This window comes from Fibrella arboris (assembly GCF_041321095.1).
Taxonomy (GTDB): domain Bacteria; phylum Bacteroidota; class Bacteroidia; order Cytophagales; family Spirosomataceae; genus Fibrella; species Fibrella arboris.
In genome coordinates, this window is the sequence record NZ_JBGGWE010000001.1 from 57,672 (window position 1) to 173,014 (window position 115,343).

General features: G+C 56.3%; 83 protein-coding genes (2 of these 83 cut by a window edge). 30 read left to right on the forward strand and 53 right to left on the reverse strand.

Annotated elements, in window-relative coordinates:
- The 34 genes from ACAW75_RS00220 to ACAW75_RS00385 all read right to left on the reverse strand — a co-directional run.
- On the reverse strand, positions 1-626 hold the 5' portion of the coding sequence (locus tag ACAW75_RS00220) for a WD40/YVTN/BNR-like repeat-containing protein (protein WP_370726640.1). Its footprint begins 403 nt before the window's first position; only the first 626 of its 1,029 coding nucleotides appear in the window; it begins with the start codon at positions 624-626; the stop codon falls past the left edge of the window.
- 284 nt (positions 627-910) lie between these two features.
- The gene (locus ACAW75_RS00225; protein ID WP_370726641.1) at positions 911-2,257 is read right to left on the reverse strand and encodes a 3-oxoacid CoA-transferase; all 1,347 of its coding nucleotides are present in this window, start codon (positions 2,255-2,257) and stop codon (positions 911-913) included.
- 134 nt (positions 2,258-2,391) lie between these two features.
- Complete coding sequence (locus ACAW75_RS00230; protein ID WP_370726642.1) at positions 2,392-3,603, reverse strand: acetyl-CoA C-acyltransferase; 1,212 nt, start codon at positions 3,601-3,603, stop codon at positions 2,392-2,394.
- 307 nt (positions 3,604-3,910) lie between these two features.
- Positions 3,911-4,951: a lyase family protein gene (locus ACAW75_RS00235; RefSeq protein WP_370726643.1), complete on the reverse strand. Its 1,041-nt coding sequence runs from the start codon at positions 4,949-4,951 to the stop codon at positions 3,911-3,913.
- A 189-nt stretch (positions 4,952-5,140) separates the two neighbouring features.
- Positions 5,141-5,740, reverse strand: a complete 600-nt coding sequence (pcaG, locus tag ACAW75_RS00240) for a protocatechuate 3,4-dioxygenase subunit alpha (RefSeq protein WP_370726644.1) — start codon at positions 5,738-5,740, stop codon at positions 5,141-5,143.
- Between the two features lie 3 nt (positions 5,741-5,743).
- Positions 5,744-6,442, reverse strand: a complete 699-nt coding sequence (gene pcaH, locus ACAW75_RS00245; protein ID WP_370726645.1) for a protocatechuate 3,4-dioxygenase subunit beta — start codon at positions 6,440-6,442, stop codon at positions 5,744-5,746.
- Between the two features lie 105 nt (positions 6,443-6,547).
- Positions 6,548-7,729: a bifunctional 3-oxoadipate enol-lactonase/4-carboxymuconolactone decarboxylase PcaDC gene (gene pcaDC / locus ACAW75_RS00250; RefSeq protein WP_370726646.1), complete on the reverse strand. Its 1,182-nt coding sequence runs from the start codon at positions 7,727-7,729 to the stop codon at positions 6,548-6,550.
- A gap of 7 nt (positions 7,730-7,736) precedes the next feature.
- Entirely contained in the window at positions 7,737-8,912 is a 1,176-nt protein-coding gene (locus ACAW75_RS00255) for a 4-hydroxybenzoate 3-monooxygenase (RefSeq protein ID WP_370726647.1), read from the reverse strand.
- Complete coding sequence (locus ACAW75_RS00260; protein WP_370726648.1) at positions 8,909-9,778, reverse strand: amidohydrolase family protein; 870 nt, start codon at positions 9,776-9,778, stop codon at positions 8,909-8,911. Before ACAW75_RS00260 ends, ACAW75_RS00255 begins: the two co-directional genes overlap by 4 nt.
- An 11-nt stretch (positions 9,779-9,789) precedes the next feature.
- Positions 9,790-10,554 carry a malonate transporter subunit MadM gene (gene madM / locus ACAW75_RS00265; RefSeq protein WP_370726649.1) on the reverse strand — a complete coding sequence of 255 codons (765 nt, stop codon included), beginning with the start codon at positions 10,552-10,554 and terminating at the stop codon, positions 9,790-9,792.
- Positions 10,542-10,925: a malonate transporter subunit MadL gene (madL, locus tag ACAW75_RS00270; RefSeq protein WP_370726650.1), complete on the reverse strand. Its 384-nt coding sequence runs from the start codon at positions 10,923-10,925 to the stop codon at positions 10,542-10,544. The genes madM and madL overlap by 13 nt, the downstream gene beginning before the upstream one ends.
- A gap of 108 nt (positions 10,926-11,033) precedes the next feature.
- Entirely contained in the window at positions 11,034-12,512 is a 1,479-nt protein-coding gene (locus ACAW75_RS00275; protein ID WP_370726651.1) for an acyl-CoA synthetase, read from the reverse strand.
- 21 nt (positions 12,513-12,533) lie between these two features.
- Entirely contained in the window at positions 12,534-13,649 is a 1,116-nt protein-coding gene (locus tag ACAW75_RS00280; RefSeq protein WP_370726652.1) for an alpha/beta hydrolase family protein, read from the reverse strand.
- Positions 13,650-13,676: 27 nt separating this feature from the next.
- Entirely contained in the window at positions 13,677-15,461 is a 1,785-nt protein-coding gene (locus ACAW75_RS00285) for a feruloyl-CoA synthase (RefSeq protein WP_370726653.1), read from the reverse strand.
- A gap of 41 nt (positions 15,462-15,502) precedes the next feature.
- Positions 15,503-16,264 (reverse strand): crotonase/enoyl-CoA hydratase family protein, encoded by a 762-nt coding sequence (locus ACAW75_RS00290; RefSeq protein WP_370726654.1) that lies wholly within the window; start codon positions 16,262-16,264, stop codon positions 15,503-15,505.
- 159 nt (positions 16,265-16,423) lie between these two features.
- Positions 16,424-17,767 carry a spinster family MFS transporter gene (locus ACAW75_RS00295; RefSeq protein WP_370726655.1) on the reverse strand — a complete coding sequence of 448 codons (1,344 nt, stop codon included), beginning with the start codon at positions 17,765-17,767 and terminating at the stop codon, positions 16,424-16,426.
- Positions 17,764-18,306, reverse strand: coding sequence for a DUF3237 domain-containing protein (locus ACAW75_RS00300; RefSeq protein WP_370726656.1), 543 nt, complete (start codon positions 18,304-18,306; stop codon positions 17,764-17,766). Before ACAW75_RS00300 ends, ACAW75_RS00295 begins: the two co-directional genes overlap by 4 nt.
- A 74-nt stretch (positions 18,307-18,380) precedes the next feature.
- Positions 18,381-19,487: a 5-methyltetrahydropteroyltriglutamate--homocysteine S-methyltransferase gene (locus ACAW75_RS00305; protein ID WP_370726657.1), complete on the reverse strand. Its 1,107-nt coding sequence runs from the start codon at positions 19,485-19,487 to the stop codon at positions 18,381-18,383.
- Positions 19,488-19,516: 29 nt separating this feature from the next.
- The gene (locus ACAW75_RS00310; protein ID WP_370726658.1) at positions 19,517-20,290 is read right to left on the reverse strand and encodes a glucose 1-dehydrogenase; all 774 of its coding nucleotides are present in this window, start codon (positions 20,288-20,290) and stop codon (positions 19,517-19,519) included.
- Between the two features lie 11 nt (positions 20,291-20,301).
- Positions 20,302-21,342: an SMP-30/gluconolactonase/LRE family protein gene (locus ACAW75_RS00315; protein WP_370726659.1), complete on the reverse strand. Its 1,041-nt coding sequence runs from the start codon at positions 21,340-21,342 to the stop codon at positions 20,302-20,304.
- 2 nt (positions 21,343-21,344) lie between these two features.
- On the reverse strand, positions 21,345-22,478 hold the full coding sequence (locus ACAW75_RS00320; RefSeq protein WP_370726660.1) for an FAD-dependent monooxygenase: 1,134 nt from the start codon (positions 22,476-22,478) through the stop codon (positions 21,345-21,347).
- A 75-nt stretch (positions 22,479-22,553) separates the two neighbouring features.
- The gene (locus ACAW75_RS00325) at positions 22,554-23,312 is read right to left on the reverse strand and encodes a cyclase family protein (RefSeq protein WP_370726661.1); all 759 of its coding nucleotides are present in this window, start codon (positions 23,310-23,312) and stop codon (positions 22,554-22,556) included.
- Between the two features lie 12 nt (positions 23,313-23,324).
- Positions 23,325-23,615 (reverse strand): antibiotic biosynthesis monooxygenase family protein, encoded by a 291-nt coding sequence (locus ACAW75_RS00330; protein ID WP_370726662.1) that lies wholly within the window; start codon positions 23,613-23,615, stop codon positions 23,325-23,327.
- Positions 23,612-24,526 (reverse strand): fumarylacetoacetate hydrolase family protein, encoded by a 915-nt coding sequence (locus ACAW75_RS00335; RefSeq protein ID WP_370726663.1) that lies wholly within the window; start codon positions 24,524-24,526, stop codon positions 23,612-23,614. The genes ACAW75_RS00330 and ACAW75_RS00335 overlap by 4 nt, the downstream gene beginning before the upstream one ends.
- 98 nt (positions 24,527-24,624) lie before the next feature.
- A complete protein-coding gene (locus ACAW75_RS00340) occupies positions 24,625-25,371 on the reverse strand; it encodes an SDR family NAD(P)-dependent oxidoreductase (protein WP_370726664.1) in 747 nt (248 codons plus the stop codon).
- A 10-nt stretch (positions 25,372-25,381) separates the two neighbouring features.
- Positions 25,382-26,611 carry an MFS transporter gene (locus ACAW75_RS00345; protein ID WP_370726665.1) on the reverse strand — a complete coding sequence of 410 codons (1,230 nt, stop codon included), beginning with the start codon at positions 26,609-26,611 and terminating at the stop codon, positions 25,382-25,384.
- A gap of 41 nt (positions 26,612-26,652) precedes the next feature.
- Complete coding sequence (gene hisD / locus ACAW75_RS00350) at positions 26,653-27,957, reverse strand: histidinol dehydrogenase (RefSeq protein ID WP_370726666.1); 1,305 nt, start codon at positions 27,955-27,957, stop codon at positions 26,653-26,655.
- 24 nt (positions 27,958-27,981) lie between these two features.
- Positions 27,982-29,094 carry an alpha/beta hydrolase family protein gene (locus tag ACAW75_RS00355; protein WP_370726667.1) on the reverse strand — a complete coding sequence of 371 codons (1,113 nt, stop codon included), beginning with the start codon at positions 29,092-29,094 and terminating at the stop codon, positions 27,982-27,984.
- Between the two features lie 111 nt (positions 29,095-29,205).
- Positions 29,206-30,201: a VOC family protein gene (locus ACAW75_RS00360; protein WP_370726668.1), complete on the reverse strand. Its 996-nt coding sequence runs from the start codon at positions 30,199-30,201 to the stop codon at positions 29,206-29,208.
- 131 nt (positions 30,202-30,332) lie between these two features.
- Entirely contained in the window at positions 30,333-31,220 is an 888-nt protein-coding gene (locus ACAW75_RS00365) for an alpha/beta hydrolase (protein WP_370726669.1), read from the reverse strand.
- Positions 31,221-31,638: 418 nt separating this feature from the next.
- The gene (locus ACAW75_RS00370; protein ID WP_370726670.1) at positions 31,639-34,959 is read right to left on the reverse strand and encodes a glycosyl hydrolase; all 3,321 of its coding nucleotides are present in this window, start codon (positions 34,957-34,959) and stop codon (positions 31,639-31,641) included.
- A 213-nt stretch (positions 34,960-35,172) separates the two neighbouring features.
- Positions 35,173-36,600 (reverse strand): glycoside hydrolase family 1 protein, encoded by a 1,428-nt coding sequence (locus tag ACAW75_RS00375; RefSeq protein ID WP_370726671.1) that lies wholly within the window; start codon positions 36,598-36,600, stop codon positions 35,173-35,175.
- Between the two features lie 58 nt (positions 36,601-36,658).
- Positions 36,659-39,559 carry a TonB-dependent receptor gene (locus ACAW75_RS00380; protein WP_370726672.1) on the reverse strand — a complete coding sequence of 967 codons (2,901 nt, stop codon included), beginning with the start codon at positions 39,557-39,559 and terminating at the stop codon, positions 36,659-36,661.
- 90 nt (positions 39,560-39,649) lie between these two features.
- Positions 39,650-40,591: a helix-turn-helix domain-containing protein gene (locus ACAW75_RS00385; protein WP_370726673.1), complete on the reverse strand. Its 942-nt coding sequence runs from the start codon at positions 40,589-40,591 to the stop codon at positions 39,650-39,652.
- 216 nt (positions 40,592-40,807) lie between these two features.
- Here ACAW75_RS00385 and ACAW75_RS00390 point away from each other — a divergent pair, with 216 nt between their 5' ends.
- Together ACAW75_RS00390 and ACAW75_RS00395 are read left to right on the forward strand one after the other, a co-directional pair.
- Positions 40,808-43,159 (forward strand): glycoside hydrolase family 3 protein, encoded by a 2,352-nt coding sequence (locus ACAW75_RS00390; protein ID WP_370726674.1) that lies wholly within the window; start codon positions 40,808-40,810, stop codon positions 43,157-43,159.
- Between the two features lie 327 nt (positions 43,160-43,486).
- Positions 43,487-44,359, forward strand: coding sequence for a TolB family protein (locus ACAW75_RS00395; protein ID WP_370726675.1), 873 nt, complete (start codon positions 43,487-43,489; stop codon positions 44,357-44,359).
- A 138-nt stretch (positions 44,360-44,497) separates the two neighbouring features.
- On the opposite strand, the gene ACAW75_RS00400 is transcribed toward ACAW75_RS00395, so the two are convergent.
- The 4 genes from ACAW75_RS00400 to ACAW75_RS00415 all read right to left on the reverse strand — a co-directional run bounded on the left by ACAW75_RS00400 (position 44,498) and on the right by ACAW75_RS00415 (position 49,830).
- Positions 44,498-45,652 carry a redoxin domain-containing protein gene (locus tag ACAW75_RS00400; RefSeq protein WP_370726676.1) on the reverse strand — a complete coding sequence of 385 codons (1,155 nt, stop codon included), beginning with the start codon at positions 45,650-45,652 and terminating at the stop codon, positions 44,498-44,500.
- A 191-nt stretch (positions 45,653-45,843) separates the two neighbouring features.
- Positions 45,844-46,701 carry an oxidoreductase gene (locus ACAW75_RS00405; protein ID WP_370726677.1) on the reverse strand — a complete coding sequence of 286 codons (858 nt, stop codon included), beginning with the start codon at positions 46,699-46,701 and terminating at the stop codon, positions 45,844-45,846.
- An 82-nt stretch (positions 46,702-46,783) separates the two neighbouring features.
- A complete protein-coding gene (locus ACAW75_RS00410; RefSeq protein ID WP_370726678.1) occupies positions 46,784-47,686 on the reverse strand; it encodes a helix-turn-helix domain-containing protein in 903 nt (300 codons plus the stop codon).
- Positions 47,687-47,730: 44 nt separating this feature from the next.
- On the reverse strand, positions 47,731-49,830 hold the full coding sequence (locus tag ACAW75_RS00415) for a beta-galactosidase (protein ID WP_370726679.1): 2,100 nt from the start codon (positions 49,828-49,830) through the stop codon (positions 47,731-47,733).
- Positions 49,831-50,406: 576 nt separating this feature from the next.
- Here ACAW75_RS00415 and ACAW75_RS00420 point away from each other — a divergent pair.
- The 11 genes from ACAW75_RS00420 to ACAW75_RS00470 all read left to right on the forward strand — a co-directional run bounded on the left by ACAW75_RS00420 (position 50,407) and on the right by ACAW75_RS00470 (position 70,758).
- Positions 50,407-52,206 carry a glycoside hydrolase family 9 protein gene (locus ACAW75_RS00420; protein WP_370726680.1) on the forward strand — a complete coding sequence of 600 codons (1,800 nt, stop codon included), beginning with the start codon at positions 50,407-50,409 and terminating at the stop codon, positions 52,204-52,206.
- A 102-nt stretch (positions 52,207-52,308) separates the two neighbouring features.
- Positions 52,309-54,255, forward strand: coding sequence for a sialate O-acetylesterase (locus ACAW75_RS00425; RefSeq protein WP_370726681.1), 1,947 nt, complete (start codon positions 52,309-52,311; stop codon positions 54,253-54,255).
- 160 nt (positions 54,256-54,415) lie between these two features.
- Positions 54,416-57,643 (forward strand): PQQ-dependent sugar dehydrogenase, encoded by a 3,228-nt coding sequence (locus ACAW75_RS00430; protein ID WP_370726682.1) that lies wholly within the window; start codon positions 54,416-54,418, stop codon positions 57,641-57,643.
- Positions 57,644-57,748: 105 nt separating this feature from the next.
- The gene (locus ACAW75_RS00435) at positions 57,749-58,891 is read left to right on the forward strand and encodes a glycoside hydrolase family 26 protein (RefSeq protein ID WP_370726683.1); all 1,143 of its coding nucleotides are present in this window, start codon (positions 57,749-57,751) and stop codon (positions 58,889-58,891) included.
- A 65-nt stretch (positions 58,892-58,956) separates the two neighbouring features.
- Positions 58,957-59,271 (forward strand): L-rhamnose mutarotase, encoded by a 315-nt coding sequence (gene rhaM, locus ACAW75_RS00440; protein ID WP_370726684.1) that lies wholly within the window; start codon positions 58,957-58,959, stop codon positions 59,269-59,271.
- A gap of 157 nt (positions 59,272-59,428) precedes the next feature.
- Complete coding sequence (locus ACAW75_RS00445) at positions 59,429-60,790, forward strand: Gfo/Idh/MocA family protein (RefSeq protein ID WP_370726685.1); 1,362 nt, start codon at positions 59,429-59,431, stop codon at positions 60,788-60,790.
- A gap of 162 nt (positions 60,791-60,952) precedes the next feature.
- Complete coding sequence (locus tag ACAW75_RS00450) at positions 60,953-63,859, forward strand: exo-beta-1,4-galactosidase (RefSeq protein ID WP_370726686.1); 2,907 nt, start codon at positions 60,953-60,955, stop codon at positions 63,857-63,859.
- 235 nt (positions 63,860-64,094) lie between these two features.
- Positions 64,095-65,963, forward strand: a complete 1,869-nt coding sequence (locus ACAW75_RS00455; RefSeq protein ID WP_370726687.1) for a rhamnogalacturonan lyase — start codon at positions 64,095-64,097, stop codon at positions 65,961-65,963.
- A 166-nt stretch (positions 65,964-66,129) separates the two neighbouring features.
- Positions 66,130-68,664, forward strand: a complete 2,535-nt coding sequence (locus ACAW75_RS00460; RefSeq protein ID WP_370726688.1) for a glycoside hydrolase family 95 protein — start codon at positions 66,130-66,132, stop codon at positions 68,662-68,664.
- Between the two features lie 137 nt (positions 68,665-68,801).
- Positions 68,802-69,236, forward strand: a complete 435-nt coding sequence (locus ACAW75_RS00465) for a nuclear transport factor 2 family protein (protein WP_370726689.1) — start codon at positions 68,802-68,804, stop codon at positions 69,234-69,236.
- A gap of 118 nt (positions 69,237-69,354) precedes the next feature.
- The gene (locus ACAW75_RS00470; RefSeq protein WP_370726690.1) at positions 69,355-70,758 is read left to right on the forward strand and encodes a glycoside hydrolase family 28 protein; all 1,404 of its coding nucleotides are present in this window, start codon (positions 69,355-69,357) and stop codon (positions 70,756-70,758) included.
- A 108-nt stretch (positions 70,759-70,866) separates the two neighbouring features.
- Here ACAW75_RS00470 and ACAW75_RS00475 read toward each other — a convergent pair whose 3' ends face one another.
- The 3 genes from ACAW75_RS00475 to ACAW75_RS00485 form a co-directional block, all read right to left on the reverse strand.
- Entirely contained in the window at positions 70,867-71,808 is a 942-nt protein-coding gene (locus ACAW75_RS00475; protein WP_370726691.1) for an NAD(P)/FAD-dependent oxidoreductase, read from the reverse strand.
- Positions 71,809-72,227: 419 nt separating this feature from the next.
- The gene (locus ACAW75_RS00480) at positions 72,228-74,381 is read right to left on the reverse strand and encodes a hypothetical protein (protein WP_370726692.1); all 2,154 of its coding nucleotides are present in this window, start codon (positions 74,379-74,381) and stop codon (positions 72,228-72,230) included.
- A gap of 163 nt (positions 74,382-74,544) precedes the next feature.
- On the reverse strand, positions 74,545-75,639 hold the full coding sequence (locus tag ACAW75_RS00485; RefSeq protein ID WP_370726693.1) for a GntR family transcriptional regulator: 1,095 nt from the start codon (positions 75,637-75,639) through the stop codon (positions 74,545-74,547).
- Between the two features lie 266 nt (positions 75,640-75,905).
- Here ACAW75_RS00485 and ACAW75_RS00490 point away from each other — a divergent pair, with 266 nt between their 5' ends.
- From ACAW75_RS00490 to pseF, 8 genes are all read left to right on the forward strand, one after another.
- Positions 75,906-76,787 (forward strand): hypothetical protein, encoded by an 882-nt coding sequence (locus tag ACAW75_RS00490; protein ID WP_370726694.1) that lies wholly within the window; start codon positions 75,906-75,908, stop codon positions 76,785-76,787.
- A gap of 105 nt (positions 76,788-76,892) precedes the next feature.
- A complete protein-coding gene (gene pseB / locus ACAW75_RS00495; RefSeq protein ID WP_370726695.1) occupies positions 76,893-77,909 on the forward strand; it encodes a UDP-N-acetylglucosamine 4,6-dehydratase (inverting) in 1,017 nt (338 codons plus the stop codon).
- An 87-nt stretch (positions 77,910-77,996) separates the two neighbouring features.
- The gene (locus ACAW75_RS00500; RefSeq protein WP_370726696.1) at positions 77,997-78,296 is read left to right on the forward strand and encodes a hypothetical protein; all 300 of its coding nucleotides are present in this window, start codon (positions 77,997-77,999) and stop codon (positions 78,294-78,296) included.
- 94 nt (positions 78,297-78,390) lie between these two features.
- Positions 78,391-78,804: a helix-turn-helix domain-containing protein gene (locus ACAW75_RS00505; RefSeq protein ID WP_370726697.1), complete on the forward strand. Its 414-nt coding sequence runs from the start codon at positions 78,391-78,393 to the stop codon at positions 78,802-78,804.
- Between the two features lie 4 nt (positions 78,805-78,808).
- Positions 78,809-79,225: a hypothetical protein gene (locus ACAW75_RS00510; protein WP_370726698.1), complete on the forward strand. Its 417-nt coding sequence runs from the start codon at positions 78,809-78,811 to the stop codon at positions 79,223-79,225.
- Between the two features lie 8 nt (positions 79,226-79,233).
- Entirely contained in the window at positions 79,234-80,430 is a 1,197-nt protein-coding gene (pseC, locus tag ACAW75_RS00515) for a UDP-4-amino-4,6-dideoxy-N-acetyl-beta-L-altrosamine transaminase (protein ID WP_370726699.1), read from the forward strand.
- Positions 80,427-82,094 carry a hypothetical protein gene (locus ACAW75_RS00520; RefSeq protein ID WP_370726700.1) on the forward strand — a complete coding sequence of 556 codons (1,668 nt, stop codon included), beginning with the start codon at positions 80,427-80,429 and terminating at the stop codon, positions 82,092-82,094. The genes pseC and ACAW75_RS00520 overlap by 4 nt, the downstream gene beginning before the upstream one ends.
- Before the next feature lie 395 nt (positions 82,095-82,489).
- The gene (gene pseF, locus ACAW75_RS00525) at positions 82,490-83,188 is read left to right on the forward strand and encodes a pseudaminic acid cytidylyltransferase (RefSeq protein ID WP_370726701.1); all 699 of its coding nucleotides are present in this window, start codon (positions 82,490-82,492) and stop codon (positions 83,186-83,188) included.
- On the opposite strand, the gene ACAW75_RS00530 is transcribed toward pseF, so the two are convergent.
- Entirely contained in the window at positions 83,185-84,771 is a 1,587-nt protein-coding gene (locus tag ACAW75_RS00530; protein WP_370726702.1) for an FAD-dependent monooxygenase, read from the reverse strand. The genes pseF and ACAW75_RS00530 overlap by 4 nt on opposite strands.
- Before the next feature lie 324 nt (positions 84,772-85,095).
- On the opposite strand from ACAW75_RS00530, the gene ACAW75_RS00535 reads away from it, so the two are divergent.
- From ACAW75_RS00535 to ACAW75_RS00570, 8 genes are all read left to right on the forward strand, one after another.
- Positions 85,096-86,034: an NADP-dependent oxidoreductase gene (locus ACAW75_RS00535; RefSeq protein WP_370726703.1), complete on the forward strand. Its 939-nt coding sequence runs from the start codon at positions 85,096-85,098 to the stop codon at positions 86,032-86,034.
- A gap of 216 nt (positions 86,035-86,250) precedes the next feature.
- Positions 86,251-87,246, forward strand: a complete 996-nt coding sequence (gene pseG, locus ACAW75_RS00540) for a UDP-2,4-diacetamido-2,4,6-trideoxy-beta-L-altropyranose hydrolase (protein WP_370726704.1) — start codon at positions 86,251-86,253, stop codon at positions 87,244-87,246.
- 316 nt (positions 87,247-87,562) lie between these two features.
- Positions 87,563-87,889 (forward strand): hypothetical protein, encoded by a 327-nt coding sequence (locus tag ACAW75_RS00545; protein WP_370726705.1) that lies wholly within the window; start codon positions 87,563-87,565, stop codon positions 87,887-87,889.
- Positions 87,855-89,198, forward strand: a complete 1,344-nt coding sequence (locus ACAW75_RS00550) for a GNAT family N-acetyltransferase (protein WP_370726706.1) — start codon at positions 87,855-87,857, stop codon at positions 89,196-89,198. The genes ACAW75_RS00545 and ACAW75_RS00550 overlap by 35 nt, the downstream gene beginning before the upstream one ends.
- 40 nt (positions 89,199-89,238) lie before the next feature.
- Positions 89,239-90,294, forward strand: a complete 1,056-nt coding sequence (pseI, locus tag ACAW75_RS00555) for a pseudaminic acid synthase (RefSeq protein WP_370726707.1) — start codon at positions 89,239-89,241, stop codon at positions 90,292-90,294.
- Positions 90,295-90,393: 99 nt separating this feature from the next.
- Positions 90,394-90,696, forward strand: a complete 303-nt coding sequence (locus tag ACAW75_RS00560; protein WP_370726708.1) for a hypothetical protein — start codon at positions 90,394-90,396, stop codon at positions 90,694-90,696.
- Between the two features lie 145 nt (positions 90,697-90,841).
- Positions 90,842-93,025, forward strand: coding sequence for an alpha-amylase family protein (locus ACAW75_RS00565; RefSeq protein ID WP_370726709.1), 2,184 nt, complete (start codon positions 90,842-90,844; stop codon positions 93,023-93,025).
- 261 nt (positions 93,026-93,286) lie between these two features.
- Positions 93,287-95,053 carry an L-lactate permease gene (locus ACAW75_RS00570; protein ID WP_370726710.1) on the forward strand — a complete coding sequence of 589 codons (1,767 nt, stop codon included), beginning with the start codon at positions 93,287-93,289 and terminating at the stop codon, positions 95,051-95,053.
- Positions 95,054-95,069: 16 nt separating this feature from the next.
- Here the strand turns inward: ACAW75_RS00570 and ACAW75_RS00575 are convergent, their stop codons facing one another.
- On the reverse strand, positions 95,070-97,919 hold the full coding sequence (locus ACAW75_RS00575) for a glycosyl hydrolase (protein ID WP_370726711.1): 2,850 nt from the start codon (positions 97,917-97,919) through the stop codon (positions 95,070-95,072).
- Positions 97,920-97,964: 45 nt separating this feature from the next.
- On the opposite strand from ACAW75_RS00575, the gene ACAW75_RS00580 reads away from it, so the two are divergent.
- Positions 97,965-98,441, forward strand: a complete 477-nt coding sequence (locus ACAW75_RS00580; protein WP_370726712.1) for a Uma2 family endonuclease — start codon at positions 97,965-97,967, stop codon at positions 98,439-98,441.
- A 6-nt stretch (positions 98,442-98,447) separates the two neighbouring features.
- Here the strand turns inward: ACAW75_RS00580 and ACAW75_RS00585 are convergent, their stop codons facing one another.
- The 10 genes from ACAW75_RS00585 to ACAW75_RS00630 form a co-directional block, all read right to left on the reverse strand.
- The gene (locus tag ACAW75_RS00585; RefSeq protein WP_370726713.1) at positions 98,448-99,602 is read right to left on the reverse strand and encodes a glycoside hydrolase family 88/105 protein; all 1,155 of its coding nucleotides are present in this window, start codon (positions 99,600-99,602) and stop codon (positions 98,448-98,450) included.
- A gap of 180 nt (positions 99,603-99,782) precedes the next feature.
- Complete coding sequence (locus tag ACAW75_RS00590) at positions 99,783-100,571, reverse strand: rhamnogalacturonan acetylesterase (protein WP_370726714.1); 789 nt, start codon at positions 100,569-100,571, stop codon at positions 99,783-99,785.
- Between the two features lie 65 nt (positions 100,572-100,636).
- On the reverse strand, positions 100,637-102,526 hold the full coding sequence (locus ACAW75_RS00595) for a rhamnogalacturonan lyase (RefSeq protein WP_370726715.1): 1,890 nt from the start codon (positions 102,524-102,526) through the stop codon (positions 100,637-100,639).
- Positions 102,523-103,911 (reverse strand): arylsulfatase, encoded by a 1,389-nt coding sequence (locus ACAW75_RS00600; protein WP_370726716.1) that lies wholly within the window; start codon positions 103,909-103,911, stop codon positions 102,523-102,525. The genes ACAW75_RS00595 and ACAW75_RS00600 overlap by 4 nt, the downstream gene beginning before the upstream one ends.
- Before the next feature lie 131 nt (positions 103,912-104,042).
- The gene (locus ACAW75_RS00605; protein WP_370726717.1) at positions 104,043-105,458 is read right to left on the reverse strand and encodes a rhamnogalacturonan acetylesterase; all 1,416 of its coding nucleotides are present in this window, start codon (positions 105,456-105,458) and stop codon (positions 104,043-104,045) included.
- A gap of 120 nt (positions 105,459-105,578) precedes the next feature.
- Positions 105,579-106,934 carry a glycoside hydrolase family 88/105 protein gene (locus tag ACAW75_RS00610; protein WP_370726718.1) on the reverse strand — a complete coding sequence of 452 codons (1,356 nt, stop codon included), beginning with the start codon at positions 106,932-106,934 and terminating at the stop codon, positions 105,579-105,581.
- 109 nt (positions 106,935-107,043) lie between these two features.
- Entirely contained in the window at positions 107,044-110,727 is a 3,684-nt protein-coding gene (locus tag ACAW75_RS00615; RefSeq protein ID WP_370726719.1) for a DUF4450 domain-containing protein, read from the reverse strand.
- 206 nt (positions 110,728-110,933) lie between these two features.
- The gene (locus tag ACAW75_RS00620) at positions 110,934-111,866 is read right to left on the reverse strand and encodes a glycoside hydrolase family 43 protein (protein WP_370726720.1); all 933 of its coding nucleotides are present in this window, start codon (positions 111,864-111,866) and stop codon (positions 110,934-110,936) included.
- 82 nt (positions 111,867-111,948) lie between these two features.
- Complete coding sequence (locus ACAW75_RS00625) at positions 111,949-113,343, reverse strand: TolB-like translocation protein (RefSeq protein WP_370726721.1); 1,395 nt, start codon at positions 113,341-113,343, stop codon at positions 111,949-111,951.
- A 265-nt stretch (positions 113,344-113,608) separates the two neighbouring features.
- Positions 113,609-115,343, reverse strand: the 3' portion of a protein-coding gene (locus tag ACAW75_RS00630) for a RagB/SusD family nutrient uptake outer membrane protein (protein WP_370726722.1). Its footprint extends 35 nt past the window's final position; 1,735 of the gene's 1,770 nt are visible here — the last part of the coding sequence; its start codon lies off the right edge, out of view; it ends in the stop codon at positions 113,609-113,611.

Genomic DNA, 115,343 nt, shown 5'->3' on the forward strand with positions numbered 1-115,343 from the left:
CGATCGCCAGACCGGAACACGCGTCCGTTCGTGGCGCCGCCCGAGGCGATCCAGACGTTTTGCTTGCCCTGTACGACAAGGCTGGTGCCGCTGGCCGCAAAAGCCGCTTCGTTCGGCTGCATAGGCGGCAGTTGGTCGGGCGGTACGGTCTGCCAGGTTTGGCCGCCATCGTCGGTTGTCAGGATGAACCACTTGCCGTTGATGGGATCGCCGAAGACAATGCCGTGCTGTTTGTCCCAAAAATCGATGCCGTCCAGAAACACGCCCGGTTGCTGCGTCTGGTAAAGCAGCGTCCAGGACTGGCCGCCGTTGGTGGTTTTGTAGATGCGGGCCTGCCCTTTCTCCGCCAGTCCGGCGCTCATGAAATAGGCCGTCTGAGCATCAACGGCTTTTACATCCCGGAAGTCGCAGGTCTGGGCATCAGGAACAGTGCCGGTCTGCCACGTTTTTCCGCCATCAGCGGTGTGGACGAAGGTGCCTTTGGTGCCGCCAATCCAGACCACATCGGGACCGGCCACGCTGACGGCCCGGAAACTGGCGTCGGTGTTGACGGACTGCGGCTGCCATTGAGCCAGGACAGGTAGTGTACAAAACAGAAAGAGCAGACTTCGGAGAACGTGTTTCATCGCTTACAGAGTTGACGGCAAAATGCTGATTTTCGCCCGGGAAAGATAACCTGCCGTACCAAGGCAAAAGCAAGATGGCCGCTTTTTTAAGCGTGTGTTTCGGTGAAGCGGGTTGTGTGGGTTGATTTGCTTCGCGCTGTATTGCTTTGCGCTGTAGGCCCTTCGACTAGGCCGGTTCGCCGCTGCGATCCCCGACAGGCTCAGGGCCTAGAGCGCAAAGCAATACAGCGCAAAGCAATACAGCGCGAAGCAATATAGCCCCAACTATATCAGTATAGTACCTACTAACTCAGTCGTTCGATGAAGTGGGCGCTGGTTTTGGCGCGTACGTCGTCGAGAGTAGTGCCGGGCATGAGTTCGATGAGGGTCAGCCTGCCGTCGGGGAATGCGAAAACGGCCAGGTCGGTAATGATCAGGTCAACGGCGTTCAGAGCGGTGATAGGCAGTGTACAGCTCGGCACCAGCTTCGATGAGCCGTCGGGGTTGGTATGGGTAAGGGTGATGATGAGCTTTTTCGCGCCTGAGGCCAGGTCCATAGCTCCACCGACACCCAGCAATGGCTTGCCCGGCACCGCCCAGTTGGCCAGATTGGCTGCCTCGTCTACTTCCAGCCCGCCCATGATGGCTACGTCGATGTGTTTCCCACGAATCATCCCGAACGAGTCGGCACTATCGAAATAACTGCTGCCGGGAATGGCCGTCACCGGAATCTTGCCCGCATTTACCGGATAGTGCATGGCCCCGCCCCCATCGGTAGGCGCTGGTCCGACGCCCAGCATGCCATTCTCGGTATGGAGCATGATGCCGAGTTCAGGCGTGATCAGATCAGCTACCAGGGTCGGAATACCGATGCCCAGGTTGACTACGTTACCAGGCCGGAGTTCGGCCAGGGCTCGTTTCGCCATGTTCATCCGGGCATCGTCTACCCGCTTTCCAGCCGATACCGATACCGACATGCCCAGATCGTCGGGCGTAAGGGTTGCCTGCACCAGATAGTCGACATAGCAGCCGGGCGTATGAATGTGTTCGGGGGCAATGGCCCCAACGGGCACGATCTCTTCCACCTCGGCAATGACCAGATCGGCAGCGGTTGCCATCGCTTTGTTGAAGTTCTGCTCGGTCATGCGGTAGGTCAGGTTACCGGCGGTGTCGGCCCGCCAGGCCCGGATAAAGGCCACGTTCCCCCGAATCCCTTTGACGAACACCTGCTCTACCCCGTCGATCACTTTGGTTTCATGGCCGTCGGCGATCAACGTACCTACGGCCGTTGGCGTATAAAAACCACCAATGCCCGCGCCCCCCGCCCGAATGGCCTCGGCCAGCGTACCCTGGGGTAACAGTTCATAGGCCACCGCGCCCGATTGCGCCGCCCTGACCGCGTCGGGGTTGCTGGTAAAGAACGAGCCGATCATCTTTTTAAGCTGCCCGTTTCGGAGCAGCCGCCCCCCGCCCAGGCCCGGTTCGCCCGTGTTGTTGCCCACGAACGTGAGGTTTTTTGTGCCCAGTTCGGCCAGGGCGTGCATCAGGTGTACGGGATTGCCTGTCATACCGAAACCGCCCTGCAATAGTGTATCGCCATCATTGACCAGGGAAGCAGCCTCAGCGGCAGTAAGTTGGGGTACGTGTTTCATAGAAAGGAGGAAAGGCTGGAAAGGAATAAGGAGGAAGGGAATAAAGGAGGAAGGGAATAAACGAGAACAGGTTAGGAGGAAAGGTTGGAATGGTGAAGTTTGCTCTCCCTTTCTCCTTTCCTACCTCTCCTCCATTACTCCCTTTCCAGCACTACCGCGTAGCCCTGGCCGACGCCGACGCACATGGTGACCAGGGCATATTGTTTTTGTTGTCCTTGTAGCTCCAGTGCGGCCGAATACAGGATGCGGGCGCCCGACATACCGAGCGGGTGACCAAGGGCAATGGCACCACCGTTGGGGTTGATACGCGGATCGTTGTCGGCCAAACCGAGCAGGCGTATGCAGGCCAGACTTTGGGCCGCAAAGGCCTCATTCAGTTCAATCACGTCGATCTGATCCAGCGTTAGCCCGGCTTTGGCCAGCGCCTGTTGCGTAGCACCCACGGGACCAATGCCCATGATACGCGGCTCTACCCCCACCACCGCCGAACTGACTATTCGGGCCAGGGGCTTCAGACCATACTGCTTAACGGCTTTATCAGAAGCGACCAGCACCGCCGCCGCACCGTCGTTCAGCCCCGACGCATTACCCGCCGTGACGGTGCCGCCCTGCTCGGCTTTTTTGAAAGCCGGTTTCAGTTTCGCCAGACCGTCGGGCGTTGTCGCTGGCTTGATGAATTCATCCGTGTCGAACCGAAGCGGGTCGCCTTTTTTCTGCGGAATAGCTACACCAACAATCTCCTGTGCGAACCGACCCGCCTGCCGGGCTGCGGCTGCTTTCTGCTGCGACCAATAGGCAAACTGGTCCTGATCGGCACGGCTGACCTGGTACATCCCGGCGAGGTTTTCGGCTGTTACGCCCATCGCATCAACGCCATACAGGTCGCGCATACGGGGGTTAATGAATCGCCATCCGAAACTGCTGTCGGCCATTTCGGCGTCGTTGCCAAACGGTTTCGACGTTTTGGAGATAACCCAGGGGCCGCGCGTCATGTTCTCCACGCCACCCGCAATAAACACCTCGCCGTCGCCCGCCTGAATGGCCCGCCCCGCCTGCACGACCGCCGACAACCCCGAGGCACAGAGTCGGTTTACAGTTTCGCCCGGCACCGTGTAGGGTAGTCCGGCCAGCAGCAGGGCCATGCGCGCCACGTTCCGGTTATCGTCGCCCGCCTGGTTGGCGCAGCCCAGGATCACATCGGCGTAGGCTTCGGGAGGAATGGTGAGGTTCTTGTCAACGAGCGCCCGAATGACTATGGCAGCCATATCGTCGGCGCGGGTAGTGGCCAGCGAACCGCCGAAATGGCCAATGGGCGTTCGTACGCCATCAATGATATAAGCTTGCATATGAATGTCGGATTGGAAATGTCGGATTTGTGGGTTGCTTACCGATTGATGGTTTAGCAGAAATGGCTTTCGGAGACTGTTGCTTCGCGTTGATTGGCTTCGCGCTTGTGGCCCTTCGACTACGCGTCAGCAATGCGCTAACCACCACTAGTTCACAGATATTATTAGTCATGTCTCTACACTAATTCAGCGTCCCCTGTTCGTAGTAGCATTTTTATCATCTCCTGACTGAAATCGAGCACTTGTTTTGATACCGTATTTTGTCATCCCGACCGCCGGTGCGGACAGGATGACGAAATACGGTATCCTATAGCCGACATCCATGAACGCCCATCGTCTGGGTAATGCTCAGGGCGTGGCGGAGCGACGTCCCTGCATTGCTCATCATGCGGGGCAGGTTTTCCCATTCCAGCATCCAGGCGGTAGCGTCGCGTTCGTTACCATGCACCAGGCTTTGCAGCTGTATGGCTGCGAACTGCGCATTCTGGCGGGCCAGCATGACCAGCGCCTCACTCAAAACAGGGTTGTTTTTATGCGGCATCGCGCTGGATTTACCACCACCAGTCACGTTTTCAACCACTTCGCCCACCTCGGTCTGCCCCATCAGCAACACATCCTGCCCCAGTTTGCCCAGCGTACCGGTCAACAACGCCAGCCAGTTGGTGAACTCCGCCAGTCCGTCGCGCTCGGTATGCCAGGGCGTGGCGTAGCCTAGCTTTAGTTCGGTGGCCAATGCACGGGCTACGGCCTCGCCCCGTTCACCAAACGCCGCCCGATTCCCCACGGCCCCGCCCAACTGGACCACCAGCACGCGGGGTTTTACCTGATCGAGCCGTTCCAGATGCCGGCCAAGCGGATTGCGCCAACTCTGGACTTTCTGGCCGAAGGTGATAGGCTGGGCCTGCTGGGTACGTGTCCGGCCCATCATGGGTACGTTGCCGTACCGGATAGCCAGCTGATGCAGACTTGTCAGCAAGTCGTTGGTCCGGTCGGCCAGCACATCCACCACAGACCTGATAGCCAGCACCTGGGCCGTATCCAGCACGTCCTGCGATGTGGCCCCCATGTGCAGCTGGCCCCGGACCGATTCGGGCAATGCCTCACGCACCTGCGCTAGCAGCGGAAGGGTTGGTACACCATTTTGCAGGGTTCCTGCCGCCAGCGATTCGGGCGTAATGGTCAGGCGGGACACCGCGTTGGCAATGGTGGATGCGGCGGTGGGCGGAATAATGCCCAGTTGCCCCTGCACCGTTGCCAACGCGCCCTCAAACGCCAGCATATGGCGGATGATCGCTTCCGGGCCGCAAAGCCGGTATATGTCAGGGTCAGCCAGGTACGTTGAAAACATAGACGGATTGGGGATGTGGGATTGGGGATTTGTGGGTTGCTTACCGATTGATGGTTTAGCAGAAATGGCTTTCGGAGACTGTTGCTTTGCGTTGATTGGCATCGCGTGCGGTCCCTTCGACCAGGCGCCCCCGACTAGCCGAAGGGCCTACAGCGCGAAGCCAATCAATGCAAAGCAATTTCACCATCTTCACAAATCGAAAAATACGGTTTCCTGCTCACCCTGCAACCGAATATCGAGGTGGTAACCCGGCCCGGCTGCTGACTGAACGGCGGTGGCGATCAAGGTAGTTCGTCGGTCGGGGGGAATGGTGGTCAATACAGGGTCGTGTTCGTTGGCGGCAGCTTCATCGGCAAAGTAGAGTCGGGTGTAGAGCGTCCGCAGCGACCCGCGCATGAACAGCGTGATGTTGATGTGCGGCGCATTGTCGGGTCGAGCGCGGCCCGGCTTGATCGTGTCGAATCGAAATACGGCACCGGGTTGGGTGCCCGTTCCTACGCGACCGAAGCCAATGAATTCGTGGCTACCGTGACTGGCCGCGCTGATCGGTTCGGTTCGGTAGTCGCCCGCCGAATCGGCCTGCCAGATCTCAACAATGGCGTCGGGCACGGGATTACCCTGTCCGTCGAGGACTCGACCGGTGATGAAAATCCGTTCGCCCGGCGTGTCAGGGCCAATGAGCGTGTGGTTGGCGATGCTGTCATAGGCATAGCCGTACTGAACGGAGGTCAGGCTATAAGCAAAGAAAGGGCCAACCGTTTGCGAGGGTGTTTGACGTAGACGTTCCATTACTTACACGGGCCGGGATGTCGTTACATTTTGGTGGGGGCCATTCAGCACAATATCAAACTCGTAGGCGAGCGCAAACTCCGGCTCGGTCCAGTCCATGCTGAACCGGGCAATCAGCAGCTCGCGGGCGTGAACGGGCGTCGACTGAAAGATCGGGTCATACGCAAACAGCGGATCGCCGGGGAAATACATCTGCGTCACCAGCCGCTGATCGAACTGGTGGCCCATCACCGAAAAATGAATGTGATTGGGTCGCCAGGCATTGTAGTGATTTCCCCAGGGATAGGCCCCCGGCTTAATGGTATAAAATGAATAACGCCCTTCGCTATCGGTCAGCACGCGGCCACTGCCCAGAAAATTCGGGTCGAGCGGGGCATCGTGGATCTCGGCTTTGTGAATGTACCGCCCCGCCGAATTGGCCTGCCAGATTTCGACCAGCACATTGGGCAACGGCCGACCGGTATCGTCCATCACGCGCCCCGCCACCTTGATACGCTCACCGATGGGTTCACCATTGACGCGGGCATTTCTGGTCAGGTCGTTATCGAATTTACCCAGTACGGATTCGCCAAAAACAGGCAGGCGAAGGTCCTGCAGGTGTTCCCGAACGATCATCAGCGGCTTTGTCGGGCTACGAAAAATCGTCGATTTGTAGTCGGGCGATAGGTGCGGTGGATGTACGTCCACCTTGATAGGTTCCATAAGAGGGAATTGGATTGAGATTTGGGGAATTTACCTTCTCGCAGTACCCCCCAACCGGACCGTGCTGAAGGGGGCTACTGCGCTGCAACATACCATCGCGGCGCTTTAGCCTCCTTCAGCACGGTCCGGTTGGGGCGTGGTTGCCAAAACGGCTTTGGCAATTTTCAGGGCTCCATTGGTGACGGGCACACCCGCGTAGATGGCTGTGTGGAGCAGGGTTTCCTTTACATCGTCGGGGCTGGCGCCGGTGTTTCGGGTGGCTCGAAGGTGCATGGCCAGCTCGTCATCATGGCCTAACGTGGCCAGCAAGGCAATGGTGATCAGGCTGCGTTCGCGGCGGGTCAGGCCGGGGCGCGACCAGATGCTACCCCAGGCAGTCTCGGTGATATACTGCTGAAAATCGGCATCGAAGTCGGTTTTAGCGGCCTCGGCCCGATCAACGTGCGCGTTGCCCAGTACGGCCCGACGGGTCTTCATACCCCGATCGAATAAGGACAAGCCAGCGGTTTCGGCCGCAAAGTCAAGAATCAGTTTCGCCACCATGTCGGGCATCTGCGCGCAGGGAATATGTCCGGCCCCGCCGATCAGTTCGTAGCGGGCATTAGGCATTGCGCTGGCCATTGCCTGAACCAGTTGGGGCGGCGTGGCCAGGTCATCAGTCCCGCCAATGCACAGCGTAGGTACGTTGATAGACGAAATCTGGTTCGTCAGGTCAGCATCCCGAATGGCTTCGCAGGCCCGGACGTACCCAGCGGGCGCTGTCTGCTCCAGCATCCGTTGGCAGGCCGCCACCAGCGTTGGGTTAGCCTGCCGAAATGGGGCCGAAAACCAGCGCTGTACCACCGCCTCTGCGATAGCCGACAGCCCCTGCTGTTGCACCGTCTGGATACGATCGTTCCAGCTATCGGCCGTGCCTATTTTAGGACCCGTGTTGCTCAGTACCAGTTTCCCGACCCGGTCGGGATGCAACAAGGCCAGTTGCTGGCCAATCAGTCCGCCAATCGACAGGCCAACGAACACACACGTCTTTATCTGGCAGGCATCGAGCAACGCTACCACATCGGCAACGTACCCAGCGATCGAACACGTGTGGTCAGGTACGTCCGACAGGCCATGACCGGGCAAGTCGAAACGCAAAATAGAGCCGTGCGGCTTTAGCTGGTCAACCACCTTATCCCAGATGCGCAGGTCGGTACCCAGCGAATTGGCGAACACGAAGGTGCGCTCCGGGTCCGTTCTCAGGTGCTGGTAATGCAGTGTATGGCCATTGACAGTGATAAAATCCATGCGTCGTCTAGATGTCTTTCAGGCCCACATAATTCTCGGCAATCGTGGTAGCCATGGCGGTTGAACGGACTATGTAATCAAATTTGGCCTGCTGAATCTGATTCTCGAACGAACCGTGTTCGGCCTGTTTATGAAACAGGTACGTCATGGTATTCGAGAAATCCTGCACCCGCCAGATCCGGCGCAGGCAATCGCTGGTGTAGGTAGCCAGCCGGCCGGCCTGCCCCGTTCCGTAATAGGCAGCCAGCCCACTGGCCAGAATTTTCACATCGGCAACGGCCAGGTTCAGTCCTTTTCCGCCCGTAGGCGGCACAATATGGGCAGCATCGCCCGCCAGAAACAGCCGTTCATACTGCATGGTATCGATCATGAAGCTACGCATGGGCGTGATGCCTTTCTCGAAAATCTCGCCCCGATTCAGCCTGAACCCGTCCTTATCGCCCAGCCTGATATCCAGCTCCTCCCAGATTTGCTCGTCGGTCCAGTTGTCGATATGGTCGTCGTTGGCAACCTGCAGATACAGGCGGCTGACCGTTTCAGAACGCAGGCTGTGCAGGGCAAAACCGCGTTCGTGGTACGCATAGATCAACTCGTCGGACGACGGTTTGGCGTGGGCCAGAATGCCGAGCCAGCTAAACGGGTAGTCGATTCGGAACTCGTTGTAGGTGCCCAGGGGCAGGTGTTTCCGGCCAATACCGTGGTACCCGTCGCAGGCCGCCACGAAGTCGCAGGTCAGGGCGTACGCCTGCCCATCCTGCTCAAAATGAATCACGGGTGAGTCGGTTTCCAGTCCGTCGATATGCGTGGCCGACGCCTCAAAATGGAGGGGAGTACCCTGCTCCAGATTGGCGTTGATCAGGTCTTTCACCACCTCCTGCTGCCCGTAGATGGTGATGCACCGCCCGCCGGTCAACTCGGCAAACGGCACCCGGTTGCGCACCCCGTTGAAGCTCAGATAGACGCCATGATGCGACAGACCCTCCTGCTGGAGCCGATCAGCCACGCCCAGTTCCGTGAACAGATCAACGGTGTTCTGTTCCAGCAAGCCCGCCCGCACCCGCGACTCGACGTAGGTCCGACTCCGATTTTCAAGAACGACCGACTCGATTCCCTGCCGGGCGAGCAACAGGGCCAGCGTGAGTCCGGCAGGGCCAGCGCCGATGATACCAACCTGTGTTTTCATACCGTCAAGCCCAGTAGTTTGATTGCGTTCTCTTTCAAAATCAGCGGCTTAACCTCCTCTCTGAACCCGGCACTGGCAAAATCAGTCAACCAGCGTTCGGGCGTGATCAGCGGAAAATCGGTGCCGAACAAGACCTTGTGCTTGAGCTGCGTGTTGGCGTATTGTATCAGCTGCGGTGGAAAATACTTCGGCGACCACCCGCTCAAATCGATGTACACGTTGGGCTTGTGCATAGCCACCGACAGGGCTTCGTCCTGCCACGGCCAGGATGGGTGCGCAATGATGATGGGCGAATCGGGGAAGGCAATGGCCACGTCGTCGAGGTGAATCGGGTTGGAATAGTCGAGCCGTAACCCGCCGCCGCCGCGCACGCCCGACCCAAACCCCGAATGCCCCGAGTGGAACAGCATAGGCAGTTTATAGTCGGCAATGGCCTCATAGACGTGCCACGCCATTCGGTCGTTTGGGTAGAATCCCTGTACTGTTGGGTGGAATTTGAACCCTTTCACCCCAAACTCCTCGATCAGCCGACGGACTTCTCTGGCTCCGTAGCGCCCCTTATGCGGATCGACGCTGCCGAAAGCGATCATCACGTCGGCATTGTTGGCAGCTCCTTCGGCCACTTCTTCGTTGGGAATCCGCCGCCGACCAGTCTCATATTCCGAGTCGATGGTGAACATCACGAACGCCATATTCCGCTCGCGGTAATAATCGGCCGTTTCCTGAATCGTGGGCCGCTTGTCGGATTTAAAGTAGCTGGCAAACGCCACGTCGAACTCCGGGCGATAGTCGTCGTGGGGCTGGCAGCACGACACTTCGGCGTGGGTATGCACGTCGATGGCAACAATTTTTTGCAGGTCGATCATCGTATGTTTCGTTAGTGGCCAATAAGCGCCGTCACCGCCAGGTACAGGACCGATGGACACAGCAGGCAACCCAGGCCGGTGTAGAAGGTAGCAGTCATGGCCCCATACGGAACCAGTTTGGGGTCGGTAGCGGCCAGGCCAGCCGCTACGCCACTCGTTGTGCCCATCAGACCCCCAAAAAGCATGGCCGTGACGGGATTGTTCAACCCGATTCGGTGGGCAATCAGGGGCGTGCCGATGGTCACCAGGATCGACTTCACCAGCCCCGCCGCAATGCTGTTGGCTATCACGTCAGACGAAGCCCCAACGGCGGCACCTGTCACTGGCCCCACAATGAACGTACAGGCTCCCGCGCCAATAGTCGTGATGCTTTTGGCATCGGTATAGCCCATCAGCCAGGCAATGATGGCCCCGCTGGTGAAGGTAAACACGACACCGATCAGTAAGGACAGGACACCGGCCAGCCCTGTTCGGCGAATTACGCCAAAGCTGACGCCCAGGGCTGTGGACACAATGGCAAAATCGCGAAACATGGACCCGCCCAGCAGGTCGAAACCACTCAGTTGCTTTACATCGGCAATGCCTTTGCTGCCGCCAGTGAACCACCCGCCGATGTAGGCCAGTACCAACCCCATAAAGATGGCGATGGCCGAACCCGGGATTTTGTTGTTAGTCACCGTTTTCGACAGGCCGTCGGCGGTAAACATCAGCAGGCCCGTGACCAGAAACGCTACGACAAGGCCATTTTTGACCAGCAACGTGGTTATATAGTCCATTCCTCAGGTGTTTCGGCAGGTTGTTTCGCAGGTTTCAGCAGAGGGATAAACAGCAGGCTAAGCACCACCGGAATACTACCCGCCAGCACCGCCACGCCACCGCTCGACAGCGCCACGCGCACATTCTGGGTGGCCGACATGGCCACGATGACCGGTATGTAGAGCTTGCTCCAGAACAGAATGCCCTGTTCCATATCCTGGTGGAAATGATTCCGTTTTTCGAGCCAGTGCTGGGCGAAAATGAGCAGCAGCATGGCAAAACCTACCCCGCCAATATTGGCGTTCACGTTGAGCAGTTGCCCCAGGCTTTCGCCGATAAGCTGACCAACTATATAACAGCCCGCTAACAGGGCGACACCTCGAATAAGCATAAAAGGGATTTTGGGTTGGGGATTTATGCAACGTGAACGGCGGGCAAGGTTTGGGCGAGACGGCTTCGGGGCTCACCTAAACCTCATCCATAATTCACTAAATCCATATCAGTTGAACAGTTTTTTCAGGTCGTTCTTGACTACTTTTCCCATTGCATTCCGGGGTAATTCATCCAGAATTTTATACCGGCGAGGCATTTTATAGGCGGGTAACTGACTGCGCAGCCAGGTGGTCAGCGCGTCGGTGTCGAACGATTGGCCGCTGACCACCAGCCCCGCGGCTACCAGTTCGCCCCATTCGTCGTTGTCGAGGCCCACCACACTGCAATCGGCAATGCCGGGGTACGTTCGCAGCACCTCTTCAATCTCCAGCGCCGACAGTTTGTACCCGCCCGACTTGATGATGTCGATGGAGCTGCGGCCCAGGATACGGTAATAACCCTGTTCCAGGATCGCCACGTCGCCGGTCTTGAACCAGCCGTCGGGCGTGAATGCCGATGCCGTAGCGTCTTTCTTCTGCCAGTATTCGCTGAATACCGTGGCCCCTTTCACCAGAATCTCCCCTGCTTCGCCGGGCGCGGCATCGGCATACTGTTCGTCGGCCAGCCGGACAGTTACCCCCGGCAGGGGTTGCCCGATATGGCCTGCCCGGCGTTCGCCCCGGTACGGATTGCTGATGGCCATGCCCAGTTCGGTCATGCCGTAGCGTTCCAGCAACCGGTGGCCGCTGATGGTTTCCCACCGTTCCATGACCGAAACCGGCAGCGCGGCCGAGCCAGACACCATCAGCCGGAAGGTAGACAGGGCCTGTAACAGCGTTTCTTTCGACTCATCGGGCAGGGTATCTACGTGAGCAATGAGCTTGAAATAAATGGTGGGAACGGCCATGAAGACACCCGTACCGGGTTGTTTAGCCCGTTCCCGGCACCAGTTCAGCACACCCTCTGCCGAAAAACTCGGCATAAACGTCACCGTGCCACCCGCCCGCAGGGTGCAGGTTACCACGTTAATGATGCCGTGCACGTGGTGCAGCGGCAACACGCACAGCTGGTGATCGGTCGGCGAGTAGGCCCAGGCCTCCAGCAGCGTGTTCACCTGCGCGTTGATGGTAGCGTGGGTGCTCACAACGCCTTTGGGCAGGTTGGTGGTGCCGCTGGTGTACAGAATCATGGCCCGGCGGCTGGGGTCTACGCTGGGTAGATCGCCACCCGGGATTGGCGCTGGCTGTCCCAGCCGGATAAAGCGCAGGCCCTGCCGGGCAGCATAGGGGGCAAGCACAGCCTCAAAGTCGGGCGAGACAACGATAATGCTGGCCTGGGTATCGTCGATCACGTATTGCAGCGACGGTAGCGGGTAGGTAATGCACAGTGGCACCGCCACGCCCCCCGCCAGCCAGATCCCCTGCTGCACCCGCACATAGTCGAAGCCCGGAACAACCATAAAGGCCACCCGGGTTTCGGCCAGATCGGCTTGCCCGGCCAGCAGCACCTGGGCAAACTGCCGCGACGCCGTTTCCATTTCTCCATGACTAAATACCTGTCCATCAGCCAGGATGGCTGTCTTTTCGGGCTGTTGCGTGTAACTCATCGGTGGCTTCTGTTGGTCCAATCAATTCATAAATCCAGCGGGTGCTTTCGTGCCGGTTTTCACCCAGGTACGTAGGGCATCGAACGCCTCGCCCGTCTGTTGCGGGGTGAAGTTGCAATGCCCCTGCCCGCTCGTATACCTGACCGTAAAGAACTGGTCTTTCCCCTGCTGATGCACCATGTTTTCGAAGTTGACAATCCCGTAAGTGGGCGGGATCAACTGGTCGTAGATGGTGTGCATGGCCACCACGGGTCGGTTGATGTTACCGGTACGGTCATACTTTTTGAAAAGCCGATCGGGATTAGCCGTAGCGGGCAGCCGTTCGGCCAACCGGTTCACGGTCAGATCGTCGGGGAAGCCGCTGTAGACGGTATTCGTGTTGTCGAAAGGGTTGCCTTTCGCTTTTTGAGCCAGGTCACGCAGGACGTTTTCGTTGAAGAAGAGCGAGAAAGGCAGGTCGGCCAGTTTCAGGTCGAACCGCCGGGCGAAAGCCACTGCCAGTAGTGAGTCCCTGGCCAGAATAGCCTTGCTGATCTCGGCTGCTCTGGCCACCATGGTCCGCGCGTTCTGTGCCTGATACGGTTTCGTCAGGTCGAAAATGGTGGCCAGTGAGGTAACCACCCCCGGAAACAGCCCGTTGAACGTAGCGTACATATCGAACTCCTTGCGGCATTGCAGATATGGCCTACTCGACAGCGGGCAGAGCGGCAGACCGCCCTGATAATTGGCGCCAAAATTCTCGAGCGTGGCCAGCGTGACCCCTCCGCCCATTGAATGGCCGACCATAAACGTGGTGTCGGGGCGGCCATATTTTTTGGTGAAAAGCTGGCGCAGCGCTTCGGTATCGTCAACGCCCTGCGCCAGCGCAAAGCCCTGGTATCGATAATCGGACGCGGCAACGGCAAATCCCCGATCCAGAAACGGCTGCATGCGAAGTAGCCATTCGGGATTTTGACTTTGCCGGGGCCGGGTACCCATAAACTCATAGCCATGCGCATACATGACCAGTTTTCCCCGCCAGTTCCGGGGGAAGACAATCCGGTAGCTGGCTCCATCAATAGCGCCGGAGTCTACGTTAGCCACAGGCTGGGCCAAGGCTACACCTGTCAAAAAGTAAAGCAGGAGAAAAATTTTCATGGTCAGGTAGCGAGGGAGATTAGAGTTTCAGGCATACAGTTGGGCCACCACTGCCGCCCGATGGAGTAGTACGGCACGCTGGTTCAGCGACCCTTTATCGGTGATCTCGCCCAGATCGATTGAAGGCGGGTCAAGGGCTATCACGGCTTTGGCAACGCGGCTGGCGCTGCCCGTAGCGGTTTCCTCCAGTTGCCGAAGCAGCGACTCCACGTACCTGGCTACCGTTTCGTGCCGGAACACCTCAAGGCTGGGTACGTTGGCGGGCAGGTTGGCGAGCGATCGGCAGGCATCGGGATTCAGGAACAGAATAGCCCCCACAAAAGCCTGATCAAGGCCGGTGATCACGGCGTCCTGCACAACGGGTGAACCCGCCGCCAGAATGCTGGCTTTCACCAGGCCCACATTTACCCAGGTGCCGGTCGATAGTTTGAAATCTTCGGCAATGCGGCCATCAAACAGCAGGCCTTTGTCGGGGTCGGTATCATCCAGAAACCGCACGGCATCGCCCGTTTTATAGTATCCGTCCTCGTCGAATGCCTGTGCGGTGGCTGCTGGATTGCGCCAGTAGCCGGGCGTTACGTTGGGGGCCTTGTAGCGGGCTTCCAGTTTATCGCCGTTTGGCACCAGTCTCACGTTCATGTCGGCCACCGGCACCCCCAGCAAGCCCGAAAAGCTACCCGGCCAGGCCGCAAACATGGCCGACGGCCCCGATTCAGTGCAGCCAAGGCCGGTGATGATCGGTACGTTCCGGCCCGTTGTTTCTTGGCAAAGCTGCTCCAGCCGTGTCCAGATGGGTTGCGCCAGGCTGGCTCCGGCGTAGAAGAAAAAGCGCAGATTTTTAAAGAATGATTCGCGCAGATGGGCATCCGCTTCCAGGTACGGCAACAGCATATCGAAGCCCTTGGGTACGTTGAAATAAGCCGTCGGTGATAGTTCGCGCAGGTTCCGCACGGTGGTTTGAATGCCCGCTGCCGTTGGCTTTCCATCGTCGATATACAGAACGCCGCCATTATACAGCGCCATGCCTACGTTATGATTGCCGCCGAAGGTGTGGTTCCAGGGAAGCCAGTCGACAAAGACGGGGGGGGCGGCCTGAAGGCACGGAAAGGCCTGCGTGATCTGCTGCAAATTGGCGCACCACATCTGCTGGGTGTTGATCACCCCTTTGGGCAGGCCCGTTGACCCTGATGTAAACAGGATTTTGGCCACCGTATCTGCCCCGACCGCCGCAAATGCCGCATCGACGGCGCTGGTTGGCTGGGTCGTGAGCAGGTCCGCAAATACCTCGCCGGCGGTGAGAATGGTTGCCTCGGGGAACAGCTCTTTGCTTCGCTGCAACGCGTTGGCATACACACGGCCATCCTGCGCAAACACCAGTTTCGGGGTCATCAGCTTCAGGCAGTGAACCAGCTTACCGAAGTCGGTGGATACCAGCGAGTAAGCGGGCGAAATGGGCGAGTAGGGCATGCCGACGTGTAGGGACGCCAGCGCCAGCAGGGCATGTTCAAGGCTGTTTTCCGACAGGATGACCAGGGTATCGTCGGGACCAAAGTTCAGGTTCAGCAGGTACTGGGCCAGCGAACGTACCTGACTGAGGGTATCGGCGTAGGTCATCACCTGCCACTCGCCGGCAGCATGCCGACGGGCCATAAAGGGCGCGTCGGGCGTTTGGGTGGCCCAATGCACCAGTTTTTCGGTCAGCTTTTCGGGAAAACTGGCCAACGGCTGATCGAGGACGAGGTGAATCGACCCATCGGGGAGGCTGGTTTTTCGGGTGGCTCGCGGCCCGAAGGGGTTGTAATTCGCTGACATAGGCATGGCTAAACGTCGGTGAGTGGCCGATCAGAGGTTGGTTAGGGCTGTCCTACTTTCGTGCTCCGGCCTTCCAGAAAATCACGAAGGCGGGCTTTGGCTTCGGGGGCGTCCTGGGCAATAGCTGCCGTGAGCGATTCCATCATCAGCCCCTGCTCCTGCCCCGAATCCACAATCCTTGGCAACACGTGCAGAAGGGCATAGTTGGTCATTTCGGCATTGGAAGCCACTTTCTGAGCCAGTTCCAGCCCTTTTTCCAGCCCTTTGCCTGTCTCGACCACATACTGCGACAGCCCAACGGCCATGCCTTCGTCGGCGGCATATACGCGGCCGGTCAGCATCATATCGGTCATGCGGGCCAGGCCAATCAGCCTGGGTACACGCACCGAAGCGCCCCCGCCCACGAAAATGCCCCGCTGCCCTTCGGGCAGGGCGTAGACAGTTGACTGCTCGGCCACCCGAATGTGGCAGGCGCTGGCCAACTCAAGTCCGCCGCCCACGCAGGCGCCGTGCAACACCGCCACAACGGGCACCGTACCAAACTGGATTCGATCAAGAGCACGATGCCACATCCTTGAATGATGCAGCCCCTCTACCACGGTCCGTTCCTGTAATTCAGACAGATCGAGCCCGGCGCAGAAATGGAGCCCTTCGCCGTACAGTACCGCGCAGGTCACCCCGGCGGGAATGGCCGAGAATACGGCTTCTAGCGCCAGAACAAGCGCGTCGTTGATGGCATTTCGCTTCTCAGGGCGGTTTAGTTTTACAAGAAGAATAGGTCCCTGCTGCTCAGTCTGTACCATATTTTATAACTCAAGATACTGATTATCAATAGCATTCCATTTGGCAAGCTTGGTTTAGCCAGGCTTCGCGTGCGGTGGGTTGCCTGCGCGTTGCCGGTTGCTGATGCCAGGCCTATCTCACAAGCTCAACGCCCCATCTGTCAATCAACTACAGGCATACTACACCTGAGCATTCAGAACAGCAGTATGCTGGTCAGCCATGGCGCGTCGGTAGGGTTTCAGCGCCAGCATGCCTAACAGCAGGCCGATGCCGCCGCCAATTGCGTAGAGCAGCACCAGCGAGTAGCGGATCATCTGTTCGTCGTGGAAAAGAAAATCGGTGAACAGAGCCACCAGGGTTGGGCCGAGGCCAATGCCAATTAAATTCAGGATGAACAAATAAATGGCCGACGCCAGACCACGTACCTGATTGGGCATCAGCTCCTGAATGGCGGCCGCCGCCGCACCAAACGGGCAGGCAAGCCCGAAAATGGGCATGGCCATGGCCAGCAAAGCCCATTCGGCCCGAGGCAGCAACGGAATAAAAAAACTGGCCAGCGCCAGCACACCACTGAGCACCCCCACCCGCAGCCGACCGTCGGTATGGCCTTCTTTGGTCAGTTTATCGGCGTACCAGCCGCCAAAAAGTACGCCCAACAGCGAGGCGCAAATGGTCACCAGGCCGTAGAATGCGCCGGCGCGGGGAATTTCCCAGCCGTAGGTGCGGGCAATGAAGGTGGGCACCCAGGCATTGCACCCGTAATTGATCAGCGCCTGGCAGGCGGTGGCAAAGCAGATGAGCAGGTACGCGGTCCGGTAGCGGAAAATGAGTACCAGCGACTCAGCAAACGAAAGACGGGCGGTTTGACCGGCCACCTGCAACGTGCTGGTGCGCCGGGGCTCGCGGATCGTCAACAGCAGCAACCCAATGAGCAGGCCGGGAAGGCCAACGTAGAAAAACAGGAGTTGCCAGGGGTAGATCTGGCCAACGATCGGTACCGTGACCAGGCCGGTGGCGGGCAGTTTCGCCACAATGCCCGAGCCAATGAGCGTTGCCAATCCCGACCCCAGAAAAATGCCCATCGAAAAGATACTCAGGGCCGTTGCCAGCTGCTTCCTGGGGAACAGGTCGGCAATCATGGAAAAGGCCGATGGCGACAGGGTGGCTTCCCCCACGCCAACGCCCATTCGGGCCAGGAAAAACTGCGAATAGGTACGTATGCCACCGCATAACACCGTCATCAGGCTCCAGATAGTGATGCCACCAATAACGATGTTGCGACGGGTGTAGCGGTCGGCCAGCCGCCCGATAAGCATTCCGAAAAGGGTGTAGAACAGGGCAAAGCTCAGGCCCATCAGCAGGCTCATCTGCGTATCGGAGAGGTGCAGATCGTGTTTGATGGGCTTCACCAGCAGGCTAAGCACCTGCCGGTCAATAAACGACGAAATATTGGCCAGGGTCAGCAGCGCCACCACGTACCAGGCGTAGCGCACCGACGGTGTTGGGTCGTTGGCGGTCATCATAGCATCTTCCAGACCTGGATGATAACGCCACCAGCATTACGGATACCTTTGGCCACAAACAGCGTTTTGGTAAGCCAGTCGTATTTACCGGGCGGGGTTTCAAACGATGGCACGGCCCGAAAGTAGTACTCCGATGCCGCTACCTGCTCGCCACGGGCAATGCGGGCAGCTACGTCGGGCGTGGCCACGCGAATCCCTTTGTTGTTGACGTAGATCAGCGTGCTGTCATCAGTTCTGAGCGTGTAGAGGGCGTTCAGTTCGGTGGTACCGTCTTTCCTGACTACCTGCCAGTCGGCCCCGCCATTGATGATGGTGCCCCGCATGTTTGGGCCACTGAACGTCCCCCCCGTAATCGGGATAATGCGCCGGGTGCCGTGTGGCGTTTCGCCTACCGTCAGGGCGGGCGCAATAGCGACGGTCAATTCACAGACAAACTCCAGTTTTGGGGCTTCGGGAGACGATTGCGCCCGCAGGTACGTGCCGCTCAAGCCAACCAAAAGCCCAGCCAGCGCCAGTTGACAATACATTGTTTTTTTCATGTGATACGGTTGGGGGGTATGTATAAGCAGACGCCCCAGCGGCCGGAAATTAGGCCGCTGGGGTCTACGGATCATCAGGCCGTTCCCCACACACTGACGGCCGTGTTGACCACCAGTTCCAGTTTACGCCACTGGTCGTCCTGGGTCAGGTCGTTGCCGTGGTGGGTCGATGAAAACCCGCACTGCGGACTCACGCACATATTCTCGAGCGGCATATAGCGGGCGGCTTCGTCGATGCGCTTGCGCAGGTCATCCAGTGATTCCAGCTCCCGCAGCTTCGACGACACGATGCCGAGAACGACCATTTTATTGTCGGGCACGAACCGCAACGGCGCAAAATCACCACTACGCTCATCGTCATACTCCAGAAAATAAGCATCTACGTTGATCGCGTTGAACAGAATCTCGGCTACGGGCTCATACCCTCCTTCGGCAAACCAGGTGCTGCGGTAGTTACCCCGGCACAGGTGAATGCCCACCGTCAGGTCGTCGGGCCGTCCGTCGATAACCGAGTTGATGAGTGCCGCGTAGGTACGTGGCAGTTCGTTCGGGTCTTCGCCCCGGTCGGCTGCCGCTGCCCGCATATTCGGGTCGCAGAGGTAAGCCAGGTTGGTATCGTCGAGTTGCAGGTAGCGCAATCCAGCCTTGTAGAGGTGATCGATTTCCTGCCGGTAAGCCGCCGCGAGGTCATGAAAGAACACCTCCATGTCGGGATACGAGGCTATATCGATCGATTTGCGCCCGCCCCGAAAGTGCACCATCGTGGGCGAGGGAATCGACACCTTGGGCGTCTGGCTCACCACCGATTTCAGGAACTCGAAGTCGGCAACCTGGATGTCTTTGGTATGGCTGAGTTTACCCGTTACGCTCAACCTGGGGGGCGTGAATCCGTCTTCGGCCACTTTGGCGTGCGGGTTCGCTTCAATGCCGCCCGTTACCGTAACGCCAGCCAGTTCTTTCAGGAAATCGAGGTGGAAATAATCGCGCCGGAACTCACCGTCGGTGATCGATTTCATCCCTGTCGATTCCAGTTTTTTAACCGTTTCGGCAATGGCGACGTCTTCAATAGCACGCAGTTCGGCGGCCGGGATTTCGCCCTTTTTCCACTGCTGACGGTTTTCTTTTACGCTGGCAGGCCGTAATAAACTGCCCACGTGGTCGGCTCTGAAAGGAGGGGTCATGGTACGGGTTCGGGGTTTTGACTTGAGGGTTAAGCAAAAGCGCCGCCGTCGACGGGTAGCGCGTGGCCGGTCATGAAGGTGGCTTCATCAGAACAAAGCCACAGAGCCACGTCGGCTACTTCGTGGGGTTGCCCCATTCGTTTCATGGCCTGGTAGTTAATGGCTTTTTCACGCGCTTCGGGGTCATAAGCCAGTTTTCGACGCCCTTCCAGGAGCATCGGCGTTTCGATAGCCGTTGGACAAAGGGCGTTTATTCGGATGTTTCTGGTGGCGTATTCAATAGCAGCTGTCCGGGTTATTCCCACAACGCCATGCTTGGAGGCCGCGTAAGGAACGTTTTCGGGTTGGCCCCGCAAACCAGCCGCCGATGCAATGTTGACAATGGCCCCACCGCCCTGTTTAAGCATTTGAGCCAGTTGACTTTTCACACAGTACCAGGTTCCAGTCAGGTTTACAGCTACCATTTGTAACCAGGCATCTTCGGGGTAGTCATGCGTGGGGCGTGATAGGGTGCCGGCAATACCGGCGCTGTTCACCGCACAATCGAGCCGGCCAAACGTATCAACGGCTACCAACACCATCTGCTCAACCTGTGCCCGGCTGGCAATGTCGACGGGAACAAAAATGCCTTTTCCACCCAGTTTGTGTAGGTCAGCCACTGTTTTTTTACCGGCTTCCGGGTTCAGTTCGGCCACTACCACTTTGGCTCCTTCACGGGCAAAAGACAAGGCCGTGGCCCGACCAATACCCGAACCGGCGCCTGTCACCAGGCAAACTTTATCTGCAAATCTGTTTCGGCTCATGGTTGGTGTTGTTACCAGTGCATCATGGGTTGACCAGGCACGGGGCTTCGGAAATAAGGAATGCTGGTACCACGCAGGCTACCGAGGTAAACGGTTTGCAAATCAGGGCCCCCAAATGTCAGACTGGCCATCCAGGGGGCCAGCGTACCGTGCGTTGCGCTGAGGATTTCCGGCGTCAACGTACCTGCTTCAAACTGGCTGAGCAGTCGTTTTTTGGTGTCGGGCTGGCTATCATCAAGCAGGGTCAGCAGCTCACCATCGGGGGTTAGGGCAATGAGTTCGTCTGTGAAGATCAGTGTGATCCACAGGTTTCCGAACGCGTCGAACGCGAAGCCGTCCGGGAAACCGCCGAGGCTTTCAGGGCCATACGTTTCGCGGTCGGTTAAGGAGCCGTCGGGTTGAAGCCGCAGGCGGGAAATTTTATGGCCGGTGCTTTCAACTACATACAACCATTCTTCTGCCGGATCGAACCGGATTTCGTTGGTCCCACAAAAGCCATCAGCCGCAATCCGTACCCCTTTCTCGTCCATTACGGCAACGTACCCATCAGTAGCTCTGGTGGTTAACTGCCTGGTCCAGGGCTGGGTGCGGGTCGTTACCGAAAACCAGGTACGTCCTTTCGAGTCACGCAGCGGAAAGTTGGCTTTACCCAACGGCCGACCATCGATCTCGGTGCAAAGCGTGGTCAGGTGGCCGTCGCGAGTCATCTGCTCAATGGCGTCGGTGCCCCAGTTGGCCATCAGAAAATCGCCGTTGGTGCTAAAACAAAGGCCATTAGGAAGCGATCCCTGCGCCTGTACGTACCGATTCTCGAAGGAAGTACCGTTCCCCCTGCCGGCCTCACCAGACAGCTCCGTAAAGGGCGTGATAAGCTGTTGCGATCCGTCGGGGCGCAGGCGCATCACACCGCCCCGCGCATCGGCCGTCCAGATGGTGCCATCGCGTTCGGCCAATATGCATTCCGGGCGTTGCAGATCGTGACCAAGAAACTGGATCGTTTCCCGGTCAACTTGCCAGCCTTTCAGCGGATTTATCTGGTGTTCACTCCGCATGATCAGATCGGCGCACCCATTGCCCCGAGTGTTTTGCCCATCAGCGCGCCCATGTTGGCCCCTTCGGGCAGCTGACCCTGCCAGTCCAGTTGCTCCCACTCGCCCAGGGTATTTGAGGCATCGACCACCATTTTGCAGCGACCAAACCGGCGCTCCATGAAGTTCTCCAGCAGGGTGGGCAGCGGATCGCCGGTTTTCGCCAGTTCGCCAAGTACCACCGCATCTTCAATGGCCAGGCCGGCCCCTTGCCCCAGTTGCGGGATGGTAGCATGAACGGCATCGCCGATAAGCAGCACCCGGTTCGTGTACCAGGGAGCCGGTAACAGCAGCGTTTCGAGCGGGCGATACACCACGCCTTTCGGGTCGGTGATCTGGTCAACAACAGCACGAACCATCGGCGTTTCGTAGTCGGCCAGCAACGCTTTCAGGCGCGGTACCAGCTCTGCTTCGGGAATTTTGGGGTCGGCCCCCTCGGCCGATACGACGAACATATACATGGTGTCGGCGGTCATGGGAATCAGCCCCACTTTGGTTTTCTTGCCAAAGAAGATGTAGCCAGTGTCCAGCTCGGCGGGGCGAGGAAACGCATACCGCCACACCGACTGACCGGTATAGCGCGGTTTGTAATCGCCCAACACCAGGCTACGAAGGTGCGAATAAACGCCGTCGGACCCCACCACGAGGTCATACTGATCGGTGCTGCCATCGGTGAACGTAACCGTTGCCGCCTCGGGCCCATTAACCAGAGAAGCCACGGTTAAGCCCATGCGGATAGGTACATTGTTGGCAACGGCTCCGGCCAGCAGTACGTCGTGCAGAATCCGGCGGGAGATACCATTATGTACGGGCAAACGCCCCATGGGCGGCGTACCTACCTGCGCCACCTGAAACCCGTTCGACAGACACATGTTCACTGGTCCGTAAGGCGAACCGCGTTCCATGCAGGCATCGGCCAGGCCGAGCGAATCGAGCGCCCGCAACGCATTGGATGGCTGGATGATACCGACCCCATACACGTTGAAAGTAGGCTGAAGCTCAACAATTTCGGCGGCGACGCCAGCCTGCCGAAGTGCAATGCCAGCGGATAAGCCACCAATGCCGCCCCCCACAACGAGGGCTTTTTTTATAGAAGTCATAAAGGGTAAGGAATAAGGATTTGTTACTGCCGCGTGGCTCTTCGGCCAGGCTCCGCGTCGGCAACGAAGCCGGGATCAGTCACATAGGGCTACGGCGCGGCACCAGCCTGCGCTACCGCCTTTTATTTTGGCGGGGAAACAGCTCACCTTGAAACCGAAAGGCGGCAATTGGTCGAGGTTCGCCAGTTTTTCGATCTGGCAGTATTCTTTCTCCCGACCAACGTAGTGCGCGGCCCAGATCACGCCGGGACGTGGGTTGCTGAAATAGTCTTCGGCCTGAAGGTGCAGCGGAATATCCCAGCCCCAGCCGTCGGTGCCCATCACCTTGATGCCCTGATCGATCAGCCAGTGCGTAGCTTCGGCCGAGGCCCCCACATGGATCTTCACGAAATCCTCATCATGTAGCCGCTTGTCGGCATCGCAGCGGATCAGGACGATATCGAACGGTTTGAGCGTGTAATTGATGGCGGCCAGTTTCTCTTTCAGGTCGTCGGACGAGAAGCAGTAGCCGTCGGGTTTATCGGTGAAATCGAGCACGACGCCATCGTGGAAAAACCAGTCGAGGGGTAGTTCGTCGATCGTGCGGGAGGGTTTGCCTTCGCAGGTAGGAAAATAGTGCCAGGGGGCGTCGATGTGCGTACCGGCGTGGCCGGTTAGGTACAGGAATTCGCCCGCGGGGCCGTTCCCTTCCAGAAACACGTCTTCAGAGGCGCCTCCAAAGAGCTTTGACCCCATCTTTTTCGCGCCTTCCCTGTGGTCTTCGTAGTCGATTTTGGTCGGGAGTGGTTCCTTGATCTCCGGGGAGATCGTAACGGATAAATCAATGATTTTCATGCCGGTTTCGGTTTAGGCTTGGGGTGAAAAATGAGTAACGACGGGCGGATCAGCGAAAAATGGCCCGATGATGGCCCGCCATTGCGTAAACAGGGCCGACTGTCGGAAGCCAACCGTATGATCCGCCAGGGTCTGCCAGTGAATCAGCAACAGGTACGTCGTTGGCGTTTCGATGCCCCGTTGCAACTGCAGATCAATGAAGCCGTTGGCCTGACTGATAACGGCCTGTGCGCCCGGAAACTCGGCCTCGAACTCGGCTTCGCGACCGGCCTGAATGCTGATGATTGCGTGTTCGGTAATCATACGATCTGATTTTTAAGGATGCCCAGCCCGTCAATGTCCAGTTCAATCACATCGCCGGGTTCGAGCGGGCGGTGGGCGGCAAAATTGGTCTCGATCAGGCTTCCCCACCCCACAGTGCCAGAACCGATCATGTCGCCGGGGTGCAGCATGACGTGGTTTTCCGACGCCCGCTCGATCATCTGGCCGAAGGTGTAGTGAATTGTGTTGAAGTTGCCGTCGCAAATGGTTTGGCCGTTGATGCGCGAGGTCATGCGCACGTTGAAACGGCCGGTCTCGTCCAGGTACGTTGCCATTTCGTCTTTGGTGACGATGTACGGACCAATGGCATTGGCAAAATCCTTCCCCTTAGCGGGGCCAAGGTTGCACTTCATCTCGCGCCCCTGAATGGCCCGGGACGAAAAGTCATTGAAAATGGTGTAGCCAAAAATGTGGTCGTCGCCCTCATCGGCCCGGATATTTTTGCCCGCTTTTCCAAGCACGCAAGCCATTTCCAGTTCATAATCGAGGCGGGTTTCGCCCGTGGGCCGGGGTACGTCCTGACCAGGGCCATAGATGGCCTGGTGGTTGGTGAAATAGAAAATAGGCATCTCGTACCACTCTTTGGCAATCTGGTGGCCAAACGATGCCGACGCATTTTTGAGGTGTTGCTCAAAGCTGATGTAGTCCCGGAAGCTCCGCGGATTGGGCAACGGAGCCAGCAGTATTACCGCATCGGTCAGGTACGTTGCCTTGGCCGACTCCCAGTTATTTTCCCGGATCAGCGCCCGGTACCGTTCGTGGTCATCAATAAACGAGAGCATATCGGCAGGCAGCTGCCCGCCACTGACCGCGTGCATATCCACCACGCCATCGGCCGTCAGCCAGCCCGCACGGGGTTGTTGGGTAGGGGTTAGAAAGGTTACGAGTTTCATACCAAAAATGTCAGTTAATGATCAGTAAGGGATTATTCGGTATTGCGCAGAGACGCGCAGCAGCAACAGGACTACCTCATGGCAGCGAAGCGTCAGGCTTATAAAAGAACCCGGCCACCATCGACGGGAATGATGCTGCCGGTGGTGAAGGTGAGCGTGGTGGCCAGGGCAAGTACGGCGTTGGCCACATCGTCGGGTGTAGCCAGCCGACCCATCGGTGTTGCCTTCACTTGTTTCGCCAGGTAGGCTGGCTCAAGGCGGCTGGCATAGTCGCCCAGCACCCAACCCGGCGATACAGAAACGACCCGGATGGCAGGAGCCAGCGAACGGGCCAGCGAACGGGTCATGCTGTCGATAGCGGCTTTGGAAGCGCAGTAGGCCACATTACTCCCGATTCCCGTTTGCCCCGCCACCGACGATATATTGACAATGAGTCCGTTTCCACTGGTCAGCAATACGGGTTTGCAGGCCCGAATCATGGCAAACGCCCCCCGCCAGTTGGTCTGAAAAATCCGGTCGATCCATTCATCGGTCAGGCTATCCAGATCGTCGTGCGGCACCGGCGTAGTGATCCCCGCGTTGTTGACCAGTGTATCCAGTTGCCCGTAGGTATCGGCCAGGTACGTACCCAGCGCCGCCACCCGCTCCGGGTCATGTACCGGTGCATGAACGATTGCGTGCCCGTTGCCGGGGAGCGTTTCGAGCAGCCGCCGTGCTTTTTCGAGGTCGCTGTTGTACGTTATGACCACAGCTGCACCAGCTCCGGCCAACGTGCGGCAAATGGCCGAGCCGATGCCTCCGGCCCCGCCCGTAACGAGTGCTACCCTGTTGTTCAGCGTGCTCATCCTTAAGCCATTAAGCAAACATCGATTCTTCCTGACTACCGATCGGCGTAATGGCCGGGGCGGTTTCCTGCAACTTCAGCACAAACACCAGCCCTACCGCCGCCATGCCCGACGACACCCAGAGAAAGGCGGACGGATCAAGGGTATCGGAGAGGATGCCTGAGAGGGCTGGCACCAATACGCCCCCAACGATTTCAGCGATGCCCGTGATAAGCCCAATCGCCTTTGCTTTCAGGTGATTCGGTACCGATTCAGAGGGGACCACCGCCGCCAGCAACGGCAGTATTCCCATCGTAAAATAGGTCAGGAACATGGCGGGTAACTGAAAGACAGACCCCGCCAGAAAATGAACGGCAAAGGGATATAAAATACCAACGAACATAAAGCTGACCAGCACTTTTTTACGACCGATCCTGTCAGACAGGCCCGGCACAATGATGGAAGAGACCAAGCCCGAAACGCCCAGCAGGCCCATTGTCTTTCCCATGTCATCGGCCGACATTCTCTGGGTATTGACCAGATAACTGGCCATGAACGGCAGCGTGGCAAACCACCAGCCAAACACACAACAGGCCGCCGGAATACCCCAGCGGATGTTAGTATACTGCCAAAGCGCCGTCAGGCTAAGGGCCGGTTTTTCGGCGCTTCGACTACTGTCGGCGGTTGATCTTTTAACCAGTCGCCAGGCCACCAAACCCAGCGCCAGCCCGGGAGCTCCCGCCACAAAAAAAGCGTTTCGCCAGCCCACGTTTTCGGCGATCTGCACCAGCACGACCGGGGCCAGAATGGACCCGAACAACGCCGAGCCAACGGCCTGCAACAAACCGGCGTTCAACCCCAACCGATTGGGCGACGACTCGCGCTCCACAAAATTCTGGGCCAGTGGAATTACCGGCCCTTCGGCAAAGCCCATCACCAGCCGCGCCAGCAGCAGTGTACCAAACGAAACGGCCAGGCCAGAACCAAACGAGCAGACCGAGAAGGTGAAGACAGCCCCGATAAAGACAGCCTTTTTCCGGTTGTTCGTTTCGGCCCAGGCCGTCGAGAAAAAACTTGACAACGCCCATGCCAGCGACAGCGCCCCGGCCAGCAAGCCGATCTGCGTGTTGGTCAACTGAAGGTCTTTAGCGACATAGGGCATCAGGAAGTTAAGCGCCAGACGGTCGAAAAACAGGCAACCGAATGTGAGCGCCATCAGCAGCACGATGCCATTTTCGTACGTAAAGAGTCCTTTTTTCATGGGTTCGATTGGTTGGGGAGGGTCGGTGAATGAGCAGTTGGTCAGTCGGCGTTCGGGGGAACTGGTGTGCGTTGGCCGTAGCGCTCAACACGCAGGTCGGCTTGCGCCTGGTGGCCCGCAAAATTCTCGATGGCGCACAACCGCGAACAGTATTCCCCGATCAGAGCGCTGGCTTCGGCGGTCCTGATCTCCTGATAGGTGCAGGTTTTCAGGAACTTGCCTACCCAGAGGCCGCCGGTGTAGCGGGCCGCTTCGCGGGTTGGCAACGTGTGGTTGGTGCCAATCACCTTGTCGCCGTAGGCCACGTTGGTTTTTTCGCCGAGGAACAGCCCACCGTAGTTGGTCATCCGGTCGAGGAACAGGCGCGGATTTTCGGTCATCACCTGCACATGTTCGCTGGCAATGCGGTCAGCCTCCGCGATCAGTTCATCGACCGTGTCTACCAGAATTACCTGCCCGTAATCGCGCCAGGCTACGCCCGCGACGTCGGCGGTAGGCAACGTGTCGAGCTGGCGCTCAATTTCAGCCTGAATGCCATGGGCTATCTTCGGGCTGGAGGTGAGCAGAATGGCGGGTGAGGTTGGCCCATGTTCGGCTTGCCCGAGCAGATCCGTAGCGCAGGTACGTACATCGCAGGTATCGTCGGCAATGATGAGCGTTTCGGTTGGCCCGGCAAACAGGTCGATACCTACTCTGCCATACAGCTGCCGTTTGGCTTCGGCCACATAGGCATTGCCCGGCCCAACCAGCATATCGACCGGCTCAACGCTTTCGGTGCCGAGCGCCATCATCGCCACCGCCTGAACACCACCGAGCAGGTAGATCTCGTCGGCCCCGGCCATCTGCATGGCAGCTACCGTAGCCGACGGAATCTCGCCTTTGATGGGCGGCGTACAGGCAATTACGCGCTTTACGCCCGCTACTTTGGCCGTTAGTACACTCATGTGCGCCGACGCCACCATCGGGTAGCGCCCGCCGGGTACGTAGCAGCCTACGCTGTTGACCGGAATATTTTTGTGGCCCAGCAATACGCCCGGCAGGGTTTCCACTTCTACATCCCGAATGGTTTCGCGCTGAATCTGCGCGAAGTGGCGGATCTGCGCCTGCGCAAACCGGATATCATCAATTACCTGTTCGGGCAAGGTGGCAATGATGGCTTCGATCTGCTCCGGCAGCAGGCGGAAACTCTCCGGCGACCAGTCATCCAACCGCCGCGAGAGTGCCCGAACAGCCTCGTCGCCCCCAGCCTTAATGTCGGCCAGCATCTGCTCAACGGTGGCACGAACCTGCGCATCAGCCTCGCCCGATTCGGCATAGGTAATGCCTTTTTTGATTTGTTGTATCACAGCAAGTTTGTCGTTAGCTGACGGTTAGGCTTTTATTTTCTCCGCTACCCAGTCGTACATATTGAAGGTCTTGGTGAAATCGTCTACGCAGCAGTGCGCTGAACCGCTGGACTCTTTCGGCACAATTTCCATGACGTGTTCACAGGTCAGGACTGCGTTCACCTTATAGGCATTCTCGACAAAGTTCTGGCGGTCGTCTTCGCCGTGTAAAATGTAGGTTGGGCAGGTTATTTTTTCGGCGACACCTTCGAGCGTAAAATCCTTCAACCGCTCACGGGCCTCGGTCATGTTGTCTGCACCAACGATGTGCTGGACGATTTCGGCCAAGGGGTGGGTGTCGGGGCGATTTTTCCAGATATCGTAATACGACCAAACGGCCCCAAAAATCATACACACCTTAAATCGCGGTTCAAAGGCAGCACAGCGTGCAGCCATGTAGCCTCCCATCGAAACGGCACCGATGCCAACCCGCGACGTATCGACATGCTCGCCCAGGTTTTCGATGATGTAATCCAGCACCGCACTACCCGGCACGTTATAGTCGTAGCGGGTGTGCAAGTGGTTTAGCCGAAGTGCCGCCCCCTGCCCCGGCCCATCAACGGCCATCATGGCAATGCCCCGTTCATTGAGGTGCTGAGCAATGCCGAAGTACAGTTCCTCGGCCAGGCTATCAAGACCTCCAAACATGATCATTACGGGTGGGTTTTTCACGCCTGCCGGCTTAAACAGATAGGCAGGTAAGAAGGTCCCTTCGAACGGAATATCGACGGTGACGGGTCGCTCGTCGAATAAATCGCCGGCTTTCAGGAAGGCGTCCCGGCACTTGAGGTAGCAGGGGATCTTACGGTCATCGTGCAGGGTCATAAAAAACTCGGCCGTACGCAGGTAGTTGAATGCGCGTAGGTACGTTCGCCGAGCCGACACCCCTTTATTCGCCTTCGCGTAGTTTTCAGCCAGTTCATAGACGCTATCGCCCATTTTGACCCATGCTTTATTAAAACTTTCGCGATCGAGCGGGTCGATTTCACTCGCTACTTCCAGAATTTCGGCAAACTCCCCGCCACCGTAGTGAGCCTGGGTCAATGCTCTGTTTATCTGATACGAGGGCATGTACTGCCCCGGAAAATAATGCCACATAAAAGAAGGAGGAAAGGGAGGAAGGGAGGAAGGAGGAAGGGGAGGAAGGGGTAAGGAGCGATTTTCTTCGTCTTTTTCCTCCCTTTCCTCCTTCCTCCCTTTCTTCCCTGGTTAAATATCGACTGGTTTCACGACGCCATCTGTCAGGCCAAGTTTTTTACCTTTACCCATTTCGGCGAATGGATTGGCCGTTCCCCAGGCATCGTTCGGATTGTCTTTGATGTAGTGGATATCGGGGCCGTGATCGGGCGCGAAGATGAGCCGGGCGCAGGCGTAGAACTCAAATAGAATACCGCTGCCGGGTTCAATGACGTAGATGAAAAAGCCTTCGTCGGCTTTGTGGCGGGTGGGTGCTCCCATCACGCTTTTGTACCCTTTTTCGAGGAAGTAATCGAGCGCAATCAGTACCTCTTCGCGGCTGTCGAAATTCCAGGCGATGTGGTTGAACGTACCCAGGCCTGGCGCTTCGATGTTGGGGTCGGTGAACACGGCGATGTCGTGCGAAAGGTTACCGATCGTCCACAGGCCACCAATGGGCGGAATGTCGTCGCTCATCCGCACTTCGTCGGGGTTTTTAAGGCCCATTCCCTGCCAGAACGCCTTCTCTTTCTGGTACTGGAATTTAGCGACCATGTACGTAATGTGGTCAAACCGGCGGGGGTTCACGCCAATGCGCCGATTGCTGGCGTAGCGGTCGGCATAAATGCTGCCTTTTTCGCCAGTTTCGCGCAGCCAGACCACCTCCCAGAACACCTCGTGCGTGTGCCCATCGGGCGACTGAAACCGGTACGCCCGACCATGCCCCAGGTCACCGTCGACCCAGCCCAGCCCTGCCCCGATCGATTCCAGATAGGCCACGCATTCGTCCAGTGCCTCAGGGCTGTCGGCTCGCCAGCCGAGGTGGCCCAGCCCGTTGGTTTCGCGGTGCGTCACTTTCAGGGTATGATGAAAATAATCGCCCCAGGCCCGGAAATAAACCGATGTGGCGTCCCGGCCGGTTTCGTCTAGCCCCACCACGTTGGTCAGGAAATCAACCGACTTCGCTACATCAGGGGAATAGATCTCAATATGTGCAAGCTGCGATAAGTAATGGGGGTTCTTAGCCATAAGGTATTGGATTTGGGATATGGGAATGTCGGATTGGAGATTTGTTACTGTCGCCGGGCCCAGCGCGGCTGCCGCTTCGACCGCAGCGGCGGACCGTTCCGCTCAGGGTGACGACAGCAACAAATCCCCAATCATTTTTTCAATAGGCCGTTCAAACTGAGCCAGTCGCCGAAGCGGTCGATCCAGGTGTCGGTGGGGAGGTTCTGTTTGCGCATACCGAAGCCGTGGCCGCCTTTCAGGTAGATGTGCAGCTCGGCCGATTTTTTGGCGGTCAGCCAATCAGTATACAGTTTGGTGCTATGCGGAGCGAGGCCCAGCTGATCGTCGGAGGCCGCACAAACGAACAGGGGTGGTGCATCGGCGGGAACCACCTGTTTCGCAATGGCCATTTCGCCGAGGTAGGGGTAGATGGGAGCCAGAAAGTCGGGGCGGTTGGCGGCGGTGTAATCAAAGCCGACGCCCATCGTAACGGTACCGCCCGCCGAGAAGCCCATCAGACCGACGCGGTTGGGCCTAATACCGAAGTCTTTGGCGTGTTGCCGAACATATTCGATGGCGCGTTTCCCGTCGGCAATGGCCAGCGGAATAACCGGCGCGTTCTCTTCGTCCAGTTTTTTGAAATTGGCCATTTTAGGCATCAGTTCGGCCACCGGATCGCTGGTCAGGCTGTGTACAACGCGGTACTTCAGCACGAAAGCCGCCACGCCTTTTCCGTTGAGCCATGTCGCCACATCGATGCCCTCCGAATCGATCGACAACGTATGAAAGGCGCCACCGGGGGCAATAACCACGGCGGTTCCGTTGGCGAGTTCGGGCGTAGGCAGGTAGGCCGTTATGGTTGGCGTCGATACGTTGTAGACAACCCGCGTCTTAAACATATTGGTCGTATTCTCAGCCTCGCTCCAGGTCCAGCTTTCAGAGCCGGGTGCCTTTCCATCGTAGAGACTGATGACTGACTGAGCCTGCGTGAACTGGCTGAGAAAGAGGCACAGAACGGCGGGAACATAGCGTGCTTTCATGACATAAAGAAGGGTAGGACGTGTACAAAAATACGGTCGTTATGCCGTCTGCTTTTATCAGAATCAGGCGATAAAGAATCAAAATCAATCCATATCGGCGAGGCAAATCTGACAGGCTTTCACCCGCTACTGGTTCGGTCTGACCAGCCCCCACAGTAGCGTGCACGCCACCAATATTTCTGTCTGTTCCAGTCGGCATCCTAATGGCGTTGCCAGCCGAATGCATCGGGATAGTTTCCGGCGTAATCGCTAGCTACAACGCCGGAAACGTGCCGACGATGAACTACGGCAGGAACCTGACTAAATTGCTGACGCATGGCCCCGCAGCGGCAGCCGCGCTGGGCCCGCCTGCGAAGCAATACTAGCCAGGCGCCTGCCGTAGTTCACGTTAGTCAGTAATGGGCAGGGGTTTAGGCGATCAATAGCTTACTATTCGTACCGGCCCCAGCAGGCCCGAGGGCAACAGGGGCGAGTCAGCTTTGTAGAATGGCATGGTGGTGAAAGTGGTTTTTGCGGTTGTACCTGGCTGGGCATCGCCGATGAGGCGGTTTACCCAGAGGTTTGTCACCTTCACTTCCAAGGCGTTGGCGCCTGCTTTGAGGGCGGCAGTTACGTCGATGCGGAATGGCTTTTTCCAGACAATACCCACGTTTTTACCATTCACAATGACCTCAGCCATGTTCTGCACATCGCCTAAATCCAGCACGTAGGTTTGCCCCTTTTTCACGGCCTGTACGTTCACAGTCTGGGTGTAGGCCGCTGTGCCCGAGAAGTAGCGGATACCCGCTTCCGACTGGTCGGTGAATGAAGTCAGCTTTGTGAGCGTAGTGGTTGCCGGTGCGCCATGACCCTCCTGAAAGGCCACGTGCCAGGGGGCTGTTAGTTCAGCGACAGGCAACTCGGTGACAGCAGGTTTGGTATACGAAGCCACGCTGGTTTTGGCCCCAAAGACAATGAAACAGGCATCCCAGGGAGCGAACGCCAACGGGATGATCGTCCGCCCGTTTTCGCTCCGGTACGACACTTTTTCCGTTTTACCCGTCTCAGGGTTCCAGCGCTCCGGCACGCGACCCGTTACCCGGAAGCTGATCTCGGCCGCGTTCGTGGATTCGCTACGGTTGTTGAGCCAGTAAAGGTCCAACTGGTTTTGCGCATCGGTCTGGCGGTGAACATAGAGTACAGGCGCATGGTTATTCTTCACGATCACATCTTCAGGTACGTTCATCGCTTTCAACACCTCCGCTACGGGCTTGGTCGATACGGTTTTCTGGCTCCATATCTGACTGGCCAGGGTGCTGAACGCGGTGGCATCGTCGCTAAGGCTGGGTGAACGAAGGGGTTTTGGACCAACGATCTGAATACCCGCGCTGGCCAGTTCACCAATCTTTTTCAGCACCGTCATCGTCATGTTCCGGGCCGATGAATCGAGTACGAGCAGGCGGTAGGTCATGCCACTGGGAGCTACCAAACGCCCGTTTCGGGCTTTAATGGCATCACGAATGACGGAGGCATTGGCAAAATCAAATTCGTAACCAGCCGGGAGCGTCGGCAGTTTCTGGGCGCAAATCTGGGTGATGTTGTTGTTTTCGCCGTAGTAATAGAGAATGTCCACGACCGGTTTGCCTTGCTGCAACAGGTACGCACTGCGGCTGAGGTAATCGACCCAGGCTTTGGCGGGTTCGGCCCAGGTTTCGTGCCGGGTAAAATACTGCCCGAAAGGCCCCAGCGAGAACCCTGGCTTTTTATCATCCAGCGGCTGGTGCACCGACGTGTGAATCACGAAGCGATTCAGACCCGATGCCAGTTCCATATCGGCGGTGCGTTTCAGCTTTTCAGGATGCCAGCTGAAGGCATTGCCGATAGAGGTCATCGACTCGGCAGCCACCAGATTCTGGCCGTAAATATGCGCCACCGAAGCAGCCTCGCGAATGTCGGCCCTGCTGCGGTTTTCCTCATCGGCCCCGCCAGCCAGACTACCGGGTGTCCACATGGCGGCCATCGGCACGTCGGCCCGGCGTTTTACATCCATGCCATCGGCCAGGTAGATCCGTCCGTTTTCGTGCGATTCGGTGTAGCGTTTCATGCCGCGCTTGTGCAGGGCCTCGCCAATGGCCTCGTAGTGGTTCTCAACGATCAGTTCACCGATGGTCTTGCGATAGTCCCACAGGAATTTTTCGCTGGCTTCAGCGCTCTGAATTACGCGCCCGGCCAGCACCGGCAGCCACGGCCGCAGGTCATACCCGCGCCGACGCGAAAACTCACCGGGCAGGTCTTTGGTCCAGGTCATATGGCCGGCTTCGTAGCTATCGAGCACCATGTACTGCAAGCCCTGCACACCCATCTGACCGCCAGTGGCATCCTTGTACATATCCAGGTACGTTTCGATGTAGCGCGACACGGCTGCTTTGTCGAGTTTATCCACTTCGAGCCCCGTAGCCTCGGGCGAAGCGGGGTGATTCTGTCGACCCGTAAGCGTGTAGCCCAGCCGCATGATGATCCACCTTCCAGCGGGAGCATCCCAGCTTAGTTTGCCATCAGCCGTCATTTTGCCGGTAAGGTCAACCACATCGCTGGTCGGGATCACGTCGGCGGGCACTTCACTGATCAGCGAGTGCGTGCTTTCTTTCCACGGACTAAAGCCCGCTTTTTGCTCAAACAGATCGACCCGGTCGGTGTTGTACAGCACCAGTTCGGCCACGTTCACGCCTTCGGGTTTGGGGGGGTCGACTTTTCCCCCCGCCATGTCTATAAACGGGTTAAAGGCGGGCGGCAGGGTTGTGAATGTGAAGCGGAAGAACCGGGCCGTGGTGGGCACCAGCCGCATGGTGCTTTGCGGTACGGTGCTGCCCCGGATAGGAACCACCGTACGGAAGGTTACCCCATCGTCGCTAACCTGCAGCGTTCGGTTTTCGGGTGCGCCATTGAATTCTTCAAGTGGTGTATGGCTGGCCCCCACGATACTGAACGCCTTGACGGTCTGCGGCTGGTCGAACTCGTACTGAACCCACATATCCTTCCCCACCTCAACAGGCGGCAAAAACTGGGTCGTGGCCAGGTCGCCATCGGTCAGGCCAGCCAGCGTGAACGTACCCCCACTCGCTGTAATTTTGGGGTTCAAGGCTGTCAGCGACTGCTCTGCGGCGGGGAGCCGGTAGGCAACAACGGCGGCATCGGCGTAGTAGATGGGTAGTTTAGCATCACCCCCGTTACTCATCATACTAACGCCCATCGCCACATTCTGGAACGTACCGGTGGTCGTTGGCGGCGGCGGTAACGTACCTGCAAAGGCTTTACCGCCCGATACGAGCGTTTCCGACCAGACATATTTCTTCATCCCGTCGCCCGGCTGCACCCAGGGACCACCCGTCACGCTCCAGCCCGGCGATCCGGCAATGGCCATTTCGAGCCCCAGCTTACCGGCCAGATTCGTCGTGAAGTTGAACGCATCTTTCCACTCGGGCGTCATGAACACCAGTTTCTTCGGCACCACAACCGGCGTGAACAGACTGGCGTCGAAGTTCTGGAAGCCACCGATGCCCACGCGTTTCATCCAGTCAAGGTCTTTCTGGATACCCTCTTTGGTAATGTTGCCGTTCATCCAGTGCCACCAGACGCGGGGCCGGGCGGCATTGGGCGGCGTTTGAAAATCCTGCTGTAGCGATGGTTGCGCCTGCCCACTGGCCACGCCGCCAGCGATCAATGCCAGGCCAATGAGTGAGGTGCGTAGGTATGCATTCATGGGTTCAATGCGTTAGGTACGTAGTTGCATTTGGGTATTGCTTCGCGCTGTAGGCCCTTCAACGAAGCGAAAGCAATACCCAAATGCAAACTTGATTTAGTAGTACTACAAAATGAGATACGACAAGGATTTTGGATGTGGGATTTGTTGCTGACGCATCAGCTTACGCCAGCGTACTCTTGCGTCAGCAACAAATCCCACATCCAAAATGCATTATAGGTCTTTATTCGACCGGATTATTTTCTGGTATTCGTAAAAGCTTTGTTTGGGGGTACGTTCCTGCGTGGCAAAGTCGACGTATATCAAGCCAAGGCGTTTTGTATAGCCAGATACCCATTCGAAATTATCCCAGCCGCTCCAAACCATATAGCCGTTCAAATTAGCGCCCTCTTTTCTGGCTTTCAGGGCGTAATCGATATGTCGTTTTATGTAGTCGGCGCGCATCGGATCATTGACCACGTTACCCACTTTTACATCCTCTGCCGGAAAACCTGTGCCGTTTTCGGTGATGTACACTTTGGGGTTGCCGTACTCATTTTTTAACCGCATCAATATCTTATACAGATACTCCGGTTTTACCGGGCCAACATTTGCCTTCACCGTATCGGGGTTATTCTCGAGCCATGTCAACGACATCGGGGTATCCTCGCCTTTCACAATGGCAGGTGCATAAAAATTGACGCCTAAAAAGTCGGGTTTATTCGCGGCAATAAACGCCATATCGGCCCCTGCTGGTTTGAACGATGGATTGTATTTTCCAAGCGAATCGAGTGCCATGCTGGGGTAATGCCCTTTGTAAAGCGGGTCCAGAAACAGGTCGTTGATCAGCACATCCTGAAATTTGGCAGCAGCTACACCGGCCTGACTGTCAGCGTGCCAGGGTGCGGCGGGATTTAGATTGAGCACGATACCGATTTCGCCTTTCAGTTTCAACGCGTGGTATACATGGATGATCTCCGCATTGGCCATCAACTGACGATGGGCTTTCTGCATCTGGCTCATGTAATACTCTTTGGCGGGCCGTTTATTCTCCTGTGCATTGAGCAAATTCTCGACCAGGAAAAACTCGATATACGGCTCATTGAACGTAATGAACTTCTTTACTTTCTGGCCATATCGCCTGATCACCGTTGTGGCGTAATTGACGTACCATTTCCCCATTTCAGGATTTCCCCAGCCGCCCTTTTGTAGCAGCACAGCCGGGTAATCGAAATGATAAATCGTTACAAACGGCTCGATACCAGCGGCCAGCAAATCATCGATCAACAGATCATAATGGGCCAGCGCTTTTTCATTCACGGCTCCCACCCCATCGGGAATAATCCGGCTCCAGTCCAGCGAAAAACGGTAGGCCGTAACGCCCAGCTTTTTCATCAGCTGAATGTCTTTCAGGTACTGCGCCCGATCATACATATTGATCGATACGTTACCCGTTTGCTTTTCGCCAATCGTGAATTGCGTAATCCCCACCTTATTGGTCAGGAAATCCCATTTCGACTCCCCTTTTCCGTCGGTTTGGTAGGCGCCTTCCACCTGATAGGCCGCCGTGGCAACGCCCCAGTAAAAAGGTTCTTTTTTCTGCGCACTGGCCGAAAAAGTAGTTAGCGTGACTAAGCCGATACTAATCAGAAATGCTTTCATAGTAATAAAAAAAAGTCTTCCGGTCGACGTAGGCTGACCGGAAGACGGGAGTAGAAAATTAAAACTTGTACGAGGCTGTCAGGAAATAGGCGCGGGGCATTGAGCCTTGCGTAGCAAACACCGCATTCGGGTTAGCCGCCACAAAATCTTTGGTGAATCCCTGCCGGTTCAGTGCTGCCGGGAACCCACCGGGACCCGACCAGCCCAACACGCCATAGACATTGGTCAGGTTGTTGATGTTGCCCTGCAACCGGAAAGTCGGTGACACATCGTACCCCACGCTCAGATCGGCCTGCCCGAAAGCCGGCAGCTTAAACGCGTTGGGGATGTTGGCCTGCCGCGACCCCAAGTAATTGTAGGTCAGCGTGGTGGTGAACTTACCTGCCGAATAGCTGGGCGACAGGCCAAACATGAGCTGGGCGTTGTTGTCGGTTTCGTTGCCCGAAAAGTCCCGCAACACGTCCGATGCCGGCCCTTTACCGCCCGAGATCCAGGTTTTGTAGCTCACTACGTTTGAACTCTGCACCGTGGCATGGCCGCGTACGCTAAACTGCGGCGTGAAGGCATAGGTACCTTCCAGTTCAAGGCCGTAGGTACGGTAACTGCCATACTGAATGGGTGGGTTGTAGGTGGCCCCCTTGTCGTCGGTGAAGCCGAACTGCAGGTTAGGTACGTTGCTCAACGCACTGAAAAACGGCGTAATGTTCAGCATCAGATCAGTCTTCTTGATTTTGAGGGCGGCTTCAAGCTGCTCAATTTTCTGGGCATCGGTATTCAGCGTATTGATCAGGTTCTGGTCGGTAGCCGAAAAGAACTGACCTATCTCAGGCGATTTATTTCCGTTTGAATACCGCACATACACCGCCATATCGGCCTGCATACGGTAGTTCAGACCAGCCGAAAACGACAGCGTGTTAATCGTTTTATTGAACGCCAGCGGTGCCCCAGCTATGCCCCCGCCATTGTCGTACAGGGTAAGCGGGTTACCATCCCGGCCGCCCCATTTAGGGTCAGTGTCTTGCCGGGGGTCGCGCGAGACGGGCGTATTCGAGCCAGTGAAATTGGTGTTCTCGTACCGGAACCCGTAATCGAGGTTCAGCTTTGAGGTGATGTCCCAGTTATGGCCAAAGAATAGGGCCATCTGCCGTTTGGTAGCCTCAGAGGTGGTGATACCGCCCCGCCCGACGTCTACGAAGCCATTGGGGTCTGTTACCTGATAGGTCTGCCCGTCGAAAAGCCCTTTGAGTTTAATGTCGACCAGGTGGGGCTGGTTTTCCAGCGTACCAAAACCTACGCCCGAATCTTCCTGACCCCCTACGCGGCTAACCGATGAGTTGGCCAAAAAGCCACCGACGTTGACCGTCATTTTCTCCAGTTTTTTCGAGAACGCAAACTGATCCATCAACTCGTTAATCCGTTGATCCTGATAGAATAGAGGCAGAAAGAACAGCGAGTTTTTCTGGATGTTGCTGCCCGGAAACGTATTGTCGCCACCGGGAATAAAGCTAAGCCCCGTTGGGCCGGGCGCCACGGTTACCGTACCAAGCGCCTGGCCGGTCACTTTATCGGTAAAACTGTAGGTACCAAACTTGCCCGTTGCCAGCAAATGCGGCAGGCCGTAGAACACAACGCCATCGGTAGCAAAGGGAGTAACCACCGCCGGTACGCTACCGGTAAGGGCTTTGGCCGAGTATTTAGCGTCGTTTTTAAACGTCCAGCCAGCCCCCAGTTCCTGCACCCAGTTCAGGCCGATGGTTTTATCGCGGTTGTGGTATTTGTCTTTAGAATTGAAGGTGGCCGTACCGGTATTATTGATCGGAATCTGCAATGAAACAGCAGGCAGATTATATGAATCGGTCGTCGACAGGCCCGCCAGGATTTGGGGGTCGTTCCAGCCCTGCGAGGGAATAAATTCGGACTGAGCGTTATGGTCGTCCAGCAGCTTCACAAAGAGTTTCAACGAACCTGTGGCGTAGTTTTTCAGGATATTGCCCTTCACCTGACCACCGTTGTTGATCGCATAGCCCGGATACCGCGCCCCGTCTGACTGCCGGTAAAACCCACCAACGTTATACGTCCACGAACCGTCTTTGCTCAACGGACCACCGAAATTGGCATCGGCCCGGTAGTATGGATTTTTGCCGTTGCCTTCCATGCCAAGTTTAGCCCGAACTTCACCCTGAAAAGTCTGGCCGCCGGTTTTCGACACGTAATTGAAAATACCACCTGGCGCGTTGGCGCCCAAGATCGAGGCCGTGCCGCCCCGCACGGCTTCCAGGCGTTCGGTGGTGATGTCGGTGCGGAGGTAGTTGTCGGTGCCATAATTGACGTTCATCAGGGGTAGGCCATCTTCCTGCATCGAGACGTAGTAATAGCCGGAAGCATTATCGATCGAGTTGGCCGAGATACCACGTGAATACACCGTATTGGCAATTTCGCCCCGGGCATTGTTGACATATACACCGGGTATGTTTCTGAGCAGGTCGGCCGCACTGGTGGGGGCTAACTGCGTGATTTGCCGGGTATTCAGCGTTGAAATGGCGACCGACGATTCCATCTTGGTTCGCTTATCGAACACGCCGGTCACGATCACTTCGTCGAGCGACTGATTATTTTCCGTGAGCGTCACGTTAATGGTTTCGCTAGTACCAACGACAACCTCCTGCGATTTGTAGCCGATGAAACTAAACACCAGCACAGCCTTTGCTTCAGGTACGTTCAGGGTGTAGCGGCCCGACACGTCGGAGGTTGTTCCCTGGGTGCTGCCTTTGATCACGATGCTCACACCGGCCAGCGGCTGGTTGTTGGTATCGGTCACTTTCCCACGAACCGGAAAGACGGCAGTGGGTACAGGCCTGGCCCCTGAGGGGGTACCCAGGCCCAGAAGGGTAACTAAAAGAATGAGCACGTAGCTGGGTGGACCCGGCCTGGCTGACAGGTAGTAGCGAGATGATTTCATTATAGGTGACAGGGTAGCTAAGTAGAGAAGCAAAAGTACCTGCCACGTAAGTGCAATTTTTTATCAAAATCAGGCTACTGACAATCAGTTTCAATCCATCGTTCGATATTCAGAAGGCGTCTTACCCGTTTTTGCCCGGAAGAAGCGGGCAAAATTTCCCGGCACTTCAATCCCAAACCGATAAGCAATTTCGCTGATGCTTAAATCGGTGCGGGCCAGCAACACTTTTACTTCCAGCAGAAGAATATCATCCAGCAGGTCACGCGCTGACTGCCCTGTCGCTTTCTTGACGCATTTGTTCAGGTGATTGGGCGATATGTTCAGCAACTCGGCGTACTCGGCTACGCTCTGTTTCTCCTGAATCTGCCGGGTGAGCGCATTTTTATACAGTTGCGTGATGCGCAGTGCGGCATTATCGGTGCGCCCCTGCGGTATATTTCCAGGCGATGCTGTTCGTCCGTTCGGTACTGGTTGCAGGCTTGCCTTGAGTTCGGTAAACAGGGTCAGCAGATATAACCGGAATAAATCCGCCGATTCCGCGCGGCTTCTCCGAAACTCTGTTTCCAGCCGCTTGATTAAAGGCATCACGTGGGTAAGTACGTCATTATCAACCGACACGAGTGGATTTCCCAGGAATTTCAGAAAAGGAAAATCCTGTTCAAGATCGTGCTTTTGCCAGTACTTGGTGAGCAGGCTAATATCGAAGTGGCAATAGTAACCGCGAATATCGTCACTCATCCACTCGTCGAGGCTGATCTGATGAGCGGCCAGAAAGACGAAGGTATTGGCTGGCACGTCGTAACGGTCCAGCCCCAATCGGCGGATCATGGAGCCGTGGGTTACCAGTATAAAGTCGATCACCGTCTTCCGGTGCGGGGCAGTCGGAAACTTAAGGACCTGCCGAACATCCTCAAGTCGATTGATATGAAAGTTACTGACCGTTACATGTTGAATAGACTGCCAGCCGGGTGTCTTGAATATATGATCACCCAGCGTGTTGGGTGTTAACGTGGGCACTGTATCGACTTTCATGTTTTCAGTACTATTTGTGGGTAAAATAGTACAAATTCCTTCTTATTTTCTTATTAATTACCAATCAAAATCAGTCCATCAAGAATCAAATTCAATCTATTAGCTCCTAACAAGGCAGGACAGATGTACTTTTATACGTATCCGTATTAATCCATCCGCCCTGGCGGAGTATTGAACTGTAAATTCCAGGTATATGACCTGCTTACCTTTTCCCTTATGAACAAACTATTCGTACAGGTGCTACTTATCAGCGCACTAGTGGCTCCGTCGAGCCAGGCACAGAGTTGGTCTGAGTCAACAGTCGGCACCCTTGTTACCGTTACCAACAAGGGCGGCCAAACCCTTGGTTACGCCACTACCTCCGGGGTAAAGCTGGTCATCGATAAAGGGCTGGCGTTCAAAGACCTCAACAAAAACGGCAAACTCGACGCCTATGAAGACTGGCGGTTGCCGGTTGCCGTCCGGGCCAAAAACCTGGCGTCGCAGCTGAGCGTCGAGCAGATTGCGGGGCTGATGCTGTACAGCAAACACCAGCCCATTCCGTCGGCGCCGGCGGGGCCCTTCGCAGGTACGTATGGCGGCAAGGTATTCGCCGAAAGCGGCGCCAAACCAACTGACCTGTCTGACCAGCAAAAGGAGTTTCTGACCAAAGACAACGTCCGGCATGTGCTGGTCACGTCGGTGCAGAGTCCGGCGGTGGCGGCGGGCTGGAACAACAACGCGCAGGCGCTGGTGGAAGGGCTCGGACTGGGTATTCCGGCCAATAACAGCTCTGACCCACGCCACGGCACCCGCGCCGATGCCGAATACAACGCTGGCGCTGGCGGCACCATTTCCATGTGGCCCGGCTCGCTGGGGCTGGCCGCCACCTTCAGCCCCGACATCGTTCGGCAGTTCGGGCAGATTGCCGCCGCCGAATACCGCGCCCTGGGTATCGCCACTGCCCTTTCGCCGCAGATCGATCTGGCAACTGACCCGCGCTGGTACCGGTTCAGCGGCACCTTTGGCGAAGATCCGAAACTAACCACCGATCTGGCCCGCGCCTACATCGACGGTTTCCAGACGTCGACGGGCGGCAACGAGATCAGGGATGGCTGGGGCTATACGAGTGTCAACGCGATGGTGAAACACTGGCCGGGTGGTGGTTCGGGCGAGGGTGGCCGTGATGCGCACTACGGCTATGGCAAATATGCGGTCTATCCCGGCCATAACTTCGCCACGCATTTTCTGCCGTTTACCGAAGGCGCGTTTAAGCTGAGCGGCAAAACGAGTATGGCCTCGGCCGTGATGCCCTACTACACGATCTCGCTTGGGCAGGATAAGAAGAACGGCGAAAACGTGGGCAACAGCTACAACAAGTACATCATCACCGACCTGCTGCGTACCAAATACGGCTATAACGGCGTAGTCTGCACCGACTGGAACATCACCGCCGACGAAACGGCCGTCGACGTGTTCCTGACCGGCAAATCGTGGGGCGTCGAGAAACTGTCGCTGGCTGAACGGCACTATAAAATACTGATGGCCGGGGCCGATCAGTTTGGTGGCAACAACGACGCCGCGCCGGTGATGGCCGCGTATACGATGGGCGTGAAAGCCCTCGGCGAAAAAGCCATGCGCGCCCGGATGGAACAGTCGGCGGTACGGCTGCTGACGAATATTTTCCGCGTCGGTCTGTTCGAGAACCCGTATCTGAACCCCGAGACAACGGCCAGCGTGGTGGGTAAAGCCGAGTTCATGGAAGCGGGTTATCAGGCGCAGTTGAAATCGGTGGTGATGCTGAAAAACAAGGCCAATGCCCTGCCCCTCACGAAAGGCAAGACGGTCTATATTCCGAAGCGCTTCACCCCTGCCGGCCGTAATTTCCTTGGTATGAACACACCCGAAAAGCTCGAGTACCCGGTCAATCTGGCCATTGTGAAGAAGTATTTCACGGTGACCGACAATCCCGACGAGGCGGACTATGCGCTGGCATTCATCCGCAGTCCGGATTCGGGGGGTGGCTACAGCAGTGCCGATGCCAAGTCGGGCGGCACCGGGTACGTACCCATCAGCCTGCAATACGGCGACTACACGGCGCAGGGCAGCCGCAACCCAAGCCTCGGTGGGGGCGATCCGCTCGAGAAATTTACCAACCGCAGCTACGACGGCAAATCGGTGAAGACCATCAATAGCAGCGACTTAACGATGGTGACCGAAACTTACGCCAAAATGAAAGGCAAGCCGGTGATCGTGGCCGTTCAGATGAGTAACCCCACGATTTTCACCGAATTTGATAAACAATCGAACGCGATTCTGGCCCATTTCAGCGTGCAGGACCAGGCCCTGATGGACATTCTCACCGGGGCGGCAGAGCCGTCGGGCCTGTTACCCATGCAGATGCCCGCCGACATGAAAACCGTGGAAGCGCAGGCCGAGGACGTACCCAGAGACATGACCTGCTACAAAGATTCGGAAGGCAACACCTACGATTTCGCCTTCGGCCTGAACTGGAAAGGTGTCATCCACGACAGCCGGACGGCTACTTATAAAAAAGACACCCAGAAGGCGAGGCTAGCCAGTAAGTAAGTTCAGGTACGTTATCATCAAAAAAGCCGCGCCGGTTGATTCTGGCGCGGCTTTTTTGGTTGTGATTTTTAACGATGCGCACGTCAGGTACGTTGTCGCTTGCCTGTGGCGATTGACCACTAGCAATAGGGCCTCTGGCCCGTTGGTTAACTGGTACAGAGATAGGCTATTCATACGGTTTCATTGGCTACCAACGGGCCAGAGGCCCTATTGATAGTGGTCACTCGCCACAGGCAAGCGACAACGGGATACACATCAGCGCGAAGCATCCGCCATACCCACGGAACCCCATTCCTTTTATCTTTAGCCCATCGCCTCATCGCCTCCATGAAAACAACCGGCTTTACCCTGCTACTCTGGCTATCCGTTACGGCATCATTCGCCCAAAATGGAGCGGAAGTGTATCTGCTCGACCTGTCTGAGAAGGCCGGGAAAGTCACGCTGTCGAATCCGCGCAACGTATCGAACAACCCGGGCTACGACAATCAGCCATTTTTTCACCCAACCAGGCCACTGCTCTATTATACCGCCATGATGCCCGGAGGACAGACCGATATCTGGTCGTATGACCTGCGCAAAGCGGTGAAAACACCCGTTACGCGCACGCCCGACTCGGAGTATTCGCCGACGGTGCTGCCCAACCAAACGCAGCTTTCGTGCATTGTGCAGCGCAAAGCCAACGGCAATCAGGATCTGGTCAGCTACGACCTCGCTGACCCGGAAAAAACGGAGCTACTTCTTGAATCGCAGAAGATGGGGAAGATTGGCTATCAGGCGTGGCTCAACGCCGACGAAGCAGTGGTGTTTGTACTGGGCACGCCCAATACGATGCATTACCTGAACCGGAAAACGGGGCGCGATACGGTTATTGCGGGTCAGATCGGTCGGTCGTTCCACCGTATTCCGGGGAAGCAGGCGTTCAGTTTTGTGCAGCCGGTAGGCGAAACATGGCTCATCCGGTCGTATGACCCGGTCCGTAATCAGGTGAGTGACGTTGCCACCAGCGGGGTGAATTCCGAGCATTACAACGCCTGGTTGCCCAGCGGAACGTTGCTCGAAAGCCGGGGTACTGAACTGTGGTCCTTTTCGCCAAAAACAAAGCAGTGGCAAGCCGTGGCTCTCCCCGCCGACCTGCCTCGCAAGAAGCTTTCGCGCATAGCGGTGCAGGGGAAGCTGGTCGCCGTAGTCATTGATGAATAACCAGGCTGGGTACGTTGCGCGGTCTCGGGCCGAAGGTTGTTTGACCAATTTAAGGGTTTGCCTATAGCGAATTGGCCAGCGCTTTGGTCATCCCGACGCTAGGAGCGGTTCGCCGTTGCGTCGGGATGACAAAAACTGCTAGGGTTTGGCTTGAAGTAATTCGCCGAGCTTTTTGCCCAGTTCTTCGCCCCGGATGTTTTTCGCCAGGATCCTGCCATCAGGACCGATCAGGAAGTTCTGCGGAATGGCGCGCACCCCGTAGAGTTTGGCTACGTCGTTTTCCCAGTATTTCAGGTCAGATACCTGCGTCCAGTCGAGGCCGTCTTTATGAATGGCCTTCAACCAGGCTTCTTTCGCATTGGGGCGGTCGAGCGACACACCGAGCACGGTGAAATTTTTGTCTTTGAACTGGTGGAAATTCTTCACCACGTTCGGGTTTTCCTGCCGGCAGGGCCCGCACCAGCTGGCCCAGAAATCGACCAGCACGTATTTACCTTTGAAGTTGCTCAAGGCTACGGGGTTGCCCAACGTATCGGCCTGCGTAAATTCGGGCGCTATTGCACCAACCGATGTCGCCTTGATCGAGGCCAGCACTTTGGCATATTCCTGCCCGGCTTTACTGGTTTTCACTTTGTCGGACAGGCCATCGAATACGGGGCCAACTTCAGCATATTCCGGCGCATAACCACCGTAGGCTTTTATGGCGTCGAGGCTGACCTGGCTATTCGGATTGGCTTTAATAAACGCCGCCTGCACCTTCTTCTGGTCATTTTCCAATGCTTCGTACCGCTTTTCTATACCGTTGCTAAACGTCTTGTCTTTGCGCTGGTCGGGGGTAGCGGCCTGGTATTCTTTCATCAGCGCGGCCATCTGATCGACCGATGATTTAAGCGACGCTTTCAGCTTCTGTTCGTCGGCGTTCAGCGGCGTACCGCTCACCACGGCGTGCAGGGCCGAATCGGGGCTGCTCACTGAAATAGTACCCGGTTCCAGGTACACGCCAAGGCTGTTGGCGCCGGTCATCTTTTTCATACCCACACCCCGATGGTCGATCAGGAGCGTCGCTTTGATGGGGTCGGCCACGGTGCCGGAAAATGTGAACGCGCCATTCTTGATGTCGGCCGAATCCAGTTTAACGGCTCCTGCCTCAACGGTTCGCAGGTAGGCTTTGGCGGGTGTGTTGTACGGGCCTACTTTCCCGGTGAGCTTGTAGGCACCCGTTTGTGCGAAGCCAGCGAACGGCAAAATGGCGCAGGCCAGCGATAATCCGAAGTTTTTCACAGTCGTTATCATGGTTGATTCAACGTAATAATAACGGTTGGCGCTGACTGGTCTAGTAGTTCGATCAACTTTTTGACCAATATAGCATCTCCCTTTTTTTCTCCTGGCACTGCGCCCCCGGATAAAACCACCCGATAACCAAAAAATAAGTGGTCATTCATCAGCCACTGATGATGGATACTGGCTGGTGACTGACCACTTATTTAATCAACTGCCTGCGTCGTAAAACCGGTCGAAACGGTCATTCCTTTCCAGTTTTCCAGATCGTGCTGAACGGCTTGAATCTTGGCGTAGGCCATATCATACGCATCCTGACCAAGGAACAAATGGAGGGGCGGATTGGCTACGCTGGCAATCTCGATCAGGGCCCGAACGGCTTTCGCCGGATCACCGGGTTGATTGCCGTTGATGTCGGACTGATGCGCCTGCTGCGAAGCCCGAACAGCCTCATACGCGTCGATCTGGCGGCTGGGTACGTTCAAGGAACTGGCCGACAGAAAATCGGTGCGGAAGTAGCCGGGCGAGACGATGGTTACGTCGATGCCGAACGCTTTGGCCTCGGCTGCCAGCGATTCCGAAAAACCATCTACCGCAAACTTGGTAGCGCAGTAGATACCAAATCCGGGAAAAGCACCGGTGAAGCCGCCAATCGATGAGATGTTGATGATATGCCCTGATTGCCGGGCGCGGAGGTGAGGCATCACCTGCCGGATGACGTTGAGCGAGCCAAACACGTTTACATCGAAGTTTTCGCGCGCTTCCTGATCGGTGAGTTCTTCCAGGCTGCCTAATAGCCCGTAGCCTGCATTGTTGACAACGACGTCGATCCGACCAAACTGAGCAATAGCGGCCTGAACGGCCTGCTCAACGCTCGCTTCCGTTTTCAGATCGACAGCCAACGGCAGAAACTTGTCTGAATCACTCCCCACGGCCCGACGCAGATCATCCAGATTTCTTGACGTAGCCGCTACGCTAAAACCCTGTGCCAGTAATTGATTAACTAATGAAAGGCCCAGGCCTTTTGATGCACCTGTAACAAACCAAACGTTTTGCGTTTCCATAATTTTGCTGATTTAACGAGTGCAAAATTAGGTAGGCAGGCAGGGGGAGCGCTTACCACTTTCAAACCGATCCTTACCAAATTCAAACATTCCGAAAGGAAGACGGCGTAAGCTGGGTCTGTTTTTTGAAGAAATAGTTGAAGTGGGCGGGTTCGTCGAAACCCAGGCTGTAGCTGATCTCGGAGATATTCCAGTTCGTGTGTTTAAGAAGCGCCTTGGCTTCGCTGACCATCCGTTCGGTGATATGGTCGGTCGTTGTTTTGCCGGTAGTCTCCCGAATAGACCGGTTCAGGTGGTTGACATGCACCGACAAATTCCGGGCAAAATCACTGGCCGAGCGAAGTTTGAATCGTTGAGAAGGCGACTCAATGGGGAACTGCCGTTCCAGCAACTCTGTAAAAACCGCCGTTATCCTGGATTTGGCGTCCACATGTTGATACAGCGTCTCGGAGGGTTGCATCTTCAGCGCGTAGTGCACCAGTTCGGAGGTGTAATCGCGAAGCAGGTCGTATTTGAACTGGTACTCAGAGGCAATCTCCTCGAGCATCTTCTCAAACAACTGACTAACATGCTTGTCCTGCGTTTCAGTTAACGTATAGGCAGGCTTGCCCCCTATGGCAAACAAGGGCAACTCATTGATAGTCACCCGTAGCTTCTCCGTAAAAAAAGCTTCTTTAAAAATGCAGAAATAGCCGGTTGGTTGCTCAGACAGCGTTTCAAAGGTGTAGGGAATAGCCGGATTGAAAAACATCAGCGTTGGCTCACTCGTTCGGATGCTCTTGTCGGCATAGTGATACATGCTCTCCCCACGGATGAGTGTAACCTTATAAAAATCCCGCCGACTGTACTGGATCGGTACAGCGTTTGGCCCAACGCAATCTTCCAGCCGAAACACGTTGAAGTGGCCAATGTCCCGTTGTAGATTATCGGGCAACCAGTTGAACTTCTTTTTGTAGAACGCTTCGAGCGTTTCTGTTTTCTCCATGAGTCAAAGTTACGGAATTCAAACTACCACAAAACACAGGGGCGCTACTTCTCAACTACAATCTTCACGCCCCAGGGTTCCAGTGGCAAGACCTTATCGTGGTCGATGTTCTCGTTAGACAAGACGTCTACGCCAGTCTGATGTGGGTACGTCAGCTTACTGGTGGTTGCCGAGTAGTTGAAGTAGTAATGCACTGTTTTCCCTTGCCGGTTCACACCGGTTTTCGTGATCAGCGGGAAGGCGATGGCTTGGTCGGCACCCCACACGCCCGCTTTTTTGGCCACGGCTTCGATCACTTTGCCCACGACTTTATCGCTGACCAGACAGCCCAGGTACGTTGCCATGCCTTTGCCGTAGGTATTTTGGGTCACAGCCGCGTAGTTACCCCATACCGGATGATCGTAATAGGCCAGCACCTTCGCCGTGGTGGGCGTGATCAGTTCCATCCAGGTCTTTATCCTGTTTGCTTCGGCACCAACGTCGAACGGGTCGCCTTTCAGCGATACGTTGACGGGGATCGTGAACTGGTCGTAGGTGATGCCGCAGGCTTCGCTGATGACGCCCGGTTGTTTGGCCGTTCGGACCGTTACGTTCTCGTCGGAAAAACCGCTTTTGACCGTGTACAGGATATGCCCGCCATCTTTCACGAACTGGTTGAGCCGTTCCAGCAGGCTGGTGGGCGCGGCGTATAAGGCAGGCACCACCAGCAGGTTGTACTGACCCAGGTTTGTCGACGAGGGATCGACGAAATCGACGCCGATGTTCAGTTTGTACAGGGCGTCGTAATAGGGGCGCAGCATATCGTTGTAGGTTTCCCGGGCACCCCAGCCGAAACTGAACGCGTTGAAGCCAGTCAGCGCTTCGTTGCTGAAGAGTACCGCCACTTTGTTGGTCTTCTTCAGATCGACCAGCATCGGGCTCAGTTTCTGAAAATCACGGCCAATGGTTTTGGCTTCATTGTACGTAGGGTTCGGCTCAAAATCGTGACTCAGCAGGCCTTTCCAGTAGGTTTCGGCCGAAGTATGGATCGAGTGCCAATGCCAGTATTCAAGCATATTTGCCCCTGATGCCAGATGACTGAACGCCTGCAACCGGAGCTGCCCCGGATAGGGTACCCACTGCGGAAAACCCTGCGCCTCGGTTTCGATTACGAAGTAATTCCGGCCCCGCCCCGCCGCATCGACTTTCATGGACCGCGCCAGATCGCCACCCAGCGAAATTTCGATGCCGGTGAACTGGTCCTGCGTGGGGTGGTAAATGTCGATCCCGGCCACATCCATGGCTTTGGCGGCGGCAAAATGATCCACGTCGGTCTGAATACCATAGGAATAACCCCGCCAGTCGAGGTCGAAATTCTGGGTGACGAACTGGCCGGGCTTCCGGTACTCTTTCACGATGGCCGCCTGCCAGGCCAGGTAATCGGTCACCTGCTGCCGCTGAAACTTCGAAAACTCGGCCCGCAAACCGGCGTTGATCGACCCAACCGTCGACGGAAAATCGTCCCAGCTGTTGATGCGGTTACTCCAGTAGTCCAGCCCGAACGCCTTATTGACAGCGTCAAGGGTCTTGAATTTGGCTTTCATGTAGCGCACAAACAGGGCCTGCACCGCCGGACCAACGGTGTTGTAGTGCTTGGTCTCGTTATCGACCTGATAGCCAATAATGGCCGGATGCGCCTTTACGTGTTCCATGATCCTGCGGATCACGCGTTCGGCATGAAAGCGAAAGTGCGGGTTCGTGATGTCCATGTTCTGGCGGACACCGTACTGGTTTTTCCCCTGCGGCGTAATGGCCAGCACGTCCGGGTATTTGCGTACGAGCCAGGTTGGCACCGCGTAGGTCGGCGTGCCAATGATCACCTGAATGCCCGCTTTGTGCATGGCGTTCAACACCCGGTCGATGTGTTTGAAATTGTACACACCATCCTGTGGCTCCACGGTACTCCAGGTCGACTCGGCAATGCGGACCACATTGATGCCCGCTTCCTTCATCATCTGAATGTCTTTATCGAGCCGGTCGTAGGGCATGTATTCATCGTAATAAGCGACGCCAAACAGCAGGTGATCTGCCTTATAGGACTGGGACCGAAGTGGCAGATTGAACAGAAGAAGGACTAGACAGAGCAGGTAGCGACTGGTTTTCATAGGGGATGGGGATGAATCGGGTAGGTATTGTTAGTGTATCGCTGACGCTGGTGTATTGCTGACGCGTGGCCCTTCGACTAGGCCGGTTCGCCGCCGCGATCCCCGACTAGGCCGGTTCGCCGCCGCGATCCCCGACAGGCTCAGGGCCTGGAGCAAAAAGCAATACACCACAGCGCGAAGCAATAGCCACTCATGAAGCAATACGGTAGCGTACAAGTGTATTCAGACAAAGTAGGCTTGCGAATCCCGTTACTCCCGGCAACTCTTCGTTTCGCAAAACTACGCCTTAGGGTTTTCCCTCAATTTTGGCAAAATAGGGTTTACGGTATAAAAGCAGGCCGGAGCGTGTCCTATTTTTGCTATCTAAAGTTCTATTTATTACATATCTGTATGCCTTCTTAGAGAAAACAAAGGCAACTTGTTCTGGTGAGTATAGCCACTCATCCGGCCACTTTCAACATCATATCAAACTTCCGTTTATCCAGATTCGTTAGCCTCACCGCGCTACGGTAACCGAGCCCTGGTAACAGGCACTGTTCGGCATGGTCTCAAAAACGAATACGTTCCCGTATGAATATGTCTCGGCACCTTGCCTTTTGGCTTTTCGGCCCTTGTCTCCTGAGTGCTTTTCAAGTCAACGCACAATCAGCCGTATCCACCGCCATTCGGCTTAACCAGATTGGGTTTTACCCGAATGCGGCCAAGGTAGCCATCATTGCCGATGAGCAGGGTGGCCCTACGGCCCAACCTTTTCAGGTGACGACCGCCGACGGCAAGAAGGTGCTGTTCTCCGGTACGTTGAGCGAGCCACGCAAAAATGCCATTTCCGGCAAAATGGCCCGCACGGCTGATTTTTCGGCCCTGCATACCACAGGTACGTATGTAGTGAACGTACCTGGCCTGGGTCACTCCTACCCCTTTGTTATTCGTCCATCCGTTCATCATGATGTGGCCGTTGGTGCGCTCAAAGGTTTCTATTACCAACGCGCCTCCACCGACCTACCCGAAAAATTCGCCGGACAATGGCATCGCCCGGCGGGCCACCCCGATACGCGGGTGCTCATTCATCCATCGGCGGCATCGGCTAGTCGGCCGGCGGGCACGGTGATCTCGTCGCCCTGGGGGTGGTACGATGCAGGTGATTACAACAAATACATCGTGAACTCGGGCATTTCGATGGGTACGTTACTGTCGCTCTACGAAGACTTCCCCGACTATTGCAAGACCTTGACGACCAACATCCCCGAAAGCAAAAACAGGCTACCTGATCTGCTCGACGAGTCGCTCTGGAACCTGCGCTGGATGATGACCATGCAGGACCCGGCCGACGGCGGTGTGTACCACAAGCTGACCAACGCCAAATTCGATGGCATGGAGATGCCCGACAAGGTGAAGCCAACCGATCGGTACGTGGTACAGAAAAGCGTAACGGCCGCGCTCGACTTTGCCGCGGTGATGGCGCAATCGGCCCGGGTTTTCAAGGCGTATAACCGTGAGCTTACCGGCCTGGCTGATTCGTGTAAAGCCGCTGCCGTGAAGGCCTGGGGCTGGGCCAAACAGAACCCCAACGCCCTGTACAATCAGGATGCGATGAACAAGGAGTTCGACCCTGACGTGGTGACGGGCACCTACGGCGACCGCAATGCCGACGACGAATGGATCTGGGCCGCCGCCGAACTCTATCTGACCACCAACGACGATGCCTATTACACGGCTGTCAACCTGTTTCCCGACGATAAAACGCCATTGCCTTCGTGGCCGCAGGTACGTACCCTGGCCTATTACTCGCTGGCCCGCCTGAGCGATCAGCAAACGCCACGTGGTAAGCAGGATCTGCCCAGGCTGAAAGGCCACCTTACTCAACTCGCCGATCAGTTTCGGCAGGATATGGACAAGCAGGCTTTTCAGACACCGATGGGCAAAACGGCCAGCGATTATAGCTGGGGCAGCAGTGCCGTAGCGGCGAATCAGGGCATCGCACTCATTCAGGCGTACCGACTCACCAATGACGGAACGTACCTGAACGCAGCCCTGGCTAATATGGATTACCTGCTGGGCCGCAACGCCGTTGGCTACTCGTTTGTGACGGGCTTTGGCAGCAAGACACCCATGCACCCGCACCACCGCCCCTCCGTTGCCGACGGAATCGACGCACCCGTTCCGGGCCTGCTCTCTGGCGGCACCAACGCCAATGCCGCCCGACAGGATAAGTGTACGGGGTATACGACAACAGTGGCCGATGAGGTATATCTCGACAATGACTGTTCCTATGCCTCCAACGAAATTGCCATTAACTGGAATGCGCCGCTCGTCTATCTGGCCGCCGCGCTGGAAGCGTTGCAGACTAAGGTGGTCGGTAGTACGGCGAAGAAGTAAGCTTTATTGTGTCGTGTTGCTGACGCACGTGTAGAGACCGGTCCGCCGGTGCGGTCTCTACGGTAGCCGGATGGTTACGCTTAGGCAAAAAACCTCCCCCAAATGAAAACCCGTCTCTCCTTTCTTCTTCTCTTTCTCAGCGGAACCGCCTTTGGCCAGGTACGTATGGCGCGGTTGTTTACCGACCATGTAGTACTGCAACGGCAAAAACCGATTCCGGTCTGGGGCTGGGCCAAACCGCGTGAAGCCGTGACCGTGACGATGGCCGGACAAAAGCAGCAGGCCAAAGCCGACGAGTCTGGTAAATGGCTGGTTCGGTTTACGCCGCTCGAAGCGGGTGGGCCGCACACACTGGCAGCAACGGCCAAATCGGGGTCGGCGACAGCCAGCGACGTGCTCATTGGCGACGTGTGGCTCTGCTCCGGTCAGTCGAACATGGAGTGGACGGTGAAACAGTCGGATAACTTCGCGAAGGAAAAAAAGAACGCCAACTTCCCGCAGATCCGCCACCTCCGCGTCGACCATGAACTGGCTCTGACACCGCAGCAGGAGTTGAAGGCCGGTGCCTGGCAACTAGCCTCGGCCGAGACGGTAGGCGACTTCACGGCGGTCGGCTTTTTCTTTGCCCGTGAACTGTATCAGAAACTGAACATCCCGATCGGGCTGGTGCATTCGTCGTGGGGTGGCTCGCAGGTAGAGGGCTGGATCAGCAGAGAGGGCATGATGAGCAACGACGAGCTACGGCCCACGATTCAGCATTTGCCCACCAGCTGGCCCGCCGCCGACAGCATCATCGACCTGAAACTTCGCAAGAACTTACAGGTACCCGCCAACCTGACCGCTGCCGACGAAGCCAACTACCTCGACCCCGCTTACGATTTCCCTGGCTGGCGCAAATCAGACGCCATTGGGCAGTGGGAATGGAAAGACATGCGTGGCTTCATGGGCCAAGGCTACATGGCCAAAATCGTGACGCTGCCCGACGAAATGGCTACCGAACAGACGACCCTGGCGCTCGCCGAAAACGACAGCCCCACCAAGGTTTACATCAACGGAAAGCTGGTTTCAGAAGGCACCGTTCAGGGCGTGCGAAAGCTGACCATTCCGGCCGGGACCTGGAAAACCGGGGAGAACAAAATCGTGATCAAGCTGGGCAACATGGTCAATCCAAACTGGTACGGCGTAGGGCTGAAAGGATCGGCCGCCGACCTGTATGTGGAAGATCCCTTGCAGCGGATCAGCCTGGGTGGCGAGTGGCGACTGATGCCTGCTTTCGCGGAAAAGCACGAGTACAAACGGTTCATGAACAACGTGGCCATCAGCCTCTACAACGCCATGATTGCCCCGCTGGAGCCAATGGCGATGCGCGGCGTGTTGTGGTATCAGGGCGAGACCAACGCGGGACGGTCGTACCAATACCGGCAATCGTTTCCGCTGCTGATCACCGACTGGCGGAAGAAGTTCGGGCAGGATATGTCGTTCTACTTCGTCCAGCTAACGGAATACGGATCGAACAACAGCAGCAATCAGGGCAGCGGCTGGGCCGAACTCCGCGAAGCACAGACCATGACGCTGAGCCTGCCCAAAACCGGGATGGCCGTGATCACCGACGTGGGTAACCCGAAAGATATTCACCCCACCAACAAGCAGGACGTGGGCCATCGCCTGGCCCTGAACGCCCTGAAACTCGATTACGGCCAGAACGTGAACTACAGCTCGCCCATGTATGAGGGCGTAATGTTCGATGGTAACAAGGCCACCGTCACGTTCAGGCACGTGGGCGACGGGCTGATGGCGAAAGACAAATACGGGTACGTTAGAGGCTTCGAGATTGCCGGCGAGGATAAAGTATTTCACTATGCCACGGCTAACATCCAGGGCAATAAAGTCGTGGTCTCAAACCCAAAAGTACCTAAACCTGTTTCGGTACGGTACGCCTGGTCTGATTCGCCCGATGACGCCAATCTGTTCAGTTCAGACGGCCTGCCCGCCAACTCATTCCGAACCGATACCTGGCCCGGCGTAACGGCTAACGCCAGGTTTGAGTAATTTTTACCCCACCCCTAGCCCCTCCCCTGAAAACAGGGGAGGGGAACAATGCTTTGCTCGCGAGCGAAGCTACTGTAATGCTACTCCCCTCCCCTGTTTTCAGGGGAGGGGCAGGGGGTGGGGTAGCCAACCTTAATACAACCAATTTCCCTGTCAACTTATGACTACCCCTAAAGACTCATTTCGTCCCCTGATCACATCCGCCTTCAGCGCGTTGCTGCTTGTGCTGCTGATCAGCTGGACCAGTAAGAAGACCGATAAGGTACTGATCTTCTCGAAAAACGCGGATAATCAGCAGGCGGCGGCAGCGGCGGCGGGTACGTTGATGACCCTCGCCGAGAAAGCAGGCATCGACGTAGACACGACGACGAACGGCGACTATATCACCGAAGATTCGCTGACCAACTACCGGGCCGTGATCTTCCTGAATACGTCGCAGGATGTGCTCTTCACCAACCAGCAGGCCGACGTGGAGCGGTTTGTGCAGGCGGGTGGCGGACTGGGCTTCATCAACACGCCCGGTTTCACGAAATACCAGTGGGCCTGGTATCAGGATATGCTGGCGGCCAACCAGATTCAGCCGTCGCAGGCACCGTTCTCCATCGGTAAACCGTTCGATGGGGGGCGCGTATTCTACATGGCTACGGGTGCCAATGGCTTTGCGGATGAAAGTCTGGCCAAGTCGCTGATGGAAGGCGTCAAATTCCTTCAGGAAGGGTCGGCGCTGAACTACCGTGTCGCCCACTCGAACCGCGTGCCGGAAGAAAACCGCTTCACATCGACCATTCTTGAGTCGTACATGGATGAGCCGATCGAGATGGAAGTGCTGTCGGACGGGCGGGTACTGTTCGTGGAGCGGAAGGGCATGATCAAACTGTATGACCCGACCGCCAAAGCGACAAAGACGATCAACAAGCTGCCCGTGCACATTACGGGTAATTATGAAGACGGCCTCCTGGGCATGGAACTGGACCCCAAATTCGACCAGAACCACTACGTCTACCTCTATTATTCGCCGGTTGGCGCAAAGCCCGTACAGAACCTGTCGCGGTTCGTCTTCACCGGCGACAGCCTGAACATGAGTTCAGAAAAGATTGTGATGCAGGTGCCCGTTCAGCGCGAAACCTGCTGCCACTCGGCGGGTAACGTCTACTTCGGCCCAGACGGCAACCTTTACCTCTCGACCGGCGACAATACCAGCTCCAAAGAGTCAGACGGCTTCTCGCCACTCGACGAACGGCCGGGTCGCGCGCCGTTCGACTCGCAGAAATCGTCGGGCAATGCCAATGATCTGCGCGGCAAAATCCTGCGTATCCACGTGGAAAACGACGGGTCGTATACCATACCCGATGGCAACCTGTTCCCCAAAGACGGGTCGCAGGGCAAGCCTGAAATTTACGTGATGGGTGCCCGGAACCCGTATCGTATCTGGGTCGACAAGCGCGGTTTTCTGTACTGGGGCGACGTTGGTCCCGATGGCGGTGTAGCCAGTGAGCGTGGTCCGAAGAGCCAGGACGAGTGGAATCAGGCGCGGAAACCGGGCAACTTCGGCTGGCCGTATTTCGTGGGCGATAATAAAGCCTATGCTGATTTCGACTTTGCTACCAACAAAAGCGGCCCACTGTTTAACCCCGACCAGCCCGTCAACGAGTCACCAAACAACACGGGCACCAAAAATCTGCCCCCCGCGCAGAAGGCCATGATCTGGTATCCGTACGACAAATCGACGGAGTTCCCGATGTTGGGCACCGGTTCGCGTTCAGCCATGGCGGGTCCGTTTTATGATGCGAATGACTACAAGTCGGCGGTGAAATTACCAGCCTATTATAACAATAAGCAATTCATCTACGAATGGGCCCGCAACTGGATCAAGGTGCTGACCTACGCAGATAACGGCGACCTGAAACAGATCGAATCGTTCCTGCCTACCTCGTTCGTGTCGAAGCCCATCGACATGAAGTTCGGCAAAGACGGAGCCATGTATGTGCTGGCTTACGGCATGAACTACTTCGCCCGCAACCCCGATTCGCAGTTGATCCGCATTGAATACACGGAAGGCAACCGCCGCCCGGTGGCGAAAGTGAACGTATCGAAAACCGTTGGTGCGGCTCCGTTAACGGCCGTGTTGTCGGCGAAAGAGTCGTTCGACTACGACCGGGGCGACAAGCTAACGTACCTGTGGGAGTCGGGCAATGGCCAGAAATCGACGGCGATGGCCCCCTCGTTCACCTACGCTAAACCCGGCGTGTATCACCCGAAACTGACCGTTACCGACGCCGAAGGGCAGAAAGCAACCACCGAACTGACCATCAAAGTAGGCAACGAAATGCCGCAGGTCGATGTGGCGTTGCGGGGCAACCGCAGTTTCTATTTCGACAAAACGCCGCTGGCCTACACGGTATCGGTGAAAGACAAAGAAGATGGTACGCTGGCCAAGGGCATCACGCCGAAGCAGGTAAAATTCGCGGTGGATTACCTCGCCGAAGGCAAAGACCTGGCCCTGCTGACATCGAACCAGAACGGCGACGGTTCGGTGAAAAACCTGCGCGGCAAGGAGCTGCTGACCAACAGCGACTGTAAAGCCTGCCACGCCATGAGCGCCAAGTCGATCGGGCCTGCGCTGATGGAGGTGTCGAAGCGGTATCATCCGGCGGGCGAATCGGCGGTAGACATGCTGGCGAAGAAGATCATCACGGGTGGTAACGGTAACTGGGGCAAGAACGTAATGTCGGCCCACCCCCAGCACACCGAAGCCGAAACTGGTGAAATGGTCCGCTATATTCTGTCGCTGACCGACGTGGCGCCAAAGAGCCTGCCCTTGCAGGGAACCTACCCACTGACGCAGCACATGAGCGGCAACGAAACAGGTAGCTACGTCATTTCGGCGAGCTACACGGATAAGGGCAACCCCGTTACCGGCCCGCTAACGGGTCGTAAACTGATGATCCTGCGCAACCCACGCGTACAGGCCGAGGCCTATGAACTGGGCACGGGTGTTGACCGGAAACACCAGGACGGCAGCAATCAAAGCTGGGTGGGCGACATCAAGGACGGTTCGTTTATCGCGTTCAAAGGCATTGACCTGACCACTATCGGTGCGCTGGATATCAGTGCCGCCACCGTTGCGGCACGCGGCGGACGCATTGAGATACGTACCCAATCGCCAACGGGTAAGTTGTTAGGAACGGCTACCGTATCGGCCGCCAATGCCCCCTCGGGCGTAAAGGGTCCGGGCTGGCAAACCGTCACGGCACCGATTGCCTCGACCAGCGGAGTGCAGGACATTTACCTGGTCTTCCGCAACGATGAGGTCAAAGACAAAAACATGCTTCTCGTCGACTGGATTCTGTTCAAGAAAGACAATTCCTCGTCGGTTTCGGGGCGGTAGGCCTTTTTAGTGGGTATGGCTTTGCGCTGGTGAGTATTGCTGACGCAAAGCCATACCCACTATCCAAACTCAAAACGTCACTAAAAACTTCCTCTTCATCGATCCATGCGCACTTATTTCCTGTTTGTTAGCCTATTCGTAGCCATAGTCGCTCAGGCGGCACCCAAACCAAAACTGATCGACCCGAATGCGACGAAGGAAACAAAGGCCCTGTATTATAATCTGAACAAACTGTCGCGGAAGCACATCATGTTTGGCCATCAGCACGCCACCGAGTATGGCCACGGCTGGATGGGCGATGCCAATCGCTCTGACGTAAAATCGGTCAGCGGGTCGCACCCAGCGGTAATTGGGGTTGACTTCAGCGGGTTATCGGGCCGGTCGGCGGAGGCCATCGAGCGCACAAAAGCGTCGCTGCGGAAAGACATCGCCGCTACATATGATCGGGGTGGCGTGACGACCGTGGCCTGGCATTTCTCGAATCCGGTGACGCCAAAAACAGGGTTTTACTGGAAAGATTCGGTATCAGCCCCGGCCGTTCCCGACCTCATTCCGGGTGGGTCTCATCATCAACAATACAAGGACATTCTGAAAACGGTAGCCGATCTGGCCAACACGGCCAAAGGCGCCGACGGCAAGCTCGTGCCGATGCTGTTCCGGCCTTACCATGAGTTCGACGGCGGCTGGTTCTGGTGGGGCAAACCGCACTGCTCGCAGCAGGATTTCACGTCACTCTGGCGCTTTACGGTAACGTACCTGCGCGACAGCCTGCAGGTCCATAATTTCATCTACACCTTCTCGCCCGATTGCCTGTTCCGCACCGAAGCCCAATACCTGGAGCGCTACCCCGGCGATGAGTGGGTCGATATGGTCGGCGTTGACAACTACGCCGACTTCGGCCGGAACGGCAAATACAATGTGGACGCGGGTATTGCCAAACTCAAGATCGTGTCGGATTACGCCCAGAAAGCCGGTAAACTCGCCGCCTTTACCGAGACCGGCTTGGAGTCGATTCCCGATACAACCTGGTGGACAAGCACTTTACTGCGGGCTCTGAAAGCCGAGAAAATGAAGCTCGCTTATGTGCTGGTGTGGCGCAATGATACGCGCAGCCCGACTCACTTCTACGCCCCCTACCCCGGCCAGGCCAGCGTCTCCGATTTCATGCAGTTCTACCAGGACCCATACACGCTGTTCGAGACTGACCTGCACCATGTGTACCGCCGAAAAAAATGGCTGATTTTCTGACAGACTCATACTAATAGCCGGTCATTGCTTAGGTTTATGGGCAGTAAACGTACCAGAAACCGACTATGGAAGAAATAGCCTTCACCATGCACTTGAAACCCGGCGTTGTGGCCGAATACAAACGTCGCCACGACGAAATCTGGCCGGAGCTGTCGGCAGCACTGACGGAAGCAGGTATCCGGGATTACTCAATTTACTTAGACCCTGCCTCAGGTACGTTGTTCGCCGTGCAGAAACGGTTGCCAGGCCACACCGCCGATGCGCTGCCCGACCTGCCCGTCATGAAACGCTGGTGGGCCTACATGGCCGATCTGATGGACACCAACCCGGATAATTCACCCGTCGCCAGGCCGCTGGAGCCAATCTTCCACGCTGATTAGTAGCTCGCTCAGGCAGGTAGGTACGGGAAGGTTAGGCGGTTGGGGAAAGTAGATTTGTAAGAAAAAAGTTTACGGGTTGCTGTTTACCGTTTTCTGTTGCGCTGCTAAGTAGCGGAGTAACAGCAAACGGTAAACAGCAACCCGTAAACAGAAGAATATGTCGACCGAAAACCTCAGCCGTAGAAATTTCATTCAACAGTCGGCCGTAGCTACGGCAGGCCTGCTGTCGGCCAGTAGTGTAGCCGCTATAGCCGCATCAATTGACCCAACATCGGCGGTAAAACGCCGGGTAGCCATGGTCGGAACCGGTCACCGGGGCACCAGCATGTGGGGTGTACCCGTCGCGAAAGAGTTTGGCGATGTGGTTGAGTTCGTGGGGCTTTGCGACAAGAACCCTGGCCGGGCCGAAACGGCGCGGAAGATGCTGAACGTGACCTGCCCGCTCTATACCGATTTCGATACGATGATGAAGGAGGCAAAACCCGACCTGCTCATTGTCACGACGGTCGACGCTACGCACGATCAGTTCATCATCAAAGGCATGGAAATGGGCGCGGACATCATCACCGAGAAGCCGATGACGACCGACGAAAGCAAGTGCAATGCCATTCTGGAAGCCGAGCGCCGAACGGGCAAAAAAGTAACCGTGACGTTCAACTACCGGTATTCGCCGCATCGCCAGAAACTCTACGAAATCCTCCGCGCCGATACGATTGGGAAGGTGACGTCGGTTGATTTTCACTGGTATCTGGATGTAAAACACGGGGCCGATTATTTCCGTCGCTGGCACCGGCTGCGCGAAAACAGTGGCTCACTTTGGGTGCACAAGGCCAGCCACCATTTCGACCTGCTGAACTGGTGGCTCGAATCAGAACCACAGACGGTTTACGCTCAGGCGTCGCTCGATAATTATGGCAAGAATGGACCCTTCCGTTCCACGAACTGCCGCCCCTGCCAGTTTAAAGACAAATGCTCGTTCTATTACGACATGACCAAAGACAAGCGTCTGATGGCCCTGTACGCCGATAACGAGAAGTTCGACGGCTACCTGCGCGACGGTTGTGTGTATAAAGAAGACATCAATATCTTCGACAAGATGGCGGCCACGATTCACTACGCCAACGGCGTGAATGTGGCTTATTCGCTCACCACCTATTCGCCTTACGAAGGCTACCGCATCGCGTTCAACGGTACCAAAGGCCGCGTTGAAGCCTGGATTAAAGAGACGGGGGCCATGACACTGGAACCATACGACGAGATCATGATCTCGCACAACTTCGGCAAAATCGAGACCATCCGCGTACCACAGGCCGACGGCCACGGCGGTGGCGATGCCCGTCTACGCGACAAGATTTTCCGGAATCCGCAGGCGGCCGATACCTTCCGCCAGTCGGCGGGTAGCCGTGACGGGGCCATGGCGATTCTGGTTGGCATTGCCGCCCGCAAAAGCGTCGATTCCGGACAGCCGGTCAACATCGCTGATTTAACCGGACTGAAGCCGCTGGCAGTAAAGGGCTAGGTACGTTGCTGACCCATGTTTATTGCTTTTGCGCGATAGGTTGCTTTCGCGTGCGGTGTGGCTTCGCGTTGGTATCGTGCTACCATGCCCCGTTGTCGCTTGCCTGTGGCGAGTGACAACGGGCTATACCAACACTTGCCGTTTCTTTTTACACCTCTCCCAATGCTCAACTCGTTACGAACGCTTTTGCTGATCAGCTTCATTCTGCTATCATTCAGCAGTATAGCTGCTCCAACCCCTATCGCCCTCAAAGGGCAATGGCGGTTCCGCACCGACCCGACCGATGTAGGTGTGGCCGAGAAATGGTTTGGTACCACGCTGCCGGAAACCATTAAGCTGCCGGGCTCGATGCTCGAGAACGACAAGGGCGACAAGGTGACACTGAACACGCAGTGGACGGGCAGCATCTACGATAGTTCGTGGTACTTCAACCCGCGCATGGCCCGGTACCGCCGGCCGGATAACCTTAAATTTCCGTTCTGGCTAACACCCGCGAAGTACTACGTTGGGGCAGCCTGGTACCAGAAAGACGTGACCATACCGCCCACCTGGGCGGGACAACACGTTACGCTGGTGCTGGAACGGGCGCATACCGAGACTCGCGTCTGGGTAGATGACAAAGAAATCGGCCTGCAAAACAGCATGGTCGTGGCGCATGAATATGACCTCAGCAGCACCCTGACGCCCGGCAAACACACCATTACCATCCGCATTGATAACCGCATCAAGGAAATCAACGTCGGCAAAGATTCACACAGCCTGACTGACCATACGCAGGGTAACTGGAACGGCATTGTCGGCAAGCTCGAACTCCGCGCCGAAGCCCCCGTCTGGTTCGACGACGTGCAGGTATATCCCGATCTGGCCAACAAGCGGGCGCGGGTGAAACTGACCGTTCACCGCTTACAAAAACAACCCCTATCGGGGACGATCACGCTCGCGGCCGTTAGTTTCAACACGCCCGTGAAGCAGTCGGTGAAGCCGCTGACCGTGCCCGTAACCCTGGATGGAGCCGAGAAAGTAGTGGAGATCGACTTACCAATGGGCGATAAAGTATTGACCTGGGATGAGTTCGACCCGGCCCTGTACCGGCTGACAGCCACGATCAAAACGGCCAGTGGCCTACAGAGTAACAGGCAGGTGTCGTTCGGCATGCGCGAGTTCGGTATTAGTGGCACCCGGTTCACGGTGAACGGTCGCCCAACGTTTTTGCGCGGAACGGTGGAAAACTGCCAGTTTCCGCTGACGGGCTACGCACCAATGGACGTAGCGGCCTGGGTACGTGTCTACAGGATCGCCAGGAGATACGGGCTGAATCACATGCGGTTCCACTCATATTGTCCGCCCGAGGCAGCGTTTGAGGCAGCCGATCTGGTTGGCTTCTACCTGCAGCCCGAAGGGCCAAGCTGGGCCAACCACGGGTCGTCTCTCGGCGATGGGCACCCCATCGACCAGTTCATTTACGACGAAACAAACCGAATGGGTAAGGCGTATGGCAACTACGCGTCATACTGCCTGCTGGCCTACGGCAACGAGCCCCGGGGCGGCAAGCAGGCGCAGTATCTGGCCAAATTCATCAACTACTGGAAAGCGAAAGATCCGCGTCGAAAATACACGGGAGCGTCGGTAGCGATGAGCTGGCCGCTGGTGCCCGAAAATGAATACATGATCAAGTCGGGGCCGCGGGGCTTGCCCTGGAATCAGCTTCCCGAAAGCAAGGGTGATTACCGGAGTAAGATCGCCGATTTCAGGGTGCCGTACGTAACGCACGAACTGGGCCAGTGGTGCGTATTCCCGAACTTCAACGAGATCAAGAAGTACACGGGCGTGTATAAGGCGAAGAACTTTGAACTGTTTCAGGAAGACCTCGCCGATCGCGGTATGGCCGATCTGGGCGATGATTTCCTGCTGGCGACGGGCAAATTGCAGGTCCTGAGCTACAAGACCGAACTGGAAATGGCCCTCCGTACGCCGGGCTCGGCTGGCTTCCAGATGCTGTCATTGAACGATTACTCGGGGCAGGGCACCGCGCTGGTTGGCCTGCTCGACCCGTTCTGGGACGAAAAAGGCTACCTGACTGCCCCCGAATTTACCCGCTTCTGCGCCCCGACCGTGCTACTGGCCCGTCTGCCCAAGTTCGTTTACAAAGCCAACGAAACCCTACAGGCGGATCTGGAAGTGTGCCATTTCGGAAAGGCCGCCCTGACTGACGTAACCATCAACTGGACGATTACCAACGCAGAGAAAAAGATCATGCCGGCCAGTGGGGACATTGAACTGGCGACCATTCCAATTGGCAGCAACAACGCGATCGGCACCATTTCGGTGCCGTTAGGCCGCTTCACTAAAGCAGAGAAGCTGACACTCACCGTCTCCATCGTGGGTACGTCGATCACCAACGATTGGGACATCTGGGTGTACCCGACTACCGTGGCCGAGGCTAAAACCGACGCTATTTATTTCTGTACGGAACTGGATGCAAAAGCCGAGGAAACGTTGAAAAATGGTGGAAAGGTCTTTCTGCAGGCGGCGGGTAAGATCGAAAAAGGCAAAGAAGTGGTGCAGCAACTGGCCCCGGTCTTCTGGAACACGTCGTGGTTCAAGATGCGTCCGCCCCACACGCTGGGCTTCCTGGTCGACCCCAGCCATCCCGCCTTCGCCGATTTCCCGACCGAGTATCACAGTAACCTGCAATGGTGGGAAATTGTGAACAAGGCGCAGGTAATGAACCTCGAAGATTTCCCGCTCTCGTTCCGTCCGCTGGTACAGCCGATCGATACCTGGTTTTTGAACCGTCGACTGGGGCTGATTCTCGAAACACGCGTTGGCACCGGTAAGCTCATGCTGTGCAGCGCCGACCTGACGAGCGACCCCGCCAATCGGCCGGTGGCGCGGCAACTACTTCACAGCCTGACACAGTATATGCAATCGGACAAATTCAATCCGAAAGAATCCGTCGAGCTATCGGTGGTGAAAGCCCTGTTCACGACGCCCTCGCAGGATACGTTCAAAGCGTATACGGCCGACGCACCGGATGAGCTAAAAACGAAAGCGCAGTTAAAGTATTGATTGGTGAATCAAACCTATAAGGCCTTTTTGAGACCTTACAGGTTTACTGCCGTTATCGCTTGCCTGTGGCGAGTGACGACTATCTGTAGGGCCTCTGGCCCGTTGGGTAATCATTACCGATGTTAGCCGCCGTTTGGTTTCACTAGCTATGTCCGGGCCATAGGCCCTGCTGATAATGGTCACTCGCCACAGGCAAGCGACAACGGTAGTAAAAACCCCTAACTCCCCAGCCCCCATGCTACGAAAACTAACTTTTCTGCTGTTCATTGGCTTTCTTCCCGCCATCACGGTTGCCCAACGCCAGATGGAGCGCCTGAACCGGGGCGTGGTGGCCGTTCGGACGAGTGCCGATGAAGTTTATGTAGGCTGGCGGCTCTTCGGGACAGATCCGGCCAACACGGCGTTCAATGTGTATCGGGGAAAAACGAAGATCAATGCGTCGCCCATTACGGCTGCCACGAACCTGATCGACAAGACCAGTTCGTCAGCTACGTATACGGTTCGGCCTGTGATCAATGGGAAAGAGCAGACACCCTCAGAAGGGGCGCAGGTATGGACGAAAAACTACCTCACGATCCCGATTCAGGCACCGGCCAGTGGCACAACAACTACCGGACAGGCCTACAGCTACGCTGCCAATGATTGCAGCGTAGGTGATCTGGACGGTAACGGCGATTATGAAATTGTGGTGAAGTGGGACCCGTCGAACGCCAAAGACAATTCGCAGGCGGGCATCACCGGCAACGTATTTCTGGATGGCTACAAACTGAACGGAACCCGACTGTGGCGCATCGACCTGGGGCGGAACATCCGGGCGGGGGCGCACTACACGCAGTTTATGGTCTACGATCTGGATAGCGATGGCAAGGCAGAAATTGCCTGCCGAACTGCTGATGGTACCGTTGACGGAAAAGGCCAGGTCATTGGCGATGCTACTGCCGACCACCGCAACGAGAAAGGCTTCATTCTGAAAGGGCCTGAATTCCTGACCCTGTTCAACGGACAAACGGGGGCGGCTATGGCCAGCGTAACGTACCTGCCCCGGCGCGACCCCGAAGGCGGCAATAACCCAACCGACGACCAGATGCGCGCCACCTGGGGCGATGCCAGCGGCAACCGCATCGATCGTTTTATCGCAACGGTGGCGTATCTCGACGGCCAACGGCCCAGCCTGGTTATGGGGCGTGGGTATTACACCCGGCTGGTTCGCGTGGCGTGGGACTGGCGCAACGGCAGGTTAACCCAACGCTGGGTATTCGACAGCGACTCGTCGCCCGAAAACCGGGCCTATCGTAGTCAGGGCAATCACCAGCTAACGACCGGCGATGTGGATGACGACGGAAAAGACGAAATCATCAACGGGGCCAGCGTGATCGATGATGACGGTAGGGGCCTATATGCCAACGGACTGGGTCACGGCGATGCATTGCATATGAGCGACATGGACCCCGACCGGCCCGGTCAGGAAATCTGGCAATGCCATGAGTCGCCGCGTTCGTATGGAGACTATGGCCTTGAGTTTCGTGATGCCAGAACAGGGCAGCCACTCTGGGGCGTACCGGGTACTGGCGATATTGGCCGGAGCCTCGCCGCCGACATTGATCCGACGCACAAAGGCTACGAATGCTGGGGCGCTACCGGCGGTCTTTATGATTGCAAAGGCCAGCAAATTGGTGTCGCAAAGCCACCGGTCAACTTCGCCATCTGGTGGGATGGTGACCTGTCGCGCGAGTTGCTCGACGGGCCGCGCGTCAGCAAATGGGACCCGGCAACAAATACCAATAACCGGCTTTTCTCTGCTTTCGATGTGGCAGACGGCGTGTCGAACAATAGCACAAAAGCTAACCCCGGCGTGACCGCCGATTTACTGGGCGACTGGCGCGAAGAGATCGTTTACCGAAACAGTACTAGCACTGCACTGCTGTTGTTCACGACCACCAACCTTACCGGCACCCGACTGTTTACGCTCATGCACGACGCGCAGTACCGCGTGGCCGTAGCGCATCAGAATTCAGCCTACAACCAGCCGCCACACCCCAGCTTCTATCTGGGAACCGATATGGCCATGCCGCCACAGCCAGCCATTGTAACGAAACTGAAGTAATGGTGCGGCTTCGCCTTATTGTGTATGGCTGACACCCAGGCGCAGGGCCCAGCGAAAGCAACCTATAGCGAGAAGCAACTACAACGCGACAACAAATCGAGCCGATCTAAGTAAACGCGGTGTTACGCGGCCCTTTACGTTCACAAACTTGCTTTCTCTTTAACGGATGATACGACTACCTTTTCTTACTCTTTTCCTGCTTCTATCGTTTGCCTCGTTTGGCCAAAAAACGCAGATACTCTGGTACAAACAACCCGCCCGAAACTGGAACGAGGCCCTGCCTGTTGGTAATGGTCGACTGGGGGTGATGGTGTTTGGGAAGGTGACCGAAGACCTGTTGCAACTCAATGAAGAAACGCTCTGGTCGGGTGGGCCGGTAAACCGAAACCCCAATCCGGGTGTGGCCAAGTACCTGCCCGAAGTACGTGAAGCCCTGTTCCGCGAAGATTACGCCCAGGCTGCTAAACTGACGCAGAAGATTCAGGGGCTCTACTCCGACGCTTACCAGCCACTGGGTGATCTGTTGCTGAAACAGACCCTGACCGGCACCGCCACCAACTACTACCGGGACCTGAACATCACGAATGCCACCGCCACCACCCGCTTCACCGTCGATGGTGTGGCCTATACCCGCGAAATCTTCGTCTCGGCACCCGATCAGGTGATCGTTATCCGGCTTACGGCGAACAAAAAAGGAGCCCTGAATTTTACCGCCGTTACGCGCAGTCCGCACCCCATGTCGAAAACGGTACCGGGCCGGGATGAACTGGTTATGCGCGGTAAAGCTCCGGCCCATTCCGATCCAAACTATGTCAATTACAACAAACAGGCCGTGATCTATACCGACAGTACGGGCTGTAAGGGTATGCGCTTCGACTGGCGGGTAAAAGTAAAATCGACTGATGGACAAACGTCGACCGACACGGCTGGGATTCGGGTTCAGAACGCCACCGAAGCGGTTTTGTACGTGACAGCCGCGACCAGTTTCAACGGTTTCGATAAATGCCCCGACAGCGACGGACGCGACGAGAAGAAACTGGCGGAGACGTACCTGACCAAAGCGATGGCCAAAGCGGCCACCCTGATTCGCCGCGATCATATTGCCGACTACCAGAAGCTGGCCAACCGCATGAGCCTAACGCTCAATGGGGAGGCCGCCCCGGTGGATCTACCGATGGATGAGCGCCTGAAACGCTACACCGACGGAGCCGCCGATCCGGCGTTGGAAAGCCTCTACTTTGCGTTTGGACGTTACCTGCTCATCTCATCATCGCGGCCTAAAACGGCGGGTAAGTTCAGTATCCCGGCCAATTTGCAGGGAATCTGGAATCCGATGGTTCGGCCACCGTGGAGCAGCAACTTCACCACCAACATCAACGCGGAAATGAATTATTGGCCCGCCGAGATGACCAACCTGTCGGAACTGCACACGCCCCTGCTCGACTGGATCGGTAACATGGCCGCAACCGGCCGCGAAACGACGAAGAATTTCTATAACATGCGTGGCTGGACGGTGCACCACAACTCCGATATCTGGGGCCTGTCGAATCCCGTGGGCGATAAAGGGAAAGGCAGTCCGTCGTGGGCCAACTGGGCCATGGGCGGTGCCTGGTTAAGTCAGCATCTATGGGATCATTACGCCTACACGGGCGACCGGACGTACCTGAAAAGCTACGCCTACCCGCTCATGAAAGACGCCGCCCAGTTCTGCCTGGATTGGCTGGTCGACGACCAGAAGGGGCATCTGGTGACGGCTCCGTCGACATCGCCCGAGAACGTGTTCATCACCGAAAAAGGCGAGAAAAATTCCGTTTCGGTGGCGACTACGATGGATATGGCCCTGATCTGGGATGTGTTCAGCAACGTTGTTCAGGCGTCGGAACAGTTGAACGTCGACGCTGATTTCCGGCAGAAACTGCTCGAGGCGAAGAAGAAGCTATTCCCGCTGCAAATTGGCAAGAAGGGCAACCTCCAGGAATGGTATAAAGACTGGACCGACGAAGACCCGCAACACCGGCATGTATCCCATCTATACGCCCTGCACCCCGGCCGGGAAGTGTCGCCCCTAACCACACCCGCCCTGGCCGACGCCGCCCGCAAAACGCTCGAGATTCGGGGCGACGATGGTACAGGCTGGAGCAAATCGTGGAAGATTAATTTCTGGGCCAGGCTGCACGACGGCAATCATGCCTATAAACTCCTGCGCGAACTGCTGAAGCTGACCGGCATGGAAGGCACCAACTACAACAAAGGCGGCGGCACGTACCCAAACCTGCTCTGCGCCCACCCGCCATTCCAGATCGATGGTAACTTCGGCGGCACGTCGGGCATCGGCGAGATGCTGTTACAAAGCCACGATGGTGTACTGAACCTGCTGCCCGCCCGTCCTGATGCCTGGTCGTCGGGTGAGGTGAAAGGCCTGAAAGCACGCGGCGGCTACGAACTCGACATGACCTGGGCCAATGGCAAGCTGACGCGTGTCGTGGTCCACTCAGCCCTGGGCGGTAACTGCCGGTTACGAGTACCGGGTACGTTGATTGCGGCCGGTTTAAAGTCTGCTACCAGTACGAACCCTAACCCATTTTACGCCTTACCCGACAGCCAATACCGCACCCAGACGCCGGAAACTGCCACCAACGGAGCTACGGTGTATGATCTGGCAACCGTAGCGGGGAAGACGTATGTGCTGGTAGGGAAGTAACGTTTTGCTTGCGCTGTAGTGTATTGCTTCGCGAGCTAGGCCCTTCGACTAGGCCGGTTCGCCGTTGCGATCCCCGACAGCGCAAAACAATAACATTAACCCAATCGACTAACCACTTTTTAAACCAAACCCCAATAATGAAAACCCTCCTCTTCTTCGCCGCTACGCTGGCCGTTTGTACTTTTTCTAACACAACCGCCTTTGCTCAGAAAAATGAAAAAGGCGTTGCCGATGCCGTTGAAAAGCTGCGCAAGGCCATGATCGACCCCACCGAGGCAAACCTGAACGAACTTGTTTCCGATAAGCTGACCTACGGCCATTCAGGCGGCAAAGTTGAAGACAAAGCTGAGTTTATTAAGGCGCTGGTGAGCAATGACTCCGATTTCAAGACCATCGACCTGACCGAGCAGACCATTCAGATCGTTGATAAGACTGCCCTGGTTCGCCATGTCTTAACTGCCGTTACGGCCAATAAAGGTGTGCCTGCCACGGCGCATATCGCTGTACTGCTGGTTTGGGTATACGAGAAAGGTGCCTGGAAAATGGTGGCCCGGCAAGCGGTTAAAGTGTAGTTTTTATCAGTCAGATTGTTTCGCGTTGTCGGTTGCTGACGCTAGGCCCTTCGACTAGGCCGGTTCGCCGCTGCGATCCCCGGCAACGCGACGTTACCACACAGCTGATTTCTCCAACATGATCCACCTCCTCCTGTTTCTTTCTCTCCTCCTTCCTGCTCCAGAAAGAGCAGCACCACCCGCCTGGGTAAAGCAGGTAGGCGCACGCACCGCACCGTCGAAGAAAACCATGTTCTCCACGGCCAGCTTTGGTGCGGTTGGGGATGGCAAAACAGTAACGACGAAAGCCATTCAGCAAACGATTGATGCCTGTGCGGCGAAGGGCGGAGGTGTGGTGACCTTTACACCAGGGCGGTATCTGACCGGCTCACTGTTCCTGAAAAAAGGGGTTACGCTACACCTCGACAAAGGCGTTGAACTACTGGGTAGTCAGTCGCTGGCCGATTATCCGGAGATCGATACACGGGTAGCGGGAATCGAAATGCGCTGGCCAGCGGCGTTGATCAACATCATCGATCAAAAAAACGTAGCCATCACCGGTCAGGGTATTGTTAACGCACAGGGTAAACCGTTTTGGGACAGCTACTGGGCCTTGCGGAAAGATTACGAAGCGAAAGGCCTCCGCTGGATTGTCGATTACGATGCCAAACGCCCCCGCACGCTGCTCGTTTCCGGCTCGTCGGATGTAACGCTGAAAGGCATTACGCTCCAGCAGGCGGGTTTCTGGACAGTACATATCCTCTATTCTGACCACGTCACGGCCGATGGGCTGGTAATTCGGAACAACATCGGCGGACATGGCCCCAGCACCGACGGTATTGATATCGACTCGTCGACCTACATCCTCGTAGAGCACTGCGACATCGACTGCAACGATGATAACTTCTGCCTCAAAGCTGGTCGCGACTGGGATGGACTGCGCGTGAATCGGCCAACCGAGTATGTACTCATTCAAGACTGCGTGTCTGGGGCGGGTGGCGGGCTGATCACGTTTGGCAGCGAAACATCGGGTGGTATCCACCACGTCATGGCGCGCAACCTGACCGCCAAAGGCACCGGCGTGGGTATCCGCCTCAAGTCGGCCATGACGCGGGGTGGCACTGTGTCTGACATTTACCTGGAAAACATCAGGATGGACGACGTGGGGGTTCCGGTGGAGGTGACCCTGAACTGGAACCCCAGCTACAGCTACTCGACCTTGCCCGCTGGTTACACCGAAGCCACTTTACCCGCCCACTGGAAAGCCATGCTCGCTAAAGTGGAACCCGCCGAACGGGGAATTCCGCACATCAAAGACGTGCATATTTCCGGGTTGAAAGTAACCGGTGCCAAACGCGGCATTATGGCGGCGGGCCTGACCAATTCACTGCTCGAAAACTTCACACTTACCGATGTGAGCATCGCCACCAACAACGCTGGTCAGATCGATTACGCCAGGAACTGGACGGTAAAAAACCTGAACATCACCGCCAAAGACAGCAAACCCATCCTGGTGAAGAACAGCGACGGCTTGAGCTTGTAGGTACGCTTAATGCTTTACGAAAAACGAGGTACGTTGCCGTTATAGATATGGGCAACGTACCTCGTTTTTTCTTATCCATCTTGTTTCGCTAGTCGTGCATTTCAGCGTCTAGCCCTTAACTACAGCCAGATTAACACGTTGCCTGAGGTCTTCGGTAAGCAACTCCCGGTTGATCCAGGCGGCGGCTTTAGACCCATTCGCGATGGCAATCGCCACTTGTCGGAAGGGGGACGTAACATCACCGGCCGCAAAGACGCCGGGTACGTTGGTTTCGCCAAATTCAGACGCCTGAATCAAGTTGTTTTGGGTCATAATGCAACCCAGCTGACCGGCGATGTCGGAATGATGATGGAAAGGGACACGGGAGAAAATGGCTGTCGGATGTGCCCGCGTTCCGTTGGTGAAGCGCAGTGCCGTTAGCTGGCCCGCATCGTGTTCAAGAGCCGCAATGGGCATCTCCACGATGGAAATAGAGAGTTGTTCCAGTGTTTGCCGTTGGGCGCTGGTCAGCGTGGAAGGGCCATTGGTATAGAGCGTCAATTGACGGCTCCAGTGCTGAATAAGTGTAGCCATTTCGTAGCCCGGCTCGCCATTGGCCAATACACCCAGCGGCTGGCTGTGTACTTCGTAACCGTGGCAATACGGGCAGTGCAACACCGATATACCCCAGCAATCGGCAAAGCCCGGCAGGTCGGGCATGATGTCGGCTACCCCCGTTGCCAACAACAGCTTTCGGGCTGAAAAGGAAGCACCGCCAGCTGTTGCAACAGCAAACCCGCCAGGCAACTGTGCGGCCGAAACGACTGTATCAGCCAGAAATTGAACGGTTGGGTAGTTTTCCACCTGCTCGCGGGCAATAGCAGAAAGGGTACTTGGCGTTTCGCCATCGCGGGTTAGAAAACCATGCGAGTGGGGCGTTTGTCGGTTACACGGCTTCCCCGCGTCGATCACCAGCACCCGGCGAAGCGAGCGGCCAAGTAGCATGGCGGCGCTCAGTCCGGCATTGCTTCCACCAATAATAAGTACGTCGTAGGCGTGTTCACTGTCCATCTTGAAGCATGTGTTATTCTTTTATGCAACTATGTTGCAAATAGACAACATACTTCACTCCTATCAAAGAAACCGTCTATAATTTAACGTGATTTATAGATAAAATTAGCGTTAACTATCTGGTAGTTAGTGAAATTGCTGACGCGTAGCCCTCCGACTAGGCGTCAGCTATACTGTCCAAGTCTCTTCCATACTTCACGTTAATTTATTGCAGTCTAGTTTCTATAAGGCGCTAGCCATAGCTATAAGTACCAGAAAGACAGCCATGAACTGTTACTACATCGTTAGGCCATGCACCCTGCTATCGTACACAGATTATGCTGATCAAACGGATTTATACGGATTCTTGGCTTTAAACCGATTAGCTCCGCTTCAACCTGGAATCCGTTTGATCAGCGTAATCCGTGTTCCCATAATCCCTACGGCATTTTTGCCAGATTTTCCCAGCGCACTATCCACTTGCCATTTTTCGGGAAGCCGGGCGACAACGTACCTGGGCCATTATCCCAACCGGCGCACATCATGGCTATGGCCGTAAGCAGGCCACCGTTGCCGGGGAGGTATATGCGGAGGTTATCCCGCTGGTAGTTATGGCCGTTGTGCAGGAAGGTGTTTTTCGTTACCGGCATCAGCAGGGCATCGATGGCTTTGTCGGGTTTGCCCAGGCGGGCGGCGGTCATGGCTACGAGCGGGTAATCCCAGCCCCAGGTGCTTTCCCAGTTCCAGACGGTCATGATCTTGTCGAACGTGCGGGCCATCGTGGGTACGTCGAGCGAGGGCGTTTTGGGCATATAACCATACGCGCCCAGCACCGCCGGGTGGTCGGTCATGAATTCGGGATTGGTGTACGAATCGGGCGCACTTTCGGCGGCTAGATAAAGGCCATCCTGCGTGGGAAAGGGCGACAGCCCGGCCAGTACCTTGTCCCATGCCGGGTTGCGGGGCATACCCAGCCGTTCGCGCCACTGCTGCGCGGTAGTGAGGCCCCACCACCAGTAGGCCAGCTCGAAGGGCGGGTTGTAGGTGCTGGCGTATTTGAAACGCTCCTGCGCCGGAATCATGCCTTTGCCCAAAATGTAGTTACCCTTCTGCGGGTCGAGCCAGGCGTAGGAGGCCATGAAATCGGCCGTGGCGAAGACCAGGTCCTTGTAGGTGTTCAGCGTTTTCCGGTCGTGGTGATTCCGATAAGCCAGTTCAGCAAAATAGATGAAATGCGGCTGCTGCCAGATCAGAAACGGGCCAATCGGCGAAGGGCTTTCGTGGCCAGCCTCGTCGACCATTTTCTGCCACCGAACGCCCTTGAACCCTTGCCGTTGCGCCAGATCAGCCGCGCCGGGCCGGGCTACGTTGTACCAGCCCAGGCTTCTCTCGAGCAGTGCGGGCCGGTTCCAGAGGGGAAAATGGGCCGCGTGCCACCAGTGCATCTCCAGGTGTGGCTTGCCGTACCAACTGTTGTAGGTGAGGCCCGTTTCCTGCGGCGGAATAGAACCCGAACACTGTATTTTGGTCAGGTACTGCGACAGCACGATCCGCCGCTCCAGTTCCTTCGCCCGTGGGTCGGTACTGCCCGACAGATCGACGGCCCCGCCTGTTGTCCAGAACGATTGCCAGTGGATTTGATTGGTCTGCAGCGTAGCGGCAAAAGTAGGTTGGGCTGTTTTTGCTGGTGATGCGCCGGCGGTAAACCGGCACGTGAAATCCAGCGTCGCGGCCGATTTATCAGGGATCAAGGCAAACTCGTGGGCCTTCACTTCACGAACCGTCGCTTTACCCGCCCAGGCGAGGGCGGTGGTGTAGCGCGTGGTGTCGAGCTGGCGTTCCAGCATAACGGCATTGGCATTTACTGGCCGCAGTCGGGTGGTGTGGCGGGTAGGTTTGCTAAAGTCAGGAATTCCTTCCCAATCCGTAGCGCCATAGGGGAAACGCACCGTCACCTGCAACTGACCGGCCGACACCAGCGGGGAACGTACCTGAACGGCCACCATATCCTGCGCGGGATGGCAGATCGTCACCACATCGACGGGCTGGTTACCAACCTCGAAATGGCTTCTGATTTCGCCTTTCCACATATCCAGCGTCTGCCGGATGTTCCGCAGGTCGGCCATCTGAACAGCTGTTCCATCCGCTTTTTTCAGGTCAAAGCCGATCATCCCCAAATGCAGCCGGTGCGGATTTTCGCGGAAGTAATTCGAGACGGCTTCCTGCCGCCCCGCTCCTTTGATTGAGAACGTGTACGGTACTTTCCGACCGTGCTGATCAATCGGGTTGTACACTTCGCTCAGCTTATAATCGCCGGGATTGGGCACGGCATGCCAGCCCCATTGCGATTGCGTACCCAGCGGCACGGCGTCTTTGTAATAGTCGGGAAACGTTTGCAGGCCCGTGGCATCGACCGTGAAGGCAAACTCGCCATTCCCGACCGACACGGACCCTAACGTATCAAACCGGGTGTTGATCACAGCATGACGGCCAACCAGCGCCTTGCGGTCGATTTTAGGCGATGAACCCGTTTGTGCAATGGCGAGGCTGGCGGTTGCCAGCAAAAAGATGAGTGAGGAAAGAAAACGCATCATGTGGAGGTATCCTGAAGCTCCAGCTTCGGGCGTATACAGTGGTTCTCTCCCAAAGCTGGAGCTTCAGGATACACAAAAAGAAGCCCATCAGAGACCTAATGGGCTTCTCACGTTTATGAGAATTGAAGCTTACTTAAAAATCAAAAGGAAAATACTCAGTACTTTATAATGATCCGCGGCGTATCATATAAAATGGATTCTTCACCTTTATGTGTTTATTGTCGAGCAGCAGCGAGGCAGTGGTGTAGCCCATCGCTTCAAAGTTGGTACTTACCACGGTGATGTCCAGCAACTCTTTGAGCGTCGTGTCGTTGAACGAGATCATGCCGATTTCGCGGCCCAGCTGAAAATTCGTTTGCCGCACTTTCTTGACCAGTTCCGACAGGTCCATTTCTTCAACCACCACATAGGCTGTACCGGCCTGGAGGTGCTCATTCAGGGCGTTCTCCTTGATGGCAAACTCTTTATCGGCATTGATGCAGAACGACCGGAAACCGCGGGCAATCTCGACCGGGTAATTTCCATCGCTGGGCAGCACCAGCACCATCCGGTCGTACTTTGTCAGCAGATCCTGCGCCGTTTCCAGTGCCTCCCGGATGTCTTTATCAAAATTCTGATGAACGCTCAGGATAGTACCCGGCAGTTCAGGTACGTCCTTGTCGAGCAGCACCAGTTGGTTCGACGGGATCGATTCAAGCACCTTCATGTAATTGGCTTTGTCGAGATCCTGCGTGAAATGGGGCATTATCACATAATAGTTGTATTTGCCGAGGTTCTCCTCAATGATCTCCTGAAAATGCTGGGCACTATAATGGTGAATCTGAAGGTCAACGTTGGCCCGGTCGCCAAGGGCTTTCAGAAAGGCGTAATAAATGATTTTCTTGTATGAACTAAGCTTATTGAAGACCAGCAGAATTTTCAGTTTCTGGGCGTCGTTGGCCTGCACATAATAGCCTTTCCCCTGCACCGACGTGATATAGCCCCGCTCCCGAAGCTCGCGGTAGGCTTTCTCGACGGTATCGCGGGCCAGGTAATATTCGATGCTCAACTCACTGATTGACGGCAACTGTTCGCCTTTCCGCAGCACCCCCCGACCAATATCCGTAATGATCGACTGCACAATCTGCTTGTACTTGGGCGTCTTGTCTTTCGGGTTGAACTGAAGCTGATAGATCGGTATAGATGTACCTGGATATACATCGATGAAATCATACGACTGGCGGCGATGACGTGGTTCGATGGCTTGTCTTTGTAACATAGCTAGTAGAATAGATACATTCGAGCAATGATAAGAAAGTAGAATTGCACCAAACCAGCGGGTTGAGTGGTAGGTTAATTTTTGTCAGTTTTTAGACAGAACCAAGAAAATATCTGATTTTATTTATGCAAACGTTGCCGGGAACGTTGCCAGTACGCTACTCGCTCTTCCGGCCTTTCAGGAGGGGGCTGGTAACCATGTAAAAAGCAACGAACGGGTATTCCAGCCATTATGGTATTTTTGCAGGCCCATTGGCGGGTGCTTTTATGCTCGAAACCATCGTTAACTCCGCTTCTCATCAGCTTGGCCGCTTTGTCGATACCGTGTTGTCGCTGCTGAAAGTGCTTATTAAATCCCGCTTTTCGGTTGATATTCTCCCGCCGCAGCGCCCTGTCTGTTCCATTCTGGGCAATGGCCCGTCGCTTCGTCAATCGCTTGATACTGACCTTACGTTTATTCGACAAACCGAGACGATCTGCGTGAACAACTTCGCGTCGTCGCCTGAATATGCGCAGCTACAACCCATGAATTATGCCCTGCTCGACCCGGCCTTTTTTCTCTACAGCGAGCAAAATAATGGCCGGAAAGACGTAGAGAAGACGATTCGCTGTATGATCAACCTCACCATTTGGCCCATGAACCTGTTTGTGCCGCAGTCGGCGCGGGGGAGTTATCTGGTGAATCAACTGCACGGCAGGCACCCAACGGTGCGCGTTGTGTTCTACAATTACACCGTGGTACGTGGATACGCCTGGTTTCGGCACTTTATTTTTCAGAAAGGCTGGGGCATGCCGCAGTCGCAGAATATCCTGGCGGCCTCGCTGTACCTGGCCATTACGCGACGTTTCAAAGAGGTCTATCTGTTCGGCGCCGATCATTCATGGCACGAAGAAATCCGCGTATCCGATACCAATGAACTGCTCATTAAACAGGAACATTTCTACGATAAACCGGGTGAGGCCACCCACATTCCCGTTTACGACGTCGTGAAGAAAGAAACGTCGCGGATGTCGGCGCAATTTGCCTCGCTGTCGAAAGCGTTTTACAGTTACGAGATCCTGCGCGACTACGCTGCTTCGCTCGGTGTTCAGGTGCTGAACGCCAGCGCAAAAAGCTACGTTGATGCGTTTAAACGAGTTAAAATTTAGTCATTACGCTTCGCTGTCATTAAGTAGTCACTAGCTGCGCCGTCGTTATTTGCATTGACAACAAATGACCACTTAATGACGGCGCAGCTTAATGACCCTTCTCCTATGCTTGATCTATCAAATAAATCCATTCTCATTACCGGCGGTACCGGTTCGTTTGGCAAGAAGTTCGTCGAAATAGTGCTACAGCGCCATCCTGAGATCAAACGGCTGGTAGTGTACTCGCGCGACGAGCTGAAGCAGTTCGAGATGAGTCAGACGTTTTCGCCCAGCCAGTACAAAGCCATGCGGTACTTCATTGGTGATGTGCGCGACGGCGAACGGCTGAAACGGGCCTGCGAAGGCATCGACATCATCATCCACGCCGCCGCGCTGAAGCAGGTGCCCGCCGCCGAATACAACCCGATGGAGTGCATCAAAACCAACGTCTTCGGTGCCGAAAACGTGATCAACGCGGCCCTCGACAACGGCGTACAGCGCGTGGTGGCCCTTTCGACCGACAAAGCCGCTGCGCCGATCAACCTCTACGGAGCCACCAAACTCTGCTCAGATAAGCTGTTCGTCGCCGCCAACAACATGAAAGGGTCGCGCAACCTGACCTTCTCGGTAGTGCGCTACGGCAACGTAATTGGCTCGCGGGGGTCGGTGGTACCGTTCTTTCTGGAAAAGCGGAAAGAAGGTGTACTGCCCATCACGCACAACGACATGACGCGCTTCAACATCTCGCTCGAAGACGGGGTTGACATGGTGTTGTATGCGCTGGAACATGCCTGGGGCGGCGAAATCTACGTACCCAAGATTCCGTCGTACCGGATTACCGACGTGGCTACGGCCATTGGCCCCACCTGCAGGCAGGTGCTGGTAGGCGTTCGTCCCGGCGAGAAGCTGCACGAAGAGATGATCACCGAAACCGATTCGCTCAACACCGTTGAAACGGAGCGTTATTATGTGATCACGCCCTCAACGCCAACCTGGGAAGTAGACGATTACCTGAAGGCGTTCAACGGCAACCGGGTGGCCGAAGGGTTCAAATACAACTCGGGCACCAACACCGACTGGCTCACTGTGGAGCAACTCCGCGAGCAGATCCGCGACCACGTTGACCCTTCGTTTAGCGTTTAAGGTCAATGCTCAATGGCTCCGTTAGTCAATGCCTATAGAGCCATTGTCCGCTCTTCCGAAGGTTTGTTTAGCTCGAACTAAACTTTTATGGCTAAATTTGATTTACGAAAAGTAGAAGCAGTTCAAGCTAAGCAAGAGGTTGATGAGTTAGTCATCGATGGTCAAGGTCAACTAGAAGCCTTCAAGCAAGTGATACTTGAAAAACATAGTAACTATTTGACAGAGTACGAGACGATTGTAAACTATGTACAGTATCTGGCCGATGGGAATGGCTTGCCTGATACAAAGTTCAAGGATGTGACCCCGGTTGGTACGCTAGTTAAAGAGTATGAATTCAAATCCAAACACCTTCGCCTTTACGCAATAAAAAAACTAACGGCAAGATAATTGTACTTGGTGGATTGAAGGCCGATCAGAAAAAAGATTTTAAACGCTTCAGGTCGTTAAAAGATCAGTACCTTAACTCTATATAATTCAGATTATGACACGAGCAGAATTTTTAAGTAGCAAAGGTTACTGGTTGTCCACAATCCAACTTAATTTATATGCTCAATTAGAAGAGTATATGAAAGATAACAACCTTAACCGTACGCAACTGGCAGAAAAACTTGGCGTTACAAAGGGATACGTATCACAGATTCTAAATGCTGATTTTGACCACAAAATCAGTAAGCTGGTTGATCTGGCACTAATGATGGGGAAAGCTCCACAAATAAGCTATACACCACTTTCCGAGTATATCAGTAGGGATGAAATGAGCGCATCCAAGACCGTGTTTACTCTGTCAATAAATAGCAGAGCATTAACCCGAATGGAAGTAATAAAAAACACGGAGAACGATGGTGGAGTGTTTAGCGGCAATGAGAGTATGTTTAGCAATAGACAATTAGCTTAGTCTTATGAACACTCACATAGACGCAAGAATACAATTAATAAAGGATATTCATATTTCTATCCGAAATGAAGAAAATATAAATTTAGATAACTTAACTGTTAGGATTGAGGGAGGGCGATTTTTTCTTTCTTTTGAGGATAAAGAATTGACATTTGAAACTGTGATAAATTATTTTGACGGAAAACCAACTGATGAATCACTCCCGGTTTTGACGTACAAAAACCACACAGTTTTTTTTGTAGCTAACATAGATGAGATAGTGCAGGTAGAAAATGGATCTCCATACATGAATAAAGGACATATTAAAATTTTTATGGATGCAATCATTCCTACTATAAGAGGAATACTGGTAGAAAAAACGCGAGGAACAAGTCTAGAAAAGGCATATCTACCTTTAGTTCAAGGCGAAAAAATTAGTTAAATAACTCTGTGCAAAGCACCCATCCCATCCCATACGGCCGTCAGCATATTACTGATGAGGATATTGCGGCGGTAGCCGAGGTGCTGCGCGGGCCAATGCTCACGCAGGGCCCCGGCATCGGCGCGTTTGAAAAAGCGTTTGCCGAGTATATCGGTGCGCCCTATGCCGTGGCCGTTTCGAACGGAACGGCGGCGCTTCACCTGTGCTGCATGGCGCTGGGCGTGGGGCCCGGCACACGGGTCATCACCACGCCGATCACCTTCTCAGCCTCGGCCAACTGCGTTCGCTATTGTGGCGGCGAGGTCTACTTTGCCGACATTGACCCCGCGACGGTCCTGCTGGATGTAGAGGCCGTTCGGGCGCTGATCGAATCGAAGCCCGCTGGTTATTTCTCCGGCCTTATTCCCGTCGATTTCGCGGGTTATCCCGTTGATATGGCCGCCTTCCGGGCGTTGGCCGATGCGCATGGGCTGTGGCTGCTGGAAGATAGTTGTCATTCGCCGGGTGGTTCGTTTGTCGATGCCGACGGACAAACTCATCGCTGCGGTGATTCGTCGCTGGCCGACCTGGCTATTTTCAGTTTCCATCCCGTGAAGCACATCGCCTGTGGTGAAGGCGGCATGATCACGGCCGGTACCGAAGCGCTGTACAACCACCTGATGCGGCTACGTACCCACGGCATCACCAACAAACCCGGCGATTTTACGCCACCCTACGACGGTGAGCCCGAACGCGGCGGCTGGTACATGCAACTGCAGGAACTGGGCTATAATTACCGCCTCACCGACATGCAGGCCGCGCTGGGCCTCAGCCAGTTGACCCGCGCTGACCAGATGCTGGATCGTCGCCGCGCTATTGCCGCCCGGTACGATGCGGCCTTTGCTGGCACACCGCGGTCCGGCGTTTCGGTGCAGACCATCATTCCGCCCGAAACGGTGGGCCATGCCTATCACCTGTACGTCATTCAGGTCGATGATCGCAAGGGACTGTACGATTACCTGCGGACAAAAAACATCTTCGCGCAGGTGCATTACATTCCGGTGCATACCATGCCCTATTACCAGGAACAAGGGAATAAACCTGGCGATCATCCCCTGGCCGAACGCTACTATAGCCGCTGCCTGAGCCTGCCCATGTATCCCACGCTTACCGACGAGGAACAGCAATATGTGATCGATGAGGTGCTGACGTTCGTGGGCCAATGAAACGGGGATTGCTCTGGGTAGCCGCTGCCATTCCGGTGCTCTATTATGCCGGCCTGGTGCTCTGGTACGCCTACGATTTCCCCTACATGGACGATTACCCGGTGGTCGTCGATTTTCTGAACCGACTGCCTGCCGCCGAGACTTTAGGCGCAAAAGCATCGCTGTTGCTGGAACAGAACAATTTCCACCGACTGGTGCTGGCCAAGCTCATTGCCTGGGTGAACGTGGCCCTGACGGGTTCGGTCGATTTTCGGGTGATGCAATATGTGGGGTTGGTGGCTTTGCTGGGTACGTCGTGGTTGCTTTATCGGAGCGCTGAATCATCGGCCTCGATTGATCGACCTGACCATTACCCGGTCACTACCGAAGCTGGAGCCGGGCGGCGTTCCGCGTCGGCGTTACGGCTGCCTGTTTGCTTCCTGCTCTTTCAGTTTCAGGGCTGGAACGTGGCCTTCTGGAGTATGGTGGCGGCTTCGAACGTAACGGCGCCGGCGCTGGCGTTGCTGGCCATTTATCTGGCCAATCGTCGTCGCGAGGGGTGGGCAATTGGTGTGGCGTTCATTGCTTTATTCACCAATGGAAATGGTATGCTGGTGTTGCCGATTCTGGTACTGGGCTGGCTCTTTCAGCACCGCTGGCGGTGGGCGCTGGGTACGTTGCTGATCACGATACCAGCCCTGCTTTACTATTTTCACGGTTACCAGAACCCATCGGGGCTGCTCATCACCCAATTGCTCAGCGTGGCGCATCTGAGGCATCTGCTGGCGCTCGATACGGCTTTTCTGGGCGCTATTGTGTACCACCCGGCCGTGGCGTGGTTGCCCATTCTGCTGGGTAGCGGCACCATCATCTGGGCCATCTATCTGCTCTGGATACGGTACGACCGGCTAAATCCAACGCTGTTCTGGCTGCTTGTTTTTCTGCACCTGACGGGCCTGATGCTGGCCGTGAACCGGATTCAGAACGACACCAGCATCGTCTTTGCCTCGCGTTACCGCAACATCACGGCCCTGCACATGGCGGCAACGTACCTGACCGTCCTCGACGTGCTCATCCGGCGCGACCTGCCCTGGCGGGGTATTCGGCTGGCCAACTGGTTTGCCGGTACCGTTCTGGCCGGGACGGTTGGGCTCTGGGCGGTGTCGAACTGGACGTACCTGAGCAAGATCGAGCGATTCCGGGAGCTGAAACAAACCGATAATTTGCTCTGGCAACGCTACGGCCAAATTCGAGCCTGTGCGCCACAGTATGAACCCGCTTCCCGATTAAGCGATCTGGCCAACCGAGGGGCCTTTCGACCAAAACCAGTATCACTGACAGCACTGGAAAGTCGGCCGGTGGTTGTTTCGCCAAGCACGACATCCGGTGATTCACTAGCGTATGGCATCGATATCCGGCGGCGCGATGAAGGGTTTCTGGTTGTCAGCGGCTGGGCGAAGGTGGCTGGCCGCAAAGCCAATTTCAACGATACGTTTGTGGGCGTGAAAACGGCGAAAGGCTGGCAGTACTACACCACGCTCTTCCATCAGCGGCTCGACAAGGACGATTCGGCCAATGACAAAGACACGGGTTTTACGGGCATCATCCCCGCCGCGCAACCCACCGATTCCCTCGCTCTCTTCGTCCGCTCAGGCAACTACATGGCGAAACAAATGGTACGCTGATTTTGACAGGAACACGGATTAGGCGGATGCTGATGGTACCGAAACGGCGGACCGTGCGGATTTAGAGGATAAAACGGATTTTCGCAGAATTTTAGATTAAAGCGGATTTGATCGATTGTCAAACTAATCTCTACCAACTTAATTCTTTGATCATTGTAAAGTAGCAGCGCTTTTGTCATCCCGACGGCAGGAGGGGTCGTGAGTTTAGCCTAGCCATACTATGAAGAACCATCAAGATCCTTCCTGCCGTCGGGATGACAAAAGCGCTGCTGTCTTATGCCTATAAGTTAAATTGGTAGAGTTTTAGCGGAGCTAATCCGCTTTAATCTAAAATCCGCGTAAATCCCTTTTTATCCGCCCAATCCGCACGCTCCGCCGCTGCGGTACCATTCATTATGAAGACACTCTGCATTATTCCGGCACGTGGCGGGAGCAAACGCATTCCACGTAAGAATATCCGGCCGTTTTTGGGGTCGCCGATCATCGCCTACTCCATCCGGGCGGCGCAGGAGTCGGGGCTGTTCGATGACGTGATGGTATCGACGGATGATGCCGAGATTGCCCAGCTGGCGCAGCTCTATGGCGCGGCGGTGCCGTTTGCCCGGTCGGCCGATACCGCCAATGATTTTGCGACTACCGCCGCCGTGTTGACCGAAGTGCTGAACACCTACGCGCAGCGTGGGCAGCACTTTGATCGCGCCTGCTGCCTGTATGCCACGGCTCCGTTCGTTACGGCCGCTAAACTTCGGGAAGCCTTCGCCAAACTGGAATCAGGCGCGTTTGATACCGTATTTCCGGTGGTGCGGTTCAGCTTTCCCGTCCAGCGGGCCGTTATTTTTCAGAACGACCGCCTCGCCTGGCTCGAACCCGATCATGCCCTCACCCGGTCGCAGGATTTACCGCCCGCTTTCCATGATGCCGGTCAATTTTATTGCGTCAACGTACCCAGCTTCCTCGAAACGGGCCAGTTGCTGACCAGCAACACCAGCGGTATCGAAATTTCGGAGCTGGAGGCGCAGGATATCGATAACCTTGTCGACTGGCAACTTGCTGAACTGAAGGTAAGGCTCTTGGCTCAATCCCGATCGGCTTAATTGGTTGTCGGTATGGTAGAAGCCGCCGGGTTTAGGTGCGTCAGATAAGCGCGGATATCGGCGGCAGATAACCTCCGCGACAGCGTAGCTATGTGATTATCGGGGCGGAGCAGCACAGCAAACGGTTTATCTACGCCAAACAGCTCAACCACCCGCGGGTACAGCGGGATCACATGGACGTCCAGCCAGTGGCTATGTTCGCCACCTACCGACTTTTCCAGGGCCCGGTGTTCTTCGCTCCCATCCGAAAAAAGAAGCAGGTGGAACATTGGCGCGGTGAGCCGGTCGTACACCCCCACCCCATCCACCAGAAAGTACGGCATCCGGTCACCTGCTTTTACCGGCAGTGCCTGGTCGCCATCATGCTGACTCAGCGAACTAGCCCGATAATTGACACCAATCATAGAAATGGTCGGGAAAATGGCCGCCCGCGTCGCGTCGAATTGCGTAGCCAGCCCGGCCAGCGTAGGGAACAGCTTATCCCGGAAGAACCGGATGTACCAGTTGTCGGCCGAAGCGATGTCGAACAGCTGATCGGTCGATTTCAGCAGGTTCTTTGCGTTGGCCAAACGCTCTTCGTTGTACGTATCCAGCAAGGAGGGCTGCGCGTAACCGTTCAGGACAAAAGCCATTTTCCAGGCCAGGTTATACGCGTCCTGAATACCGGTGTTCATGCCCTGTCCACCCGCCGGGGTATGCACATGCGCCGCGTCGCCCGCCAGAAAGCAACGCCCCGCCGAGAACTGTTCGGCATGGCGGGTGTGTACTTTATAGGTCGATAACCACCGCACGTTTGTGATGGCGAGCGGGCGTTTGCTCAGCGTTTTCACCCTGACGTCGAGCGCCTCGTGCGACATGGCATCGGTCTGGCTGGTGTCGTATTCAGGTACGTTGCCGATCAGCCGCCAGCGTTTTTCGCCTTCCATCGGAAACATGAGCATAAACGAATGCCCGCCGAAGGTGCCGTAGAAGCTCATCGGCTCGGCCTCGAACTCCATGTCTACATCAGCCACGTAAAACAGCCGGGGGTTAGTCGACCCGTCGAAGCCAAGGCCGGTCAGGTGCCGGGTTGTACTGCTGGCCCCATCGCACCCCACCACATACCGGGCCTCGACGTGCAGCACTGTTCCACTGGCTTCCTGTAGTTCCGCCAGTACGTGCTCATCAGACTGGGTCAGGCTTGTCAAACCGGTTTGCCAGCGGACGGCTTTCCCGTGGTTCCGCAGGTGATCATACAGCAGCCGTTCGGTTTTGCTTTGCTCAAAGGCCAGCACGAACGGGAACGGGCTCAACTGACCGCCTATGTCGGCGAAGTTCAGCCGGGCACTTACGTCACCCTCGTGCAACAGCGTCACCTGCTGAACGACGGATCCATGGGCAATGGCCTGCTGCGCCAGGCCAAGCTGGTCGAAGATCTCCATCGTGCGCGCATGCACCACCATGGCTTTCGACAGCTCTGTTGTGCCCTCCTTCTGGTCAACGATCAGGCAATCGATGCCAAACCGGCCCAACTGCGCCGCCAGTGACAGACCGGTTGGGCCTGCGCCAACAATGAGTACATCCGTTTTAAGCGCTGTTTCCATAGAGTTTCCGGTTTGAAAATGAGCCGTTTAGCCGTTCGGCGCCTAGCAAAAATAATCATTTACCTTACGATTCGCTCATTGCCTGGGAGAGGCCCCCATAAGCCTAGGCCTCTGCTAAATGCGTGAGTTTTGAAAGGCTTGCTTCTGGTTAGTTGCTTCGCGAGCTAGTCGAAGGGCCTAGCTCGCGAAGCAACTAACCAGAAGCAAATCCAGCGTTGAGCAACGCGCTATATATCAACCATTTACTGATGTGATTGTCCATAACTCACGCTAGCCAGAAACAGAGAGGTGTATCTGCCTTGTTACGTTAGAAAAAGCGATCAGATGCAAGCTTACATCTTAACGGGTACCAACGGCCCCGACTCACTCCAGCTCACCAACGTACCTACCCCCACGATTAGCGCCAGCGAGGTGCTGGTCCGGGTTAAAGCCATCAGCCTCAATCCCGTCGATTATAAAACGGCACGGGGCAAAGCCATGTGGAACACCCTTTCGGCGCAGCTGCCCGTAATCGATGGGTGGGACATTGCCGGGGAGGTCACGGAAGTGGGGGCCGACGTGACCGAGTTTACTGTTGGCGACGCCGTCTTTGGCATGGTTAATTTCCCCGGTGCCGGTCGCGCCTACGCGGAGTATGTAGCCGCTCCGGCTGATCATCTGGCGCATCAGCCTGCCAACGTCAGCACCGAAGAAGCAGCCGGCGCTACACTGGCGGCCTTGACCGCCTTTCAGATCATGGAAAAAGCCAATGTACAGGCTGGTCAGCGAGTGCTGATACACGCGGCTGGCGGAGGCGTGGGTACGTTTGCCGTTCAATTCGCCAAAGAGCGCGGGGCCTACGTACTTGGCACGGCCTCGGCACCCAAACGCGATTTTGTGCTGTCGCTGGGCGCCGACGAGGTAATCGACTACACGCAGGTACGTTTCGAAGAGGCGATCGAGCCCGTCGATTTCGTCTTCACGGGCATTGGCAACGATATTCCGGCGCGTTCGCTGCCGATCATTAAGCCGGGCGGCAGACTGATCAGCATTGCCGGGGGCGTCACCCCCGAAGTGACCACCCAGGCCCAGGCCAGCCAGATCGATGCATCGGCTTTCATGGTGTCGTCGAACGGGGCCGATCAGCGGGCCATTGCCGACCGGCTAGCCGACGGCCGCCTGCATTCACACGTGTCGCAGACCGTTCCTTTTTCACAACTCCCGGATGCCCTTCGGCAGTTGGAAGCGGGTAAAACGCAGGGCAAACTTATTGTGACCCTCTAAATCGCAACCAAACAACGCATTGGCGGAGTAGCCAGGTACGTTCAACGTCTTAATCCTGCCCAGGATGGCGCCGTGACGCTGTGGCTTGTCTTCCCTGTCGTTCGTCGATAAAGTAACCTTACAGTCGCATTGTGGCTCCGTTCACTAGCAAGAGGCGCGGCAGGGCGGCGTTCATGTTGTAGTTTTGTCGTTTCCGATTGTAGCGACCCCACTAGCATGAAACGAATTCTCTTCCGCGCCGACGGCACCACACAAACGGGTATGGGCCACATTATGCGTAGCCTGGCCCTCGCCGACATGCTGAGTCCGGCCGACGAGAGCGCCGAGGCTGGTTTCGACCGGCGGTTTGCTATTCATCAGCCCTCGGCGGCGGTGCTGAAGACCATCACCAAACAGGGAATCCCGGTCAGTACGCTGGACACAACCAGCCTCGACGAGTTTCTCGGGCAGGTCACGGCCGAAGACGTGGTTGTGCTTGATGGATACGGCTTCGACGAGTCGTTTCAGCGGACTGTGCGGAAACAGGCGCACAAGCTGGTGTTTATCGACGATCTGATGCTGGGAACGCAGGTGGCCGATGTGGTGATCAACCACGCGGGCGACGTAACGCCTGCCGATTACCAGACCGAATCCTATACGAAACTGCTGCTCGGCGCCCCCTATGCCCTGGTCAATCCGGCGTTCCGGCAAAAAGCGCAACCCAAAGACGGCGAAAACAAAGCCTTCGTGAACATGGGCGGGTCCGATCCGCATAATGTCAGTCGTGAGGTGGTGGAATTGCTGCTGACCCAGAACGCCGAACTGAAGGTGACGGTTGTGCTGGGTTCGGCCAATCCCCACGCCGACACGTTTGCCGATTTGCCAAAAGACCGATTAAGCGTTCAACAAAACCTGTCGGCCAAGCAAATGGCGCGCGCTATTGGGGGTAGTGGCCTGAGCATTGTGGCCGCCAGTACCATTGCCTACGAAGTAGCCACGGTGAGCCGCCCCATGATCATCATTCAAACGGCCGACAACCAGAGCCGACTGGTATCGTTCATGCGCGACCGTCACCTGACGCTGGGCGCGCTGACCCTGCCTATTGCCCCTGATAAATTTGAGGCGGCTGTGAGCAAAGCCCGCCTGACGCCTACGGTATTCAAGCAACGCCTCGTGTTCGACGGTAAAGCCGCCGACCGGTACAAGCAGCTTTTCACGCAGTTATGCGCCTAAGAAGTTGTTTGAGTTAATTTTTCGTCGCGTAGCCGCACCGGCGGACCGGACTTAATGTTTGTAGAAAATTGAGTTGATTTAGTTTCCTTCCGTCGCGTAGCCGCACCGGCGGACCGGACTTAATGTTTGTAGAAAATTGAGTTGATTTAGTTTCCTTCCGTCGCGTAGCCGCACCGGCGGACCGGACCTAACAATCTAGCGTTTTGTTGGGTCCGGTCCGCCGGTGCGGCTACGCGACGATTTTGCTAACTCAAACAGCTTCTAAACCTTATCGGCGTAATTTTTGTACCTTTAGTAAGCGCAACTCGCAACGACTATGGAATCAGCAAAGACACTTCCGGTGAATGACGAATTTGGCTATCAGCGATTTGCGTTAACGGAAGCAGCGTACGACCTTGTCAACAAACTGACCGCTATATATAGTCGGTTAAGCGTCCGTGAAGGGAAAGGCGAACTGTCTGAGAGCTATGCGGCAAAAGCTGACCAATTGCAGGCAGGTTTATCTACCTTCCAGTGGTCGGACGTTTCCCAGTTAAAACTTCTTGTCGCTCAACTTTCAGCAGAATATAAGCAGATTATTCGGATAGAGTCCGGTCAGCCAATGCCCAATGCAGCCCAGCCAAAGCGATTACAAACTATCTGATACTGAAAATCATACCATTTTTATTGAGCAAATCGAACCCCGGCTTTCGGCCCGCTCGTTGCTTTCAGATAAACCCATCGCTATTTTTCTAGGTGGTCAGCCTGGCAGCGGTAAGTCGAGTTTGGCTATTTATTACCGGCAGCAGTTTGCTCAGCCTGGCATCGTCATTGTTAATTCTGACGCTCTTCGGGAGTTTCATCCCGACTACTCAACGTTGCAGTCTATACATCCAGAAAGAGCTTCTTTTTTAGTCAATCTGGACACTGTAATTTGGCAACGTAAACTAATTGAGTCGGCCAAGCTCGCCAGGAAAAACATATTGTTAGACGGAACTCTGGGGGGCGATCTTGAGCCAATCAAGCAAACTATACAGCAGTTTCAGCAGGTTGGGTACGTTGTTGGTATAAGCCTAATGGCTGTTCCTGCTTACCAAAGCCGATTAGGTATTTACCAGTGTTACCACGATCAGGTAGAGCGTGAAGGGCATGGCCGTTGGGTAGGTATGGGAACGCATGAGTCAGTGTATGACCAATTACCTGACCGAATTGATCAGTTGGAGCAACAACAATTAGTTGACCAAGTATCAATCTTCACCCGCCCTGTTGGTAATCAACCACCTAATCTGCTTTATGAAAACCGATTGACAAACGGGAAATGGGCGCATGAAACGAGGGCGGGGCAGGCATTAACAACACATAGAAATCGGTTACTGACATACGCCGAGTATAAGGCCCACAAAGCCGTTATTGAAGACGTGCATTGGCAACTGGAGCAGACCGCCCAGCCCCCCGAAACGCTAGGTGAGTTTCTAACGAATGTGGAACAGACGACCATCCGGCACCGGGTAGCCACAACCGCCGACGCTCGCCTGTATTTCGCCTGGGCAAATGATCCGATTACGCGACAGCAATCATTCAATTCCGCACCAATCTCATGGGAAGCCCATGAAGCATGGTTTACGCGAAAAGTAAACGACCCTGACGCATTATTGCTTGTATTCGAGACGAGCGATAACGTACCTATCGGGCAGGTACGTTTCGAGCGTTCCGACGATGAACTCACCGCATCCATTGGTGGCTTGTGGCCTGAAACTATCAGCCTATCCATAGACGCGCAGTTTCGGGGGAAAGGCATAGCGGCGGTGCTACTTGAAGAAGCCTGCGACAGTCTACGCAGAAAAAAAGGACCTGTACCTGTTACTGCCTATATCAAACTTGACAATGCTGCTTCGGTTCGGGCGTTTGAACGTGCTGGATTCATTAGGCAGGATTCCGGCCAGTCAGACCGGCTCCGATTGGTAAAACACTAAGCAGAAAGCGGTAAATTTGTGGCATACAATTTTCGCAAGTATGTTTCAACCCATTCAGGTTGCCCACTATACGATCTCCCCGCAGCACCGGCCGTTTGTGATCGCCGAAATGTCGGGGAACCACAACCAGTCGCTCGACCGGGCGCTGGAACTCGTCGACGCGGCGGCGGCGGCGGGGGCACACGCCCTGAAACTTCAGACCTACACGCCCGACACGATTACGTTTAACGGGCAGTCGGACGAGTTTTTTATTCGTGATAACCAGTCGCTCTGGGCCGATAAGAACCTGTACAAACTGTATCAGGATGCCTACACGCCCTGGGAGTGGCATGGACCCATTTTCGAGCGGGCCAGGCAGCACGGCATGGTGGCCTTCAGCTCCCCGTTCGATACCACAGCCGTTGATTTTCTGGAGTCGCTGAACGTACCCATCTACAAGATCGCGTCGTTCGAGAACACCGATCATATCCTGCTGAAGAAAGTGGCCAGTACGGGCAAACCAGTGATCATGAGCACGGGGGTTGCCACGGTGGCCGACATGGCCGAATCGGTGAAGGTGCTGCGCGATCATGGCTGCACGGAACTGATCCTGCTCAAATGCACGAGCACGTACCCAGCCACACCCGAAAGCACCAACCTGCGCACGATCCCGCACATGAGCCAGCTGTTCAACGTACCCGTGGGCCTGTCTGACCATACAATGGGGATTGGCGCATCGGTGGCGGCAACGGCCCTGGGCGCCGTCGTGATCGAGAAGCATTTCACCCTCCGACGGGCCGATGGCGGTGTCGACTCGGCCTTTTCGCTGGAACCCGACGAACTACAAAGTCTGGTAGTGGAGACGGAACGGGCGTTTCTGGCCATGGGGCAGATCAGCTACATTCCGACGCCGAAAGAGCAGAAGAGCCTCCAGTTCAAACGGTCGCTCTACGTGGTGCGCGACATAGCGGCCGGCGAAGCGTTCACGCCGGACAATGTGCGCAGCATCCGCCCGGCCAACGGCCTGCACACCCGCCACTACGACGACGTGCTGACAAAAACCGCGTCGCAGCCCATCCGCGCCGGCACCGCGCTGTCGTGGGAGCTGATTTCATAACACACGGTTAGGCTGATGTACCATCAGCCTAACCAAAACATGTTAACACTCTGATGAGTTGACGGATTAGCAAACACCAGTACCGACCTACATACGACATTGGCAAAGAAGAAACCTACCCCCGCAAACCCCGATGAGCAGGAAAAGCCACGGGTGCATAAAGAACTCGAAGGGTTCAACATCGAGATCAATTCATTTGGCGAGATCGTCACCAGTTTCGAGATCGACAAGATCAACCAGTTCCTGAACCGAACGGTCGATGATAAGAAACTGCGCCATCGCGACGACCTGAAAACCCTCAAAGGCGAAGCCGCTGACGGCGACGAAGACGAGATCGTAGACGAAGACGACGAAAAACTCTTCGACGATACCGACGATATTCTGCCCGATCACGAAAAATAGCGTGATACGGTTGCTTTGTGGTGTAATGTGTTGCTGACGCGTGGCCCTTCGACCGCAAAGCAATACAGCATAAAGCTGATTTGACGGGTAAAAATCAGCCACATATAGCTTGGTTCAGGTACGTTCCTCTACCTATCCCGGCTTCATGCAACGAAGAGCCTTTGTTAAGACTACCGGACTGATGGGCAGCGCCTTTACGCTGGCTGGCCCATCAGCGTTGGCGTCATCCCGTTCCGCCATTGACCAGTCGGTCCCAGCGTCGCCCTACTGGCTCGATGGCCCCATGCGGTGGGCACAACTCGCCTTCGTAGAGCGTGACCCCGGTCATTACGATCCCGATTTCTGGCTGGCTTATTTCAAGCGTATTCACGCCGACGGAGCCCTCCTGAGTGCCGGGGGCGTTGTTGCGTTTTACCCGACCGCCATTCCGCTCCATCACCGAAGCGATTTCCTGGGCAACGCCGACACGCTGGGCTACCTGGTCGACGGCTGCAGAAAGCTGGGCATGACGATCATGCTCCGTACCGATCCGCACGCCGCCCGGCAGGATGTATACGATGCCCACCCCGACTGGATTGCCGTAACGGCCGACGGGCAAAAGCGGCGGCACTGGGCCAATCCGGCGTTGTGGGTAACCTGTGCACTGGGGCCGTACAATGCCGAGTTCATGACCCGGGTAAATCGGGAGATCATGGAGCGCTACCAGCCTGAAGGCATTTTCTCGAACCGCTGGGCGGGTCACGATATCTGTTACTGCGAACATTGCACCCGTAATTTCAACACGGCTACGGGCCTGGCGCTGCCCCAAAAAAGCGACCGGCTCGACCCCACCTATCGGAAATGGGCCGACTGGCGCATGAACCGATTGCGGGGTGTATGGGCCCTTTGGGATTCGGAAATCCGTAAGCAAAAACCAACATCCCGCTTCATTCCCAATGGGTTTCCTGACAAAATTGTGACGGGTCGCGAAGCCGATCTATTCTTTGCCGATCAGCAGGCCCGGCGCGGCCTGATGGCGCCCTGGGCCAATGGAAAAGGCGCGAAAGAGCTGCGCTCAACGCTCGGCATGAAGCCGCTGATCGGTATTTTCAGCGTGGGTATCGAAGAAGAATTTCGCTGGAAAGATTCGGTACAGAGCGATGCCGAGATTCGGATCTGGGTAGCCGAAGGAACCGCCAATGGCATGCGGCCCTGCTTCGTGAAATTCGGCGGCGACATTTACGATAAACGCTGGATGGAGGCCGTAGCGAAGTTGTACGACGGGTATCACCGCAACGAAACGTACCTGCGAAACACCGCGTCGATGGCCCGCGTGGGCGTGGTGTATTCCGAGCAGACCGACCGCAACTACGGCGGCAAGCCCTGGCAGCAGAAAAGCGGTGACCATCTGGACGGCATCTACCACACGCTGGTCGAAAGCCGGATTCCGTTCGATATGGTAAACGACCGCCTGCTAACGCCCGATGACCTGAGCCGATTCAAGCTCCTGATCCTTCCCAACGTTGCCGCGCTGTCTAATGCGCAGTGCAGGCAGTTGCAGGCCTTTGTCGATCAGGGCGGCAGTTTGGTAGCCACCTTCGAAACCTCGCTGTATGACGAAGAAGGTAAGCCACGCCCTGATTTCGGGTTGGCTGGCCTGTTTGGTGTTTCGTATGCCGGGCAGGTGGAAGGGCCCATGCGGAACAGCTACCTGCATTTGCGGCACGATACCAAAAACAGCCAAACCAGCCAGGTTTTACAGGGGCTGAGCGATACACCGCGCCTCATCAACGCTGTTTACAAAGTCGATGTAAAGCCCACAGGTACGTTCCCCAGCCCCGTTACGCTGATTCCAACGTACCCGGATCTGCCTATGGAAGATGTGTATCCACGCGTGGCCGAAACCGACACGCGGGAGCTATACCTGCGGCAGGTTGGCAAGGGCCGCGTGGCCTATATCCCCGGCGATCTGGACCGGTCTTTCTGGCAGTTGATGACTACTGATCATGGCCAGTTGCTGGGCAATATCATTCGTTGGGCGCTCGATGAAGAACCCATTGCCACCGTAACGGGGCCGGGCGTGATCGACGTCAACGTGTGGCGGCAGGCGACCTCAATGACGGTGCATCTGGTCAACCTGACCAATCCGATGCTGCTGAAAGGGCCTTTCCGCGAACTGATTCCGGTGGCTGCCCAGGTGACTGTTCGGGTCCCGGCCGGTGCGAACGTGAAAGGCGTCAAGCTGCTCATGAGCGGGCAGAAACTGGCGTTTGCTGTGAAAGATGGCCACGTATCGGTGAACGTACCCAGCATCCTCGACCACGAAATCGTCGCGCTCGATTTGGTGTGATTGCCGTTGCGGCGGTACAGTGTATTTCTGACGCGTCAAATCGTTGTCGCTTGCCTGTGGCGAGTGACCGGTATCTGTAGGGCCTCGGGCCAGCTGGCAGCCAATGAAACGGATAGTCAGCTAACGTCCATAGGAAGTAACCACCGGGCCAGAGGCCCTATTATTAAAGGTCACTCGCCACAGGCAAGCGACAGCGAGGATCGCGAAGCAACAGTAAACCGGGCCGCCGGGGCGGGCAAACAGTAAACTGAAAACTCTTTTATGATCTGGAAACAAGTCATCGATCCGTTCAACAACCTCACGCTATCGGTACTGATGGCATTGGTACCGATCCTGTTTATTTTCTGGGCGCTGATCATCCGACGAATGAAAGGCTATCAGGCCAGTCTGATCGCCATGGGCATTGCCATGCTGATTGCCGTAACGGTATACGGAATGCCGGTGAAGCTGGCGGTACTGTCGGCGGTGCATGGCGCGTTGTATGGCCTGTTCCCGATCTGCTGGCTGGTGATCATGGCCGTTTTTCTGTTCAACCTCACCGTGAAGAGCGGGCAGTTCGAGATCATCAAGCACGTTATGGCCTCGATCACCGCCGACCGTCGGTTGCAGGCGTTGCTCATCGCCTTCTCGTTTGGTTCTTTTCTGGAGGGAACAGCCGGTTTTGGTGCGCCCGTTGCCATTACGGCGGCCATGCTGGTGGGGCTTGGCTTCAACCCGCTCTACGCCTCGGGTATCTGCCTGATCGCCAACACGGCCCCGGTCGCCTTCGGCTCCATCGGTATTCCCATCACGGTGGCCTCACAGGTGTCAGGCATCCCCGAAATGCCAATCTCGCAGATGGTGGGCCGCACACTGCCGATCCTGTCGGTGCTGTTGCCATTCTACCTGGTAAGCCTTATTGCCGGGGTTCGAAAAGCGTGGGAAGTGGGTCCGGCAGTGCTGGTGTCGGGGCTGTCGTTTGCGCTGCTGCAATACGCGTCGGCTAATTTCCTTGGCCCCGCCCTGCCCGATGTCATTGCCGGTCTGGGGTCGATCATCTCCCTGATGATTTTCCTGCGCTTCTGGAAACCCCGTACCATCTGGCGATTTTCTAACGAACCCGCCGCTACCTTAAGCACCGACACTAGCTATACCACTGGCCAGGTTATCCGGGCCTGGTCACCCTTTATCGTTCTGACCATCATCATTATTGCCTGGGGCCTGCAACCCATTAAAGATGTGCTGAACGCGACAGGCATGGTGCAGTTCGCGTTTCCCGGTCTGCATAACGCCATTATTGGCGGCGAAGGGAAACCGCTGGCCAAGCTGTTCAAGATAAACTACCTCGCTGCCGCCGGAACAGCCATTCTCCTGGCCGCGCTCATCGCCATTCCGCTGGTGGGCTTGACCTACCGCGAAGGAGCCAGGGTATTCGGCGCTACGCTGAATCAGCTAAAGTTTCCGATCCTGACCGTGGCGGCGGTGCTGGGGTTCGCCTACATCGTCAATGATTCGGGTATAACCCTTACGCTGGCAGCGGTACTGGCCAATACGGGCGTTCTGTTTCCGTTTTTTGCGCCCGTATTGGGCTGGCTGGGCGTGTTCATTACCGGGTCCGACACGTCGGCCAATGCCCTGTTCAGCAAACTGCAATACGCCACGGCGCAATCGATCGGGGTTGATCCGGTGGTGACGGTGGCGGCCAACGTGTCGGGCGGGGTGGTTGGGAAAATGATTTCGCCGCAGTCAATTGCCGTGGCCGCCGCTGCCGGAAATTTGGTGGGTCAGGAGTCGCAGCTGTTCCGGTTTACGGTGAAACACAGCTTCGTCATGCTACTACTAATCTGTTTCATCACCCTGGCGCAGGCCTACGCGATCAAGTGGATCATTCCCGTTTACGAGACTGTCGGCAACACGAAATCGGTAGCCGCTGCCGATTTCGTAAGCGGGTATACGTACCTGATCGGGCTAGCTGTTTTACTTGCTCTGTTCTCGCTGACAATAAGGACATTCAGACAGAAGCGCGGCCAGCACAGCCCAATCAGGTAGGTATGTGCCAACACACTTAATCGGGCATCGGCACAACACCCAGCGGGGTCATGGTTACCGGCCCCAGCAAACCAGAAGGTTTTAGGTCCCAGTTTTCGGCCGTGAAATTCCCGTCGGCACCCCGGTCTTCTTTCAGGCGGGCCGACATGTTGATGTTATAGAACTTCTTCCAGACAACATGGTTCTTGTCCATGTCGATGATGCGGTTGGCCATGCTGTTCGAGACGGTTACCACCAGCGTATTGGTCGCTTTCATCGCCGACTTCGGAACCGTCACCTGATACACCGGACCGACTAACGTACCCAGCGTCATGCCGTTGAGCTGTACCTGTGCGCTTTCGGCCACGCCGCCCAGATCAAGCAGGTAGTTTGAAGCCCCGCCCGTTGGCATCGGGAACGTGATCGAATAGGCGGCAGTGCCCGAGAACTTCTTCACGGCGTCGCCCTCCAGTTTCGTCCATGAACCGAGGTCAGTTGTCTGAACCGGCGCGGGTAATTCAGGGCCACCTTTCGTGAAGTTGATCGTCCAGGTACCGGTGATTGGCTGGGCGGGGCCGGTCGCTTTCCGGTACGCGTAGGCTGGGCCCCTAACGGCCGTGGTGGTCAGGTCCAGTAGGCACGATTCACCGGGGGCCAGTTGCAGATACACTTCGCTGCCCGTGCTCGTTGCCCGAATGGAGGCCATACCGGTTTGGCCTGTCATTGGGTTATATAAGGCTGCCGACTTGGCGCCAGCCTGGACTGGCACCCACCCGTCGGTGGCTTTTTCGCCCCAGTTGGCAATGAAGTAGTAGTACCCGGTTTTGGTGGCCCGGCGAATGCACTGCAAGCCGTTGTCCAGCATCGTTTCGCGATTGACACCCGCCGCTACCAGCAGCTGGTCCACGTTTTTACCCGTCAGGATCTGCCCTTTCCCATTAACTTCTGCCCGTTGCACTTCCTTTGTATTCGTGAACGTCAGGCCAGCCAGCAGGTTTTTGAACGTGGCCCGGCGCCCATCAAGAGCACCCATTCCGTTCACATCTTCCGGCAGGCCACCCGCAAAAACAACGGTTGCCCCGTTCTGGGCCAGCTTTATCAGTTGTTGCAACGTACCCAGCGGCATGTACTTCGATTCCGGCACCAGAATCGTTTGGTAGGAAACGCCGCCGGTTTGCAATTTTCCGCCAGCCGTGGTTACGCCAAGTAGTTGCTTGTCGGAAATGAAGTCGAATGCGTAGCCTTTTGCCAGCATCGATTCGGTTTGCTCCTCCACTGGCAGTCCTTTAAACCCGTGATCGATGCCATCGAAATGTTGCAGGAGCACCTTGCCGGGGCGGGTGTAGGCGTCGTAGATGGGCAGGTACACCAGCACATCGTTGTCGGGCTTACCGGCTTGCAAAAATGACTGACAACGTGCTACGTAGGTGTTCAACTGGCCGAAATCAGTCCAGAAACTGTTGTTGGGGTTAAAATGCACCGCGGCGTAGAACAGCCAGCCTGGCCAGGCGGCGCTTTGGGGCGAGTAGTTGGTGCCGTGGTAGAACGTATGGTTCACGCCACCCAGCAGAAAGCGATCCATGTCTTTTTTGATATCGCTCAGTTTCGACAGGAAATGCTCGTTATCCCAGGTCGCCGACTCCGACGAGGCCAGTTGTTTGCCCATCACGTGTGCCGCCGACGAGGCAAACTTGATGCGCAACAGCTCCGTTCCCTCAATTTCGGGAATGTCGGTGATCGCGTACAGATCGAGGATATTGGCGGGCGATCCGTGCGCCTGATTCCGAATCAGCTTGCCCCTTCGCTTCGCCCAGGTGCTCCAGGTTTTGGTGTAGTTTTCGAGCAACAACTCCGAGATGGTTTCGCGGTAATCGCTCAGTACGCGTTTATTCGTTTCGTCACTGTCTTTACCAAACAGCGCGGGTAACTGGGTTTTCAGATCGTAGCCGCGCCGCTTGCTGAACTCGGCAAACATGTTCGGCGTCCAGTTGCCTTCGCCCGAAGCATCATCTACTTCGTACGAATCGTTGAAGAACGCCCGTAATGCTGTCAGGTTATAGCCTTTGAACGCCTGGTCGAACCGTTGTAGGTAGTGGTCAGTGGCCGTTTTGGAAAAGTGGTCGATCACGTCGCCCTCCCCGCCGGGACCAGCCCGTTCGACCTGCTTGCCGTGCCAGCCTTCAAAAACGGCGAATAGGGTCCACTTGCCTTCGGGAGCCACCCAGTTCAACGTACCTGACTTATCCACACGGTTGGTCAGTTCGATGGGTTCCCCCTTGTCGGAGTAGGCCATCAGGCTTTGCAGCGGCAGCGGCTTCTCGAAACGTACCTGATCGAAGGCGTGCAATTGCAGATCAGGGTTCTTCGCAATCGGATCGACCAGCTTTTTGATGTCGATCGGTTCGCCCACCACCCGCAGCAGCGGCTTCTGCATGTAGCTGACCGACTCCTTCAGCGATTCGCCCCCTTTTACCGTGTAGGAATTGTAGGCCACGTATTTGCAGGCATCTGTCGGCGTTACCCACGGCCCGCCAAACGGCCAGCCCGACGCCTGCGCCAGATCGACGCCCATGCCCAGCCGCTGTGCTTCGGTCAGCGTGTGTGTCAGGCGATCCATCCATTTCGGCGACAGAAAGTTAATGAACTGCTTCTCCTCCCCTTTTACGCCGTAGATCGGAGTGATCTCAACGCCGCCCAAGCCCGCTTTCTGGTATTGCTCCAGCAGGCGCGTGAGGTCTTTGTCGTTTACGGCGCTGCCCATCCACCACCAACGCGTCCAGGGCTTGGCCTGCTGGGTAATGGTCGGCCATTTCGGCTGACTGTAAGCAACTTGCGGACCACTCAACCCGGCTAGAGCTACCAGGGCTGGGAGTATGTATTTCCTCATGAACTATTCCTGATTTTGGTATCTTTGTTAAAACCGCTCTTGCTTATGGAAACGATTGTTGCTCTGCCCCCTTACGATTACGAAGCAGACCGCCGTAAACCCATGCCAAGTAAGAACCACGCTATTATTCAGATGCGGATCAGTGGCAGCTTATTCAGCCGTTATTCCAGCCGATTCACTATTCTGCCCGAAATCCGTGTCGAGATCAACGACGCCGCTTATACACCCGACATTTGTATCTATCCGCTGCTCACCTTCGATAGTCGCCAAGATGAAGTTCGGATGACCGAATTACCGTTAACGGCTGTTGACATTTTGTCGCCAACGCAGGCAGTCGATGAGCTGATGGCCAAATTCGAAGTGTACTTTAAAGCGGGCGTTGGTTCGGGGTGGCTGGTACAACCGTCGCTGCAAACTATTTTTCTACTTACGCCCGACGGCAAGATCGTACCCTTCCACAACGAAACCCTCATTGACCCAACTACGGGCGTTGAACTCAACCTGACCGAGGTTTTTCAGTAAGCCCCGTTACTTCAGTTTATACACTTCGGCGCCAGCGAGCAGGAAGCAGCCGAGGCCGTAATCGTCGAAATCGGGTTTGCTGGTAAACGTTACCGGCTGGCCTTCCTTTGGTTCTTTCCCCGTTCCCTGCACCCAGCCTAATCGACCGTCGGTGTCGACGCTCTCGGTGGCCATCGCGTTCCAGCCTTTAGCTACAATGGGCGCGTACACTTTTTTGTCGAGCAGGCCGGTACGCATTCCCCAGGCCATACCGTATACAAACAGAGCAGTGCCGGTCATTTCTTTACCCCCGTAATTGGTCGGATCGTGCAAACTCACGTTCCAGTAGCCGTCTGGGCGTTGTAACGGTGCCAGCGCCTTCATCATCGCCAGGTACGTTTGCTGGTATTCAGCACGGTGGGGGGCGTCTTTCGGCATAATCTCAAGTACCTTCACCAGGGCCGCTACCACCCAGCCGTTTCCCCGCGACCAGTAGCAGTCTTCGCCGTTCGGTTCTTTGTAGGGCGGCACAAAATCTTTGTCGCGCCACCACAGCCCGTCTTTCGGATTATACAGGCCCTGACCGCCGTGCTTCGTTTTCGAGTACAGGTAAATCTGGTACATCTTCTCGTAGTAAGCCGGATTCTTATAGATCACCCCCAGTTTGGCAAACACCGGCATGGCCATTTGCAGCGCATCGATCCAGTTCCAGTCATCGACTTTGGAACTAGCCACCATCGAATCAATCGACGCTTTGATGTCGTGGATCCGTTGCGGTTGCCGCTGGCCAGATTGGTCGATCAGGTACAGGTCGATGTAGGTCTGGCCACAGCACTGATCATCGGCGTTGCGGGTTTTGATGCCGCTCCGCATACCCCAGTTGTGCTTCATACCCCAGTCGACGGCGTAGTCGTAATAGCGTTTCTGTTTGTCGGTCTCATAGAGCGCCATCAGGCCTTCGTAATACACGGCGCGTGTCCAGATGTGGCTGGGGCGCGTTTTGTTGGTGACGATTTCCTTGCCGGTATCGGGCCACTTCGCCATGAAGTAGTCATTGGCCAGCGTCATTTTGGCCAGGATATCCTTTCTGGGCGGCAGCTTCTGTGCGTTAACCGCCAGCGCTATTGTCAGCAACAGGGCAATGCCGGGTACGTTACGAAGGAACAGTGCGGTATTTTTCATCAGTTAAGAATTGACCAGGAATAGAATAAGCCTAACAAAGAGGTAAAGAAGGTTGCTATGCATGACATATGCCTCCTGAACTCTCCTGCTAGGCGGAGAAAGATGTAGTTAGTTGGTTCACTCGTCAATTTGCTGTCGCCTGGCCCCGCAGCGCGAAGCACCTCGCCGCGTAAAGCTCCCTTACAACTTCACCACATACTTATTGAGCGGGCAGTCTTTCAGTTGCTGGAGGCCTTCCACGACAGCGGCGGCGTTGTAGTTGGCACCGTTGTAGTTGGTATGCGTATGGTCGCCGGGGAAGAAGTCGGTTTTCAGTTTGGCTTCATCGTAGCCGGCTTCGTATTTCCTGGCAATGATCTCGTTCAGGTCGATGAAATAGGCGCCGCCCGCCGTGGCTGCTTCGGCCGCCCATTTGCCGTAGCTGCCCGATCCCCGTTCTACTTTACCCGCTTTCCAGACGTTACGCGGCACCAGCGAACACACGATCGGTGTGGCTCCTTTCGCCTTCGTATCGGCAATGTATTTCTTCATGTACCAGCCAAACGAGTGTACCACCTCATGCTTTTTGGTCAGCAGGTTGTCGATTTCCTGCGTTTCGTCGCCCATGCCTTTGATCGAACCCCGGGCGCGGGTGGTGTCGTTGATCGCCCCGCCATCATTATGGCCAAACTGCATGATCACGAAATCGCCGGGAGCCAACCGGGCCATGATCTTATCCCAGCGCCCCTCGGTCAGAAAGGTACGGCTGCTGCGCCCACCGATGGCGTGGTTTTCGATGTGAATACGCGTCGTGTCGAAATGGGCGGGAATCAGACTTCCCCAGCCCCACAGGCCATCTGTTCCTTTCCCGGAGCCGTTCCGAACGGTGGAGTCACCAATGATGTACAGCGTTGGGCGCGGTGCCTGCATCGCCGCGATGCCGGCCAGGGCAACAAGGGCGAACAGGATTAATTTGAGGTACGTTTTCATGTCGATTTTTGATGGAGGTTTAATGGATAATGTCAGGGGCAGTTTAAGCATACACAACACCCGACTCACTTCAACGTCGTTATAATATTCGGCTTCGGCGGTGTTTTCATGCCTGCGCCAATGTGGAAACTGGTATGGGGCGGCTGGTTGTAGCCGACGTTCTGCCAGGCGATGCTCAGGCGGTATTGTGGGTCGTGCATAAGCGTGTATAGCCGATATTCCGTTGGAATAGTCGTGGTGTAGATGCGCAGGCTTTTGCCATCGTTGGCTCTGAAGATCACCTCCTCGCGCCAGTCACCAAAAAGATCGGCGCTGAGGGTGGGCGTTGATTTGGTGCCGTTGTTCGATGAGCAATCGGTGGCGGTGAGCAGCCGGATAGCCGGAGCGCCGTTCTGGTATTTGTCGATATGGTTGCCATCCAGCAACTCGCGGCTCAGATCACCATCCCACCAGCAAAGGAAATTCGTCGAGGGCGGGCTGCTGCCAATGCGCTTTCCCTTAGCGTCGTATAGCCCATCGCTACCCGACCACCACATCTCGCCGCCGGGATTATCGGGGTCAATATCATCGGCTACCCCGCGCCCGACGTCTTTTCCGGGGAACGTACCCCAGATGATGTCGCCCGTTCGGGCATCGTAGAGCGCCGCGCCATAGCCATTTTCGTAACCGGGAACAGGCTCTTCGTTCTCGTGAATCCCCCAGGCTTCCAGGCCGGGGCGGGTAGGGTCGAGATCGGTGACGTGCAGGGCGTCGCCGTGCCGAAGTTTGGTCGTAAACAGGCCTTTACCCGTGTCATCGACTACCATCGAGCCATACACGATTTCGTCTTTCCCGTCGGCGTCTACATCCGTAACAGTCAGGTTATGGTTACCCATGCCCGAAAAGCCGGGCAGGTCTTTTGAATCGAACACCCAGCGCGACGTCAGTTTGCCGCCCCGCCAGTCCCAGGCGGCCAGTACGGTGCGGCCGTAATAGCCTCGGCACATCACCACACTGGGCCGTTGGCCATCGAGGTACGCTACGCAGGCCAGAAACCGGTCAACCCGGTTGCCGTTGTTATCGGTGCCGCCGTTGCCGCCAATACCGCCCCAGCCGTCGGTTGGGTAGCGCGAAGGAATGTAATCGGTAGTGGCCAGGGCCGCGCCCGTTTTTCCGTCGAAAATGGTGAAAAATTCAGGCCCGTCCAGAATCTTGCCGTCGGCACGTACCCAGTGTTTCGTCGAATCGCCGATGACTTTACCGACTCCGTCAATCGTACCATCAGCGGTTTTGCAGGCTACTTCGGCCCGGCCATCGCCATCGAGGTCGTACACCATGAACTGCGTGTAGTGTGCCCCTTCGCGAATGTTTTTGCCGAGGTTGATGCGCCAGAGCAGCGTACCATCCAGCTTATAGCCCTCCAGCACCGGGGCATCCGTTAATCCCGCCTGTCCGTTATCCCGACCCCGCCCGGTCTGGTGCAGCACCAGATCATAATTGCCGTCGCCATCCAGATCCGCAGCCGATGCATCGTTGGGCGTATACCCGGCGGGCGTTTGCAACGGAAGCGTCAGGTAAGGCTGCGCCGGTACAGCCTGCTCCACTCCGGCAGGGTTGGCCCCAAGTGTGAACGGTTGACTGGCAGGTTGCTCCCGGCCGTTCAGCACCGCCTTTACCACGTAACTCGTCGACTGACTCAGGTCAACGCCCTGATCGACGAAGTTGGTGCTTTGGGTAATCGGCTGGCCGTTGAGCTTCAGCGCCTTACCACTGCCTGTGGCCCGGTACAGGTTGAAACCCAGGTCGGCGGGTTCGGTGCCCAGCAGTCGCCAGCCAACGTACACCTTGCCGTTGCCCTGACTAATGGCGATAACGCCCCGACTCAGGTTTTCCATCAGTCGCTGGGCGGTGGCCTGCCTACCGCTGACCAGCACTAGGCAGGCGATTGCGACCAGGTGCTTTCTCCAGTTTTTCATCGTTGCGTTGTTTGTGCGCCCGGTACCGGCCAGTAGCTCGACTCGCGGTGCGCCTGTTGCATCAGGGTAATTAGTTGCTGCACCAGTTTCGGCTCCGTAGCCGCCCGGTTGGTCTTCTCCTGCCCATCGCGGCTCAGGTCATACAGCTCGACGGGCTGGCTGACGCTGTTGCGAACGGCTTTCCAGTTGTTCCAGCGCAGAGCCTGCTTCATGTCGCCGACCTGGCTGTCTTCGAGATGGAACTCCCAATACAGGGTGCGGCCGGGTTGAGCCGCCATCTTGCCGCCGGTTAGCAACGGGAGTATAGACTGCCCATCGGTCGTTATCGGCTTTTTATAACCGGTCAGCGCCGCAAACGTGGGCATGAAATCCCAGAAGGCAACCGGGTACGTGCTGGTTGTGCCCGGTTTGACGTGGTTCGGCCAGCTAACGATCATCGGCTCACGTAATCCGCCTTCATACATCTCGCGTTTGATGCCACGCAACCCACCCGAGCTATTGAAAAACGCCGCGTTGAACGCCGGGCTATCAGGGCCACTAGCCGCCAGCGTGGCGGGGCCGTTGTCGCTGGTAAAGACGATCAGCGTGTTATCATCGAGCTTCAGTTGTTTCAGCAGCTTCCGCAACTCGCCTACCTGCTGATCGAGGTGGGTCACCATCGAGGCGTAGATTTTCTCGCCGTCGGGCCAGTCTTTACCGGCGTACTGCGGCTTCACGGCGAGCTGGTATTTATCGTGCGGCAGCGTCGTGGCGAAGAAGAGGAAGAAGGGTTGCGTTGTATGCCCCTGCACGAAGGATTTCAGCTTACCGAAGCACCAGTCGGCCGTATATGTGCCTTTTTTACCGCCGCCGTTTTCGGGCAACTGCACAACGGATTCGTTCAGGTCGAGGTGATCGGTGTAGTAATCGTGGGCGTGGTTCTGGTCGAGGTAACCGGCAAATTCATCGAATCCCTGTTTGTTGGGTGTGCCACTGGAGCCTTTGGTGCCCAACCCCCATTTCCCGAAAATACCCGTGGCATAGCCCTGCGCCCTGAACAGTTCAGCCATGGTAAAGATGCTGTCGGGATACGAGATCCGGCTGCGGTTCGGACCATAGTTGCCCCGGATGTAGGTATGTCCGGTATGCTGGCCGGTCATCAGCGAACTGCGCGAGGGCGAACAAACCGACGTACCGGCATAGGCCTGCGTGAAGCGCATCCCATCTTTCGCCAACTGGTCAATATTGGGCGTTTGAATCTGCTTCTGTCCATAACAGCCCAAGTCTCCGTAGCCCATATCATCGGCCAGAATGAAGATCACGTTGGGCTTTTTCTCAGCTGGTTGAAACCGAACGGCAGCTACGCAGATGGCTAGCAGGAGAAAGAGAAAGAGGCGTTGTTTCATGTACGCTTTTGTTGGCTCGGGGAGTGTGGGTTGCTTTTTTGTCATCCCGACGGCAGGAGGGATCTTGAGTTTTCTTGAAATTAAGGTTGAGTTGCCCTCAAGATCCCTCCTGCCGTCGGGATGACAAAAAATCAATTCCCATCTGGTTTAACGGCGGTGATCATTGGGCTTAGCGGCCAGTTCCAGGTGGCCAGCGGGTCGGGCCGGGCGGGGTTGAACGTACCCAGATCGGTCAGCAGCGATCTGGCCAGTTCAGGTACGTTCGCCCGAATGCCTTCGGCTATGCAGCGGGCGATTTCGTAGGCACCGTAGGTGCTGAAATGGGTGTTGTCTTTCAGGGCCTCCGTTTGGCCGGAAAACGAGTTGGCGGGGTAATGCACAAAGGCCTTCAGCGACATTTCTGGCCCCCAGCTTTCATACAGCACCTTGCTCATCGCGTTCAGATCGATCAGGGCCACGTTCTCTTCACGGGCGGTCTGGCGCATGGCCTCGGGGTAATCCCCCAGCGTGTTGGTAATGTGGCCGGTCGAGTCGAAGCTGCGGCGATGCATGGAGGTGACCAGTACCGGAATACCGCCCTTTCTGCGAGCTTCGCCAATGTATAGTTTCAGTTGCTCTTTGTAGGTCGTAAACGGGTCGACGTGTGCGCTGCCCTGCTTCTGGTCATTATGGGCAAACTCGACGAACAGGTAATCGCCGGGCTTCATCAGGCTCACGATCTTCTCCAGCCGTTTTTCACTGACGAAGCTTTTCAGCGCCTCACCCGATTCGGCATGGTTGGCAACGGCGACTTTACCGGCCTTGAAAAAGCGCGGAATCATCTGGCCCCAGGCCGCCCAGGGCTCGCGATCCTGATCGACAACGGTGGAGTTGCCAGCCAAAAAAATGGTCGTTGCCTTATCGTTACGATTCAGTTCAACAGCACATACTTTGGTGTTTGGGCCGTTAAATTCCAGCGTTAGCTGGTTATCCCAGTTCAGGTAGCCCAACTCGCGCGGTTTCAGCCGTACGCGCTGCTGGTCATTGATTTTTGGCGTTCGCACGTTGACGGTAAACGTGCGGGTCTCGAACTGCCCGGCTTTCGTCACGATCTGCCCGGTCATCAGCCGCCGCGATTCGGCCCGCACCATCGTTGCCGATTCGCCGCCCCGATCGCCCAGGGTAACCGTCACGTCGTAGTTCCCCTCAGGTACGTCGACGGTGAAGTAGAAGGGTTTATCGCTGGTGCAATAATCATCCGTCAACGCATTTCTGCCACCCCGATCAACGGCGGTAAGCTGCGCTTCCTTCGTCAAACCGTAGCCCAGTTCTTTAGTGTACTGTGTAGCAGGCAACACGGGAGTGTAACCCTTGGCCACCTTCCCCGACCCAAAATCAAACTTGTAACTGGCTGGAGTTTGGGCCAGCGCCACCGCCATTGTCAGGCTCAGGAGGCTGGTGATCAGGTGTCGTTTTTTCATGCGTTGGAAACCATGTAGCACCGAAGCTCCAGCTTCGGTAGTGGTAAACTGGTCCATGACGACCGAAGCTGGAGCTTCGGTCGTCATGGCTTCGCATTATGTGTTGCCACGGGCAAGCAACAACGTAGCGTGAGTGCCGTTTTGATAGTAAGCAACGCTTTTGTCATCCCGACGGAAGGAGGGATGACAAAAAAGGCGACCATTCATTCACCGTTTCTCCGTCAGTTGCAGCGAGCTGTCATTGATCTCGAAGGTCTTTTTCTTCAGCATATTGATCACTTCAGCGCCAGCCAGCAGCACCGGCCCATAGCTATGGGCGGCGTAGACGTTGATGGGGCGGTGGTAGTAAAACGCCGGGTCGAAACCCATACCGGTGCCTACGCAGGTACCTTCTACCAGGCCTTTGTCTGTCACTTTGGTCGATACGGCATTCCAGCCGAGCAGCGTCATGGGTGCATACGCCAGCGGGTCAATCCAGCCGCGATTGATGGCACGGGCGATTGAATAGACGTAGATCGCCGTGGCTGATGTTTCCAGATACGAGTCGTTCCGGTCGAGCAGTTGGTGCCAGAAACCAGACCCCGACTGGCAGGCCGCCAGGCCGCGAACGTGGGCGCGAAGCAGTTCGAGCAGAGCCGGGCGACCGGGGTGATTGTCGGGCAATACATCGAGCAGTTCAACGGCCGTCATCAGGCCCCAGCCGTTGGCGCGGGCCCAGTGAAACTCGGGGTGTACGCTCATGCCCTCGACCCAGCCGTGCATGTAGAGGCCCTTCTCCTTGTTGAACATCCGCTTCGAGAATTGCAGCACCTGTTTTACCGCCTCGTCGTAATAGGACTTCTCGCCGGTCAGCTTTCCCATCTGTGCCAGTGCGGGTACGCTCATGAACAGATCGTCGAGCCAGAGCGTGTTGGGCTGCGGCCGGTTACGGGCCAGCGTACCGTCGGTCAGGCGGTGCTCTTGCCTGGTGATGTAGTTCAGGTACGTGTCGATCTGCGGCCGGAAATCGGTCTTGACTTTTGCCGTCCGGGCCAATTTGATCATCGCCGCCGCCATGGCCCCGGCGTCGTCGAGGGCATGGGGCGCCAGCATGGCCCGGAGTGGCGTATTCGCTTTTGGATCAGCCGCCACCTGGTTCTTGAAATACGGGGTCACCGAGACCAGGAACGCCAGCCGCTTGTTGGTGTACTCAGCGTAACGCGGGTCGCCGGTAGCTTCACTGGCCAGCAGCATGCCAGCATAGGTAACGCCCCATTCGTAGCTGGTCAGCCGGTAATCGCCGGGCTTGATGATGGCATTCGGATTGAACGTACCCAGGTCGGTGATGGCCTTTCCCGTTGTTTTATCAACCAGTTCGGCGGGCGTGGTCGTGTCCAGGTACGTATATACCCGGTCGAGCACCTGCGTCACGTCTGCTACCTTCGGCTGCCCATACGGAACCGGGTAATCGGGTTTCAGCAGGTGCAGCGGCGTGGTGGAATCGTTGGCTTTGGGCGCATTCTGGGCGGTTACGGTTCCGCTGGTTAAAGCGAGGGCGGTTATAAAGAGGAAGGCTTGTTTCATGGTTGGTTGGGGGGCTTTGTCCTCCCTCCTGACGTTGGGATGACAAAAAACATGTCGAAAGATCAAAATCAATGTGGCGAACGCCATCCTGCGGTCTCCTGCTACTGGGTTATTCTCTAGCCAGCGTCAGGCTCATCAGGCCGATCACGACGTCGTTGGCGATGGTTTTCAAGGTAAGGCTTTTTAGCATTTTCGATGGATTTAGCGGCAGATCAAGCACCGTAGCGGCACCTCCGGCGATTGCTCGGCCATTGTATGTCTGTTTCGATTCCTCGCCCGATACGATCGCGCCCGTTTTCAGGTGGATGCGGATCGGGCGGGGCTGTTTTAGGGAGAAAGCGAAACCATCGGTGTAATACTCTTTTTCGATCGGCCACCACGTTTCGGGATTGCGTAACGCCAGACTGTCGCGGCTGCCGTCGGTGTAGGTGACCACCACCGCACCGTTGATGAACTGGCTCTGCATGGGGTTGGTCGATCCCGCCATCAGCAGCCACGCGTGCGATGAGTTGCCGGTGAGCGGAATCGTCTGCTGGCGCGGGTAATTGTCCCACTGCGACGTGAACAGGATGTTCTTCGCATCAGCGCTGCCGGGCGTATTGAACGGGATACCCTGTGGCAATACAATCTGGTTTGTCGACCCGGCCAGTCTCCGCAATCCACTATCGTCGATCTCGGGCCTTTCCAGCGGATGCGGCCAGTCGCCGATCCCCTGCCAGGGCAGTTGCAGCGTGGTCACCTGCGGGCGGGGCGACAGGTATTTGTTCCGAAAAAGCTGCGTCACCCGGTCATTGTAGTAACGCGACAGACCGACCGTCTCCAGCCGCTTATTCGTTCGGGCCGACCAGTCGATCAGGCGTTCGGTAACAATGGTGCCGTTGGGAAGCCGGATCGATACGTTGTTTGTGCCGGGTATCAGTGCTTCTTTTGGCACCGTGACTTCAGCCGACAACGTACCTGACGGCAGATCGAGCGGTTGGATAAAGTCGTTGATCTGTACCGTTGCTTTTGTAGCCACACCGGTGTTATTCTGAAGCCGGAACGCCGACCCACTAACGTCAGCTTCGCCGACAGCCCGCACCGTCACTGGTTTGTCGACCCGGAAGCAGAGGGGCATCCACCAGCTTAGATCGCCCTGTTTTACCTGCAAAAAAGCCGTGTATGTACCCGGTGCGGCCTTGATCTGCGCTGTTAATCCCTGCGCCCTGAGCTCAATGTTGCTCAGTACCTGTTGCGGGTCTTTCGCCGTCATTACCCTGGCCCCGGCAAAACGTGCAGATAGCAGTCGGCCCGTTGTATACGTTTGTTCAGGTACCGGCAACACGGGTTTGGCCCCGGCCCAGCTAAGTTCGATCCGATACGCGTCGGCAGGCAGCGCACCAATCTCGATCACCGGTTTTCCGACCGACGCCGATACGTTCGTCCAGGCAACTTGTTTACCGTTGACCGTTACCCGCTTCACCTGCCCCTGCGCAATGACCTGGAATTTCAGGTTGAGTTTCGTCGGAAAACTGGGGCGCAACAGGTACGTATCCGTTCGCCCTTCCCGCTTAAAATCGAAACTCAGGTCGGGAAGACTGATCGAGGCGTAGTGCCAGGCGGCGGGCAGGCCGGGGCGAATGGTCAGCGTCTTGTTCAGGGCGTCGGGCACAATACCAAACAGCCCTTCCACCAGCGCCCGCGAGAACATGCCAATGGGATCGGCAAAATCGCGGTAGGCCTCGCCACGGGTGGCGTCGTAATGCGAAATCTGAACAATGTTGCCGGGGCTGCCACCCAGGTACATCGACGCCAGCACTTCACTTTTAAAGAGCGTGAATGCCTCGTCGGTACGGCCCGCCTGCCAGTTGGCCAGTGCCGTGTGCATCGACTCGCCCAGTGCCACATTATTCAGCGACCAGGTGTAGGGCATCCAGCCTGAGGTGGAAATCGTGTAGTAATTGCCGTCATCGAGGCCAACGGCCCGGACGGGAATGTGCGGAATATCGGTGTCGATGTAGCGCACGCTTTGCCAGGCCTGAAACGCGTCGGGTACGTCGGAGTCGAGGCTATGGTAGATGGTCCAGATGGCGGGGGCAGGATGTACAAGCCGGTTGCCGAGCTGGTCTCTGAATTCGCCATATGTGCCCTTCGTGGGTAGCCACAACAGTGCATTCATTGCCCGTCGGATCTTCTCCGATTCGCGGCGGTACGGAAGCGGATCGTCGCCCAGCAACAAGGCAATCCGGGCTGCTTTTTGGTACGCCAGGCAGTTGTAGGCCGACGTGTGCGTAACCCCGCCCCCACTATATTGCAGCGCGTCGCTGGCCCAGATGGCGGCGTAGGCATCGTACAGCCCATCGCCATCGGGGTCAAAATGGCGGGTTTCCCAGGCGAGGTGCCGTTTCAGCACAGGCCACGTCTCCTTCACGAACGCCAGGTCACCGGTCCACTGGTAATGCCGCAGCAGCGCGTCGATGTACACCAGGTTCATGTCATAATGGTGTGCCCGCAGGTTTTTTCCGTTTGGGTCGCGACTGATGTAGCCGCTCGAGAACATACCGATACCCAGTTTCTCGGTGCTCCGCGCCAGGTGCATGGCGGTATCGGGTACGATCGGCCCCGCCGCCGGACTCGTCACCTGCGACGCCGCGTAGGCCGACAGGTGAGCGCGGGCGCGGTCGTGCCAGCCGAGCGGATCGGCGGTGTAGGGGCCACGCCAGCCATTCAGGCGCATCCGCCAGCCAATGGCTCCGTGCATATACGATGGCGACTCCCAAATGGCATCCGACGCAATAGCCAGTGCCCCGCCAATGGTGTTGAGGTACGGATCGGGCGTTTTTACTACCACCCGCCCGGCCAGCTGCGCCCGCTTCGTTTCGGCAGCCCGAAACACGTCAGCTACGGCGCCGTAGCTGATCATCGGTTGTGTGGCGGGGTTATAGATGGTCAGGTACGCGTCGGTCTCGGAAGTGATAGCCAGCCTGCCTACCAGCACAGGTGCCTTTTCGGGCGCCGACTGTTCCAGCGTCAGCGGCGACGTTAGTTTCGTGGCATCGCCAACGGTCAGGATCGAGGCGGGCGGGAACGTACCTGACAGGCGTTGCTCTTTACCGGGTTTGGCCGGTTGCTGGGCGTCTTCCACAAAATAGCGCCCATCGGGCCCAACTGGCTGGCCTGTTCCGTAGGTCAGCGAGAACGTACCTGAACTGATGGCGTAGCTGTTGTCTTTGCAGTTTTCGGGCTTCAGGTAAAAGTTCGATTCCGGGTCGGGTCCCATATCGCCATCGCGGGAGAATTTTTTGCCCGTAGCCCCGCCAAACGCCCAGATCAGCTCAACGGAGCCGGGTACGTTCTCGAACCGCGTCTTCAGCACAAGCCCTTCGCCGTCGGCCAGCGCCTGTATCGCCAACTCGCACTGCCCACCACTTAACAACGGGTCGCTGATCGTATACAGCCTGGCACCGGGCCGATAACGGGCGATGATCGTTTGCGCGTCGGTGAGCCACTTGCTTTGCCCGTCAACGACGATTCCGAGCCTGAGATTACCGCCCATACCGGGCATATACAGCGCAAACTCAGGCCGGTCACCGCTTTCAATTCTAAACGCGGTGTTGGTACCATAGAGGGCTCTGGTAAAAAGCCGGTTTCCGTTGGTAATAACAAAATCTGTCCCCTCCGGCCGGTACCGCAGTTCGCGCTGCTGGTTATGCCAGAGGGTGGCCGGCAGTTTAATCGGGTACAGTTCCTGCGAATAAGCCGGTTGCAACAGCACGAGCAACCCAAGGAGAATGCGTGGGATGTGGTTCGACATTTTGGGGCGGGGTTTTGCTGGCGTTGTCGCTTGCCTGTGGCGAGTGACCTGTATCTAGAGGGCCTCCGGCCCGTTGGTTGATGGTCAACGGTGTTAGTCGAATGACCACAGCTACGTCCGGGCCAGAGGCCCTACTGATAAAAGTCACTCGCCACAGGCAAGCGACAACGATTCGGTGGCGAAACTACGTTTCCGCTAACACGTACCTACTTCACTTCCAGTAACTTATTCAGCACACCCATCGGTACGCGGAAGGCGGTACCGTGGCGGGTGCCTGGTGGAAAACTGACTTTATCAGACACATCGGTCCAATTCACGAGGTCGGTCGATTGCACGGCGCCCATCGTGTGTTTCGTGTATTTGTCGAAATAAACGACCCAGGCGTTATCGATTTTAGCGACGGTGGGGCCTTCTGCCCAGTAAGCGCCGGTAATGGGAGCAGTTGGCGCTGAGTAGCCACCCGTGAGCGTGTTGCTCCGCGCGATGCGGATATTCTTCTGGGGCGGGGTTTTGGTCTCGTCTTTCAGGAACATCACGTACTCGTTTTTGTCCCGAATAATCGTCGCGTCGATCACGTTAAAGCCTTTGTCGTACAACAGTTTGGGAGCGCTGAACGTCTTGAAATCCTGTGTGGTCACGTAGTACATGCGGTGGTTGTACTTCTCGTCGCCCGCCCCTTCCGATTGTGGAAAGCGGCCAGGAAGGGTAGTAGCCCAGTAAATCATGTACGACTTCGTAGCCGCGTCGTAGTTGATCTCGGGTGCCCAGCAGTTCAACGCCGTTGGTTCATGGGCCATCACCGGCACGAACTGCTGCTCCGACCAGTTGATGAGGTCTTTCGACCTGGCGTACCCGATGCCTTTATCGTTCCAGCTTACTGTCCAGACCATGTGGTAAGTCTTGTCGGGGCCCTGAATGATGCAGGGATCACGCATGAGTCTGGCGTTGCCGATCACCGGCGTCAGCAGCGATTTATCCTTGTTCAGGGCTTTCCAGTTGTAGCCATCGAGGCTGTAGGCCAGGTGCAGACCATCTTGCCCGTTGTCTTTAAAATACGAAAACAGGTACGCCTCTCTGGGGGCCGATTGGCTCCAGGCGGCGGTGATCGATACACAAAAAGCAAGCAACAGCTTTTTCATATGGAGTCGATTGGCGAAGCATACCAGCGTCAGCAACGCACTATAGCGCGAATCGTCTACGCGTCGGCAATAACCACCCAAACTAGTCTTTATACGTCCGCTTCAACCAATCAGCGGGGACGGGAATGATGCAGATGTTCATCGACTTGTTATCGTCGGAGAGCATGGCCGACTGAATCTGAATGCGGGTGCCGTCGGGGCTGAAAGTGGGGTGTGGATGGTCGGCAGCGGTGGTTTTATGGCCCGCCGACAGCAGGATCATCTCGCGGGTGTGGCGATCGATGAGGTAGATGTTGCGGGCGAAATCATCGCCCACGGCCCATCGTCCGTCTGGCGAACCATGCACGTGCCAGAGACCGCTGCCGCTGGGCGTTTGGCCGGCAATGGTCATCTCCCGGGTACGCAGGTTCACAATGCCCAGGCCGGTTGGTTTTTCGCGCGTTCCCGATGGTCCCCAATCCGTTTCCTGACCGGGATTCTGCACGTCGGGCACAGTAGCGGCCTTGTCGGTCTGGCTGACCAGCGCCGCCGTGGTCATGGCTATTTTCCGGTGGCCCATGATGGCAATGGCAACTTCATCACGGGAAATAACGGCTTCGTGGGTTACCCATTCATAGTCCGATTCGGGGTAGAGTGGCCGTAGCCCGGTACCATCGGCGCGGACTGTCCAGGTACGTTGGGGTGATTTACCACCCGTTTCCCAGCAAAACACGATCTCGCCCGGCACAAACGGATTGGCCTGGATATGACCTACCTGAAACGGCACTGAAACGATGTATTTCAGTTCGCCCGTTTTCACGTTCATGCCCGCCAGTCCCGCCGGACCGGCCCCCATTTTCCGGGGGCCAAACGACCCTTCAATTTTCGTATCGGCCGCCAGGTGTTTCGCCGCTTCGGTCTTACCAACCCGGAAATACACCCACTCTTCGTCGGCATCGAGCGCCATATCGCCACCGGCACCCAGTTCGGCTGGGGTGGTACCGCACACACGCTGGTAGACCGTGGCGGGTTGCAGCTTGCCCGATTCACTGTCGGCAAACAGTTTGGCGAGATCTACTTCAACGATTTCCAGTGACGCATCACGGCCTGATTCGGGGGCGCGTTCCGCGTTTCGGGCGGGATTACGCATGAAATAGAGCTTCATCGACCTGGCGGCGATGTTGAGCATGCCCGTGTAGCCGCCTTCGGTCACCTGCACCTGCCCGCCCGTTTTTTCGTTCACCGCGATTGCTTCACCTTTCACCCGGTTCGAGCGAAAGATGAGCCATTTCCCGTCGGCGGTCCATTGCCGGTGTGTTTGGTAAATCTTCGAGTCGCCGGTGGGTTTACTGGTCAGAAACGTCAGCGGCGTTCCGGTAACGGGGTCTTTTATGACCTTTCGTTCCGACGGGAACCGCGTACCGATCTGCGCTTGTGCTGATACCACCGCCAGAAGCAGCGAGATCGTGACAATCGTTGAATGCGTTCTGGTTTTCATAAAACGAGAGTGAGTTAGACGTGTGGCTTTGCAAACTTCGTTGTCGCTTGCCTATGGCGAGTGACGCCTATCAATAGGGCCTCTGGCCCGTCCGTAGAACCAAACCAAATCAGCGCTAAACAGTCGTTTCATAGTTACCAACGGGCCAGAGGCCCTATCGATAAGGGTCACTCGCCCCAGGCAAGCGACAACGAAGTTTGCAAAGCCACAGGACAGAGCGCGAAGCAACATGTTTCCACTACCGATTGATTACGCCGCAACTACCCTACTTCAGCTTGAAAGGCAGGAACCAGTTGTTCTTATCCATCAGCTTTGTGCGGACGGCGTCGGCGTTGGGGTTGTTGGCTTTTTTCAGCTTCAGGTACACCTTGTCGGCCAGGAAAGCGGGGTCGTTGCGGCGCAGGGCTACCCGCACCAGATCAGGCCAGCGCTGCCCTTCGTAGGCCAGTTCCAGCGCCGATTCTTCGATGAGCGAATTCTCGATGGACACCGTGCTATCACCCACTACAGGTACGTTCAGCAGACCCGCGCGGCCCCGGATGCCGTTGTTCCGGTACCAGGGGTCGCGGAAGAGCGGTACGTCGCCGTTACGGGCGTAGAAATCGTAAGGCGGCACATCGAACGTTGATTGCTGGAAGGTCTCGTCACGGCCAACGGGGTCTGAATCGAACGTGGTGGAAATACCGTAGTTCAGTAGCGCGTAGGCCAGTTTCCGGCGACCATCGCGGTTGGCGGCTTCGGCAAAACGCAGGTGCAGTGTGGCGGCCCGGTACAGGAACCAGGTGCCGTTCTTCTCCTGCAAGGTGGCTCCGATGGGCAAACCTGTGTTAGGGTCAACGTAGTTGTAGAGGTATTTCATGATCACCGGGCTACCGGCAACGGTCTTGTAGGTCAGTCGGCCACGGGCGTCGAACGGGAAGTTGTTGCTCTGCTTCTGGCTATTCCAGAGGTCGATGGCCTGCTGAGCGGGCGCGACCTGATACCGGCCGTTGATGTTCGAGAACAGATCGATGAAGGGGTTCTGGGGTTTGAAGTTCTTGTCGAACGGCATGAACCAGATCCATTCGTAGTTGAACCAGTTTTCGGTGGGCCGACGGGCAAACATCGACCGCCAGCCCAGCGTGTTGGCATCGGCCAGCCTGTTGATGCTGCTGACGCCATCGAGGTAGCCAACGGCCAGGTCGTTGTTAGCCGTACCGGCGTAGTGAATCTTGTAGGTGGCATAAAACGCTTCCGAGTTCGGGTCAACACCCGTCCGGGCGGCGGTTTCGAGCACCAGTTTGTAGGTCTGTGCCGCTTTCAGGTACTGGTTGTCCCAGAGGTACAGATCGCCCAGCAGCACATGCTTGTTAATGAAAAACTTGTTCAGCGGATACCCATCCACCGGTGCCGCCACAATCGACGTGGTTGACGTGTAGGGCTCGCGGTAAACCGACGGAATGGCCTCCATGGTCTTGATCAGTTCCTTGATCAGCACGGTTAGCTCCATCCGGGGTACCGACGACACATTGGCAATGTCCGTCACATTCTCGTAGGTCTCCGTCACGTAGGGTACCGACCCGAACTGAATACCCAGTTGCAGATAGACCCAGCTCCGCAGCGCCGTAATGTCGGCCGCGCGCTGGTTGTATTCGTCAACGCGCATCTTGTTCTGCTGCAACATGAGCCTGAAATTCTTCAGGATGTCGTTGCAGTTCAGAATAACTTCGTAATACGGCCTCGGGTCGGCATAGGCATTGCCCACCGCCACGTCGTGGTTGTTGAGCTGCCGGAGTTGTTCGTCGGCATTCACCGTCACGTCCATCAGGTCGGCGCGTAGTTCGTTCAGGACCACGTACTGCTGGGCCAGGTTCATGAATTTCCCGTAAAGCCCCAGCACCGCTGCATCGGCGTCGAACACGTTCCGGTATACCTGCTCGCTGGTCAGGGCATCTTTGGTGTCTACTTCCAGCAACTTGGTACAGGCCGATGCCCCCACCAGGAGGCACGTGACCAGCCCG

Excerpts from the sequence above, each read along its gene's own strand:
- ACAW75_RS00225 (WP_370726641.1), bottom strand. The coding sequence starts at position 2,257 with ATGAAACACGTACCCCAACTTACTGCCGCTGAGGCTGCTTCCCTGGTC.
- ACAW75_RS00230 (WP_370726642.1), bottom strand. The coding sequence starts at position 3,603 with ATGCAAGCTTATATCATTGATGGCGTACGAACGCCCATTGGCCATTTC.
- ACAW75_RS00235 (WP_370726643.1), bottom strand. The coding sequence starts at position 4,951 with ATGTTTTCAACGTACCTGGCTGACCCTGACATATACCGGCTTTGCGGC.
- pcaG (WP_370726644.1), bottom strand. The coding sequence starts at position 5,740 with ATGGAACGTCTACGTCAAACACCCTCGCAAACGGTTGGCCCTTTCTTT.
- pcaH (WP_370726645.1), bottom strand. The coding sequence starts at position 6,442 with ATGGAACCTATCAAGGTGGACGTACATCCACCGCACCTATCGCCCGAC.
- pcaDC (WP_370726646.1), bottom strand. The coding sequence starts at position 7,729 with ATGGATTTTATCACTGTCAATGGCCATACACTGCATTACCAGCACCTG.
- ACAW75_RS00255 (WP_370726647.1), bottom strand. The coding sequence starts at position 8,912 with ATGAAAACACAGGTTGGTATCATCGGCGCTGGCCCTGCCGGACTCACG.
- ACAW75_RS00260 (WP_370726648.1), bottom strand. The coding sequence starts at position 9,778 with ATGATCGACCTGCAAAAAATTGTTGCCATCGACGTGCATACCCACGCC.
- madM (WP_370726649.1), bottom strand. The coding sequence starts at position 10,554 with ATGGACTATATAACCACGTTGCTGGTCAAAAATGGCCTTGTCGTAGCG.
- madL (WP_370726650.1), bottom strand. The coding sequence starts at position 10,925 with ATGCTTATTCGAGGTGTCGCCCTGTTAGCGGGCTGTTATATAGTTGGT.
- ACAW75_RS00275 (WP_370726651.1), bottom strand. The coding sequence starts at position 12,512 with ATGAGTTACACGCAACAGCCCGAAAAGACAGCCATCCTGGCTGATGGA.
- ACAW75_RS00280 (WP_370726652.1), bottom strand. The coding sequence starts at position 13,649 with ATGAAAATTTTTCTCCTGCTTTACTTTTTGACAGGTGTAGCCTTGGCC.
- ACAW75_RS00285 (WP_370726653.1), bottom strand. The coding sequence starts at position 15,461 with ATGTCAGCGAATTACAACCCCTTCGGGCCGCGAGCCACCCGAAAAACC.
- ACAW75_RS00290 (WP_370726654.1), bottom strand. The coding sequence starts at position 16,264 with ATGGTACAGACTGAGCAGCAGGGACCTATTCTTCTTGTAAAACTAAAC.
- ACAW75_RS00295 (WP_370726655.1), bottom strand. The coding sequence starts at position 17,767 with ATGATGACCGCCAACGACCCAACACCGTCGGTGCGCTACGCCTGGTAC.
- ACAW75_RS00300 (WP_370726656.1), bottom strand. The coding sequence starts at position 18,306 with ATGAAAAAAACAATGTATTGTCAACTGGCGCTGGCTGGGCTTTTGGTT.
- ACAW75_RS00305 (WP_370726657.1), bottom strand. The coding sequence starts at position 19,487 with ATGACCCCTCCTTTCAGAGCCGACCACGTGGGCAGTTTATTACGGCCT.
- ACAW75_RS00310 (WP_370726658.1), bottom strand. The coding sequence starts at position 20,290 with ATGAGCCGAAACAGATTTGCAGATAAAGTTTGCCTGGTGACAGGCGCC.
- ACAW75_RS00315 (WP_370726659.1), bottom strand. The coding sequence starts at position 21,342 with ATGCGGAGTGAACACCAGATAAATCCGCTGAAAGGCTGGCAAGTTGAC.
- ACAW75_RS00320 (WP_370726660.1), bottom strand. The coding sequence starts at position 22,478 with ATGACTTCTATAAAAAAAGCCCTCGTTGTGGGGGGCGGCATTGGTGGC.
- ACAW75_RS00325 (WP_370726661.1), bottom strand. The coding sequence starts at position 23,312 with ATGAAAATCATTGATTTATCCGTTACGATCTCCCCGGAGATCAAGGAA.
- ACAW75_RS00330 (WP_370726662.1), bottom strand. The coding sequence starts at position 23,615 with ATGATTACCGAACACGCAATCATCAGCATTCAGGCCGGTCGCGAAGCC.
- ACAW75_RS00335 (WP_370726663.1), bottom strand. The coding sequence starts at position 24,526 with ATGAAACTCGTAACCTTTCTAACCCCTACCCAACAACCCCGTGCGGGC.
- ACAW75_RS00340 (WP_370726664.1), bottom strand. The coding sequence starts at position 25,371 with ATGAGCACGCTGAACAACAGGGTAGCACTCGTTACGGGCGGGGCCGGA.
- ACAW75_RS00345 (WP_370726665.1), bottom strand. The coding sequence starts at position 26,611 with ATGAAAAAAGGACTCTTTACGTACGAAAATGGCATCGTGCTGCTGATG.
- ACAW75_RS00355 (WP_370726667.1), bottom strand. The coding sequence starts at position 29,094 with ATGTGGCATTATTTTCCGGGGCAGTACATGCCCTCGTATCAGATAAAC.
- ACAW75_RS00360 (WP_370726668.1), bottom strand. The coding sequence starts at position 30,201 with ATGGCTAAGAACCCCCATTACTTATCGCAGCTTGCACATATTGAGATC.
- ACAW75_RS00365 (WP_370726669.1), bottom strand. The coding sequence starts at position 31,220 with ATGAAAGCACGCTATGTTCCCGCCGTTCTGTGCCTCTTTCTCAGCCAG.
- ACAW75_RS00370 (WP_370726670.1), bottom strand. The coding sequence starts at position 34,959 with ATGAATGCATACCTACGCACCTCACTCATTGGCCTGGCATTGATCGCT.
- ACAW75_RS00375 (WP_370726671.1), bottom strand. The coding sequence starts at position 36,600 with ATGAAAGCATTTCTGATTAGTATCGGCTTAGTCACGCTAACTACTTTT.
- ACAW75_RS00380 (WP_370726672.1), bottom strand. The coding sequence starts at position 39,559 with ATGAAATCATCTCGCTACTACCTGTCAGCCAGGCCGGGTCCACCCAGC.
- ACAW75_RS00385 (WP_370726673.1), bottom strand. The coding sequence starts at position 40,591 with ATGAAAGTCGATACAGTGCCCACGTTAACACCCAACACGCTGGGTGAT.
- ACAW75_RS00390 (WP_370726674.1), top strand. The coding sequence starts at position 40,808 with ATGAACAAACTATTCGTACAGGTGCTACTTATCAGCGCACTAGTGGCT.
- ACAW75_RS00395 (WP_370726675.1), top strand. The coding sequence starts at position 43,487 with ATGAAAACAACCGGCTTTACCCTGCTACTCTGGCTATCCGTTACGGCA.
- ACAW75_RS00400 (WP_370726676.1), bottom strand. The coding sequence starts at position 45,652 with ATGATAACGACTGTGAAAAACTTCGGATTATCGCTGGCCTGCGCCATT.
- ACAW75_RS00405 (WP_370726677.1), bottom strand. The coding sequence starts at position 46,701 with ATGGAAACGCAAAACGTTTGGTTTGTTACAGGTGCATCAAAAGGCCTG.
- ACAW75_RS00410 (WP_370726678.1), bottom strand. The coding sequence starts at position 47,686 with ATGGAGAAAACAGAAACGCTCGAAGCGTTCTACAAAAAGAAGTTCAAC.
- ACAW75_RS00415 (WP_370726679.1), bottom strand. The coding sequence starts at position 49,830 with ATGAAAACCAGTCGCTACCTGCTCTGTCTAGTCCTTCTTCTGTTCAAT.
- ACAW75_RS00420 (WP_370726680.1), top strand. The coding sequence starts at position 50,407 with ATGTCTCGGCACCTTGCCTTTTGGCTTTTCGGCCCTTGTCTCCTGAGT.
- ACAW75_RS00425 (WP_370726681.1), top strand. The coding sequence starts at position 52,309 with ATGAAAACCCGTCTCTCCTTTCTTCTTCTCTTTCTCAGCGGAACCGCC.
- ACAW75_RS00430 (WP_370726682.1), top strand. The coding sequence starts at position 54,416 with ATGACTACCCCTAAAGACTCATTTCGTCCCCTGATCACATCCGCCTTC.
- ACAW75_RS00435 (WP_370726683.1), top strand. The coding sequence starts at position 57,749 with ATGCGCACTTATTTCCTGTTTGTTAGCCTATTCGTAGCCATAGTCGCT.
- rhaM (WP_370726684.1), top strand. The coding sequence starts at position 58,957 with ATGGAAGAAATAGCCTTCACCATGCACTTGAAACCCGGCGTTGTGGCC.
- ACAW75_RS00445 (WP_370726685.1), top strand. The coding sequence starts at position 59,429 with ATGTCGACCGAAAACCTCAGCCGTAGAAATTTCATTCAACAGTCGGCC.
- ACAW75_RS00450 (WP_370726686.1), top strand. The coding sequence starts at position 60,953 with ATGCTCAACTCGTTACGAACGCTTTTGCTGATCAGCTTCATTCTGCTA.
- ACAW75_RS00455 (WP_370726687.1), top strand. The coding sequence starts at position 64,095 with ATGCTACGAAAACTAACTTTTCTGCTGTTCATTGGCTTTCTTCCCGCC.
- ACAW75_RS00460 (WP_370726688.1), top strand. The coding sequence starts at position 66,130 with ATGATACGACTACCTTTTCTTACTCTTTTCCTGCTTCTATCGTTTGCC.
- ACAW75_RS00465 (WP_370726689.1), top strand. The coding sequence starts at position 68,802 with ATGAAAACCCTCCTCTTCTTCGCCGCTACGCTGGCCGTTTGTACTTTT.
- ACAW75_RS00470 (WP_370726690.1), top strand. The coding sequence starts at position 69,355 with ATGATCCACCTCCTCCTGTTTCTTTCTCTCCTCCTTCCTGCTCCAGAA.
- ACAW75_RS00475 (WP_370726691.1), bottom strand. The coding sequence starts at position 71,808 with ATGGACAGTGAACACGCCTACGACGTACTTATTATTGGTGGAAGCAAT.
- ACAW75_RS00480 (WP_370726692.1), bottom strand. The coding sequence starts at position 74,381 with ATGATGCGTTTTCTTTCCTCACTCATCTTTTTGCTGGCAACCGCCAGC.
- ACAW75_RS00485 (WP_370726693.1), bottom strand. The coding sequence starts at position 75,639 with ATGTTACAAAGACAAGCCATCGAACCACGTCATCGCCGCCAGTCGTAT.
- ACAW75_RS00490 (WP_370726694.1), top strand. The coding sequence starts at position 75,906 with ATGCTCGAAACCATCGTTAACTCCGCTTCTCATCAGCTTGGCCGCTTT.
- pseB (WP_370726695.1), top strand. The coding sequence starts at position 76,893 with ATGCTTGATCTATCAAATAAATCCATTCTCATTACCGGCGGTACCGGT.
- ACAW75_RS00500 (WP_370726696.1), top strand. The coding sequence starts at position 77,997 with ATGGCTAAATTTGATTTACGAAAAGTAGAAGCAGTTCAAGCTAAGCAA.
- ACAW75_RS00505 (WP_370726697.1), top strand. The coding sequence starts at position 78,391 with ATGACACGAGCAGAATTTTTAAGTAGCAAAGGTTACTGGTTGTCCACA.
- ACAW75_RS00510 (WP_370726698.1), top strand. The coding sequence starts at position 78,809 with ATGAACACTCACATAGACGCAAGAATACAATTAATAAAGGATATTCAT.
- ACAW75_RS00520 (WP_370726700.1), top strand. The coding sequence starts at position 80,427 with ATGAAACGGGGATTGCTCTGGGTAGCCGCTGCCATTCCGGTGCTCTAT.
- pseF (WP_370726701.1), top strand. The coding sequence starts at position 82,490 with ATGAAGACACTCTGCATTATTCCGGCACGTGGCGGGAGCAAACGCATT.
- ACAW75_RS00530 (WP_370726702.1), bottom strand. The coding sequence starts at position 84,771 with ATGGAAACAGCGCTTAAAACGGATGTACTCATTGTTGGCGCAGGCCCA.
- ACAW75_RS00535 (WP_370726703.1), top strand. The coding sequence starts at position 85,096 with ATGCAAGCTTACATCTTAACGGGTACCAACGGCCCCGACTCACTCCAG.
- pseG (WP_370726704.1), top strand. The coding sequence starts at position 86,251 with ATGAAACGAATTCTCTTCCGCGCCGACGGCACCACACAAACGGGTATG.
- ACAW75_RS00545 (WP_370726705.1), top strand. The coding sequence starts at position 87,563 with ATGGAATCAGCAAAGACACTTCCGGTGAATGACGAATTTGGCTATCAG.
- ACAW75_RS00550 (WP_370726706.1), top strand. The coding sequence starts at position 87,855 with ATGCAGCCCAGCCAAAGCGATTACAAACTATCTGATACTGAAAATCAT.
- pseI (WP_370726707.1), top strand. The coding sequence starts at position 89,239 with ATGTTTCAACCCATTCAGGTTGCCCACTATACGATCTCCCCGCAGCAC.
- ACAW75_RS00565 (WP_370726709.1), top strand. The coding sequence starts at position 90,842 with ATGCAACGAAGAGCCTTTGTTAAGACTACCGGACTGATGGGCAGCGCC.
- ACAW75_RS00570 (WP_370726710.1), top strand. The coding sequence starts at position 93,287 with ATGATCTGGAAACAAGTCATCGATCCGTTCAACAACCTCACGCTATCG.
- ACAW75_RS00575 (WP_370726711.1), bottom strand. The coding sequence starts at position 97,919 with ATGAGGAAATACATACTCCCAGCCCTGGTAGCTCTAGCCGGGTTGAGT.
- ACAW75_RS00580 (WP_370726712.1), top strand. The coding sequence starts at position 97,965 with ATGGAAACGATTGTTGCTCTGCCCCCTTACGATTACGAAGCAGACCGC.
- ACAW75_RS00585 (WP_370726713.1), bottom strand. The coding sequence starts at position 99,602 with ATGAAAAATACCGCACTGTTCCTTCGTAACGTACCCGGCATTGCCCTG.
- ACAW75_RS00590 (WP_370726714.1), bottom strand. The coding sequence starts at position 100,571 with ATGAAAACGTACCTCAAATTAATCCTGTTCGCCCTTGTTGCCCTGGCC.
- ACAW75_RS00595 (WP_370726715.1), bottom strand. The coding sequence starts at position 102,526 with ATGAAAAACTGGAGAAAGCACCTGGTCGCAATCGCCTGCCTAGTGCTG.
- ACAW75_RS00600 (WP_370726716.1), bottom strand. The coding sequence starts at position 103,911 with ATGAAACAACGCCTCTTTCTCTTTCTCCTGCTAGCCATCTGCGTAGCT.
- ACAW75_RS00605 (WP_370726717.1), bottom strand. The coding sequence starts at position 105,458 with ATGACGACCGAAGCTCCAGCTTCGGTCGTCATGGACCAGTTTACCACT.
- ACAW75_RS00610 (WP_370726718.1), bottom strand. The coding sequence starts at position 106,934 with ATGAAACAAGCCTTCCTCTTTATAACCGCCCTCGCTTTAACCAGCGGA.
- ACAW75_RS00615 (WP_370726719.1), bottom strand. The coding sequence starts at position 110,727 with ATGTCGAACCACATCCCACGCATTCTCCTTGGGTTGCTCGTGCTGTTG.
- ACAW75_RS00620 (WP_370726720.1), bottom strand. The coding sequence starts at position 111,866 with ATGAAAAAGCTGTTGCTTGCTTTTTGTGTATCGATCACCGCCGCCTGG.
- ACAW75_RS00625 (WP_370726721.1), bottom strand. The coding sequence starts at position 113,343 with ATGAAAACCAGAACGCATTCAACGATTGTCACGATCTCGCTGCTTCTG.